The organism is Synechococcus sp. MIT S9508, assembly GCF_047303045.1.
Lineage (GTDB): Bacteria > Cyanobacteriota > Cyanobacteriia > PCC-6307 > Cyanobiaceae > Synechococcus_C.
The window spans coordinates 2284345-2395962 of the sequence record NZ_CP138941.1; the positions used below are offsets into that span (position 1 = coordinate 2284345).

Annotated in this window: 129 protein-coding genes, 4 tRNA genes and 1 pseudogene (2 of these 134 cut by a window edge); 52 read left to right on the forward strand and 82 right to left on the reverse strand. The window is 53.8% G+C overall.

Features of this window, described 5'->3' with window-relative positions; genetic code table 11:
* Positions 1-27, forward strand: the final stretch of a protein-coding gene (locus SIB42_RS12680; protein ID WP_197459949.1) for a DUF302 domain-containing protein. The gene continues 204 nt to the left of window position 1, outside the view; the window shows 27 of its 231 coding nt (coding positions 205-231); its start codon lies off the left edge, out of view; the stop codon is at positions 25-27.
* Positions 28-249: 222 nt separating this feature from the next.
* On the opposite strand, the gene SIB42_RS12685 is transcribed toward SIB42_RS12680, so the two are convergent.
* A complete protein-coding gene (locus tag SIB42_RS12685; RefSeq protein WP_156485318.1) occupies positions 250-420 on the reverse strand; it encodes a hypothetical protein in 171 nt (56 codons plus the stop codon).
* Between the two features lie 1129 nt (positions 421-1549).
* On the opposite strand from SIB42_RS12685, the gene SIB42_RS12690 reads away from it, so the two are divergent.
* Positions 1550-2266: a Coq4 family protein gene (locus SIB42_RS12690; RefSeq protein WP_067098980.1), complete on the forward strand. Its 717-nt coding sequence runs from the start codon at positions 1550-1552 to the stop codon at positions 2264-2266.
* Positions 2267-2870: 604 nt separating this feature from the next.
* On the opposite strand, the gene SIB42_RS12695 is transcribed toward SIB42_RS12690, so the two are convergent.
* Positions 2871-3125, reverse strand: a complete 255-nt coding sequence (locus SIB42_RS12695) for a hypothetical protein (RefSeq protein ID WP_197459950.1) — start codon at positions 3123-3125, stop codon at positions 2871-2873.
* A 346-nt stretch (positions 3126-3471) separates the two neighbouring features.
* The gene (locus SIB42_RS12700; protein ID WP_067098990.1) at positions 3472-4284 is read right to left on the reverse strand and encodes a hypothetical protein; all 813 of its coding nucleotides are present in this window, start codon (positions 4282-4284) and stop codon (positions 3472-3474) included.
* A 417-nt stretch (positions 4285-4701) separates the two neighbouring features.
* On the opposite strand from SIB42_RS12700, the gene SIB42_RS12705 reads away from it, so the two are divergent.
* The gene (locus SIB42_RS12705) at positions 4702-5082 is read left to right on the forward strand and encodes a carboxymuconolactone decarboxylase family protein (RefSeq protein WP_067098993.1); all 381 of its coding nucleotides are present in this window, start codon (positions 4702-4704) and stop codon (positions 5080-5082) included.
* A gap of 22 nt (positions 5083-5104) precedes the next feature.
* Here SIB42_RS12705 and SIB42_RS12710 read toward each other — a convergent pair whose 3' ends face one another.
* Positions 5105-6079 carry a hypothetical protein gene (locus tag SIB42_RS12710; RefSeq protein ID WP_197459951.1) on the reverse strand — a complete coding sequence of 325 codons (975 nt, stop codon included), beginning with the start codon at positions 6077-6079 and terminating at the stop codon, positions 5105-5107.
* Positions 6080-6459: 380 nt separating this feature from the next.
* Positions 6460-6759, reverse strand: a complete 300-nt coding sequence (locus SIB42_RS12715) for a DUF3303 domain-containing protein (RefSeq protein WP_067098996.1) — start codon at positions 6757-6759, stop codon at positions 6460-6462.
* Positions 6760-7694: 935 nt separating this feature from the next.
* Between SIB42_RS12715 and SIB42_RS12720 the strand changes: the two genes are divergently transcribed.
* Positions 7695-8012, forward strand: coding sequence for a DUF3303 domain-containing protein (locus SIB42_RS12720; protein ID WP_067099001.1), 318 nt, complete (start codon positions 7695-7697; stop codon positions 8010-8012).
* A gap of 273 nt (positions 8013-8285) precedes the next feature.
* Here SIB42_RS12720 and SIB42_RS12725 read toward each other — a convergent pair whose 3' ends face one another.
* Positions 8286-8420 carry a hypothetical protein gene (locus SIB42_RS12725; RefSeq protein WP_255359926.1) on the reverse strand — a complete coding sequence of 45 codons (135 nt, stop codon included), beginning with the start codon at positions 8418-8420 and terminating at the stop codon, positions 8286-8288.
* 735 nt (positions 8421-9155) lie between these two features.
* Here SIB42_RS12725 and SIB42_RS12730 point away from each other — a divergent pair.
* Entirely contained in the window at positions 9156-9626 is a 471-nt protein-coding gene (locus SIB42_RS12730) for a DUF2808 domain-containing protein (RefSeq protein ID WP_413328096.1), read from the forward strand.
* 57 nt (positions 9627-9683) lie between these two features.
* Positions 9684-9749 (forward strand): annotated as a pseudogene (locus SIB42_RS12735) (hypothetical protein); the annotation flags it as partial.
* 51 nt (positions 9750-9800) lie between these two features.
* Here SIB42_RS12735 and SIB42_RS12740 read toward each other — a convergent pair.
* Complete coding sequence (locus SIB42_RS12740; RefSeq protein ID WP_231856520.1) at positions 9801-10007, reverse strand: hypothetical protein; 207 nt, start codon at positions 10005-10007, stop codon at positions 9801-9803.
* 358 nt (positions 10008-10365) lie between these two features.
* Between SIB42_RS12740 and SIB42_RS12745 the strand changes: the two genes are divergently transcribed.
* Together SIB42_RS12745 and SIB42_RS12750 are read left to right on the forward strand one after the other, a co-directional pair.
* Positions 10366-10716 (forward strand): hypothetical protein, encoded by a 351-nt coding sequence (locus SIB42_RS12745; protein ID WP_067099013.1) that lies wholly within the window; start codon positions 10366-10368, stop codon positions 10714-10716.
* A 391-nt stretch (positions 10717-11107) separates the two neighbouring features.
* Positions 11108-11491 (forward strand): hypothetical protein, encoded by a 384-nt coding sequence (locus SIB42_RS12750; RefSeq protein ID WP_067099016.1) that lies wholly within the window; start codon positions 11108-11110, stop codon positions 11489-11491.
* 99 nt (positions 11492-11590) lie between these two features.
* On the opposite strand, the gene SIB42_RS12755 is transcribed toward SIB42_RS12750, so the two are convergent.
* On the reverse strand, positions 11591-12448 hold the full coding sequence (locus SIB42_RS12755; RefSeq protein ID WP_067099020.1) for a hypothetical protein: 858 nt from the start codon (positions 12446-12448) through the stop codon (positions 11591-11593).
* 632 nt (positions 12449-13080) lie between these two features.
* Here SIB42_RS12755 and SIB42_RS12760 point away from each other — a divergent pair.
* Together SIB42_RS12760 and SIB42_RS12765 are read left to right on the forward strand one after the other, a co-directional pair.
* Complete coding sequence (locus tag SIB42_RS12760; RefSeq protein ID WP_067099022.1) at positions 13081-13872, forward strand: VanW family protein; 792 nt, start codon at positions 13081-13083, stop codon at positions 13870-13872.
* Positions 13873-14053: 181 nt separating this feature from the next.
* Positions 14054-14281, forward strand: coding sequence for a hypothetical protein (locus tag SIB42_RS12765; RefSeq protein ID WP_156485322.1), 228 nt, complete (start codon positions 14054-14056; stop codon positions 14279-14281).
* Positions 14282-14428: 147 nt separating this feature from the next.
* Here SIB42_RS12765 and SIB42_RS12770 read toward each other — a convergent pair whose 3' ends face one another.
* From SIB42_RS12770 to SIB42_RS12795, 6 genes are all read right to left on the reverse strand, one after another.
* Entirely contained in the window at positions 14429-14863 is a 435-nt protein-coding gene (locus SIB42_RS12770; protein ID WP_067099028.1) for a hypothetical protein, read from the reverse strand.
* A 186-nt stretch (positions 14864-15049) separates the two neighbouring features.
* Complete coding sequence (locus SIB42_RS12775) at positions 15050-15238, reverse strand: hypothetical protein (protein ID WP_067099031.1); 189 nt, start codon at positions 15236-15238, stop codon at positions 15050-15052.
* 148 nt (positions 15239-15386) lie between these two features.
* Positions 15387-15542 carry a hypothetical protein gene (locus SIB42_RS12780; RefSeq protein WP_156485323.1) on the reverse strand — a complete coding sequence of 52 codons (156 nt, stop codon included), beginning with the start codon at positions 15540-15542 and terminating at the stop codon, positions 15387-15389.
* 78 nt (positions 15543-15620) lie between these two features.
* Positions 15621-15926: a hypothetical protein gene (locus tag SIB42_RS12785; protein ID WP_067099033.1), complete on the reverse strand. Its 306-nt coding sequence runs from the start codon at positions 15924-15926 to the stop codon at positions 15621-15623.
* Positions 15907-16140 carry a hypothetical protein gene (locus tag SIB42_RS12790; RefSeq protein ID WP_231856518.1) on the reverse strand — a complete coding sequence of 78 codons (234 nt, stop codon included), beginning with the start codon at positions 16138-16140 and terminating at the stop codon, positions 15907-15909. Before SIB42_RS12790 ends, SIB42_RS12785 begins: the two co-directional genes overlap by 20 nt.
* A 99-nt stretch (positions 16141-16239) precedes the next feature.
* Positions 16240-18111 (reverse strand): hypothetical protein, encoded by a 1872-nt coding sequence (locus tag SIB42_RS12795; protein WP_156485324.1) that lies wholly within the window; start codon positions 18109-18111, stop codon positions 16240-16242.
* A gap of 598 nt (positions 18112-18709) precedes the next feature.
* Here SIB42_RS12795 and SIB42_RS12800 point away from each other — a divergent pair.
* The 3 genes from SIB42_RS12800 (at position 18710) to SIB42_RS12810 (ending at position 20567) form a co-directional block, all read left to right on the forward strand.
* Positions 18710-19033, forward strand: coding sequence for a hypothetical protein (locus tag SIB42_RS12800; RefSeq protein ID WP_067099060.1), 324 nt, complete (start codon positions 18710-18712; stop codon positions 19031-19033).
* 455 nt (positions 19034-19488) lie between these two features.
* On the forward strand, positions 19489-19890 hold the full coding sequence (locus SIB42_RS12805; protein ID WP_156485326.1) for a hypothetical protein: 402 nt from the start codon (positions 19489-19491) through the stop codon (positions 19888-19890).
* A 158-nt stretch (positions 19891-20048) separates the two neighbouring features.
* On the forward strand, positions 20049-20567 hold the full coding sequence (locus SIB42_RS12810) for a hypothetical protein (protein WP_156485327.1): 519 nt from the start codon (positions 20049-20051) through the stop codon (positions 20565-20567).
* 627 nt (positions 20568-21194) lie between these two features.
* Here SIB42_RS12810 and SIB42_RS12815 read toward each other — a convergent pair.
* The 4 genes from SIB42_RS12815 to SIB42_RS12830 form a co-directional block, all read right to left on the reverse strand.
* Positions 21195-21401: a hypothetical protein gene (locus SIB42_RS12815; RefSeq protein ID WP_156485328.1), complete on the reverse strand. Its 207-nt coding sequence runs from the start codon at positions 21399-21401 to the stop codon at positions 21195-21197.
* 346 nt (positions 21402-21747) lie between these two features.
* Entirely contained in the window at positions 21748-22059 is a 312-nt protein-coding gene (locus SIB42_RS12820; protein ID WP_413328102.1) for a VanZ family protein, read from the reverse strand.
* 539 nt (positions 22060-22598) lie between these two features.
* Positions 22599-23489 carry an EamA family transporter gene (locus SIB42_RS12825; protein ID WP_067099054.1) on the reverse strand — a complete coding sequence of 297 codons (891 nt, stop codon included), beginning with the start codon at positions 23487-23489 and terminating at the stop codon, positions 22599-22601.
* 260 nt (positions 23490-23749) lie between these two features.
* Entirely contained in the window at positions 23750-23896 is a 147-nt protein-coding gene (locus tag SIB42_RS12830; RefSeq protein WP_156485329.1) for a hypothetical protein, read from the reverse strand.
* A gap of 555 nt (positions 23897-24451) precedes the next feature.
* Between SIB42_RS12830 and SIB42_RS12835 the strand changes: the two genes are divergently transcribed.
* Positions 24452-24685 (forward strand): hypothetical protein, encoded by a 234-nt coding sequence (locus SIB42_RS12835; protein ID WP_197459956.1) that lies wholly within the window; start codon positions 24452-24454, stop codon positions 24683-24685.
* A gap of 709 nt (positions 24686-25394) precedes the next feature.
* Entirely contained in the window at positions 25395-26012 is a 618-nt protein-coding gene (locus tag SIB42_RS12840; protein ID WP_067094432.1) for a MarC family protein, read from the forward strand.
* On the opposite strand, the gene SIB42_RS12845 is transcribed toward SIB42_RS12840, so the two are convergent.
* The gene (locus tag SIB42_RS12845) at positions 26002-26229 is read right to left on the reverse strand and encodes a hypothetical protein (RefSeq protein WP_231856391.1); all 228 of its coding nucleotides are present in this window, start codon (positions 26227-26229) and stop codon (positions 26002-26004) included. The genes SIB42_RS12840 and SIB42_RS12845 overlap by 11 nt on opposite strands.
* A 450-nt stretch (positions 26230-26679) precedes the next feature.
* On the opposite strand from SIB42_RS12845, the gene SIB42_RS12850 reads away from it, so the two are divergent.
* Positions 26680-27753, forward strand: a complete 1074-nt coding sequence (locus SIB42_RS12850) for a sterol desaturase family protein (protein WP_197459876.1) — start codon at positions 26680-26682, stop codon at positions 27751-27753.
* Here the strand turns inward: SIB42_RS12850 and SIB42_RS12855 are convergent.
* The 10 genes from SIB42_RS12855 to SIB42_RS12900 all read right to left on the reverse strand — a co-directional run bounded on the left by SIB42_RS12855 (position 27750) and on the right by SIB42_RS12900 (position 32765).
* A complete protein-coding gene (locus SIB42_RS12855) occupies positions 27750-27950 on the reverse strand; it encodes a Nif11-like leader peptide family natural product precursor (protein ID WP_082825024.1) in 201 nt (66 codons plus the stop codon). The genes SIB42_RS12850 and SIB42_RS12855 overlap by 4 nt on opposite strands.
* A gap of 217 nt (positions 27951-28167) precedes the next feature.
* Positions 28168-28422 (reverse strand): Nif11-like leader peptide family natural product precursor, encoded by a 255-nt coding sequence (locus SIB42_RS12860; protein ID WP_067094422.1) that lies wholly within the window; start codon positions 28420-28422, stop codon positions 28168-28170.
* 200 nt (positions 28423-28622) lie between these two features.
* Positions 28623-28784, reverse strand: coding sequence for a hypothetical protein (locus SIB42_RS12865; RefSeq protein WP_197459881.1), 162 nt, complete (start codon positions 28782-28784; stop codon positions 28623-28625).
* A 212-nt stretch (positions 28785-28996) separates the two neighbouring features.
* Positions 28997-29965 (reverse strand): carbamoyl-phosphate synthase, encoded by a 969-nt coding sequence (locus tag SIB42_RS12870; RefSeq protein ID WP_067094417.1) that lies wholly within the window; start codon positions 29963-29965, stop codon positions 28997-28999.
* A gap of 321 nt (positions 29966-30286) precedes the next feature.
* A tRNA-Ala gene (locus SIB42_RS12875) sits at positions 30287-30359 on the reverse strand.
* Positions 30360-30448: 89 nt separating this feature from the next.
* Positions 30449-31072: a transcriptional repressor LexA gene (gene lexA / locus SIB42_RS12880; RefSeq protein WP_067094414.1), complete on the reverse strand. Its 624-nt coding sequence runs from the start codon at positions 31070-31072 to the stop codon at positions 30449-30451.
* Between the two features lie 53 nt (positions 31073-31125).
* Positions 31126-31542, reverse strand: coding sequence for a hypothetical protein (locus SIB42_RS12885; protein WP_231856390.1), 417 nt, complete (start codon positions 31540-31542; stop codon positions 31126-31128).
* Positions 31543-31556: 14 nt separating this feature from the next.
* Positions 31557-31814: a hypothetical protein gene (locus SIB42_RS12890; protein ID WP_067094408.1), complete on the reverse strand. Its 258-nt coding sequence runs from the start codon at positions 31812-31814 to the stop codon at positions 31557-31559.
* The gene (locus SIB42_RS12895) at positions 31811-31957 is read right to left on the reverse strand and encodes a hypothetical protein (protein ID WP_186990843.1); all 147 of its coding nucleotides are present in this window, start codon (positions 31955-31957) and stop codon (positions 31811-31813) included. Before SIB42_RS12895 ends, SIB42_RS12890 begins: the two co-directional genes overlap by 4 nt.
* 25 nt (positions 31958-31982) lie before the next feature.
* A complete protein-coding gene (locus SIB42_RS12900; protein ID WP_082825023.1) occupies positions 31983-32765 on the reverse strand; it encodes an alpha/beta hydrolase in 783 nt (260 codons plus the stop codon).
* A gap of 103 nt (positions 32766-32868) precedes the next feature.
* Here SIB42_RS12900 and SIB42_RS12905 point away from each other — a divergent pair, with 103 nt between their 5' ends.
* Complete coding sequence (locus tag SIB42_RS12905) at positions 32869-33300, forward strand: septal ring lytic transglycosylase RlpA family protein (protein ID WP_082825022.1); 432 nt, start codon at positions 32869-32871, stop codon at positions 33298-33300.
* 86 nt (positions 33301-33386) lie between these two features.
* On the forward strand, positions 33387-33650 hold the full coding sequence (locus tag SIB42_RS12910) for a hypothetical protein (protein WP_067094405.1): 264 nt from the start codon (positions 33387-33389) through the stop codon (positions 33648-33650).
* 64 nt (positions 33651-33714) lie between these two features.
* Here the strand turns inward: SIB42_RS12910 and SIB42_RS12915 are convergent, their stop codons facing one another.
* On the reverse strand, positions 33715-33945 hold the full coding sequence (locus SIB42_RS12915; RefSeq protein WP_067094402.1) for a DUF1651 domain-containing protein: 231 nt from the start codon (positions 33943-33945) through the stop codon (positions 33715-33717).
* Positions 33946-34423: 478 nt separating this feature from the next.
* Between SIB42_RS12915 and SIB42_RS12920 the strand changes: the two genes are divergently transcribed.
* Together SIB42_RS12920 and SIB42_RS12925 are read left to right on the forward strand one after the other, a co-directional pair.
* Positions 34424-34636, forward strand: a complete 213-nt coding sequence (locus SIB42_RS12920) for a hypothetical protein (protein WP_067094399.1) — start codon at positions 34424-34426, stop codon at positions 34634-34636.
* A 490-nt stretch (positions 34637-35126) separates the two neighbouring features.
* Positions 35127-35327 carry a hypothetical protein gene (locus SIB42_RS12925; protein WP_067094393.1) on the forward strand — a complete coding sequence of 67 codons (201 nt, stop codon included), beginning with the start codon at positions 35127-35129 and terminating at the stop codon, positions 35325-35327.
* A gap of 309 nt (positions 35328-35636) precedes the next feature.
* On the opposite strand, the gene argF is transcribed toward SIB42_RS12925, so the two are convergent.
* Together argF and ftsH are read right to left on the reverse strand one after the other, a co-directional pair.
* A complete protein-coding gene (argF, locus tag SIB42_RS12930) occupies positions 35637-36593 on the reverse strand; it encodes an ornithine carbamoyltransferase (RefSeq protein ID WP_067094390.1) in 957 nt (318 codons plus the stop codon).
* A gap of 52 nt (positions 36594-36645) precedes the next feature.
* A complete protein-coding gene (gene ftsH / locus SIB42_RS12935) occupies positions 36646-38523 on the reverse strand; it encodes an ATP-dependent zinc metalloprotease FtsH (protein ID WP_067094387.1) in 1878 nt (625 codons plus the stop codon).
* A gap of 94 nt (positions 38524-38617) precedes the next feature.
* On the opposite strand from ftsH, the gene SIB42_RS12940 reads away from it, so the two are divergent.
* The gene (locus SIB42_RS12940; protein ID WP_197459874.1) at positions 38618-39382 is read left to right on the forward strand and encodes a potassium channel family protein; all 765 of its coding nucleotides are present in this window, start codon (positions 38618-38620) and stop codon (positions 39380-39382) included.
* On the opposite strand, the gene ribD is transcribed toward SIB42_RS12940, so the two are convergent.
* Both ribD and SIB42_RS12950 read right to left on the reverse strand, forming a co-directional pair.
* On the reverse strand, positions 39357-40487 hold the full coding sequence (gene ribD, locus SIB42_RS12945; protein WP_067094384.1) for a bifunctional diaminohydroxyphosphoribosylaminopyrimidine deaminase/5-amino-6-(5-phosphoribosylamino)uracil reductase RibD: 1131 nt from the start codon (positions 40485-40487) through the stop codon (positions 39357-39359). The genes SIB42_RS12940 and ribD overlap by 26 nt on opposite strands.
* On the reverse strand, positions 40487-40984 hold the full coding sequence (locus SIB42_RS12950; RefSeq protein WP_170951756.1) for a DUF3122 domain-containing protein: 498 nt from the start codon (positions 40982-40984) through the stop codon (positions 40487-40489). The genes ribD and SIB42_RS12950 overlap by 1 nt, the downstream gene beginning before the upstream one ends.
* Positions 40985-41008: 24 nt before the next feature.
* On the opposite strand from SIB42_RS12950, the gene SIB42_RS12955 reads away from it, so the two are divergent.
* Positions 41009-41566 carry a hypothetical protein gene (locus tag SIB42_RS12955; protein ID WP_413328110.1) on the forward strand — a complete coding sequence of 186 codons (558 nt, stop codon included), beginning with the start codon at positions 41009-41011 and terminating at the stop codon, positions 41564-41566.
* Positions 41567-41664: 98 nt separating this feature from the next.
* On the opposite strand, the gene SIB42_RS12960 is transcribed toward SIB42_RS12955, so the two are convergent.
* From SIB42_RS12960 to SIB42_RS12985, 6 genes are all read right to left on the reverse strand, one after another.
* Positions 41665-41970, reverse strand: coding sequence for a hypothetical protein (locus SIB42_RS12960; RefSeq protein WP_156485170.1), 306 nt, complete (start codon positions 41968-41970; stop codon positions 41665-41667).
* 162 nt (positions 41971-42132) lie between these two features.
* A complete protein-coding gene (locus SIB42_RS12965) occupies positions 42133-44631 on the reverse strand; it encodes a GH116 family glycosyl hydrolase (RefSeq protein ID WP_067094378.1) in 2499 nt (832 codons plus the stop codon).
* Positions 44632-44761: 130 nt separating this feature from the next.
* Positions 44762-45034 carry a hypothetical protein gene (locus SIB42_RS12970; protein ID WP_413328113.1) on the reverse strand — a complete coding sequence of 91 codons (273 nt, stop codon included), beginning with the start codon at positions 45032-45034 and terminating at the stop codon, positions 44762-44764.
* Entirely contained in the window at positions 45021-45293 is a 273-nt protein-coding gene (locus SIB42_RS12975; RefSeq protein WP_231856388.1) for a hypothetical protein, read from the reverse strand. Before SIB42_RS12975 ends, SIB42_RS12970 begins: the two co-directional genes overlap by 14 nt.
* A gap of 244 nt (positions 45294-45537) precedes the next feature.
* Positions 45538-46602, reverse strand: coding sequence for a DUF1254 domain-containing protein (locus SIB42_RS12980; protein WP_067094536.1), 1065 nt, complete (start codon positions 46600-46602; stop codon positions 45538-45540).
* A 183-nt stretch (positions 46603-46785) separates the two neighbouring features.
* Entirely contained in the window at positions 46786-46962 is a 177-nt protein-coding gene (locus SIB42_RS12985; RefSeq protein WP_413328115.1) for a hypothetical protein, read from the reverse strand.
* A 708-nt stretch (positions 46963-47670) separates the two neighbouring features.
* Here SIB42_RS12985 and SIB42_RS12990 point away from each other — a divergent pair.
* The 6 genes from SIB42_RS12990 (at position 47671) to SIB42_RS13015 (ending at position 52681) form a co-directional block, all read left to right on the forward strand.
* The gene (locus SIB42_RS12990) at positions 47671-48921 is read left to right on the forward strand and encodes a bifunctional cobalt-precorrin-7 (C(5))-methyltransferase/cobalt-precorrin-6B (C(15))-methyltransferase (protein WP_067094363.1); all 1251 of its coding nucleotides are present in this window, start codon (positions 47671-47673) and stop codon (positions 48919-48921) included.
* A gap of 33 nt (positions 48922-48954) precedes the next feature.
* A complete protein-coding gene (locus SIB42_RS12995; RefSeq protein WP_255359903.1) occupies positions 48955-49077 on the forward strand; it encodes a hypothetical protein in 123 nt (40 codons plus the stop codon).
* A 76-nt stretch (positions 49078-49153) separates the two neighbouring features.
* Complete coding sequence (locus tag SIB42_RS13000) at positions 49154-50326, forward strand: hypothetical protein (protein ID WP_067094360.1); 1173 nt, start codon at positions 49154-49156, stop codon at positions 50324-50326.
* An 87-nt stretch (positions 50327-50413) separates the two neighbouring features.
* Positions 50414-50845, forward strand: coding sequence for a hypothetical protein (locus tag SIB42_RS13005; protein WP_067094357.1), 432 nt, complete (start codon positions 50414-50416; stop codon positions 50843-50845).
* Between the two features lie 139 nt (positions 50846-50984).
* Positions 50985-51365, forward strand: coding sequence for a hypothetical protein (locus SIB42_RS13010; protein WP_156485169.1), 381 nt, complete (start codon positions 50985-50987; stop codon positions 51363-51365).
* Between the two features lie 152 nt (positions 51366-51517).
* Positions 51518-52681: a hypothetical protein gene (locus tag SIB42_RS13015; RefSeq protein WP_067094351.1), complete on the forward strand. Its 1164-nt coding sequence runs from the start codon at positions 51518-51520 to the stop codon at positions 52679-52681.
* Between the two features lie 467 nt (positions 52682-53148).
* Here the strand turns inward: SIB42_RS13015 and SIB42_RS13020 are convergent, their stop codons facing one another.
* From SIB42_RS13020 to SIB42_RS13035, 4 genes are all read right to left on the reverse strand, one after another.
* The gene (locus SIB42_RS13020) at positions 53149-54318 is read right to left on the reverse strand and encodes a hypothetical protein (protein WP_156485168.1); all 1170 of its coding nucleotides are present in this window, start codon (positions 54316-54318) and stop codon (positions 53149-53151) included.
* A gap of 508 nt (positions 54319-54826) precedes the next feature.
* Positions 54827-57142 (reverse strand): tetratricopeptide repeat protein, encoded by a 2316-nt coding sequence (locus tag SIB42_RS13025; protein WP_067094345.1) that lies wholly within the window; start codon positions 57140-57142, stop codon positions 54827-54829.
* On the reverse strand, positions 57139-58332 hold the full coding sequence (locus SIB42_RS13030; protein ID WP_231856387.1) for a tetratricopeptide repeat protein: 1194 nt from the start codon (positions 58330-58332) through the stop codon (positions 57139-57141). Before SIB42_RS13030 ends, SIB42_RS13025 begins: the two co-directional genes overlap by 4 nt.
* 143 nt (positions 58333-58475) lie before the next feature.
* Positions 58476-59528 (reverse strand): hypothetical protein, encoded by a 1053-nt coding sequence (locus tag SIB42_RS13035; protein WP_067094340.1) that lies wholly within the window; start codon positions 59526-59528, stop codon positions 58476-58478.
* A gap of 240 nt (positions 59529-59768) precedes the next feature.
* Between SIB42_RS13035 and SIB42_RS13040 the strand changes: the two genes are divergently transcribed.
* Positions 59769-60041, forward strand: a complete 273-nt coding sequence (locus SIB42_RS13040) for a DUF3104 domain-containing protein (RefSeq protein WP_067094337.1) — start codon at positions 59769-59771, stop codon at positions 60039-60041.
* Between the two features lie 466 nt (positions 60042-60507).
* On the opposite strand, the gene SIB42_RS13045 is transcribed toward SIB42_RS13040, so the two are convergent.
* Positions 60508-60900 (reverse strand): hypothetical protein, encoded by a 393-nt coding sequence (locus SIB42_RS13045; protein WP_413328120.1) that lies wholly within the window; start codon positions 60898-60900, stop codon positions 60508-60510.
* 226 nt (positions 60901-61126) lie between these two features.
* Positions 61127-61705, reverse strand: coding sequence for a hypothetical protein (locus SIB42_RS13050; protein WP_067094328.1), 579 nt, complete (start codon positions 61703-61705; stop codon positions 61127-61129).
* Between the two features lie 118 nt (positions 61706-61823).
* Between SIB42_RS13050 and SIB42_RS13055 the strand changes: the two genes are divergently transcribed.
* Both SIB42_RS13055 and SIB42_RS13060 read left to right on the forward strand, forming a co-directional pair.
* Positions 61824-62441, forward strand: a complete 618-nt coding sequence (locus SIB42_RS13055) for a hypothetical protein (protein WP_067094325.1) — start codon at positions 61824-61826, stop codon at positions 62439-62441.
* Between the two features lie 700 nt (positions 62442-63141).
* Complete coding sequence (locus tag SIB42_RS13060) at positions 63142-63519, forward strand: hypothetical protein (RefSeq protein WP_413328123.1); 378 nt, start codon at positions 63142-63144, stop codon at positions 63517-63519.
* A 213-nt stretch (positions 63520-63732) separates the two neighbouring features.
* Here the strand turns inward: SIB42_RS13060 and SIB42_RS13065 are convergent, their stop codons facing one another.
* Positions 63733-64131 carry a hypothetical protein gene (locus tag SIB42_RS13065; RefSeq protein ID WP_067094317.1) on the reverse strand — a complete coding sequence of 133 codons (399 nt, stop codon included), beginning with the start codon at positions 64129-64131 and terminating at the stop codon, positions 63733-63735.
* Between the two features lie 643 nt (positions 64132-64774).
* On the opposite strand from SIB42_RS13065, the gene SIB42_RS13070 reads away from it, so the two are divergent.
* Positions 64775-65002, forward strand: a complete 228-nt coding sequence (locus tag SIB42_RS13070; RefSeq protein ID WP_067094314.1) for a DUF1651 domain-containing protein — start codon at positions 64775-64777, stop codon at positions 65000-65002.
* Between the two features lie 317 nt (positions 65003-65319).
* Here the strand turns inward: SIB42_RS13070 and SIB42_RS13075 are convergent, their stop codons facing one another.
* From SIB42_RS13075 to pheS, 6 genes are all read right to left on the reverse strand, one after another.
* On the reverse strand, positions 65320-65565 hold the full coding sequence (locus tag SIB42_RS13075; protein WP_156485162.1) for a hypothetical protein: 246 nt from the start codon (positions 65563-65565) through the stop codon (positions 65320-65322).
* 87 nt (positions 65566-65652) lie between these two features.
* Positions 65653-66000 (reverse strand): hypothetical protein, encoded by a 348-nt coding sequence (locus SIB42_RS13080; protein ID WP_067094305.1) that lies wholly within the window; start codon positions 65998-66000, stop codon positions 65653-65655.
* Positions 66001-66216: 216 nt separating this feature from the next.
* On the reverse strand, positions 66217-66657 hold the full coding sequence (locus SIB42_RS13085; RefSeq protein WP_067094303.1) for a DUF192 domain-containing protein: 441 nt from the start codon (positions 66655-66657) through the stop codon (positions 66217-66219).
* Positions 66657-67376, reverse strand: a complete 720-nt coding sequence (locus tag SIB42_RS13090) for a response regulator transcription factor (protein ID WP_082825021.1) — start codon at positions 67374-67376, stop codon at positions 66657-66659. The genes SIB42_RS13085 and SIB42_RS13090 overlap by 1 nt, the downstream gene beginning before the upstream one ends.
* The gene (locus SIB42_RS13095) at positions 67373-68281 is read right to left on the reverse strand and encodes an NAD(+) kinase (RefSeq protein ID WP_067094297.1); all 909 of its coding nucleotides are present in this window, start codon (positions 68279-68281) and stop codon (positions 67373-67375) included. Before SIB42_RS13095 ends, SIB42_RS13090 begins: the two co-directional genes overlap by 4 nt.
* A 168-nt stretch (positions 68282-68449) precedes the next feature.
* Positions 68450-69457, reverse strand: coding sequence for a phenylalanine--tRNA ligase subunit alpha (gene pheS / locus SIB42_RS13100; RefSeq protein ID WP_067094292.1), 1008 nt, complete (start codon positions 69455-69457; stop codon positions 68450-68452).
* Between the two features lie 71 nt (positions 69458-69528).
* Between pheS and surE the strand changes: the two genes are divergently transcribed.
* A complete protein-coding gene (surE, locus tag SIB42_RS13105) occupies positions 69529-70338 on the forward strand; it encodes a 5'/3'-nucleotidase SurE (RefSeq protein ID WP_067094289.1) in 810 nt (269 codons plus the stop codon).
* Here the strand turns inward: surE and SIB42_RS13110 are convergent.
* The gene (locus SIB42_RS13110; RefSeq protein ID WP_067094286.1) at positions 70323-70883 is read right to left on the reverse strand and encodes a DUF3611 family protein; all 561 of its coding nucleotides are present in this window, start codon (positions 70881-70883) and stop codon (positions 70323-70325) included. The two genes, surE and SIB42_RS13110, sit on opposite strands and share 16 nt — an antisense overlap.
* A 59-nt stretch (positions 70884-70942) precedes the next feature.
* Between SIB42_RS13110 and SIB42_RS13115 the strand changes: the two genes are divergently transcribed.
* The gene (locus SIB42_RS13115) at positions 70943-71869 is read left to right on the forward strand and encodes a bifunctional riboflavin kinase/FAD synthetase (RefSeq protein ID WP_067094281.1); all 927 of its coding nucleotides are present in this window, start codon (positions 70943-70945) and stop codon (positions 71867-71869) included.
* Here SIB42_RS13115 and SIB42_RS13120 read toward each other — a convergent pair.
* Positions 71851-71985 carry a hypothetical protein gene (locus SIB42_RS13120; protein ID WP_255355638.1) on the reverse strand — a complete coding sequence of 45 codons (135 nt, stop codon included), beginning with the start codon at positions 71983-71985 and terminating at the stop codon, positions 71851-71853. The genes SIB42_RS13115 and SIB42_RS13120 overlap by 19 nt on opposite strands.
* 20 nt (positions 71986-72005) lie before the next feature.
* Between SIB42_RS13120 and SIB42_RS13125 the strand changes: the two genes are divergently transcribed.
* From SIB42_RS13125 to SIB42_RS13140, 4 genes are all read left to right on the forward strand, one after another.
* Positions 72006-73067, forward strand: a complete 1062-nt coding sequence (locus tag SIB42_RS13125; RefSeq protein WP_067094277.1) for a thiamine phosphate synthase — start codon at positions 72006-72008, stop codon at positions 73065-73067.
* Positions 73068-73111: 44 nt separating this feature from the next.
* Positions 73112-73318, forward strand: a complete 207-nt coding sequence (thiS, locus tag SIB42_RS13130) for a sulfur carrier protein ThiS (protein WP_067094274.1) — start codon at positions 73112-73114, stop codon at positions 73316-73318.
* A 25-nt stretch (positions 73319-73343) separates the two neighbouring features.
* Complete coding sequence (locus SIB42_RS13135; RefSeq protein ID WP_369818435.1) at positions 73344-74318, forward strand: DUF1517 domain-containing protein; 975 nt, start codon at positions 73344-73346, stop codon at positions 74316-74318.
* A 105-nt stretch (positions 74319-74423) separates the two neighbouring features.
* Positions 74424-74594, forward strand: a complete 171-nt coding sequence (locus SIB42_RS13140) for a hypothetical protein (protein WP_170951755.1) — start codon at positions 74424-74426, stop codon at positions 74592-74594.
* Here SIB42_RS13140 and larB read toward each other — a convergent pair.
* Genes larB through era form a run of 6 tightly spaced genes read right to left on the reverse strand, consistent with a single transcriptional unit; the run spans position 74575 to position 78365 of the window.
* Positions 74575-75234 (reverse strand): nickel pincer cofactor biosynthesis protein LarB, encoded by a 660-nt coding sequence (larB, locus tag SIB42_RS13145; protein WP_067094271.1) that lies wholly within the window; start codon positions 75232-75234, stop codon positions 74575-74577. The two genes, SIB42_RS13140 and larB, sit on opposite strands and share 20 nt — an antisense overlap.
* On the reverse strand, positions 75231-75677 hold the full coding sequence (locus tag SIB42_RS13150; RefSeq protein WP_067094268.1) for a TIGR03792 family protein: 447 nt from the start codon (positions 75675-75677) through the stop codon (positions 75231-75233). Before SIB42_RS13150 ends, larB begins: the two co-directional genes overlap by 4 nt.
* Positions 75674-76159, reverse strand: coding sequence for a 2-C-methyl-D-erythritol 2,4-cyclodiphosphate synthase (gene ispF, locus SIB42_RS13155; protein ID WP_067094265.1), 486 nt, complete (start codon positions 76157-76159; stop codon positions 75674-75676). The genes SIB42_RS13150 and ispF overlap by 4 nt, the downstream gene beginning before the upstream one ends.
* Before the next feature lie 12 nt (positions 76160-76171).
* Positions 76172-76900, reverse strand: coding sequence for a tRNA (guanosine(37)-N1)-methyltransferase TrmD (trmD, locus tag SIB42_RS13160; RefSeq protein ID WP_067094263.1), 729 nt, complete (start codon positions 76898-76900; stop codon positions 76172-76174).
* A gap of 3 nt (positions 76901-76903) precedes the next feature.
* Entirely contained in the window at positions 76904-77440 is a 537-nt protein-coding gene (locus tag SIB42_RS13165) for a phycobiliprotein lyase (RefSeq protein WP_369818430.1), read from the reverse strand.
* Positions 77421-78365 (reverse strand): GTPase Era, encoded by a 945-nt coding sequence (era, locus tag SIB42_RS13170; protein ID WP_067094528.1) that lies wholly within the window; start codon positions 78363-78365, stop codon positions 77421-77423. Before era ends, SIB42_RS13165 begins: the two co-directional genes overlap by 20 nt.
* 65 nt (positions 78366-78430) lie before the next feature.
* Here era and SIB42_RS13175 point away from each other — a divergent pair, with 65 nt between their 5' ends.
* Positions 78431-78949 (forward strand): hypothetical protein, encoded by a 519-nt coding sequence (locus tag SIB42_RS13175; protein ID WP_067094525.1) that lies wholly within the window; start codon positions 78431-78433, stop codon positions 78947-78949.
* A 247-nt stretch (positions 78950-79196) separates the two neighbouring features.
* Here SIB42_RS13175 and SIB42_RS13180 read toward each other — a convergent pair whose 3' ends face one another.
* The 6 genes from SIB42_RS13180 to SIB42_RS13205 form a co-directional block, all read right to left on the reverse strand.
* Positions 79197-80603 (reverse strand): sugar porter family MFS transporter, encoded by a 1407-nt coding sequence (locus SIB42_RS13180; RefSeq protein ID WP_067094260.1) that lies wholly within the window; start codon positions 80601-80603, stop codon positions 79197-79199.
* A gap of 160 nt (positions 80604-80763) precedes the next feature.
* Positions 80764-81519 carry a Bax inhibitor-1 family protein gene (locus SIB42_RS13185; RefSeq protein ID WP_067094522.1) on the reverse strand — a complete coding sequence of 252 codons (756 nt, stop codon included), beginning with the start codon at positions 81517-81519 and terminating at the stop codon, positions 80764-80766.
* A 52-nt stretch (positions 81520-81571) separates the two neighbouring features.
* Entirely contained in the window at positions 81572-82603 is a 1032-nt protein-coding gene (locus SIB42_RS13190) for a PhoH family protein (protein WP_067094257.1), read from the reverse strand.
* A gap of 8 nt (positions 82604-82611) precedes the next feature.
* Positions 82612-83019 (reverse strand): 30S ribosomal protein S16, encoded by a 408-nt coding sequence (rpsP, locus tag SIB42_RS13195; RefSeq protein ID WP_067094519.1) that lies wholly within the window; start codon positions 83017-83019, stop codon positions 82612-82614.
* Between the two features lie 77 nt (positions 83020-83096).
* The gene (ffh, locus tag SIB42_RS13200) at positions 83097-84584 is read right to left on the reverse strand and encodes a signal recognition particle protein (protein ID WP_067094254.1); all 1488 of its coding nucleotides are present in this window, start codon (positions 84582-84584) and stop codon (positions 83097-83099) included.
* An 87-nt stretch (positions 84585-84671) separates the two neighbouring features.
* Positions 84672-86774, reverse strand: a complete 2103-nt coding sequence (locus tag SIB42_RS13205; protein WP_413328132.1) for an IMS domain-containing protein — start codon at positions 86772-86774, stop codon at positions 84672-84674.
* 100 nt (positions 86775-86874) lie between these two features.
* Here SIB42_RS13205 and pdhA point away from each other — a divergent pair, with 100 nt between their 5' ends.
* Positions 86875-87978: a pyruvate dehydrogenase (acetyl-transferring) E1 component subunit alpha gene (gene pdhA, locus SIB42_RS13210; RefSeq protein WP_067094249.1), complete on the forward strand. Its 1104-nt coding sequence runs from the start codon at positions 86875-86877 to the stop codon at positions 87976-87978.
* An 11-nt stretch (positions 87979-87989) separates the two neighbouring features.
* Here the strand turns inward: pdhA and SIB42_RS13215 are convergent, their stop codons facing one another.
* From SIB42_RS13215 to SIB42_RS13225, 3 genes are all read right to left on the reverse strand, one after another.
* Positions 87990-88904 (reverse strand): histone deacetylase, encoded by a 915-nt coding sequence (locus SIB42_RS13215; RefSeq protein WP_067094246.1) that lies wholly within the window; start codon positions 88902-88904, stop codon positions 87990-87992.
* A gap of 30 nt (positions 88905-88934) precedes the next feature.
* Positions 88935-89876: an RpoD/SigA family RNA polymerase sigma factor gene (locus SIB42_RS13220; RefSeq protein ID WP_067094243.1), complete on the reverse strand. Its 942-nt coding sequence runs from the start codon at positions 89874-89876 to the stop codon at positions 88935-88937.
* Positions 89877-90028: 152 nt separating this feature from the next.
* Positions 90029-91663 carry an NAD(P)H-hydrate dehydratase gene (locus tag SIB42_RS13225; protein ID WP_369818429.1) on the reverse strand — a complete coding sequence of 545 codons (1635 nt, stop codon included), beginning with the start codon at positions 91661-91663 and terminating at the stop codon, positions 90029-90031.
* Here SIB42_RS13225 and mnmA point away from each other — a divergent pair.
* Positions 91641-92810, forward strand: coding sequence for a tRNA 2-thiouridine(34) synthase MnmA (gene mnmA, locus SIB42_RS13230; protein WP_067094240.1), 1170 nt, complete (start codon positions 91641-91643; stop codon positions 92808-92810). The genes SIB42_RS13225 and mnmA overlap by 23 nt on opposite strands.
* Here mnmA and SIB42_RS13235 read toward each other — a convergent pair.
* The gene (locus SIB42_RS13235) at positions 92734-94248 is read right to left on the reverse strand and encodes an apolipoprotein N-acyltransferase (RefSeq protein ID WP_067094516.1); all 1515 of its coding nucleotides are present in this window, start codon (positions 94246-94248) and stop codon (positions 92734-92736) included. The genes mnmA and SIB42_RS13235 overlap by 77 nt on opposite strands.
* A 53-nt stretch (positions 94249-94301) precedes the next feature.
* On the opposite strand from SIB42_RS13235, the gene SIB42_RS13240 reads away from it, so the two are divergent.
* From SIB42_RS13240 to sodX, 4 genes are read left to right on the forward strand one after another with little or no spacing between them, the layout of a single operon-like run.
* Complete coding sequence (locus tag SIB42_RS13240) at positions 94302-94631, forward strand: phasin family protein (RefSeq protein WP_066906872.1); 330 nt, start codon at positions 94302-94304, stop codon at positions 94629-94631.
* A 35-nt stretch (positions 94632-94666) separates the two neighbouring features.
* Positions 94667-95269 carry an FKBP-type peptidyl-prolyl cis-trans isomerase gene (locus SIB42_RS13245; RefSeq protein ID WP_067094510.1) on the forward strand — a complete coding sequence of 201 codons (603 nt, stop codon included), beginning with the start codon at positions 94667-94669 and terminating at the stop codon, positions 95267-95269.
* Between the two features lie 43 nt (positions 95270-95312).
* Positions 95313-95786, forward strand: a complete 474-nt coding sequence (gene sodN / locus SIB42_RS13250) for a superoxide dismutase, Ni (protein ID WP_067094237.1) — start codon at positions 95313-95315, stop codon at positions 95784-95786.
* A 26-nt stretch (positions 95787-95812) separates the two neighbouring features.
* On the forward strand, positions 95813-96190 hold the full coding sequence (gene sodX, locus SIB42_RS13255) for a nickel-type superoxide dismutase maturation protease (RefSeq protein ID WP_231856386.1): 378 nt from the start codon (positions 95813-95815) through the stop codon (positions 96188-96190).
* A 1-nt stretch (position 96191) separates the two neighbouring features.
* Here the strand turns inward: sodX and trpC are convergent, their stop codons facing one another.
* The 5 genes from trpC to SIB42_RS13280 form a co-directional block, all read right to left on the reverse strand.
* Positions 96192-97076, reverse strand: coding sequence for an indole-3-glycerol phosphate synthase TrpC (gene trpC / locus SIB42_RS13260; protein ID WP_067094234.1), 885 nt, complete (start codon positions 97074-97076; stop codon positions 96192-96194).
* 21 nt (positions 97077-97097) lie between these two features.
* Positions 97098-98546, reverse strand: a complete 1449-nt coding sequence (gene lpdA, locus SIB42_RS13265) for a dihydrolipoyl dehydrogenase (RefSeq protein WP_067094230.1) — start codon at positions 98544-98546, stop codon at positions 97098-97100.
* On the reverse strand, positions 98543-99418 hold the full coding sequence (locus tag SIB42_RS13270; RefSeq protein WP_231856385.1) for a TrmH family RNA methyltransferase: 876 nt from the start codon (positions 99416-99418) through the stop codon (positions 98543-98545). The genes lpdA and SIB42_RS13270 overlap by 4 nt, the downstream gene beginning before the upstream one ends.
* Position 99419: 1 nt before the next feature.
* A complete protein-coding gene (locus SIB42_RS13275) occupies positions 99420-99668 on the reverse strand; it encodes a hypothetical protein (protein WP_067094226.1) in 249 nt (82 codons plus the stop codon).
* 406 nt (positions 99669-100074) lie between these two features.
* Positions 100075-100158, reverse strand: a tRNA-Leu gene (locus SIB42_RS13280).
* 144 nt (positions 100159-100302) lie between these two features.
* On the opposite strand from SIB42_RS13280, the gene murA reads away from it, so the two are divergent.
* From murA to SIB42_RS13305, 5 genes are all read left to right on the forward strand, one after another.
* A complete protein-coding gene (gene murA, locus SIB42_RS13285; protein ID WP_067094223.1) occupies positions 100303-101601 on the forward strand; it encodes a UDP-N-acetylglucosamine 1-carboxyvinyltransferase in 1299 nt (432 codons plus the stop codon).
* A gap of 38 nt (positions 101602-101639) precedes the next feature.
* Positions 101640-101721 (forward strand) — tRNA-Leu (locus tag SIB42_RS13290).
* A gap of 112 nt (positions 101722-101833) precedes the next feature.
* Positions 101834-103054: an aspartate aminotransferase family protein gene (locus SIB42_RS13295; protein ID WP_067094220.1), complete on the forward strand. Its 1221-nt coding sequence runs from the start codon at positions 101834-101836 to the stop codon at positions 103052-103054.
* A gap of 66 nt (positions 103055-103120) precedes the next feature.
* A complete protein-coding gene (locus tag SIB42_RS13300) occupies positions 103121-104290 on the forward strand; it encodes a bifunctional folylpolyglutamate synthase/dihydrofolate synthase (RefSeq protein ID WP_082825027.1) in 1170 nt (389 codons plus the stop codon).
* A gap of 23 nt (positions 104291-104313) precedes the next feature.
* Positions 104314-104841 carry a pentapeptide repeat-containing protein gene (locus tag SIB42_RS13305; RefSeq protein WP_067094502.1) on the forward strand — a complete coding sequence of 176 codons (528 nt, stop codon included), beginning with the start codon at positions 104314-104316 and terminating at the stop codon, positions 104839-104841.
* Here the strand turns inward: SIB42_RS13305 and SIB42_RS13310 are convergent.
* From SIB42_RS13310 to SIB42_RS13320, 3 genes are read right to left on the reverse strand one after another with little or no spacing between them, the layout of a single operon-like run.
* Complete coding sequence (locus SIB42_RS13310; protein ID WP_067094215.1) at positions 104831-106162, reverse strand: FAD-binding oxidoreductase; 1332 nt, start codon at positions 106160-106162, stop codon at positions 104831-104833. The genes SIB42_RS13305 and SIB42_RS13310 overlap by 11 nt on opposite strands.
* Before the next feature lie 18 nt (positions 106163-106180).
* The gene (locus SIB42_RS13315) at positions 106181-107428 is read right to left on the reverse strand and encodes an amidohydrolase family protein (protein WP_067094211.1); all 1248 of its coding nucleotides are present in this window, start codon (positions 107426-107428) and stop codon (positions 106181-106183) included.
* Positions 107425-107853, reverse strand: coding sequence for a DUF4359 domain-containing protein (locus tag SIB42_RS13320; RefSeq protein WP_067094208.1), 429 nt, complete (start codon positions 107851-107853; stop codon positions 107425-107427). The genes SIB42_RS13315 and SIB42_RS13320 overlap by 4 nt, the downstream gene beginning before the upstream one ends.
* A gap of 44 nt (positions 107854-107897) precedes the next feature.
* On the opposite strand from SIB42_RS13320, the gene SIB42_RS13325 reads away from it, so the two are divergent.
* Positions 107898-107970: transfer RNA gene (locus SIB42_RS13325), tRNA-His, on the forward strand.
* Between the two features lie 27 nt (positions 107971-107997).
* Here SIB42_RS13325 and SIB42_RS13330 read toward each other — a convergent pair.
* The 3 genes from SIB42_RS13330 to SIB42_RS13340 all read right to left on the reverse strand — a co-directional run bounded on the left by SIB42_RS13330 (position 107998) and on the right by SIB42_RS13340 (position 111156).
* On the reverse strand, positions 107998-109044 hold the full coding sequence (locus SIB42_RS13330) for a DUF1611 domain-containing protein (protein ID WP_067094499.1): 1047 nt from the start codon (positions 109042-109044) through the stop codon (positions 107998-108000).
* 41 nt (positions 109045-109085) lie between these two features.
* Complete coding sequence (locus tag SIB42_RS13335; RefSeq protein WP_156485161.1) at positions 109086-109229, reverse strand: hypothetical protein; 144 nt, start codon at positions 109227-109229, stop codon at positions 109086-109088.
* Positions 109230-110067: 838 nt separating this feature from the next.
* Positions 110068-111156, reverse strand: coding sequence for a dipeptide epimerase (locus SIB42_RS13340; protein WP_067094202.1), 1089 nt, complete (start codon positions 111154-111156; stop codon positions 110068-110070).
* Positions 111157-111235: 79 nt separating this feature from the next.
* On the opposite strand from SIB42_RS13340, the gene miaB reads away from it, so the two are divergent.
* On the forward strand, positions 111236-111618 hold the 5' portion of the coding sequence (gene miaB, locus SIB42_RS13345) for a tRNA (N6-isopentenyl adenosine(37)-C2)-methylthiotransferase MiaB (RefSeq protein WP_369818434.1). 1030 nt of this gene lie beyond the right edge of the window; the window shows 383 of its 1413 coding nt (coding positions 1-383); it begins with the start codon at positions 111236-111238; the stop codon falls past the right edge of the window.

Genomic DNA, 111618 nt, shown 5'->3' on the forward strand with positions numbered 1-111618 from the left:
AATCCGTATACGGACTTTAAAAAATAATGCTGGATCTTTAAGCAAAGAAGGCAATAAAGTCATACAGTTTATGGCCGTAGATTTAATTAAGATCATTCAAAGTGCTCTTTAAGGTCGTCAAAACGAGTTCATACCAAACGGTTTCGGTCCGGTGATTGACATCGCGTCGGCATACCAAACAAGGTCCATCCGCTAGTTGATCGCAATGCACCGAAGAATGGTGACGGCTGACTCCGACTTATTAGTTGACTACAAGCGATCAAAATTAATTAATTCTTGATCTATGTCAGGCGCTTGATCCATGGTGCCCAGCTCTATCCAGCCAGCTTCTCGATCAGCAGCGCGATTCGACAACGCAATACCGTCATTCGAGCAAGCAGTCAAAAGCAAGACAACACCTAAACAAATGACCAATGCCATGGCTGATAGCGAACGCAAAAACAAAAGAAAGCAGGTCCGTACATGATGTCGCCTTTGTCCATCGCGGGATCGGTCCAGCCCATCTGTTCCTCAGGCCTACAGGAGCATGCTCAGGCACAACGAGATTGAAGCATGGCAGGCAATGCAGAATTCATGCGGCTGGAGGCGGTATCAACCCAAGGGTGATGTGGCTTTATTTGGGGATAAAGCGCGAGGCATCATCTACGGTCTGACAAGGGTCTGTAGCCCGCCCACCAGGAAGCATGGTGTCGTCGATCGTTCCTGACATGTACAGCTCGCAAAGCTCTTCTGGAGGACGACTATCAACCCAGCTCTGGAAGCCTCCATCGTCGTAAGCAAGCAATTGAGCAATCAGCACAACTTCATGCATAGAGCGACGGGGAGTTAATGGCTATTGGACGCTAGATGCGCTGAAGCTGTCCGCAAGAAACCACTCACTACTGAATGCGACCCACAGCCTGATTGGCGATTGCGAATCGCCAGATGAAGTTCAGTAATTAATTCACCACAACGCCATCGAGGTATGGAAAACCATGCAGAAGTCAGGCGGCTGAAATCGTTGTCAGCCCTCGAGGTGACGGTCGGCAAGCCAGTTACACAAGAGCAACTATCACGACGGTGGCGTGATGGGTTCCAGCGTCTAGGGATACAGGCAGAATCAGATGTCAGTCTGATTCGAGTTGACCTCACCAAGGACTCACCAAACCCTTAGTGGGATTCACCAGAAAGTCTGTGGTCTGGAGGGCAATATCTCTGCAAAAGCAATTTCCATACGTGGTCGCTACAGCTGCAATTTTGTTTTGGATCGTCGCCCCAACTGTTTTGGGAGCGATGGCAACCTATGTCGAGAAAACGTCGCTCGATCGCAGTGAAAGTGGCTTGCCTGAACCCTGTGATGACAACGTCTGAACCACAACGTTCCAACTCACCAGAAGTGGCGCTGTGGAAGCTCGCGCCAACAGATCCAAGATGAGCACATTCAATTTGGGCACCCCTACTTGCGGAGACAAACCCCCTGAACGGGGGACAGCGCAGTGACTAATTCCCCCGCAAGAGGGAGGTTGATAGGGCTTCTTACATCTACTGTTATCGAAGACGGTTTAATGCAATGAAGTCAAATAAACAGCACTACGTACGTTCATCATTCTCTGAGGGTGCTACAAAGCTAGCGGTATCCATTTTGCAGACAGCAAAGGAACCCGACAAAGTACTAAAACATGGTCGATATTTTGGGATTCCAGCAGGCACTACTCTGCAGAAAGAATGTTTTGAAAGGGTCCTGAATTCTCCCAAGGTTCAGGATCTGCTTAATAATCGACCTTCCCAAGCATGGCCAGATCTTGAAGAGATGGCAGCAATGCCCAAAGGAAGCCTTGGATGGTGTTTACAACAACGCATGGAGAAGCTTGGACTTTCTTTTTTACCTTTACCAGAACTTCCTGAACCAGAATCTAATGAGGCTTACTTTATAAGCAGGACATTGCGTTGTCATGAAATACACCATACAGTTCTTGGCCTACCAATCACAGTTGCCGGAGAAGCTGCTGCATCGGCATTTTATGCGAGTACTGGGTCGAACCCTATTGATATTGGAATTCTATCTTCATGGATGCTGCGTGGTTCCTACGAACCGAGTGAGCGTCAATTGATCTGGGATGGAATCGGTTTCGGGATTGCAGTTGGTCAAAAGGTGCCTGAACTTTTCTCGCCTCGTTGGGAAGACGGCTGGGAAAAGTCGATCATCCATTGGCAGAGCGAACTGGGTGTCACAGAGTTAATGAAATCGTCTCCATTCCAGGAGTACTTGGCAAATTTCTACAACTAAAACCTCTGATCCTCACTGATAGCAATGGTGCGGATTCTGCAGATAGGGATGATTGCAATACTTGCCCTTGTGATGGTCGTTGTTGTGGGAGTCCAAGAAGGCAAACAACCAAGCAGCGATCGACAATCCGAGAGCAAAGGGCAACTGGCACGCCTGAGACATGAGCATCTAGAAGATGCAGTGCCACTCAGGAAAGGACCCAAGCCCCCTTCAGAGACAGCTATATAGATGTAGACCACGCGCTGAGATCACAATGAACAGGCTTTTTGTTTTCAGTTTTTTAGCTCTGCCAATGTGCACTCTCCTTCCTGCTGAAGCGAGGAATATGAGACATTGGGTGGATGTGAGTTGCTACGCCAATCGTTGTGAATCCGTGAGGGTCATCTCACCAGTCTTTTTTGAGCACCGATCGTCTGATGGAAGTGTCTGGAAAGTCGAAGCCGACTGTGATGCAGGTCGAACTAGGGCGCACTTCAGTGATGGAACAACAGCTGACTGGTTTTCACCGCCTTTCGGATCAGTCGGCCTAGCCATGCTTGAGCAGGTTTGTCGTTGACCAAGTGACTAGAGAGAATAGTTCAATCCATCGCTCTGCATGGGTTGCTCACCAGCCGCAATACTCAACAAGCCAGTCATAAGCATCGGCACGTGATAAGCCGCGGTACTCCATAGGCCAGCTTTCAGTTGCGTTGCAGGGGCCTACAACTTCAGCTCCGTCATTCCAGTAAATCCCTAAAAACACTTCTCCCCTCCCGTAAACACCCCTGCAGACATTGGCAACCCTGTCGGCTCCATCGATAACCGATTCGCATTGGTTATCCCGCCAGTCATCGCCAGGTTCCCAAGCAATGGCCGGCATTGCAGTGGTGAGAATGCAAATCAAGCCCAAAGCTACGTGTTTCATGGTTTCAAGCCTTGTTGGTTTATGCGCATGAACTCTGGTTTTAACATCTCTCGCTACAACATTTCATCTGTCGGCAAAGCTCCAACCAATACTCGTCGACCTGCACGCACCAGAAAAGGGTGTCAGCAAGCTCCTCATCGCCAAGAAGGGGCAGCTCCGCAGCTTCAGAGCTGGTCGGCTCCCCATCATTCACGCCCCAGTTTTGCAACGGTATTGGCACTGGGAATCCAGATCTATGAAAACCCTGAGAATGACGGAAATGACTGTCCGACGACCAAAACACACTGGAAGTTTTGACAAATCAAAAATTGGCCTTCAGACCAACTAATTTCCAACCCAGACCTTCGAATACATAATTATAAGTGAAGACGAACTCCGGCTCTATATTATAATTACCAGAGATCGTAAGGACACTATTTCCACTAATTGATGGCTTGGGTGTGAATATCGGCTGCATGTTCATCAAAGATTCAAAATATTGATGAGAAGCGGGCTGGGTCTCATAAACACGGCGAAATTGCTCGAGCGCCTTAGAAAGCTCTTCCGGGCTTGTCTCCATTCTCCACATATGTGAGATCGCACCATAGAAGGATGAAAAATCATTGGTTTTGATCACGTTCACGAACCGTTTTGTAGTATTTTTAGATATGCGGATCAGGTTCTCCTCACTTGGCAATTCCTTTTCGTCAACACCATCAACGATTCCAGCCGCTTCTTTCTTGATCGAATAAATCCTCCAATCCTCTCCATCCTTTATAAAGGAAATCGTTAGAGGAACATTCTGTCCGTTCTTGAGATTAACCGTTCCTGTCAATTCACCACTATCTGGAATAGAGATAGAACGATTCGACCAGCTGAGGTTTTTCAGATCGGCAAGCGAGTTGTCGGCGCGAAAATCATCAAGATTTTCTCTCAAAGATTGATTCAATGCTTGCTCTGAAAAATACTTCAATGCTTGATCCGTATCCCCTTTCTTCAGTGCCTCAAAAAAACTGTCGGCTACTTTTGTCAACCCAGAAGTGGCTTGAAAGATGATAGCTGCAACAATCGCTACCAATGCTGCAAATGAACCCACTCCAATCAGCAGATTGCGGACTATAGGCGGCACTTTCATTCCCTTTCCATCATGTTATTCATCTGAATTATGCAAATCAACAGCATGATGCGCCACAACGCCATGAAAACGGTCGGGTCTCAACGACGAGTTATGGAGCATGCGCAATGAGCGAGTCATTCGTGAAGCTGCAAAGCTTCCCTCGCTGAGCGTTCACACAACACCGTTCTTCGGTGGGGAAGACGATCCGCACTGGGGTCCGCGTCCGGAGGTCATTTGATGGAAACGTGTATCGCGCCAAGCATCATGTGACCACGGGTTACGCAACGCATACCGTTGCTATGACTTTAGAAGTCAATTTGAACCGATGGCCCAAAAACAATTCAAGGTCTTACTGGTCTAAGACACCAAAGAGCCAATCAAGGGGATATTGGGCTTTGACCACCATTAACTAACCACACACAACAGCGAATACAAATGGCATCAGCAGAATACATCCAGGGCATGCAAGAAATGCAAAAGCATTTTGGCGATGCTGCTGAAAAATGGATTAAGGCAATCCACAATATTTACCCTGAGTTCGCGAAGGTAAATGTAGAATTCCCATTTGGTGAATTATACCGAAGGGATGTTATTGACGACAAAACACGTGAGCTTTGCACGGTGGCAGCGTTGACAGTCCAAGGCTTTTCGCTGCCAGAACTAAAGGTCCATATAAAGGGCGCATTGAACACAGGAAGCAACAAATCAGAAATCCTTGAAATCATCACCCAAATGATTGCCTATTGCGGCTTTCCTGCTGCGACTAATGCGCTTTTAGCAGCTCAAGAGGTCTTCGAGGAAATCGAAGGCCTATGACAAGCGAATCTTTGGCTCCTTATCACGACCAAAGAAAATGGTGACCATCGTCAGAATTTTTGGGCGGCAAAACATTGAACTGCTTACGCACTCTTGACAGAGGAAGATGCGCAAGCTGGAAGTGATCAACCAAAGAAAAGTCACCATTGCAGCAACTCCCTCTGGCCATCTCACTCGAAAGCAAATGTGCGGCGGAAGAGTTATCGAGGCTTGCATCGTCAGGACGAAGGGTTGGATTAACACTTACAAAACCCGCCTCATGAGTAATTAATGATGCCAAAAGAGCGCTTTCATTAATTTGATTAGGGCCCATGGCAAGCTGAAAGGCACTTAATGCTATTTCTCCAGCAGGAGTAATTGAGATGCCAGAAATTACATGCGTCATATCATGAGCGACATACAGACTATTTAGCTCACATAATTGAGACCCTGGAACAGGAAAACCAAAGCGCTTATAGTAGTAAACTAATGCCCAGCCAAGACTCATTTCGGGTAAATCAGAGAACGATTCAATTCTCTTTGCTAATTCATGGCCGTTATCAATAGATGATAAATCTAGCCCTGCAAGTTCAGGCTCACTTCTCAATGGTAGAAATTTATAGAATATGCGATTTGCATCCTCAGCAGCTTTTCTAACACCAGAATGCAAATAATCTCGGGTCACTTGCAATGCGTCACTCGTCACACCAAGAGATTCGGAATAAACTTCGCCAAGACGAAGTTGTTCTTCTGTCTGAGGGTGCCTAGACAATTCAAGCATCATTTGCAAATTATGAAAAACTCTCCGAGTGGATTGGTCGGTAATAGTAAGTGCAAGCTCGAAAGAGCTAATTGGACTTAATGTATGAATATTAAGGTCGGGGCGGTCCCACAAATAATCCAGCAACGACTGAAGTAGCCGCAATTGCTCCTGAGATGGCCCCTGAGACGTCGAAACAGTCCCCAGAAGCCCCCGAGCCACAACAGCAACTGATCCAGGCTCAATAAAGAAGCTCAAAGAGACAAGAAAAAAGCATTCTAAATTTAGCCATGAGGCTATGATCTCTCAACCAATAATCGCAGAAGCAAAAGATTTGAGACACATCAATACCCCAAAATACTGCTACAATAATACTAATCAAAAAGATGAGATTACATAATTAGCAATATCAGATGAATGCTTCGTCTCGACGCCATCACAGCATGGGAAACCATGCAGAAGTCAGGTGGCTGGAAGCGGTGCCTGCCCAAGTGGTGAGTTTCCGTAACTGAGGTTACGAAAGAAAAGCCCACCCGTCCCTGCCTCTTGCTTCAAAAGTTGAAGAGAAGAGAGTTGGGAATAGGGGGAGTTTGTTTTTTGGAGCCGGACGCCAAGGCCACCGGCTTAGTGGCCTTGGCTCAGCTATTCATGCTCTCTTCCAGATCGACGTACTCCTCATCGCTGAGGCCGGGGGTGATCGTGGCCGTTACACCGAGTCCTTTGGTCCACGGATAGGTGTGCTTTTGCACTGCTGCCAGGTTGTCGGCCTCCACTAGAAGCACGCCTCCTCCGAGGTGAGGATGGATCTGACGCGCTAGCACCTTGAAGCCGTCGTATTCATCCATGGGCTTCCCGCCTTTGATGTAATCCACGATCGCCTGGGTGTATTTCACGTTGGTGGGATCGGGGGCGCACCAATGGATCATGAAGCGTGCCATCTAGAAATTTGCAGACGTACCATCATCGGCCGGGTTCGTTCTTCCGGATGTCGTCAGCGATTCGGATTGGAGTATTCAGCACTGCAGATTGGAAAGGGCGGCTTCGGTTAAATGCAATGTGTCCGAACACGGCACGAGCAAACCGCCCCTTTGAGAAAGGGGCGGTTTTAGTACGAGGCCACTCTCAGCTCTGCCTAGTCACTAGAGCGAGTGACCACTCCACCCATGGCGTTTTGCCAATAAAAAACCCGTCGCAAGGACAGGCCTGGTGATGGGGTCCCGAAACATAGCTCGACACGCCGCTACATCCAGTGTTCAGGCACCTGCTGAGCGCGCTTTTAAGGAAATTCTCTGGATCCTTGAGAAAGTGCAGACGTACACCACCGGTAGTACATGGCATGTACTATCTGTCCATCACCACTAGTTGTGGTGGGCCTGGTGATGGGGATTATCTGGCTCGAAACGCTCCTTGAGGGGCGTTTTTTATGGCCAGCTACGACCATTTGTACCCTCTCAGAAACACAAGGCAAGACCTATCGAGGGCTGATCTGGTGAAGCACATCCCGCCGAAATCCTGAGAGAGGCCGTAGGTGAGGCTGCTTGGTGAGAACGATTAGTCTGCAGCAGTTACTCAAGAACTCAGTAATGGCGTACAAGCTCATCGGTACTGAGTTTCCTGATCAGAACCAGACCTTCATCGACAGTCTTGAGTCAGCTCTCCGGGCAGTTCAGAAAATCAAAGGATCTTCCGGAACAATCGAAGATCTGATCAAAGAAATTGAGAAAGCCAAAGAAGCGGTAAACAGCTAGCCGGTTCTTGTTCGGCATCGGTGGAGTCTGGACAGCACCCGAATCGGACTTTCAGCCGAAGGTGACGTGAAGATGCTCAGCACACTGAGATAGCTACGAAGTGGTTTCAATCGCTTTGACCAATCGTGCAGATGTATCTCGCGGACTGCCAGTTTCCTGATATTGACAGCCAGCTCGCTGCCTACAAGAGCTTTTGCGAGTTGTGGGATTCAGGTGAGATGGCGAAAGCTGACAAGTTTCCAGGCTTTGAGATGTTGTTTCGCGTTCATGCGCCTGGTGTTGGCCGTGTAACCGCACTCTTTAAGGCTGAGAGCGATGCACAAATTTTTGAGCACTTCTCTCCTTGGCGTGCTCAGTACGGAATCGAGATCGATTTCACCCCAGTGGTCGGATGCCAAGACATTGTTGACCGTCATAAAAAGCTATTCGCAAAAATGGGCTGAATCCACCATCCACGCAGCAGCACTGGCCCAGGGTGTCCAAACCCCGGGCCAGTGTGCGCCACAAAACAAGAACAAGTCAGTCTTCATACGAACGCCAAGAGCGCCTGCTTCGGTCACTCACAAAGACGATGACCCTGTTCAGAACCCAGGCATGTGCCACGCCAAGCAGGATTGAAAGCAGTGTCTACACAGCAGAACGATTGAGGAAACCAGACAAAACTGGATGAACCCGATAGGCATTTGTGATCAAGGATTTAAAGCGACAGTTAACGATCAGTCGCGTGCAGAATTGCCCTTGTCTTTGATGGTGTTGGTCTTGGCCGCAACCTTTGAAGCTAGAGCCGCTTCGAGACGCTGAAGCTGTGCATCACGCAAGGCAGCGGAAATGCTGAGTGTGAGGTCAGTCATCGATTGGCGTTTCCGACTGCTGCAAGCGCAGGGCTTAATGCTGTCGAAAGGGGACCTATGAATCTAAGAACTCGCGAAAGATAAACAACCCGCGGCGCCTGGCCAGGTAGCAAAAATGCTCAGGTCAGCGGTTTGCAACATAAGCATCAATAAACTGGAGCAACGCCAAGCCAACGGCGTATGCCCAGCGGATCAATTTTGGAGACCAGACCATTACGCGGCTGCCTCCAGCTCTTGGTCAGACGGATACTCAAGAACAACGCCATCGAGGCATGGAAAACCATACAGAAAACAGGCGCATAGAAACGGTTCCAGTCCAGGTGGTAAAGGTCAGAAGTAGCAGATGACATCTTCGGCACTATCGACCTCGTAGCCTTATGAAACCGTGTTCCAGTCTTTGGTTTCAGATCCCATTAGATAAACAGTGACATTGTCACCGTCTACAAGCTGGGAATTGGCAGGAGAGGGGTTCAACCCATCGACTGCGAAGAACGCCGCCACAGCTGAGTGGCATCCATCACCCTTGCTGCAATTTCCTGTAGCTGGTAAATCAGAAGCGATAACTTCTGTGAGTTGTCGGTGCCGACCTCGTCCAGATCTGCATAAACCACCTTCAAGCCCTTGGCAGTGATCCAGGGTTCTGCACACCTCAACAACGATCCACTTATCAACCCACTTCCGATGCGTCTTCTGGGTACAACCCTTATTGCAGCTGCGCTGATCAGTGCATCATCCGTGGAAGCTGTGGAGATCAATGGTCAAACTAGTTTTGTGGCTGTGCCTACAAAGGCAAAACTCACTAACTACAGCTGGTATGCCTTTCAAGGTGCTGCCGTTTATTACTTAACCCTGGAATTCCCAAAGGGTGCAGGTGCAGATCTCGGAGGTATCAATCTTGAACAAATCCAGGGTCAGAAGGCTTTCTCATATGGAGCAGTCCCTGTTCAAGCATTTATAGGGACTCCGCGTCATCAAGGCAGATCACTTGACGTCGAGGCGGAATTCAGCAATGACGCCCGCTCAGTCGAGGTCAAATTTTCATCAGTGGTGAACCCTGGAGACACCGTAACCATCGCTTTTCAAGCAGGAGTGAATCCACCTCAAGGCTTCTATACATTTTCAGTGACGGCGATTCCAGCTGGGCCAAATCCTGTCCATCAGATGGTGGGCGTAGTTGACATGAAGATCTTCCAGAATCAGAGGTGACCTAAGGATTGGTGGATGGGCGAGGTCATCCACTGCGGGTGAGATGCCCGTGATCCGAAGATCCACAACCTGTTCCAGATCGCTGATGTGGATTCAGGTGAGATCCGCTGGGTCAACGATGATATGGTGACATCCTTCCCTCGATCTGAGAGGGAAGGCCACAGCTTCGCGAAGTCACACAGTCCGACGGACCCACTGCTCGGCCACATAGCTGAACTTGGTTCTCATTCGATGGCGTCTCCTCGGAAGACCAGTGCGATAAACCCATTCCTGATCTTCGATGGTCTGCTGAGGTACTTGCTCGATCAAAAGTTTTTTTGCATGAGTGACAGCAGCTATGCCAAGCGTGAGAGCGAGGGCATAAACGAAAGCGGATTTCATCAACATGGCTTGTGGATGGAATTGTTTGGGGTGCTGCCCCCTGGACTCCTTCAACATCTCAACCCTTCTGGTGAAACTCGCTGCACAGCTCTGGTGTATCTGGTGAGCATCTGGTGAATGGCTCAGAAAACAGTGGCTGACTCGGCATAGCCTGTGGTTCATCGGATGCTCAGACACAACGCCATCGAGGCATGGGAAACGATGCAGAAGACAGGCGGGTGGAAACGCTGTCAGCTCAAGTGGTGACACCGCTGTGACCAACCTCACAACACTGGTTGAGGCAGGTCATCAAGTCAGATGTTGATTGCGAAGATGATGTGTCTATTGGAGGCGAGAGCTTCCACTCACCCATTAATCAATGAATAACATCAAATTCAGCACTCTTGCTATTGCGCTGTCTTCTGTCTGTGTGATCACAAACTCGACAGTCGCCAATGCTCAGAATGCAAGAAGGATCGAGATCCCAAAAACTTGCTCCAATGAGTTTTTAAATCGTGGAGCAAGATCTAATGATCCTGGCAAGGCAGTCGAAAAGGCGCTTTTGATCTGGAACCGACTTGCTCAACAGCGAGGTTACTTTACCTTTAAGGGTGCTAAAAATCCTAGGGTCCAGGTTGTTGTTTATCCCAATGGCAACCAAAGGGAAATTATTTGGAAGGCCAACGTCATTGCCTATCCCTGCAAATTTATGCAGCTACCCAGGAATTGAGTTTGATCAATGGATTCTGTATATTTAACTTCAGCATGCGCACTTGACCTTCATTGCTATTGGGTACCGAAAAACATGCGTAAATTGTGCGATTGGAAGTGATACCTGACTAAGTGGGGATGCTCCATATACGGTGCTTCTTCAATAGCCTTCCCTGAACTATCTTTTGCGACTTAGTCGCCTAGGAGAAGGGTCAGGGAGTCATCGTTCGAATTTGAGTTGATCTTGTATTTAGCAGCATAGTGTTGCAACCTATTGTTGTCTTTGGAGATCGAAAACTGTGGCATTGAGACATTGGTCAGCTAGAAAGCTATTGGGATGGACTTCTCTGGTTTGGTTAGGGGGCTCGTGTACCTCTGCGGTCCAGGCCCAGTGGGCTGATGTACCGCATATGGATGTCAATGGTGACTTTCAGACCACACTGGTCCAAGGACATAGGGGCTATTACCAACAGATGTTCTGGTTAGTCGTAGACCGAGATCCCGAGGGACTCAATTGCCGACCTATCAATGGAGGTGAACCGTTAGTAAAACTCGACTACGGCGGCATCTTGATGACCCAAGTCAAGTCCGCAGAAACGAATGCCATCTCATTACGGGAGGGTCTGCCCTGGCTAAAGGTGACCTTGAACCGTTTGTCGTCACCGCAGTTGGATCTAAGGCAGGGCGCTGAGCGAAGAGGTCCATATCACTGTCAGGTGAGGGCCAGTGCTGATTTGATTGCACCCATTAATCTCTCAGCTATAGACGAACTGCGTCGCATTGGCCTCGACTAAATTGAAGTGACTCAGTCTCCCCCACTGGCTAGCTGCGGCACAGTACTTCTCATCTAGTTGACCTGGTTACCCATGTGAAGCAGGTGTAACCGTGCTTAGTTACGACTGACGCTCGACCCTCACCTGTTTTCCAACATCAAGCATTGTCTTGACCTCCTTGAAGCAGTAATCCAGGAAATCCTCGAGGTCAGTTTTATTTGCTGTGTCATACCAGGCTATCCCGATATTATGCATCATTGCAGGCACCCAATCAGGGGTGAAACCATGTATCACTTCAGCCGTAGCTAAGCAGTAGGAGGCTTCTAGATAGTCTCGTTTGAAGGCGTCAGACAGACGATTTTCTTGACTATATACATAGTCTCTGGCAAGAGTTCTGAGAACGAATGCCAAGGTGTCGTGAGGATAATGACGATTCTCCCGGTATTCAGATGCAACCTTAAGTTGTTCCATATTGCATCCTATATTTAAGTTCTCTTGGACCTCAATGAAGATATCCGTTGTATAGCACCAGCGGATTGCATCGTTATAGATTTCGACCTTCTCTTCCTGTGTCTTGCCTTGGCCTGTAGCGCCCTCCATAAAGTATCCAAAGCTATAAGAAAGAGGGGCTAGAATATCAACAGTAAGCAATGACCGATTAGCTATGACTGGCAACAGTCCGATAGCTAAATTTAACGATGCCTGCTTAACTACAGCAAGGTCTTGATCCTGTTGGGCTTGAAATTCAGGTGCTACTTGCATTCCTTCCTCAATATTTTTGCCCCAATAAAGCCATCTCGGGATAAGTAAGCCAAGGCTGAGGAGGCCCTGGTATATCTCCTCCGGTGTACGCAGTCTCTCTAGCTCCGAAGGCTCTATGCCTAGGTCCGCTGCCTCTCTGAGTAACTCGTCGTTCAAGTGAATGGATGTATTTTCCCCATTCTGACCGTCTGAAGATGGCGCCGCATCACCACACATCCATGCCAATCATCGTAACCGAGAGGTGATCCTGATTACTGAGTTTTAAGCCATCCAGCCTGTGACCAACCTCACAGCGCTGGTTGAGATGGGTCATCGAGTCAGACGCTGAAGCCGGAGAAGGTGTGTCCATCGAGAGGGAACAACCCTCCACCGCTTTGAGATCAATGCAAATGACGAAGCTGAAGCATTGAATGCCAACGGCGTTGTTGACATTAGGGCTTAACCTTATTACTCCAAATAACGTTTATGCGTTTATGTCCGAATCTGATATTAGCACCTCAGCACTAGTTTCATGTCCAAGGACTAAATCTCCTGTTTTTCACCGAGTCAAACCAGTGACAATAAGTCCACAGATATCTATTTCGAAAAACATAAGGGAAAGGTCTGTCTGTATAGGCTGGGGTAATGCATTCTGCAGACTATATAACTCATGGACTAGTTCAGCCCTGCACTGTAAATTTGACCACCTGGATTGAATTGGCACCTCCAGAGTTGTATCTCTGGAAGGCCAGGATGGGTAGGAGAAGTATCGACCTCTCTTAGGAGGGTGGCATTCTTTACGATCGCAGGTGCCACAAACAATTGAACTGAGCTGACTCTGCTTGTCTGGACTGAACTGGTGAAGGGCCATGCTTCGCAGACTTCCTGCACCTCTGAAACGTCAATTGAGGCTGGCGGGCTGCGGAGCAATTGCCCGCTGGCGGCGCTATCCCTTTCGCCACAGCCTCAGCAGCCGACAACTCGACGAAACCGCTGCCAATTCCTTCGCAGCGCAGTGCACAACCTGGCAATCCATCAGCACCCCGATCCCGAAGCGCGGTGATGCCAGCACCTGCGCTAACCGATGCCACAACCTGGAGCTGGCGATCCGCTCGCTGCACAACCGCCTCATTCTTTCAGGGGAGGCTTTTAGTCTTTCTCAGCAATTGGGAGAGCCGAACGAGGCTGCCGGCTACCGAGAAGGACCGGTCTTCGTGAAAGGTCACGTGCTCAAAGACACCGGCGGTGGCCTCTGCCTGCTCGCGACCAATCTCTACCAGTTGTTTCTCTATGCCGGATGTCGGATCCTCGAGCGCCACAACCACAGCATCGATGCCTACGGCGAAGACCGCTTCTATGCCCTTGGAGAGGATGCAGCCATTGCTTACAGCACCAAGGATCTAGCGATCCGTAATCCTTTCAAAGAAAAGATGCTGCTCCGCTTCCGTCTGGACGAGCATGCGCTCCACAGCGAGATCCTTGGGCCTGGCCCTCGACCTTTGCAGACACTGATCCAATCAACGGTTCTGGAACACGTCCCGCCTAGCTCCAACCAGCAGCATCCCGGCTGGCAGGTAAGTACCAGTCGCTTCGTCAAACAACCGTCGTGGCCAACATGGCGGCACGACTACATTTCCTTCAGTGATTACCATCCGTGCTGACGTACTCCAGTTAAACGATTAGCAAGTGCCCTTCTTTTGCTAGGACTAGCAGGTTATAAGTCTTCATCTGGGATTCAATTATCAGCAGCTTGTCGCAAATGGGAATTGGAAGATAGTAACATCAGTAGTTGCCGTTCCGAGGAAGGCGCAATGCGAATACTTGGCCTTACATCGGAACCAAATGAAGATGATGGATATGCCAGTTATGACATGGAGAAGGTTCAAAATTTTCGTTGTTAAATCCATGAAGTCTTCCGTCATCCTTTTCACTGCGATGCTTTTGACTGGTTGCTCGACAACAGCAGTTGTCTGCCGGCAGTGGAGAAATAAAGAACTAAGTGCTGAAAAAGAAGCAAAAACTCTCGGGATATCACCTGCAAAGACTGCGGTTCCACATGATCAATCCTGAGAGATTGTTCTTTTCGATGGAACCATAGAAAAAGGCGAAATGATAGTGACCTATCAAGACGATTTCATTGCCGAGGTTGGCTGCACAGCGATTGAGGAGGGAATGTTTGATTCAATACCCATGTAAACCTGGGGAGGGCTGTAAATATCAATACTTAAATATCTTATCCTTCTCGTAAGTGCCTTCATTCCTCCTTTCAATCCACTCACCATTTTCCATTGCAAGATTTCTCTTCCCTACGATAGTATTATTTGCTTTGTCATTAACGCAGAGGCGAGATAGAACGAGCTCCTTCCCGTTCATGGGATATCTCCTTGTAAGCGAGGGTTCTACATAGTCACAACTTCCTTGCCCCACTTCATATCCGTATGTTTGACGAGCATTTTTCCGTGATAGTGATTCATGAACATCGCCTGACTGTCGCCACCAAGTACATGCAGCCTCAGCTTTCTCCAGAGAGGGATAAGTATCCTGGCTGAACACTTTAATAATTAGTGGAACTAAAGCTCCAAGCAATAACAGAAAAATGAATAATTTGCCCCGGCTAGATTTCAGATTCATTTTATCAGTGAAGCCACCCATCACTTAATGCGCTCAGCTATAGACAGCGTAGGCAAGATTCAGGCTAGTGTCGAATTTTTTCGGTATTTATAAGCCCAACTTTTGCGACACCTTCACGACTTCCATCTTCAAGCGGTCAGGTGTTCATACTTGGAACCAGATCCAGAAAGACCCCCTCCTGATTCCGGTGAGCTTTAGATCGCGTAGTCAACCGTGAGCTTCCAAACGGCGACGGGCATCTGCCTGCGTTCGGCGGATGGCAACTCTCACAGACAGGAGACCGGCGAACACATTCATCACGAGCAACACCCAGAACAAAGCCAGAGGAATCCAGTTCACTGTTCCGCCGTCCGACAAACGCTGGAGAAGTAACAACACGCCGCTAGAGATCAGCATCACGACAAAACGTGCGACGACATCCCATAGCAATGGTGAGATTGTGCGCCGAGTAATCGCGTAATAGATGCCAGCAAAAGGCAGAACTGCATGCGCGAACGACCAGGGCCAGACACGATCGCGAAGGCGATCGATGAGGGTTCTTTCATCAGTCGCAGCTCATCTCCCAACTTTCGCCCCAGGCTTGAGTCACCTCGATGGACGTTGGGAAGGCATTCGAGACCAGCGGCATGGTGATGATCGAAGCCGCCAGCAAGCAGATCGATGCGGGCATGGCGAGCTTGAGCCAGTCGTCTTTACGCATGGTGGTCAGTTGCAGGTGTGCTCATCTGTCATGGCACCGGCGGAGGCTGATACGCATCCCCCAATCGAGTGAATGCACCTAGGGACTGAACCTTCCAACGCCGTAACCCGCCAACAGGCCCACAGCGCCACCAATAGAACCAGCCATCAGTTGCTTTCGTTGGTCTTTGGTTAGCTGGCCTGCGAACACCAGTGCTGCTGCGACAACGAACAGCAAAACAGCTGTAACCAAGACTGCATCAAGAGATCTGTTGCCAGGCGCGGGCCCTGGCTTTCCTGGATCACCAACACCACGCTTCACAGGGGGTTTTCCTGATGGTGGGTTAGTCGCATCAAGCTCCCTCTCGATGCGGTTGATCTCCCTTTCAGCTGAGCTTGGTTCCATTCACAAAGAATGGCAGCGGCATCAACGGCTCCAGCTTTCGCCATAGCGGTGACGCTGCATTGAGTCGAGTGTGGTTTTGCACGTGGGTTTGCAATGACGGCAGACCATCAGGGTCTGTCTCTAGATAAATGCCCCTTTTGTCAACTCCAACCCGTAAGTAGTCATCTAATTGACCAACACGGTGGCAGTCTCCTGCGACTTGCCGGCGGAACATGACACTAAAAAGGCGTATCGAGATGAATTCGATACGCCTTTAAAAGAGATGAACCAACCCATTGAAAACATGGGCCAATGAGTACAATTACAATTATTGCTAATCAGAACCTCCGTTTTGAGCAAAAATACCCTTACAAACCTGCCCGTTGTTGGTGACATTTTTGTTGGCATTCGACTTGCAGTCGTTGAGAATCCTTGTATTGAGTATTTTTGCGGTATCCGGATTAAGGCTTAGATACATATTGGTTAAATAGTTCGGGTCAACGTAGTGCAGAGTGTCATTATTGTCATTGCTCTTGTCGTAGAAGTCCCATAAAATCGTTGAAATATTTGATTCGCTTCCATTCACCCCCGATCCTGCAACGCCAGCGCAGTTGGAGCCATTCAAATCCATATTGATGCTATCAATCAATTGGTTGGCGATATCAGGTCGATAAGAATTCCGGAATCTAGAAGAACTTCTTGTTCCAAGAGATCTGGCCATCTCAAAGTTTGCCCATCCTTCTGTAACAACCATTCCAGCCCGAGCAGCGGGTGAATAACAGCCATCAAAGCTATGGCTGCCCCCAGATCCCGCTGGTCGAGGTTGATGATATTTATTGTCAACTTGGTGTGCTAGTTCATGGCTCATGACTCCATGCCGCAAGGCATGATCGGCCATCATCATGACTCTTCCATTGGAATACGCACAGCTCCAGGGGCCAGGGAGGGGGGGACAGTCACCACCTGCTGATGGAAATTTGACCCTAATACGATTATTGCCAGTACGGACGGGATCAATGCCTGCGTTGGTCATGCTTGTTTGAAAAGCCATGGCCTCGTACCAAATGTCAAACACGCCATCATGTCTCACTGGTTGACGAACGACCCGTGAATTGGGAATACTATTACGAGCTGAATCACCCCATACATAAAGATCACTATTTACCTTTCTACCAATTTTGATGAAAGGATTTTTTGTGTAATAACAAATTTTATAGGACCCACCCGTATTGATGTTGAGTTGAAAATCTCCATTCCCGTCTGCTGTTGTTCTTGCAAGTGCTGGGGTGTGGTGGCAGGATTGATTTCCTTTGACAGCTTTCACTCCAACACCAACCGCAGGCAAGTAAATATCACTTGATTCTGTTGTCCTAAAGACAAAACGACCTTTGTAAACTCCGTTTGCAGCTACTGCGTTGGGGGTAAGAATTGAAAAATACTTGTCAAAGGCGTAGGAAATCAACTTACTTGGATCCCACACATTTGGTAGCCAGTTGATCAAGCGAAATTGATTCTTTGGCTTGAGCGAATCTAGTTTAAATTGATTGTCTTGGTTGGTTCGTTTTGTCTGAGGTGTTTGCCTCTTACCCTTCATGGCTTTACTAGCCTTACCGAAGCTGCGAGTTCCTTTCAGAAATCGCTTGTAGCCTCGGATTCCCGGGCCAATTCGTGCGCTGCTTGGAACTGCAATTGCTGCTGAACCCTTCGAGCCAAGCCCGAATGCTCCTGTTTTAATCGGCCTAAATCTACCATTCTTAATTTCTATATTAACGACACCAATCGATTGGCCTCCCATTGAGCTTGAGTAGACAACGCCGACTGATGCAAAACCCTCACGGGCTTGAATCGAACCACTCAATGGAATCGTCTTCGTAGCACCAGGAGCGAGGCTTAACCGTTGTGGCAAGCGGCTATTAGAAAGCCTGATTGTTCTTACCAGGCTGAGTTTTATCTGATACTTTGTATTATTGACGAATTGCAGTTTACCTGAGAATCGTTTGCTGCTGCCGGATTTTGGAAGTGAGAGTCTGATCAGCGGAGCGGCACTATCCAGGTGACTGAGGTGTAGCTGGTCTTGTACAGGTTTATGTGTATGGTTGACATGGGCCTTTGAGGCCTCTGCTTGAAGAAGCAAGCCCGTGCTGCTGACGAGAAATCCTGTTGCAAGTGCCGTTGATGCACTCAAAAATTTTTTGTAGGAAGTCATTGTTGTTCTGATAGTTGTTGATACCAGAGAGACATGTATCTCTGATACTCTTATCCTTTCTCCTCTGTGCCATCTGTTTGTTGATGCAGGTCATTGATCTGTGTGATGTTGGTCACAGTTACTGTCAGGCCGATCAAGTTGGTATTTGCACCAACAAAGTAGAAACTTTATTTAGATATCGATGTTGCTGGACTCTTGATTTGGGCTGTCGCAGCGTTTGCCATCACTAGATTTGCCAGCTGGTTGGTCTTATCCGGTAGATGGAACCTGATGATGGTGACTCTTGAATAAAAGATTCGGTCGATGCTTAGGCCGGGCGAAAGTGATTTCTTCACTACAACTCCATCGAAGCATGGGAGAACTTGCAGAAGTCAGGCGGCTGGAAACTGCGCCCGCCTAAGTGGTAACGCCCCTGTGAGCAAGATCACAGCCCTGTATGAGGCAGGTCATCCAGTCAGACGCTGAATCCGGAGATGGTGTGGGAGTCAATAGGTCTCAAGCAATGCACACTTTCTTCAGAGGGTTAGGCAGTGTTTGTCTAGGAACTCTTGCTGGTGCTGGTCTAGGTGCGGTGGCGTTTTTCACAGCTGAAGCGGTCTTGACGAAACAAGCCGAAGCGGCGCCTGCGCACACGGTTGCCAAAACCCTCAAGAATGAGCCGAAGCTCAGTGCCAGGCAGACCATCCTTGAGGCGAACCGCTACCTGATCGCCAATGGCTGGCGTCCCGCGCCGGAAAAAAAGCCAACGCCGGAGGAGCGGCGCTTGGCCTCTGTAGCGCTAGAAAGCCTTTCGGTCTGTTCCGGCACGGGCGTTGGCTTCTGCCGTTTTGATTACCGCCGAGGTCTGCAGAGGCTGTCGGTGGTGACGGTGCCCAGTGAGCCAGGCCGTCGGTCCGTTGGTCGCGTTGACCGTTGGTGGTGATGAAGGATTCAAGGCTGCTCCCGTCAGCAATGGAGGGTTTTTTGATTACCTACAGTGGGCGGGTGGAAGCGTTGCCCGCCCCGGCTGTGACTATTTCAAGCGCAGCCTGCCAACGCTCGACATCATGCGGGAACTAAGTCCAGCCCAATGCTTCTCCGCTTATCGATTGGCTTGCTGGCCTCTACTGTTGCCATTGCCCCAATGCCTTTGAAGGGACAGGAAGGCAGTGGTGAATACCAGACCAGAACTCCTTCAGATGGTGTTGGGCTGGAGCCGGGACAAGGCACAGGGGTGAACAACGAACCGGCGCCACCTGACGAAAGACTCAATAAGTAGATGTAGATGAAGCGATCGGTCATCAAATTTCAAGATAGTCTTTTCGGCTGACTGCGTGATCGCCTACTTGTGGTGTGCTGCTCTGCTGCAGAGGGGATGCTGACTCTTTGGACTTTTGCATGCACAATGGTGATAGACATAATTTCACAATGAGATTTTTATTCATTTTGTTCATCCTTTTGCCTGCTTGGACTGGCCCGGCTAACGCAAATGAAAGCAATCGCCCGTACTCAAGATGGCAAGATTATAATTATACTTTTAAGGGGAAAGACGTCAATAGATGTGTCAACAAAGCATTTAAATATTTGGTTGTCAGTGGATTTGATATGGATGCGGACACTAGTGTCAACGAAAAGGGGACTTACGGTTATGCATATGGTTGGACTTCTGACTTAGATGCTCAGGCTACAATTATCTGTGATTTAAATGATAGTGAATCCGTGCTAAAGCTTGTTTACTCGGCCAAGGCTTTTAAAGAGAAAGATTCAGTATGGAAAGCGCTCAAGTCTGGAAATTGGTAGATATTATTAGCTGATGTCGATTAGTACCGCTTAATTGCATAACCGCGTGACCGCCTGCTTGTGGTCTGCTGCTGCCAGAGGAGGTGATGATCCTTTGAACTTTTACGTGCACGTTCATAGGCAGGGAGCCATGCTAATTTCTGAAGTGCTTTTTGACTATGAAGCAAGGTCTGGCATTAGTGGCGCTGTGTTGCAGCACCGCATTCATCAGTGCAAGTCAGTCAGCTGGGCAAGGCCGCCGTGTGAGTGATCTCACGTGTTCGCCTACACAACTCGAAAACATGACGGGATACTTCGTGAGTCAAGATGGTTTTTACGGTTATCCACATCGTATTGAGTATCTCAATATAAAACTGGAGGCCGGATTTCTTGTCGCAACAAAACTAGTGGGAGATCGCAATGTACCGAGAGGAAAAGTCAGCTGGAAAACATTGTCATCCTATAAATGTGTTGATAATCAGTCAAAGTTGCCTATCAAGATTCAGGCAAGGATGAATATCAATGATCCGAAAGCTTTCTTTTGGATTGAGGAGGGAAATTATGTTCGCATCGAAGATCGAAACACACTTATTGTGGGCTTCAGTTGTGGATTTGACTGCATCGCTGAGGGACAACTTCTAAGAATTCAGAAACAACAGGCGGTTGATGCAGAAAACAAAATGAGTGACCACTATTAATTAGTCGTGACTAATTTATGCAAGGCCGCACAACTTAATCGAAGGACATTTTACCCGTAAAAGGCAAGAGATTATGGAGCGATGCAAAGCCTTTAGCTAAGAAAAATAGGCGGCAACTGTTGATCTCAGTGCAGAGCAAGGTATAATAAACAATTGCTATACGAAGTCGAGACGGCAGTCCCTAAAAATGCAGTGACTCTTAGTTTTGTTTTTTGGAAGATTCCAATAAGCCCAAGGATAAAGGCGGCGACCTCAAGAATTATGCCGCACACAAAAATCATGATGCCCAGCATCCAACCACCCTGTCCTGATATAAAGATTATCGAAAGAAAGCAAAGTAAAATTGGAACAAACGAAAGTACTAAGGAATAAATCCCTGCAGTAGATTAGCCTGATCTTTCCACTTGCATTTTATTTTCTTGAACTTACTATGGCACATCTTTGAGTATTTGGGTACATCTGTTGATTGATTCATCCCTTTCGTAAAATGATGTTGGTGATTGTCTATGGGTTTTAGCTGACAAGCTATTGATGACTACAACTCAATATCAGGGACAGTTAACCTTTATGGCGCTGTCTAAATGTATACAGGCTTCGTTTGCTTCCATGCAAGACGCGATCGCATAACTACGAGACCGCCTGCTTGTGGTGTGTGCTGGTCCGGGGTTTGGTCGCCCCGGGCTTTTTATGCATGACGAACCAGTACGGTTCATCATGCGCGGACTGACGCCAGCCCAATGCTCCGCCGCAGTGGATCACGATCACCTGCTCCATCCACCAAACCTTGTCCTGCTTCTCACCGGTCAGGTAATCGTTTTTGACGATCACTGTCATGCCTGGCGCTACATCCAAAAAGATGGGTCGTTCTGACTCTGGTGAGTCGTAGACCCCACGATCAACAGACACAATCAACTGGTACTGTTGTATTAAGCCAGCCTGTGATCATCGCAGTAGCCTTTTCAGGATTCACTTGGTCTGAGCCACCATCACCCTGTTGGAGGTGCAGTTGCTTGCCGGCCAACATGCATCGCTACGAAGAACACGTCCGCGAGCACATTAACTATCTGGACGGGAAGCTAAGCACCCTGAAACTTGAGCTTGAACAGCTTGCTGATGGGCGTATTTATTTGCCTGTTCTGATGCATCGTTTACCAGGCCAGGCATACACTCCGACTGATATTTAAGGCTTGTCTGAGACGCCTAAGGATGCAATCAATGCAATAATTGATCCAATCAGCAAGCCCGCTAAGTTAGCGATAAAATCAGTCCACTCACCATAGCGGTTTACATAAGGCTGAATAACTTCTATTGCGCCGCTATATATTGCAAAGAATAGAATTATGTATCTCCAGCCATTCGGCCTGCGCAAGGCTGTCGGGAATGCAAGTAATGCGTAAGCAATCAAATGGTGCGTTTTATCAGACCCGGGCACTTCAGGTAATTCTTCAAGTGGTGACAGTGATAAAAAGCTAACCGCAAGTAAGAGCAACACACTAAGAGCAAACCAGTATTTGCCAACTAGATTTATAGCTTTTGACAAATCGATTACTCCTTGCTTACTTGTTTAAGTATCGCCCAACATGCAAGTTCCATCATTAACTTGCTCGCTTTCCTCAACAGAAGAGGTTCTGCATCGTTTCCCATGTCTCAATGGCGTTGCGCCTGAGCCTGCACCTGAGGACAGGCTGACCACCACCCCGTAGCGGTGTGGACCGCGCCAAGAGTTGCTGCGCATACATCTGAGTCATCCAAATTGGCATTTGATCTTGTCACTTGTACTGTGATAAAACAATTGAACAATGCTTAAAAAGACATCGCTTATCTCGGTCGCATTTCTGTCAATAACATTCACCAGCGCTACTCAGGCTTTTACTGAAAACTGGTTTACAACCGACAGAATAAGCAACAAAAGATAAGTAAAAATAGAAAGCGCTTGGTTATGAAAAATCAGATTGTCACTGTAATTTATTTCCAGACTGGTTTGTCATTGATAAATCAATTTATGGCTGATTGTAAAAATATTGATATTATTTAAATGGCACAAAGCCTCTCCTCTCCCGAGCAAATCCCAATAATAGCCGAGGCCGCAATCAGAAAGACTCCTAACCATTGAGCGGGGTGGAGATAATCGTTGAAAAACCAAATATCAAAGAACGCGACAATTGGCATATTTAATAATATAATATTCTCAAAAGGCAGGGGCGGCAATGTAAATGCTGTCTTAGAGACCGTAAAGCTTGTCAGCACGCTTAAGCCTCCAATGATAATAAGAAGGATCCATAAAATGGCTATTGAAGAGGGCGTGGAAGCTGGTGTCTTTGACCACATTAATATTCCAATAAACCCAAATAATATTTTGCTTAATTGCTTGGCGAAGACTGCTTCGCTTGCGTTGATTTTCTCTCGCATCCTTCCCGTTAGAATCGATTCATTTGTGGCAAAAACTAAAGCACCAATGCCACAGACAATGCCTATGAGCGAATATTGTTGAAATCTGACTCCAAGAATTAAGCAAGCTCCTGTTACTGCGCTCAATCCAGAAGCTGCCTCTAGCGCTATTGGCTTTCTTTTTTCGATCTGGCAGGTTCTAAGTATTAGTAAGAGAGGTTGCAAGCCAAGAAGCATCGCCACGATTGATGCTGGTAAAAAATTCAAGCCAAGAAAAAAGCAAATGTTGTATGCGCCGCTAAGCATCGCTAGCGCGAAAACTAATTTCCACTCCTTCTTGCTCCACCCCTTGCATGTGTTCCAATTCTTTTTTGTCTTTTTCAGTAATAAAATTATTCCGAGTCCTGATGCAAGTATTAACCATCCAGCGGAAAAGTACTGAAGAAGGTATTTCGATAAAATCGTAAGTGAGGCAATTGCAAATGCAGAACTAATTCCCCATTTTAAACCATTTTTCATGAGATCGACGACCACTTATTTAAGACTACATGGAAAATCAATATCTGCCTGTTTTCGGCTTGCATATCCATTGATTGAGCAAGATATGAAGTGTTTTGTCAGTTGTTTCTAAGGGGTGAAATCTTTGATAAGTCGATGAGGAAAATTCTGGGAGCTTTAACTAATGATTGATTAATTCTCTGTCCTTTCTCCCAGTCAGTCCTTGTTTGGCATGCGCGGGATTCTGGTAATGACCCGGATCAAACGAGTTCAACGCGGGGCTGTTTGCACCAGCTTCAGCTTGGATCCGTCAGTGAGCCTGGGCAGCTGTATTCCTTCCAGAAAGCGCCGTAGTGCTCAATGTTGGCTTCGAGAGCTTCCTTGATTTCAGACACGGTTTCGTAGACCTTGACGCCAAACATCACTTCCCCCTTCGCGGCCATTTCTTGGAAGTCATTGAACTGGTTCTTGATAGGATCGCAACGAACTAGCTCCCTGATCTGCTAAAACATTCAACCGCAGCATAGGACGGTAATTGCACCGCAGCTAAGAGCCTCTGACAGTGTTTTTCGGTGCATGGCGATCAACAAGTGGTCGGTCTTTGTTCGGTATACCAAGCTGAGATCCCATCCACACAATTGCAATCAGGTCAATGACGAAGAACCCCCTCAAGGAACTAGTTGGTGCAGATCATGCTGCCTACTTCTGGATCAAAAAAAAGTTCGGCCTAAGTGAGTCCCAAATTGGGGCCCTTGTCTGATTTTCAGGTCTAATCATCGGGATCCTGCTTGGAGTTTGGATCGGCTGAACCAGCATTGCGATGCCGGGCATTGCCTAGCTGCGCTTGCAGTAGTCACCACTTAGCTTGGCAACGCTTCCACTCGCCTCTTTTCTGCATCGTTTCCCAGGCTTCGATGGCGCTGTGGCAAAGCATTCGCCTGAAGCACTGAGGAACCGATGAATGTGGTCGAGAATGTGAGCCGTTTTTCAGATGAGGCATGCGAAGGACATTGCTTGCGCTGTTGGTTCTGACTGGCCTCCCTGGACAGGCTGCGGGACCCATTCGCCTGCAGGTGATTCCCTATCAAGTGAGAAGCAAGGACATACGGGTCCAGCCATTCTTGGTTTCTCCACCTCCGGTGATCCTTGAAGAGGCCAAGACCGAAAAGCGCAAGCCAACTAGTGCTAGGGCTCGGACCTGGGAGGACGATGCTTGGTGGCTGGAGCAATAGTCATCACCCGGCTCACGCGTTCCCCCAAATAGGGCTTGCCTTGTGTTTCTGAGAGGGTACAAATGGTCGTAGCTGGCCATAAAAAACGCCCCTCAAGGAGCGTTTCGAGCCAGATAATCCCCATCACCAGGCCCACCACAACTAGTGGTGATGGACAGATAGTACATGCCATGTACTACCGGTGGTGTACGTCTGCACTTTCTCAAGGATCCAGAGAATTTCCTTAAAAGCGCGCTCAGCAGGTGCCTGAACACTGGATGTAGCGGCGTGTCGAGCTATGTTTCGGGACCCCATCACCAGGCCTGTCCTTGCGACGGGTTTTTTATTGGCAAAACGCCATGGGTGGAGTGGTCACTCGCTCTAGTGACTAGGCAGAGTCACCATGCAGGCGTCTACCGGCCTGAGCACTGCACCGATCGGGTCGGCTCACGATGTCGAGTCGGACGAGGACGACCCCATTGAACATGCGCAGTGGGCGAGTCATGCGTGAAGCTGCAGACCTTCCCTTGCTGGGCCTTCACAAGCCAGCCAACACCGTTCTTCGGTCCATGGCGATCAACTAGCGGAGGACCTTATTGGGCATCAGTAAAGTCTGGAGAAATCGTCTGCCCGCCAAGCCAGGATTAAGTCTCACCACATACTTGAAATCTCGTGGAGCTGGGGAGATCCTTTAGGAGAACATCGCAACGGTTCGTTCCGAAGCTTGACTATGTCTCTGTTGCACACGGCGGTCGGAATTTTCACCATTTCCAATCCCATCGGCAATTTACCGATCTATTTGTCATTCACAAATGGCAATAAGCGTCAGGACCGGGCGATCGCTCGAAGCAGCGCATTCACCATGCTGATCGCTCTGCTCCTTGCCACCTGGATCGGCAACGACCTGCTGGGCTTCTTTGGAATCGGACGACCAGCCTTTCAAGTAGCCGGTGGATTGATTGTGGTACTGATCGGCCTTTCGATGCTGCGCTCCGAGCCTTCAAAGGTTCACCACGACCCAAAGTCCGTAGAACGCGACAGGAACGCATCGGTGAAGGGAATCGTGCCTCTAGGCATTCCCCTGCTGGCTGGCCCAGGCACTCTCACGGTGGTGATCGCGGATCCAAACGCCGTCAGCATGGGGGGGAAACTGAGCATCAGCCTCGTGGTGCTCGCCATGAGCGTGATTGTCTATCTGATTTTCAATGCTGGTGAGCTGCTCTCATCCAGGATCAGTGAATCTGCTTTGCAGGTGCTTACGAAAATCATGGGCTTGATCCTCACTGCGATTGCAGTCCAGATGCTGATCTCAGGATTAAGCGCAGGCTTCCCGGTTCTTAGGGGATAGGGGTTACCGGGTGACTGGGGAATCCTCTTTGGTCAGCGCCTAGGGCACACATTCGATTAAGGGCCGCAATGGCACCCACTGCGGCCGCGTACTGACCACAGTTTTCTGCCTTGCGGGCGATGCGCTCTAAGCGTCCAACCTGCTGAAAGAGGAGATCACGCTGATTGATTTCCTGATGGTTAAACGCCTCCATCCAGTCTTTGTGCGCCTTAGCCACGACATCAGAAGCGTTTCGGCGGGAGCACCCCCATGTTTCGGCAGTAAGCGCAGTTAATTCGCTGAGACCCATTCCAGCGTCTATCTGCCGCACCGCCCATTCATGACGTTGTTTCTTCTCGCTGGAAGTAACGCGCTTACGGGTCACAACAGGCCGGCTCCGATGAATGCCTCCTCAACTTCAGCCAAGGCGGCAGGGTCCAGATCCATCTCGGCAATGGTCTGCTGAACCAGCTCCCTAGTGATCTCAAACCATTGCTTGCGTGTCGCTGACTTAGGCCAGTGGTCAACGCCATTCGAGAGCCCCTGGAAGGGGCCTCAAACATTTCCAGCGCTGAAATCACTGCCGTTACGAGTGATGGCAGATTTCAGGCGGGCGAAAGTCACTCCTAGAAAGTTAAAGGCATAGAATATGCTTAATCTAAAGCTATTAGGAGTTTGTAAGCATTTTATGCTTGTATCCCTTGCCGCAATCTTTCTTTTTGCCATTGGGATGCAATTTCATTTGCATTACCAATTCCAGCCTCTATTGCAGGGTGTTAACTTCGCTCCATTTTTGTCTTTTTCCGAGTTAGTTGTTGCAGCAAGGGAATTAGTTTTTGTGCGAGTTATATCACTAGTTATGCCTGTTATTATAATCAGCGGTCTTGAATTACATGCAACCTTTAGTCAGAGCGTAAAACACAGGAATGGAAGGCAAAAAAGGCTGAGCATCCAAAAATTATTTTCGTCTAAAGGATACAAGTACCAAGACCTTTTTTATTATTTTTACGGCCTATTGGCATTACCAGCATCATTGCTCGCATTTATAAGCATAGGCACCATTCCTATTTCTGAGGCGGCATCTGAAAATTTCACTAATCTTGCAAATACTCTTATTGACTATATCCCATCCGTTAAAGTACCGAATTTCTTGCTTTTAGCTCTTGCTGTTGCTGCCGGAGAATTTACTGGCTATTGGGGACATAGAATCAACCATAAAATTGAATTCTTTTGGAAAATTCATGAGCTGCATCATTCTGCAACTGAAATGTGTATATTCAATGTCTCGAGGCTATCGGTTTTAGATGGTTTTTCGAAAATAATCCTTCTGCCATTTCAAGTCATTTCTGCATTGCTAATGGGGGCTTTCGTGGTTAATTGTGGGATTTTTGGTTTAATTATTTTTTCTCTTCATATGAGTCTGCTCAAGCTCAACGAGTACGCAGGGCATTCATCTATGGACATCAGATACCCCTGGCCACTTACATTGGTTTACTTAGAACCAAGGGATCACTGGCTTCACCACTCAATCGATGAAAATCACTATGGGAAAAACTATGGCGTAGGGCTGTCCATTTGGGATAAATTATTTGGGACTTATATGCAGATACCTTCATCAGAATATAGTAAGTTGCGGTACGGTGTTTCCGGAACAGATTATAACAAAGCATTTCCCCTTGTGGAGCTTTTCTTGAAACCTCCTCTTTTAGCGATTAAAAGCCTTAAAAAATCCAGTCTACGTATGCTAAATATTTCTGCTTAAGAAAAATTTTTTTGAAAAGAGAGCCAGTACCCATCACAACTGTCCAACACAACAGCGAAGGAACTGGTGAATTCATGACCGTGATCCTTGGCAATAGAAACAACATCGTCTTGTGACTTAGCTGCTTTCAGCTTCTCCTGAAGGCTGGAATCACCTTTAACCTTGGCGAGGAATGCCTTGAGTTGCTCTAGGGACATGGCTAAAGGGAGTCTTTAACGGTTATAGCAACAATAACTTGAAGTGTCTTTGGCTAACAATTACTGCACTCAATCGTGCCAGGTATTGGAGGTTTATTCATTAGCTTTTAGGGGTGATTGAAGAAATAAAAAACCCTGCTAATGCAAGGGCCTTGAGTGTGTAGGTTTTGATAAATAATCTATGAGTAAGCATAGTTCAAAGTTTGGATTCATCAGTTCAGCAAATATAAGCACATGTCTGCAAGGTACACTCCTGCAAGGTCCCTCCTCCAGCCACGCCTTCCAGCTCTTCTTCTGATAATTTTCTACCTCTTGATTGAGACTGCTTCAAGTCGTCAGCAGAGATACTAAATCCCTCCTCTTTGGCAATAGAAACCACAGCATCACTATCAGCAGCTGCTTTAAGCTTCTCCTGAAGGCTGGTGTCTGCTTTGACCTTTTCTAGAAAGGCTTTGAGTTGCTCTTCTGACATAGGTAGCAGGTCTGTTCAATAATCATAGCAACGGTCTGAATCACCACCTAGGCGGGCAACTCTTCCACAGCGGTGACGCTGCATTGAATCGAGTGTGGTTCTGCACGTGCCTTTGCAATGACGGCAGACCATCAGGGTCTGTCTCTAAGTAAATGCCCCTTTTGTCCACTCCATCCCGTAAGTAGTCATCTAATTGGCCATCACGGTGCATTCGTCGCAATGTCACGCAGGCTGGTTCTACGGCTGCACCCCCACGTCTGCGACAGCTGCGTCGCTGCATCAGTTGGTGGAACACCATCAGCAATGAGCTGAAGAGCTTCTGAGCGGCGTTGCTGACGTTGCTGCTTAGTGGTGATTGCCATGGTCTAAATATTGCTATTGATTTGATTCTGACAAGCGTCAATGCAATGGTGTCAAGAGATGACTTCGTTGATTTTATCGCGAATTTAGAGAAGTTTTATCGGCTTGTTGGTGTGACTGAAGAAATAAAAAGCCCCTGTGGTCGCAGGGGCGTTGAGTGATAAGTTTCATCCAGGGTTAGCCACACAGCCTTAAGGGTTTCATACACATCACCTCACTTGTAGCACCATAAAGGGTTCAAAGGGTGCCTTCGAAGGGTTTCCCACAAGGGACACCCGTCGTGCACCCGCACATCCCGGTTGCTTGGTGTTGATGTTAAGGAATTAATCACAGGTAGTTGTTGAACCTCTTTACGTTTCGCTGCTGTAGCTGCACCACCAAAGCGAACTTTAAGGTCTGCAGAAACTCTGGTGTCAAATGCTTCGTCATAGGAGATGTTTAATCCTGCTGTAACTCCACTTGTCATTTCATAAGCCAAGCGTCCACGCACACCGGAGCCATCAACTTCTTCTTGATCGCGGTGTTGGTAGTAATAACCAACGGATGCTTTCAATACTGGAGTGATGAAATACCCAGCATCCAATCCATAGGTGTTCATTGCCCCACCTTGATAGACGCTATTAAGCCTCTTCTCCACATCACCAACAGGGATCAGTCCATAGCCGTTCAAGGTCCAGCTGTTGGAAACAGCTTCTGCATTCAGTGCGATCTGTTGAAACCCGACGGTTTTCTTGTTTTTAACGTTGACGCCGGTATCGGCATCACCTGATTTCAACGACCGGCTGTCATAACCAGCATTCAGCCCATACATCAAAGAGCGGTCTCCATTCAGCCAGCGGTAGCCAACACGCGTTGAGGTGCTGACAGTTCCGCCAGCAACATCAGTGTTGATGATGCTGCTGTCACCCTCACGGTCAGCGAAGTTGGCGTTGACCAGGGCATCAAGGAACCAAACGCTGTTGTCGCCAACAGACAGCGGAAGGAAGCCGCCAATGCCTGCTTGGTTTGGTGTTCCTGCTCCTTGCAGTGCGCCTTGGAATCCAAGGGTTGGCTTGACCACATCCTTGAGGCTGATGCTCATCACATCACCGAGATCATCTGCACTGCCGTCCTGTGCCTTCAAAGGCATCGGGGCGATGGCAACAGCAGAAGCCAGCAGTCCAATGGAGAGGCGGCGGAGCATGGATCACGCGTCAGTCCGCGCATGATGCCCCGTACTGGTTCGTCATGCATAAAAAGCCCGAGGCGTCCAAACCCCGGGCTATTACGCACCACAAGCAGGCGGTCATGCGGTTATGCGATCGGGTCCTGCATGGAAGCAAACGACTGAGCGTGGCGACCGCAATATCAACGGTTAAGAGCTGTCAGGGCTTACAAAGGGCACCCACTTAGTCCCATTTGGCGCACGCTTTGGCGCACAAAAAATGATATTTAGCTGTTTTGCACCTAAAAGCGGCTCGCGCAAGCCGCTGAAATCCCTGTCAGTGACCGGGTATTCATTCAATGGAGCCAAGGAGACTCGAACTCCTGACCCCCTGCATGCCATGCAGGTGCTCTACCAGCTGAGCTATGGCCCCAAAAACGCAGACGAGGCATGAAACCTGTCTTTGTCGAGCCGAAGCTTACAACGGCAACGGCCGCTACGAACCCTCCACAACACCTGTTCCTACATTTGTCGCCATACGGCTGCGAGTTTTCCTTGAACCTGCACCTGATCAGCAGGCAACTCAATCGGCTCGTAGGCAGGGTTCGCGGCTTCCAGCCGAACCGTGAGCCCGTCGCAATGAAAATGTTTCAGCGTGGTTCCACTTCCCGGAACCAAAGCGCTCACGATCGTTCCTTGGCGTAGACGAGCAGCATCAACGACTGGTTCCATCAGCACCACATCACCGTCAGCGATATGGGCATCCACCATGGAGTCACCATTCACCGTGAGCGCGAACAAACCACGGGTTTCAAGAACAGGAGCAAGATCCAATCGATCTTGAACGTCATCAAAGGTCTCAACCAGACCACCTGCCGCAACAGCCCCAAGCACAGGTATGCCTGAAGCAATTCCTCCAAGCAACTGAAGGGTGCGAGCCTGACCCTCCTGCCAGGTGATCCAACCTTTCTGCTGAAGATGGCGCAATCGACTCTGAACAGGGGCCGGTGAACGCAGGCCCATGGCCTGCATCATCTGACGAATCGACGGGCTGTGATGGTTGCAACCGATGTAGTCGGCAAGCCAGTCGTAGAGTTCTTGCTGAGCAGTAGTTAACGGCTCGGGGGATCCAGCAGACACCGGCAATTCATTTGTTCGTCAATACATGTGTACCGGTCATCACCCAAGATGGCAAGGGCTCAGTCAGGTGCTGGCAACGCGCAAATCCAATGAACCTTTGCCGAAGTGTCCTGCCGCCCGACGTAATCAAGCCATTGACCCTGGGCGCTACTGCGCTGCAACCTTTGCTGATTGCAGAGTGCTCGCATTCGCAATTCGCGCACCTTCCAGGCATCCTGACCCTGTCGCTGCATTAGCACCGCAGCATCGAATTCCACACCGAGTGACGTCCGCGCAGGATTACTGAGGTATTCGCCAGCTTTCAGGCTGGGTGAATCCATCGCTTCCATAAACAACCAGGTCCGCTGAGTTAATTGACCCGAACCCATTAGCGTCTGGCGGGTTTGCGACCAGAACGGCGGTTCTGGAGACGGTGACCAGTCTTCGGCGTTCGCAGCTGGACTCCCAAGCGCAAGGCCCAAGGCGAGGGTGCTCAATCGAACCAGATTGTTCACTGTTCTGTCTGCTCCTGAGGGCGCTCGGATCGTTCCTTGATCAGTTTCGCCAAGATTTCCAACTTGGCGTTTTCCGACTCAGAAGCTCTCGATGCCATCCAGGAACTTGCGACCTTCATTTGCGTGACTTGCTGCAACAAAGACAGCGCTGTTTGCCTGAGAGTTTCGATGTCGTCGCAATCACGAATGAGCCGCCCCCATCGTTCTGTTTCAAACGACTGCTCAAGGCCTTGCTGAAGAGGATCGATGCTCAAGATCCAGCCTCCCAAGTGAGCATCGGATCGGGATCACCACTACAGATGGCACGAGCACGAACGTAGAAGGCACTTTCGGTGTCGCCGGCGGCTTCTAGGGAGTCGAGAACCTTTTGCCAATTGTCTCGTTCCTGCTGGTCCATTGGTGAAATTTGGAGTGCGTTGACCCTAAAGGTCTTTCAAAAAAATCAGGGTTTGATCAGCCACCGTTTTCCACTCAGCATCTGCGGTGATCACGTGGCCACTGCCCTCCAACCAGTGCACCTCCACACGTTCAGAGCAGGCTCGCTGCTGGATTAACTCCACACCTCGGCGCGTGATCACGTTGTCGAGCGTGCTGGCCATCACCAGCAAGGGTTGATGCAGATTCCCCAACTGCCTCCTGGTGACGGCAATGAGATCCAACACGCGCACGCTGCAGCGACTGGGCCAACGCGAGTACTTCCAAACACGCTCAGCTGTTGCCGGATCGACGAAATCGTCGGCAGGACGCGGCACCGAAGGCAACAGTAGAGACAACAGCGGGGCAATCAGGGCTCGAGGATCACCACTCACGATCGGTGGGGAATAAGCAATCACAGCTTCAACACGCGGACGCCGCATTCCGGCCTGAATCGCGAGGATTGAACCCAAGGACAAGCCAGCAACGACAACGCGTTGGCCTTGATCTAGAAGTCGGTCAACGACGCCATCGACCTGCTCCAACCATTGGCGGGGCTGAACAGGCATCAGATCCTCAAGGCAGGTTCCATGGCCGACAAGCAAAGGCGCTTCCACACCAAAGCCCTGGGCATGCAACACCTCAGCCAATAGAAAGAGCTCAGCGGGGGCCCCGGTGTAGCCATGCAAGAGAACAACGGTGATTGGCCCACCAGGCATTGAGAAAGGTTCAGGAGAAGCTGCGATCAACTCAGCGGCACCGGTGCATTGCCAGGATTCTGGCGAACCCATCAGGCTCCATCAGCAGGAAGAACGACATCACTCCCAGGGCCAAAAGCAGCGATGACAGAGGCGATCAGCCTTGCCATCTCCAACGAAGGGTTATCAGCTGCAGATGTCTTTCATGGAACGACTGATCAAGGTCGCCTCAATCCTGCTGATCTTCAGCGCCATTGGCTGCGGCAAAGACGCTGTGAAAGACAAAGCCGGCAACGACCAAGCCCTCCTTCAGAAAGTGCACCAACAGCCAACATCACAGGCCGTGCAGGGGCAGGCCTCCTGGTTCGGGCCAGGGCACTACGGCAACAAGACCGCAAGCGGTGAGATTCTCAAAAAAGGAACGATGACAGCAGCCCACAGCAGCCTGCCGATGGGAACCAAAGTCAAAGTCACGCGCCTCGACAACAACAAAAGCGTGACGGTTGTCATCAATGACCGCAAACCGTTCAAGCAAGGCACAGTGATTGATCTTGCCCACAGCTCAGCCACAGCACTCGACGTTCGCGACGACGGCAAGACAGCCGTGGAGATCGAAGTGCTTTATTAAGGACTGACCTCGTGAATCATCAAATCAGCGAGCTCTGCGCGGCAAGAGAACATCGAGATTAGGCTTCAAGCAATTGACAACTTGAGATGGCAAATTCCGGATTGGACTACTTACTGCAGTTCAGCAAAATACAAAAAAATGAAAGAGTAGGGGATATCGAAGCAATTGATTTTAAAGTCATAAACAACGGCACTCAGATGGGCCACTTAATCATCCAATGCAAATGCCATAAATACAACAAAGGGTTTAATATTGCAGCAAGCGTCCTCAACTGGAAGATTGGCAAATACTTCAAAAGAGCATCAAAATCACTTGACTACACATCGGTCAAGAAACTTAGGATGGAGTGAGATCAGCACAGGAATCGCTAAAGACGAAACGAAAGTTCTGGCGACACTCACTCAACAAGAACGATTACCAAACCGCTTCACAATGAGTCCAGCCAATGTGCTGCAGCTCCTGGTACAACGAAATCGCATCCTCATAGCGCATGTTGCGACGAGACTTCAATAGTGCAGGCTGATCCCGAGACAACTTCCTGCCGTGATCGACGAGAACACGAACATCTTTATGACCACTTTGCGGCTCCCTGTGAAACCTCACAGCCCAGAACTTTTGTGGATCCTTGAGCCAACCGTCCGTCATCAGTTGATTGTTCAGCGGACTTGATGTCTAACGAGTGCTCGGTGCTGGTGCTTGAGTTTGTAACTTCAAGAACGGTTCTCAATAGCCAGCGCAAAGTTACAACAAGCCACCATATCTGGAGAAAACACAGAAATAAGCCTCAAACACACCAGAGCTAGTGCTGTGGTTTCAGCAGCCAACAGCCAACCAACCAGCAGATCAGATTCAAAACCTGCCCGATCAGGACCATTCCACGACGTCATGACGTTCCTCTCCTGGGAGCACAAGGAAAAAATGTCAGCTTCAGCCAGGAGAGCTGAAGGTTCAAGCCTTCACGAGCCCCCCCAAAGAAGTCCTGACAGAGCGCTGAAGCCCAGCACTGCAATGAATTTCATCACTGGCAGAGCAAACAAGCCAATTCAAGAAAGCTGCACCATCCGGATCAGCACTCCACACCACCTTCACAAGCAGCTATGGAATAACGACTCAAGACCATCACTTGACGCAACTCGATGCCAGAAATGACGATGGAACGAATGAGAGTTTCTCAATGGAATGGATTGTCCGTCCTATTCGTGCCGTCTTCTTCGCAGATGAGCAGGCGTTTAACTGGATTCAGAAAAAGCTAGGCCTGAGCAACTATCAGATGGCAGCCTTAGTTTGGCTCAAGGGCCTGATCATCGGTCTGCTACTGGGATGGTGGCTGCTCTGAGCAGGTGCGCATCGTGAATTGACTTGATCAACAGTCGTAGATCAACTCCGACTGCTGTTCACGCCTGATGTCATCGCTTTCTTTCATTTGCGACTCGTCGTAGTCGAGGGCTCGCAAAGAACAAGCCGGTGCTCGATAGGGCAGACGCTTTCCGTCTGCAATTTCTGTGCCAATTGACTGGGCCGAAGCCGTACAGATCACAGTCAAAGTTGTTTCGCAACACTGGCGTGATAACCACGATCAGCGGGCATGTCAGCTCCTGTTTGTGCTTTCCATCACGCGACGACATCAACTGACTTAATTCCACCCCAGGGAGCAATCGTCTTGAAATGGTTCAGCGATGGACGCTGGGAGAAGCGCATGCTCTAAGGCTCCGGGACTGATCTCCTCCGCCAGCAGCACAAGGTATTAAATGCTACGCATTAAGCGGAAGGGCGCGTTCGTCAACACTTCGTTACTTTCGTTAACATCTGCTAAACGGATAACCATCATGACCTCTTCATCCTCCAACACCCCTGATCCACAGAAGGTTTTCAGTGAAAAGCTCAACGGTCGCGCTGCAATGCTGGGCCTGATAATCGGTCTTGCCGTTGAAGCCGTCACCGGAAAAGGAATCATCCAGCAGGTCTGGGGTTTCAACGAATCCACTAAAGGAATCGATTTCTCTGGTCTTCTCAGCTTCTTCAGCTGAATATTGAGGCCTATAGCCTGATCTTAGTGATCGTTGGTTGCCAGGAGCCAAACTCAAACAAGATCGATTAGGGGCTGGACTAACCAGCCTCTTTTTTATTGATCTTTAAACGTTGTCGTCAATGTTGCTCCAACACAACACACCCGAACATTGACTTCAAAAGCGAACAATATTCAGCATTAACAACAGAACAATTCTGATTCTTTCGTCATATCCGCCAAAACACACATGAGCTGAATTTCAAGCTGGTCAACAAATCAGCCACAGAACAGTGCCTGCAACTGATCGAGGCCACTCGTTGAGCTCTGATCAAAGACCGCCCAGCAAGGCAGCCAGCAAAGCCTGTTGGGCATGCAAGCGATTTTCTGCCTGATCAAAGATCCGGCTGGCGGAGCCCTCCATTACCTCCGCACTGATCTCTTCACCGCGATGGGCAGGCAGGCAGTGCAACACGATGGCGGACGAGTCGGCTTTGGCCAAGAGCTCTTCATTCACGCAGAACCCCTGGAAGGCCTGTTGGCGTTCGAGTTGTTCCTGTTCCTGGCCCATGGAAGCCCAGACATCGGTGTAAATCGCCTGCGCACCGGCAACAGCAGCAGCAGGATCACTGCTAACACTGATCTCAGCACCGCCAACAGCAAGGGAAAGGGCTTGGTCAAGCACGCCTGGCAGTGGCTCAAATCCATCAGGGCAGGCAATGCGCACATTGACGCCCAACAGAGCGCCACACAGCATCAAGGAGTGGGCCACGTTGTTGCCATCGCCCACATAGGTCAACGTCTGACCTTGAAGCTCACCAAACGCTTCCTGCATGGTGAGAAAGTCGGCCAGGGCCTGGCAAGGGTGCTCCAGATCGGTGAGAGCGTTGATCACCGGAATCGAGGCCCAGTAGGCGTAATCGGCAAGCTCTTGCTGGGCATAGGTGCGCACCGCGAGCACATCGCAGAAGCGACTGAGCACTCTGGCGGTGTCTTCCAAGGGCTCACCGCGGCCCAGCTGGGTGACCTGAGGATTGAGGTCGACGGTCTGGCCGCCAAGCCTGGCCATCGCCACCTGGAAACTCACGCGCGTCCGTGTGGAGGCTTTGGTGAAGATCAAGCCCAGCACGCGGTTGCCGAGATCAATCCGGCGGTCACCACTCTTGAGCTGGCAAGCCAGCTCAAGCAATGCCGCTGTCTGCTCAGCTGTGGTGTCCGCCGACGAGAGGAAGTCTTTGCCGCTCAGTGCTGAAAGGACGGCAGCAACGCTGGTGGTGGCGGACGTCATGGACTGACTTCAAAGGAACGTTATCGGGGAGAAACAGTGAATCCGTCAAGCCTCAGGCAGCAATTGCCTCAGGCATGACGCTGGCATCAAGCATCTCTTTGAGCTCATCGCCTTCAATCACTTCCTTCTCGAGAATCTTCTGAGAAATGGTTTCAAGCAGAGCCATATTCTGACGCAGAATCGAGAGGGCCTGGTCATGGGCTGTGTCGACAAGAGCTCGCACTTCCTTGTCGATGGCCTGAGCCGTGGCATCACTGACGGTGCGGCGAGGGTTATTGCCGCCGCCAAGGAAACGACCACCTCCCTGCTTGTCGTAGGCCAGTGGTCCAAGGGTTTCACTCATGCCGTAAGTGCCCACCATCTGCTCGGCAATATCCGTGGCTCGCTGCAGATCGTTGGATGCTCCGGTGGTGACCTTGCCGAACACCACCTCCTCGGCTGAGCGACCACCCAGCAGTGTGGCGATCTGGCCTTGGAGTTCTTCTCTGGAGTTGAGGAAGCGTTCTTCGGTGGGGAGCTGCAATGTGTAACCGAGTGCGCTCATGCCGCGGGGCACGATCGAGATCTTGGCCACCTTGCTGCCACCAGGCATCAGGTGACCCACGATGGCGTGACCCACCTCGTGATAGGCCACCACCTTCTTTTCATCGTCCTGGAGGACACGGCTCTTCTTCTCCAGACCAGCGACGACGCGTTCGATCGCCTCACCGAGATCTTGCTGCTCCACCTGGGTGCGCATGGCACGGGCAGCCAAGAGTGCGGCCTCGTTCACAAGATTGGCGAGGTCTGCACCAGCAAAGCCACTGGTGGCCTGAGCAATGCGGTCGAGGTCGACCTCGTCGGCCAGCTTCACTTTCTTGGCATAGATCTCCAGGATCGTCTTACGGCCAGAGAGATCGGGACGATCCACCAGCACCTGGCGATCGAAGCGGCCGGGACGCAGCAGAGCTGCATCCAGCACTTCAGGTTGGTTGGTGGCTGCCAACACAATCACCGGCTTGTCCTTGGAAGCAAAGCCATCCATCTCCGTGAGCAGCTGGTTGAGGGTCTGCTCTCGCTCATCGTTACCGCCGACAACGCCCATCGAGCCGGAACGGCTCTTACCGATGGCATCCAATTCGTCGATGAAAATGATGCAAGGAGCGTTCTTCTTGGCCTGCTCAAACAGATCGCGGACGCGAGCAGCACCAGCACCAACGAACAGCTCGACAAATTCCGAACCGCTGATGATGAAGAAGGGCACACCCGCCTCTCCAGCGACTGCCTTGGAGAGCAGCGTTTTACCAGTTCCGGGAGGGCCAACTAAGAGCACACCTTTGGGAATACGCGCACCGATTTCCGTGTAGCGATCCGACGACTTGAGGAAATCAACGATCTCGGCCAATTCGTCCTTGGCCTCATCAACACCGGCCACATCAGCAAAGGTGACGCGCGACTGCTCGTCGGGCACGTAAACCTTGGCCTTGCTCTTGGTGAAATTCAGGGCTCCCTGGGCTCCACCACCTCCCATAGAGCGGCGTGCAAAGAACTGGAGCACGAGGATGAAAATTAGCGGGGGAACCACCCAGCTGAGAATCGTGGTGAAAATATTGGGCTTCTTCGGCGGTGCCGCGGCAAACTCAACGCCCTTGGTCTCAAGGCGCTGAGGCAGATCCATATCAAAGATCGGCGTAGTGGCCAGCACCGATGGCGCTCCCTCTTCAGCTTCGGAGAGCTCGTAACGAATCTGATCCTGCGTGATGTAAGCGCGCTTCACAGCGCCGTCATTCACCTGGTCAATAAACAAGGAATAAGGCACGCGCGGAACCTGCTGCATGCCCTGATTGGGAATAAAGCTGCTGATCAGCAGCAACACACCAAATCCGATCAGCACCAGGTTGAGGATTCCAAAGCGGCGATTGGGGCGGTTGTCGTCCTCGCGGATCGGCATAAATCACGTCCTGTGCTGCCATCAGGCTAAAGCCGAGATTCCAAGCCTGGTCGCAGCGCGATGGCGGAGAACCGAACGACGCATCATTGCGCTGATGCTCGCCTGTGCCTGCAAACCTGGGCATCCTCGTCGTAAGCGATTAATCACAGTGCAATCGGAACGCGGGCGCGCTCAGAGAAAAGAAGCGATCTATCAGTTGTTGCTGCTGCTCTGCCTACTGGTGATGGCGAGCTTCGCCTTCCCGCGCATCACCTGGCTAGGCAACCTGGGTTATGCCCTCATCGCGCTGCTGCTCACCCAGCTGGTGATGCTGCGCAAACACGTGCTGAGACTGCACGACCGGATGTATCAGGCGCTGGGGGTCATTGCGCTGCTCACTCAGCTTTGGTGGTTATTGACGCCTGTTCACTGGCGCCTCAGTGCCATCCCACTGGTAGTGAGCTGGAGCCTTCTGGTGGGCTGGAGCGTGGTGCGCCTAGTGAAACGACTGGCCAGCGAACAACGCGTAAACACACATGTGCTCATGGGAGCAGCCGCTGGTTACCTATTGCTCGGGCTGACCTCTGGTTTGGTGATGAGTGGTGTCGAAACGATTCAGCCCGGCAGCTTCGAGCCAGTCGCCCTGCCAGGGGCCGATGTGGTGGGCAATACCAGCGTGCTGCATTTCACTCCAGCGTTTGCGCAGATCAACTATTTCGCGTTCATCTGCCTGACGACACTGGGATTCGGCGACATCACTCCGGTTCACCCCTTAGCCCGGATGCTGGCAGTCAGCACAGGAGTGGTGGGCCAGCTGTATCTGGCGGTGGTGATGGGGATCCTGATCCGCGGTTTTAGTTCGGAGCTGCGCAAGAACTGAGTTGCCCCTTCACCAGCAGGTCTTGGCCCAGGCTGAGGCCCGGCTCAGAGTTCAAACTCAGCACTTGATCCATCGCCGTGAAGCCCAGATCTCCCAGAGGGGTTCGAGCCAACTCTCCGCCCAGCAGCTTGGGGGCAATCACGGCGGCAATCTCTTGCACACACCCTTGTCGCAACGCCGCTGAAGCAAGAGCTGGACCGCATTCCCACAGCACCCGATTGCAACCACGGCGTACAAGTTCACTCAGCAGCAATTCAGGCTCACAGCGATCGAGCCTCTGCAGCTCCACCCCCTGCGCTTGCAAAGCAGCCAATCTGCTGGCCTGGGGCTCCACCGTTTCGGAGAATGCGTGGACCACCAAGGTGGAGGCGACATCTTGCTGCCACAGCTGTGCGGCAACAGGCAGATCAAGGCTGCGGCTGAGCACAACCCGTAACGGTTCGGGCGTGCGGCGACCTCGGCTGGTGAGTAGCGGATCGTCAGCCCGAACGGTGCCACCCCCCACGATCACGGCATCGCATTGCGCTCTGAGTTGATGCACCCAGGCCCGCGCCGGCGGACCACTGATCCACTGACTGGCTCCATTCGGCAGAGCAATACGTCCATCCAGACTCATCGCCCACTTGAGCACTCCCCAGGGACGACCAGTGCGCACGCGATGCACAAAGGCCCGGTTCTGATGGGCGACTTCTGACTCCAGGATTCCGCTGATCACCTCCAAGCCTGCATCGCGCAAGCGTTGCAACCCACCACCGGCTACGCGCGGATCAGGGTCTGTGAGTGCCACCACAACCCTCTGGATGCCAGCGGCAAGGATCGCCTCGGTGCAAGGAGGTGTTCTGCCCTGATGACAGCAGGGCTCGAGCGTGACCACGATCGTGCCGCCACGGGCGGCTTCGCCGGCCTGGTTGAGGGCGCCAGGTTCGGCATGGGGCTGACCGGCGCGCGCATGGAAACCTTCACCAACCAAGCGGCCGTCTGAATCCAGCACAACCGCTCCCACCAGCGGATTGGGGCTGGTGCGTCCTTCCGCAAGAGCCGCCAGCTGTAGAGCCCGACGCATCCAGGGAATCCAGCGCTGCTCCGGTTGGGCCAAACCCGCCATCAGCTCAGCGGCTCGGTCTGGACATCACGCCACTCAGCCACCACATAGGGAGGCACGGGCATTTCATTGAACACACCCGGCAAGAAGAGGCGTAACGGGCGCTTGTTGGTGAGGTCATTCAGCAATGGATCAAGGGCAAATTCCACAGCTGCCTCGCGGCCGTCGCTGGCCAGAACAGGGTTATCCAGCGTGATGTCGTCGAGCTGCCATTCCTTCACGCCGGCTTGCACCAACAGCGAAGTGGGGTGCTCAAGACGCATCTTGCCGGGGTAGCCAACGATTCGCAGAACCACCGGATTACCCGGCTTACCTACCCGATAGGCCACAGCCTGCCAACTCTGATAATCGAGATCTCGCAAGCTTTCCAGGCTGCGCAGCATCGGAGCACCGTTTTCATCCTGATGCTCATGCACCTGGGCGCTGGCCGCTGCAGGGGTGAGCAGCAGCAGCATCACGGCAACCAGCAAAGTGCAGAACAAACGGCGCAGCGCGAGCATGAACAGAGCTTGGGTTGTATGTCCATGATTAGTCATGAACCACTCAAGGCGGCGTGCTTGCTGGATCCGCGGCTTGAAGCCTGCGGCACAGGCCTGCGTGAAGTCGACGACATGACCCCACCTGGTGACCAGGATGCCGAGCTGAGATTCGGCCCAGGCCAGCTGCGTTACTACGTGATGCGCATCCCCCTGCGCCCGCAACCGATCACAGCCATGACTCGCCATCTACAGGCGACCCAATGCTTGAGCTCTGCCGAGGGGCGGCCCTTCTGGATGCTGTTGGCAGCACCCCAAACCAAAGTTCCAGTACTCGATGCTTCAGCAGCGTGGCTGTTGAAGCTGAACCATGGAGAAGGCATCAAGTTGCATCTGGGCACCTGGCACGCAGGGCCTCTATTTGAAGCAGCGTCGGCATCGTTTTTCAAGCTTGAGCTGGCAGACACCAACCAGAGCGGCCATGAAACGTTGCCGCTCAGCAGATCACTGCACATTGATCTAATGTTAATCCACAAATTTTTGCACGATTGCTCCAACCAGCCGCCGAATTCCTCTGCTGAGCAAAAGTCTCCAATCTGGTTTTGAGCTGCAACATCTAGTCAATAGCTAATACCGAATCCAAAACGGCTATTCAATCACTCGCCCAAGGAGAAACTGTTGTGCTTTCAGCCGCTCAGCTTGAGTCAGAAGCGGAAAGTCACTCCTCCACTGGCGCGCCAATCCGGTGATTTATTGAACCAAATCTTGGCTCCTCCTTTGACATACAGCATCCAGGAGGATGATTCACTGCTGAAAATGGAATAATGAACTCCTCCCTCAAACAACATTCCTTTCTCCATCTCCTGATTCGATGGAATTTTTGTGATAACTGGGGTCTTTGCATTGGCACGCTTGTATGAAACATCGCCATTACCGGTATCCCAATCTGCCAGCCAAGCAATGCGCACCGAAGGGGTAAATAGGTTGCCATTGTTGTAGGAAATTGGCAAGGCAAATTTAGAGCCAAGAGCTGTCCGCAGAAAATTATCTGAGTACGGATCAAGCTTCAGTTCGCACTTTTGGCATCACCACGTGGCGATACCTAATCGAACAATAAGATATTGAGAAACGAAGCACTAGATCAGTCCTTTCACCAATATCACTTCCACCATCTAGGTTCTTTCTGAACCGGGAATCAATTCCCAATTAGTTTGGGTCGCCCAGAGCCCCCAGATCGCCATCGCCCTGAGGTAATGGCAAGCGCGGAAGGTGTTCACAGCAGTGATCGCTTCGGGCGTGCGGAACTGCAACCCACCCGAATACACCTGGTTCACCACCGCTGAGCAAATTGCTTCCGCTGTATGCGCTTCGCCCATCAGCTGGAAATAGCTGGCGATGCCGAAGTTGATGCCAGTCCACACCTCCAGCGGATGGGTGCCATTGGGGTCCAGTGGTGTGCCATCACGGCGCAGACCATTAGCCATACCCAACGTTCCGCCTTCGAATTTTTCAAAGCAGGCGTCTTTCACCGCTTTGAGGGTGCTGCGGCTTTTTGCTTCGCTCACCACAGGCTCCAGCCCGAGCAAGCGGGCATAGAAATCACCGCAGAGCTGATCCGCCATCACAACCGGCGTGCCACTCTCGGCATCGATGTCGTAAAACTCGCCGTTCCAAAGCAGCTTGTCGAAATTGCTGCGTGATTGCTCCAACCAGCAGCCGAACTCGTGCTGCTCGGAGAAGGTCTCCAATCCGGTTTTGAGCTGCAGCGTCTGGGCGATCGCCAACGCCGCCTCCAAGGCAGCGATCCAGAGTGCACCGCAATAGGCACTCACACCTTTCAAAGGCCAATCGTCGAAGGTCTGATCCGGCGCTCCGCCGTTATCCGGCAGACCATCATTATTCACATCAAAGGTTTTCAGGTGGCGCAGCGCTTCAACGGCAGCTGGCCAGCACTCCGCCAGAAAACTCAGATCTTCGCCGCTGGGGGCCAGCTTGTAGGTGCGCCACACCTGCAACACGAAATCGCTGCCGAGATCCTTCCAGAGGTTGCAGTCTTGGTAGGCGGTGTAGTTGGTGGCATCCCAGGGCTGCTCATTGGGAGCGCCGAGATCATGCGGGGTTGCGCCCTTCACCTTGCGATCAGCTTCCACCCGGCCCTTGCCCTGGGTGAAATACCAACCAATCGGTCGCTGAGTTGCATCGGCCGCAGGGATGGCACGCGCGAAGCTGCGCAACACCGATTTGTCCAGCTCCGGCCACAGCTGCAGCAAGGCAAAGGAGCCATAGAGGCGTACATCGAGGCTTTCATACCAGGCGTAGTCGAGGCACTCGAGTACGCCGAAACGACCGTAGGGATCCTCCGGTGATGCCGCACTCCAGAGGCTTCCACCACTGCAGAGATCGTAGAGCTCATTGAACAGCGCCATCCTCAACGGTTCCGGCAACTCACCGCGCTGTAGCACCGGCTGCTGCCAGGCGAGTATCTGATCCCTCCACTGCTTCCAGTCGCGCAGCGCTTCGGCAGCAATCGCCGCGGCCTGGTTGCCACCAGTGCCAAAGAAATCGGTGTACCGGCGCAGAGCTTGACTGCCGGTCGCAAAGGCCGTGACCGGTAGATCCCAGCTGATCACCATGGGGATCTCGATGTTCTCCCCGGGAGCTAACTGACACCGTACCGCCAGGGCCGCACTGAGTGGATCATGGCTGCCACTGTGCCGATCATTATTGCTGTTGGGGATCGAGCCATCATCGCTGAAGCTTCTCCACAGCTCACTGCCATCACCTGCAGGGTTCCAGCGGCTGCAGCGTTGAATGCTCACGCCAGGTTGCTCGACTGTTGCAATGCACCACTGCCCATCGCCTTCAGCAATCGGAGCAGAGACATTGCCCTCAAGCAGCAGCCCCCGCAGCGTGCCGTCATCGACATAGCGGTTGCGCTGCCCCTCTGTACGACCGATCGCCGGGGCGTAGTTGTGCTCAGGGCTGCCGTCATCGCGGAAATGCACTTCAGCCGAGGCATCGGTGTTGGTGAACCAACCGCAGCTGTTGCGCCAGCTCAGCATCAGCGAAAGATCGAGCGGCTGCTTGGTGGGGTTGCGCAAGGTCCAAACGAACACCGCCACGGGGTAGCTGGTGCGCTGGTAATCGCCAGGAAGAATCGGGCTGAAGGCTTCACAATGCACATCGGCGTCATAAACGCCGTCGTACTGCGTCCAACTGAGCGGATAGCGGGCGGCGTAGGTTCCCGTGCTGCGCTCCTGCGTGCTTGCGGGGTACCAGTCCCAGGCCTGAAGTGGATCAGCCGCCTCAGGTCTGGAGGCATCAGCCTGCGGCTTCACCGCAAGGGCATGTGCGCGCCGGCTGCTGCCGTTGTCTTCAAACAAAGCGAACTGACAGTCGGGAAGCACGCCGAACCAGTGCTCACCGCCATCGAGATGCCAGAGGTTGATATTGCCATCGGGAGCCCGGCCGATGCAGCCAGCCCCGAAGCCACCCAGCGGCATGCCGTGATTGGGACCGTCGTCGAGATTGCTGGCATAACGGACCGTGTAGGGCTGATCCCAGTTCAGCCCAAAGGGCCTGCTCCAGCTGGCCTGCGGAGCACACCAGGCTTCAGAACGGGGACTACGGCGCAGCAGTGAACGCAGAGCAGTCAGTCCAAACCGAGCCATGCAGAGGCAGAGAGTCGACCCAGCCTGCCAGACCTGAACGGTCTGTGCTCATCACCAGAGGGAACATGCCGGAATAGCGACAGCAGTGATCACGCTGAACCGGTCTGTTTCAACATCCCTGAACAGAGATCTAAATCTCCCTGGAGGGCAGAACCTGCTCGGCGTCCAACAGGGCATCCAACGTCACTGCCGTGCGCACCAGTGATTGATAGTGCTGCAGCACACGCCGGTTACGGTCCAACCAGCGTGCTGCTTCCGCTGGGCCCTCACCCGCGCCAGAGCTGGTGAAGCCGGAGGGTCCGTCGGCATCCATCAGCTCAAGGTCCTCCTGGCGAGCGATCAGAGCAAGCAGCAGCTCATGCAGTCGCTGACGGCGCTCTGCCTGTGCATCATTCCCAGTCACGTCCACACCGGTTGCGTTCATAGTCCTCCCTTAAATCCCTGTAATTGCTGGTCTGACGTGACAGCAATTCACTCGCTTGCTCGGCCTGGGCTTTGTTGTCACCCGTCTGTTGCGAGGAAGCAATCAAGATCCGATTGCGGGCCATTGAGGCACCGAGTGTATTCATCAGCCTCTTGATCAGGCTGCAGTCCTCCAGGGCATGAACAGAACCGGCAGACGAGAGCAAAAGCACCAACGCAACAACGACGGGGCGGAGCACAACAGAAGGACGATTCAATAGCGCCAAGGTACCTCTGAACAGCCGAGCTGATCCCGATCAGGCAGATCTCCGCCGCTTTTCAACCGCTTGCAAACTGCGATTACTCACAGCCACATAAACGCGTGCGGACATCACCCACATGCGTTCAATCCACTGATTTCAACCGAGAACAATCCGGAGCCAACTCAGACGAAACAGCGTGAGGTTTGAGAGAGAGACCTAACCCAAACTCCTGCGACGCCAATCACTTTGCCGGTTGAAATTGAGGAGAAGTCCACGAGCCATCAAAGTAAGCCTTGGTGGGTGAATAGATGCGAATTGCGGCATTCCAGCCCGGATAAATATCGAGATAATTATCCTGATCTTTATCGCCACCGAGATGGATCACATAGTCTCCTTGCTCATTTTTCTTAGCAAAAGCACTATTAATATTGTAACTTTCACCTATTGCAAAACCATCCTTATCGTAAACAGTCACTGACCAAAAAGCTCTTGGATCAATCGGAACATCTGTCAGGGTCAATGTCTGTGGATCAGTTGAGTCAACAACCTTGGGGAATGGATAAACAGCGCCTTCCTTGGGGAGGCCGCCCCAGCCAATGGCAACTCCGAAGTTGCGCATCTCAGAGCTGATTTGGCCTTTCTTGCCAAAAGCCATTTCCGAGGTGATCCCCTCAGGCTGCCGTCGCGCGTTGTAGTCAGCACGCAACGCCAGAATTTGTTTCATGTCGTACTTGTGCCGCACAACAAAAGAGCCCTTCTCGCTCTGCTCAAGCTTGATCTGATCCTGAACAGCAGCTGCTTGCTTGAGATCCTCAGGATCCTGCATGTTCACCTGAGTCCTCACGAAAGCAAACACATAACGACTGCCCATGGAGTCTTTGGTGAGGGTATAGCTCCCAGGCTTGTCACTCACGAGTGGGATCCAGTGCTCATCGTCAACGACCTCGAGAATCTGATAGCGATCGGTGTCGGGTAACACCACAGTGGCCGGACTGTTGAGATCCAGCACCGCAAAGGAATACAGCGTGTCGAAATTCGGGCGCAAGATGGACCGCTCTTTAGGGTCCATGGCAGTCTTTTGGTGAAGGAAAACACCCACGCCATCACTACAGGTGCCTTTGGCAATCTTGCGCACGTAGTCAGCAAGGATCACTTCAGTTTCCGCCAAGGAATAGTTGGTCTTGGTAACTGGTGTGACCGCCGTGGCGGTATGTTCAATCGCCTCTTGCGGGCAGCTCTGGCCACTCGATGCCAGCCTGAAAGTGTCGGCTCTGCCGTTGAGACCCGTCAAGGCAGCGCATCCCATCGCTGAAGCAAAAAGAAGAGAGGCACCCTGGCGCAATGACTTATTCACAGACCGTCGATGTATGAACTAAGGACTGACTAGCAATGCCGTGCAGACCCGGCCATACAAGGCCTCACTTGAGAAGTCATCAAACGTTTTGTTCCTTCTGATTGAACGACAAACCTGAATCACAACAAATCCCTTTTAATCCAGAGAGAACTCTTTCACCAGGCTGAGAAGATCACGCATATCTCTTTCCGACAGTCGGCAGACATTATCAACCCACTGTTCCATCATGTCTTGAATTTCTTCACCCTGAAAATCATCACTAAACGTGGAGTGAGCTTGTCTCAACATCACTCCAATATCCTTGTGAGGCAACCACCAGTGAACGCTGGAAATCCGATCGACCCGACTCGTGGTCATTCGAGATCCATCGCAAATGATGATCTTAAGGATTCAGGGCATTACCCCCAAGTTGGATGTATCGATCGCGAGTAGTGATTGATGCAAAGAATAGAGCCACAATTAACCTCTAGAGGCGTGGCTCAGCAAACAACTATCAAGTCATCAACTTTCATTCATCACATAATCAAAGATCAAGCACGACGGGCAGCAGATTCCGTCGTCCCCAGAAACTCCGCCAGCCGTGTCGTCCCCCTTGCAACACTGATCACTGCTGCCATTGTCGTTGAAACGGGCTGAAAAGCATGCGACAACCAACGATCAATCGCTTCATGCTCTTCATCGCGACATTCAGACAGGAATTGAATTAATCTCAGATCCATTGCGCCACAAAATCTGGGAAGATGATGCAGGCAACTTTGTGTCAACCCTGATCAATTGTTGCTGCCTAGAAGCCCAAAATGTATCTGGGAGAAGTGATTGAGTATTTGCTCCCCTAAACCATAAAAATCATCCGCAATACGCTGTTTTGACGATCGGATTCGTGGTTCTGGAGACCAAGAGATAACAGAACAACATCTAGAGATCACACGGACCAGACAGATCGCAGCGAAATGATCTCAAAGACTGGGGCCTGTGACGCTCCCCTAGGCCAGAGCTTGGTGCTGGAGTGAGAATGACACCATGATTGATGTGATCGGCACCGACGCCGGTGCCCCTGCCTCGCTCCCTGAAGCCCTCCAGGGCTTGGTGCGACAAGCCGATCTAGTCGCTGCACCGCAAAGGATGCAACCGGCACTGCAGCAGTGGCTTGAGGGTCGCTGCTCAACAAGGTGCATCAACAGCGACGATCCGATCAGCCTCTGCAAGAGCCTGACCGATCTAAACTCCAACCAACGGGGCGTGGTGCTTGCCAGTGGCGATCCGCTCTGGTTCGGCATCGGCAGGGTCCTGATCGAACGCCTGGGGCGAGAGAGTCTGCGCTTTCATCCCGGCCCTTCTTCACTGCAAATGGCTTTTGCACGGCTGGGTAGGCCCTGGCAGAACGCAGAATGGATCAGCCTGCATGGGCGCGATTCAGCTCCACTGATCCAACGGCTGCAGCAACGCCCATCAGCCCTGGCTGTAATCACGGATCCCAGCCGCGGCGGCGTCGACGACGTACGAGGCATCCTCAGAAGCAGCGGGCTGGAGGCCAGTTATGCGCTCTGGCTCTTTGAAGCACTGGGCCATGGTGATGAGCGCGTCCAATGCCTGAGTTCAGCCGAGCCGGTGCCCACAGATCTCAATCCGTTGCACCTGGTTGTGCTGTTGGCGGAGCCTCCCAGCGATCCGATTCAAGACCTTTTGCCCCTGTTCGGACTGGACGACGGCCTGTTTCTGCAACATCAGGACCGTCCTGGGCTGATGACCAAGCGAGAAGTGAGAATCCAGCTGTTGGCTGATCTCCGGCTGCCGCAACAAGGAGTTCTTTGGGATCTAGGAGCCGGCACCGGCAGCGTGGGCCTGGAAGCCTTGCGGCTGAGACCGCAACTGCAATTGTTTGCGGTGGAACAACGCAGCGGCGGCGGCACGCTGATTCAAGCCAATGCCAAGCGCTTGGGTGTGAAGCCCGCAGATGTGATCGAAGCCAAAGCCCTGTCTGCTCTTGATCAGATGCCGACACCTGATCGCGTGCTGCTTGGCGGCGGCGGTCGGCAACGAGCTGAGCTGCTCCAGGCTGTGATCGATCGCATGAACCCGGGCGGGGTGGTGGTGATTCCCATGGCCAACGTGGAAGCACTGGCGGAGTTGCGACCACTTCTGGACAACGCCAGCTGGTCGATCCAGATCAGTCAGCAACAGGCCTATCGAGGCCAACCTCTTGCTGATGGCACCCGGTTAGCGCCGATGAACCCAGTCTTCATTCTCAGTGGCACCAAAGCCCAAGGCTGACCTGCAGAATCAAGGCTCTTCCGATCTCGATCAATGCCGGTGCAGAAGGAGAAGCAGGTGTCACCCCTGCGGATGAAAATCACGCTGCTGATCGCTGGGTTCGGTCCTCTGCTGGCCGTCGGGCTGTTTTTGCAATCCAAGGGATTCTTCAGCTGAAAACCACCGACTTGCCTTGGTAACACTGATCTGACATGATTCATGTGTCCCTAAAGGTGTCCCTAACTGAGTCCTTATGGGTAGGCAGCGGATAGGCCCAAGGAAGATTCACGGACCACACGGACTCTGGTTTGCCGTCTACAGAACAGACGACGGGAAGACCTACAGAGAGTCACTAGGAACAAGAGACCACAGCAAAGCGCTAAAGACTTGGCCTGCGGCGTTCCAACGGCTTAAAGACAAAGCCAATGGAGTTCAGCCCTCGTGGACACCAGAACAGGCACAACAGACGAGAACTGAGTACAAGGAAAACGATGATGTGCTCGATCCTCAGGAGTTGGCAGCAGAACTCACAGGCAAAAAGGAATACAGCAGCCAAACCGGCGAACTTAAGGATCAACAGTCAGAAGAGTTGGCAATGTTCATTGCTGGCAAGGGGTCTTTGCCACTGACCTGGGAACAGGCTTTCGAGATCCACAACAAAAGAATCGGAGCCAAGAGAGGCAGACCAATTACTGAAAAGACAAAGGATGCACAAGAGATAGCTCGTCGTGGTGTCCGCGTTCTTCCCTTGAGCTTCACCGTCAGAGACGTACAGGAGTACGTACAACGACTGGAGGATCAGGAGCTATCAGCCAACACCATCTCCCAAAGACACGGAATGATGCGAGCCGTAATTAGCTCACTCATCAAGAAAGGGCACCTAGCCGTAAATGTCTGGGATCAGGTGGAGTGCATCGCAGCTCCAGGAGAGAGCCATAAGACCGCAACACCAGAGGAATGCAGGTCGTTGTGGGAGCAGGGCAACTGGTTTATTCGTATGTACCTCTACACAGGCCTGAGAGAGAACGAGCTCACCTCCAGGTATCAGCAGCACGTTGATGGGAGATGGCTTCTGATCAACGAGTACGACGAGCCAAAAAAATTCAGGCTCAAAAACAGGAACAGCGTCAGGGATCTATTGCTACCTGATTGGTGCCTTCCTGTGATGCCAAGTCAAAAAGAGATGCCGGGAGCAACGACGACTTGGAGAAAGATCAAATCTATAACTCCTGAATGCAACATCCATAGCCTTCGACATGCGTACAGAGAGGCACTAAGAGTTGCTCAGGTACCTACTGAATTAGCTGAACGAATCCTGGGGCATGCCCATAAAGGCCAGGTCGGCACTTATGGCGTATTCAGCAGAGAAGCTGTTGAACCAGCAATGAGAGCAGCATGGGAAGTGATGGACGGCTGGGTTGCTTAATTTGGGAGCTGGAGACTGTAAGCTCTAAGCTGAAAACAGAGCTTCAGAAGGCTTGATTAAATTGAAGTCATTTTCGAATCTTTATCAATGACAAATCCTCAAAACTCAAAGCTTTTCGCAAAAGCAATAGATGAATGCGGAGGCAAAGAATGGTTTGATCAGCTATTGAATTGGCACAAACAAAATACTTCTGAAGATGTAATTAAATCCTTTCATGAAGCAATTTTGACTCTAATATCAAAAGAAAATTATGAGCAGTTGAAAGAACTAATCATTTTAATGGATGAACTCCGTTCAAGACCTGCTGACTCTACAAACTCTACAGGTGATACCGAACTGGACAAGATAATTGAAGAATTCGGCGGCATTGAAAAGCTTCAAGAGCATTTAGACTGGACAGCAAAGCATAATAAACTGTTTCATGACACATACCTAGAAGAGCTAAAAAAAGCACAGATGGCATGGGACTATGATTCAATACGAGAATTAATGAAAGCGCTCATCAATACCGCCAAATAGTCGCGTGCGTTTGTTGGAATAAGATTAAGTCGCGTAATTCAATCAAAACACTGTAGAGTATATTTAATTAACTCTTATCAGTACTGTGTGGATAGAAAAAGGTGATTTCACGATTCCTAGACTGCCAGACTTGAAAGGCTTGAACCTTTCAGTCGTTGACTGGCTGGAAGAAGTTATTCAAGAGTATCCACGAGGTGATTATCTGAATTCGGAGCGCTGCTTTGAAGAGGAAGATGACCATTGGACAGCTATTGCTAGAAGCCTTAGCAAGCAACAACTTGATGAATTAGAGGCAAGGGAGGACTTGCTGCGCGCAATGGCTTCTGGATTGCGTGACATCAGAAGAAAGGCTGAGTCCACCTACTACACAAAAAACGAGCGCCATAACTACGTAGAGAGGAGAGCAAAGGAAGGCGTCAACAGATGGCAAGCCAAAGAGGAAGCGCGTAAGGGAGAGCTGGTTCCTCCAAAGTCTGATTTGTATGTCACTCCATTCCATCGCCAACCGTTCGAGCGTTAGTGGCGAAAGCTTGTCTCGACTTGCCAAACCTCTCAGCCCATCCAGAATCGCCTCCAGTGCCGCTTAGGCGCTGCCAGGCATCAAACTCCTTCGCCACACTCATAAAGCCGTTATAGCGGCATATAAACACCTTAGAAAAGCATCACAAACTCATGCCAAATAACAAATTCAATACCAACACAAAAACCAAGGATTGGTTCCCATTCGCCAAGTACCTATTTAAAATCGAGGACCATCCAGTTAGACGATCAAAAGTTAAGTGCAGCAGTGCAGTCGAGACTTTATTAAGTGCACAAGAAGTTCAAATGCTTGAGGGTTTAACCAACTCTTTTCAATGCAGCGAGAGGGAGTCCATTCGTATAGCGCTGTACGAGGCGTCCAGAAGCGCCTCCAAAGCCCATGAAGCGGCTTTTCGCAAAGCCAGTCGGGAAAGCAAGGAAAGAGGCCATACAGCGCGCTCTGTGAAGCAAAGATGGAATCTCCCAAAGGCAGAAAAAGACGAAGCATGCCTAGCCGCTAAAGAACTAAAGATTTCCGATAAGGAATTTCTTCGCCTAGCAATCATTTGGCTGGCCAAAGGAATTAAAGACGAATCAATAATCCGGCTAACAAACTCTCCACGCATACCAAAAGATGAGGTAGCGATGACCTGGAGTAGAGAGAATCAAGGCAAGTCACAAAGCGAAGCGGTGTCCCAGCTAAAAGAGGCCCGCGACAAGGCATACGACGAAGCTCAAAAGCGTGGTATTGAAAATGACGAGAGATTATATGCAGAAAGAGGAAGGATGATGGAATTAATACGTGATGAAGGGCTAGGAAATGTCTATGCACAATTTGCGTCGACAGGACAAACAGTAAATGGACAGCCAAAGCAAAAGATGGATTTACAAACCGTAGATGCTCTCCTGCAAATCGAGCAATTAGAAATTATTGAAAAGGCAGAAGAAGAAGCAAATGAACATCACATCGACGAGCTAGAGCGTGAGATATTCCGTACGATGCTCTCAATGCCAGAAGGAGTAAGCGATGACATCATTGAGGAAATTGCTAAAGAAATAATCAAAGAAAGGAAAGAGCAAAAAGAATTCCAGGATTTCCTTGAAAACAGCAGCGACGAAATGCTGATTGATTATGACAACTGTCTTTTCTGGAGTTTACGCACTCCATTCTCACCCTATGAAATTGAGTTAAAAGCAACAACTGAATCGGACGTCCTTAGACAAGAGGGTGAGTCGGCACAAGATTATGTATTACGCCTGCTTCCTGAAAAGCATATCGACCAATGGAATGCTTACTGCTCCAAACCATTGCAATGAATGAGTTTGACTACACAGCCACCTACTCTAAGAGGAAATATCAGACATAACACTAATGCCACATTTAGACAGAGCAAGAGAACTAGTTTGCCGTTCACTCATAAACCGCATTTCAGTCTTTGATTCTCTCTTGCGTGAATCAGTTGACACTGCTGAACGAATTAAACTTTATAAGATGCAGACACAGTTTCTATCACGCTTAGAAATGATGTGCCGTTAAAGCGAGCACGCGAAGCATGGGAGCTTTCCCCACTGACATCAATACTTTTACTTATCTATGTCTAGGTGAACGAATGAACGAACGAGCGTAGCGAGTGAGTGAATGAGTGAACAGACATCTTGAAGTAACTGATCATTTATCTATATCTTGTTGAACGACTGAACGTATGAGCGAAGCGAGTACGTGAAGGAGTGAATAAACATTTTTAATAACTATATTCGGCAAGACAGGTATATAACTCTGGATCTCAGGAGAAAGGTTTGCCAAGAAAATGTCTGGCATAGTCGCGTTTTCTAGGCTTCCAAGGTTTCCAGGTACGTGGTGAGTATTCATCATAAAGCTCAATACTAATTCCCACATCTTTTAGTCGATCAAGTGGATCATCACCCCAAACCCAATACAACGGCATCGATGTTTTTAATTTGATTCCACCATCAGAGACCCGTGTATCAAGTAATTGAGCTTCTTCTTTAGTAAGTAAAACAATCAGTAGATGGCAACGCAGAAACTCCGCAATAGCTTCAACTGAAGCATATCCACAAGCCATTTCATAGGCCTTTTCCTTGATTCTCACTGCAGGAACAACATGTTCTCTATGTAACTGACTCTCATTGGCTTTAACTGCATTATGCGAACGACCAATTGTTATAAAAGGATCAACATCATCAAAACCAAATGCATTTCTAAATGAAGATCCAAATGGCCATTGAATATCGTTAATTGCCGCATAGGAAATTAGTTTCGCAACATCAGTTAAGTAAGAATCTTTGGCCTCGCCTCCAAGTTCTATTCCCCAGTATCGATCTGCCTTGAGACTATTTTCTAAATCCTCAGACTCAAGTAAATCACATAGCCTCCTCATCACGAGATTCATCCTTGGGAGACTATCATCTATTGAAAGTGTTGTGCTTCGTTTGGTGCGTTGTATCTCAGGCTTGCTATCTTGAATGTCGTCAGTTACTTTTTTGAAAATATCTTCTACTGTTTCGGAATGATCAGACTTCCCTTTTTCAACTCGGTAAGAAAGTGAATATCTCTTTGACTCTGCGTCATATCCAGCGTAGAGCTTATCTTTGCTTGAGCTGAGCAAGCACGTAATTGTTGAGCGGTTTAACTTTGCAAATGCTCCAGGCGTTCTTCTTATAGCAACTAATAATTCTTCTAGCTTTTCTTGGGTAGTAAGACAGTCTTGCTCTTCTAGTCGTAATTCATCATTGTTCGGAATAAAAATAGAACCACCTCTACCTTTCCCTATTTCTATAAACCCTAAACCAATAAGTTGCTCTCTTACTTCTTCATACTCTTCATTGCTTAAGTCCTTTTCAATCCGCTTCGATAAAAGGGATTTGGCCTTTGGATTACTTAGTCTTCCACCTTCGGCTTTTAATATTGCAAGCAAATGATCTCGTGCTTTCACTGATTTTGATCACATTATTCATAGTACTACTTAAAAATGCAAAAAGCGTCAAGCGAACTCAACACAATCAAATCTTCAGTTTCAAAATTTAATCTTGCCAAGGCATTAATTGAGCCAAGTCATAACAGGATTGAGCAATGAAAACAGCAATACAAATCAATATGAACAACCGAGTACAGACAGTCATTCAGTTCACGCTGTGTGGCACTACAACAACAGTTAAGGCTGGTATCGACACAAAGACAGCCAAGGCTGCAATCGGACGTCCTTGCGGCACTTGTACCCACATTCACAATCATCTATGTGGACAAGGCTGGTGGCTTGAGTTTGGGCTTAGTTCTAATCCTTATGTATATGGTCCTATGCCACGACTGCGAACCTCTAGGAATTACAGGATGGAAGAAGCTAGACGCAATGGATGGATGGCTTGGGTTTGGGGTGACGAATATCAAGAAGAACGGAAAGGATATTCGGATCTATCGCTATTGGATCCCACGCCGTTGGCAGCCTAGCAGTCATTCTTCATGCGTAATAAATTTAAAATTTCAATTTTGATTCTCGAGTAATTTCCACTATCAATGATTCTGTCGAAATTATTTATTTCATCTTTTGATAAATGTATTGAAGCCCATTTAATCAGTGCATTGTAGTCATGCTCGCCTCCGGCTAAATCCATCAACTGGCTAGTCTCTCTCGAGGTTAATTGTCTTTCTTCGCCTGATTCAGGGCTACGCCAGTCCGCTTCATCGCACATGACTTGCAATTGGCGTAGCAGGTTACGAGTTCGTTCCAAGTCACGACCATCAACGGCCTCTGAAAATTGTTGGACGAAGTCGTCGTGAGTGTCTTTCTGATTTTTCTCAGCCCAATCGATCATGGTCTGGAGATTGTCGTTACCACCGATATCATCAATCATGCTATTTAGATCTTCGTCAGACATGGTTCCTACATACCTGTTTAACAGATGATCACATCGCTGATCGCCCATTGCCAAGCCTTTTTCCCAGTAAGAACGACCTACTTCAGCATTCCCTTCATTCCATTCAACAAGACCAGCAATTCTTACAACTGTAATGTCAAGCGGGTCTAATTCTAATGCCTGTAATAAGTAAGAGCGAGCAGACTCAAACTCATGTTGCAATGATTTAATCAAAGAAATCATAGCAACATACCTTGGATCGTCCGGACATATTTTGAGTGCACGCCTGATGTCGCATTCTCCACCTTTAAAATCCTCTGTATACGATTTAGCCAGAGCGCGAAAAGAATACGCCTCGCCTAAAAACGGATTTGGTTCAATAGCTATAGCCATATTTGAATACTTGATTACATCAACATACTCGTCAGCCTGAAGCTTCCATTTGGCCATATTATGGTAAGAATAATAAGTTACAGGGCAGATTTCTATTGACTTACTAAAGTCTGCGTAGGCTGCATCTAGGTCCCCAGCCCGTGCGAATGTATTCCCTCTGTTGTTATAAGCACGCCAAAATAATGGATCGATATCAATTGATTTAGTGTACTCCACTATCGCACCCTGTAAATCGCCAGAATCAGCTTTCTGGTCACCGCAAATTTTTAGATCGTTAGCAATTTCCCTCTGTTCGGATGACTCTAGGCTTAAAATGTCGGCAAGACAATACTTATTTAGTGAATCAATTGCAGGTTGAATATCTTCTTTAATTTTTTCGTCGCTTTCATGTTTTGAAGGCTCGACTTTCAACACATTTCTCCAGTCCTGACAAGCCGCATTAAGTTCACCAATGGACTGCTTGGCATTACCTCTCTTGGTCAAGAGTCTTTTTGAAACACAAATTTGGATGGCATTATCGTAATCATCGATAGCTTCAATTATGCGATTATCCTTTAAGAAAAGATCAGCACGTCGTTCATAAGCACTCAATAGCCCGAGGCTAGATCCTTTTTCTGGCTCTAGCTCTATAGCTTTAAGAAAGTCATTTATGGCATTTGAACAATCCAATACTGAGCAATCGTCTATTCCCCTGGAAGGCATATGAGCTACAGCTCTCCGGTTGTAAAGTTCATAGTCATTAGGATCAATATAAATTGCTTTATTGTAATCCTCTAAGGCACCTTCTTTATCATCGTTCATTGTCAGCTTGTTAAAAGCTCGAAACCGTAAAGCATGTGTATTGGTTGGGTCATAAGAAATGGCTAATGTGTAGTCTTTATTGGCAGAGCCATAGTCCTCCAAAAGCTCATGAGAAATACCTCTGTATACGTAAATAGTTGAGTCCGCTGGATTAAGTTCAATGGCTTTGCTGTAATCCTCGATAGCACCTTTATAGTCCTCTGAAGCACGCCGAGCATTACCGCGCTTTATAAATTGATCCAGATTTTGTGGATCAGAGTCAAGATAAATTTCGTGATCGACTAAGTCTTCAGCAGTTGTGGAATACCATGAGGCCATAAGCTCCTGATCCAAATCAGAATCTTGATAACCATTTAAGGCACCAACAATATATATCAAATAGTCATATAGTCGAACATGAAGGTTGGGCACAAAAGAAAGTGCCTTGTCTTTTTCAACTCCAAGCTTAATCAATATATCGCGAGTATTTAATACTAAATTTGCATACAGAGGAAGGCAGAAACGCGGAGAAACTTTATCGAAATTCCCGTCTTTGCTTATACGCATTATGTAGACATGAGTGGCAATGAACAAAAATCTGGTGTCCCAGTTATCCTCAACAAGCTTCACTCTATCTAAGTCAACATCAGCAGTTTTCAGTATCGAGGTATATTTTTCACACCACTCAATCAAGGCTTGCTTTGGATCAGCTTGATTCTGGATAGTGCTCATGCCTTTGTCTCCAGTGTGGCTACGCCTTCCCCTTGTTTATCCCAAAAATTGTATAGTCGCGTGTTGTAAAACTCGGACCACTTATCATTTAACTTTGAGCCAACTAGGCGAAATAGTAGTCTGTCGTATATATCTATATCTAATGTTTGCACAAATCTTTTAAGGCTGGCCATTGATTCTATGAACGGGAAGTCCAGCACGTAAATATAAAAATCGGAATATACTTTTGCTACCTGGGTTTTTGCCAACTCTTCGCGTGTCTCATGACGCGAACTAATGAAACATTCTGCGGCTACATCGAGAAACTTATGAATCCATTCTTCGTTATTTTCATCATCAGAATCTTGGTATGCCCAGTATTTATACTGCTCACTTGATTCATCCATATTGAACCCTTCTTTAGCTCTAATAAGACTGTTGGTCCAGCGTTTAATCGATCCCTTTAGATTTGTAATTACCCAATCTATCGCTGCTTTGTCGCCGAGATCTGCTGCTTGCCTGATATCGTTGGCCGCTTCATCCCCAATACACCCATCAAGACCTTGCCTTGCTAGTGCTCGCTGGTAGTAGGGTTTGGCATCTTCTGGACTAAGCTCTATAGCTTTTGTGAAATCATCGATTGCACTTTGGTAGTCCTCTAAGAAAATCTTGCAACTACCTTGCGCGACATAGAGTGCAGAAACTCCGGGGGTTATCACAATCGCCTTTGTGAAATTACTAATTGCTTTTTGGTAGTCATCATTTCTCAGATACTCAAGACCAATTTCATAATATTCTTTTGTATCCTCTTTGTTATTTGATTTTTGCGGCGAACTTCCTATCACCTCTTTTTTCTTAAAAGTATCTATGATTAATTGACTGCTTAAGAACGCATAGTACAAGAAAATGACTATCAAGAACCAGCTTCTTGAGTTGTTGGCAGCTATTCCCAAAAATACTGTGAGAGCGATTAATCCTACCTTCTTCCATTTTGGCCAAAGCAATATTGGAGTTTCACTTGTCTTTAAATTCTTTTGGCCTTTGTGCAGCACGTATCTTTCAAATCTATCCCAATGCTTATCAGGCACATCCTTCACAGACTTAAGATTCCCTATTTCTACTGCCAAGTCCCTGTCATTTTCAGGAAGGTCTTTCAATAAGGCCTGAAAGTCCTTGTCCGAGAGATCCCTTAAATTAGTATAATTAGGCACGATATAAGTAGAATCAAGATCCATATTACTTAAGAGCAAGCTGTACAGAGAAATCTTATTTATTTTTCATGTTTCTGACAGAGAAATGCCATTTGAAATGCTATTGAATGCAGAATCTGCATAGAGATATGTAGGCCAATGCATCAGCTAATTTGTTTTCCTTCGGGACTCCATGACTTGAATTGATTTAAATATGATTCATCATTTGTCCACTCATAGGTTTCCTTCCTTCCTTCTTTTCTGAAAGTACCAGCATCTTCATTAAGCTTCTTGGCGATTGCTCTTGCTTTAGGCAGTGTTTGGATTGGAAATCGTGATACCACTTTCACATCCGAAGCAAATGAACGTTGAGCAGTCCTGACCTTGGTAGGGATATTCTCGGTTTTGCACCAACTTACTTTGTGCATACCTTTAGATACAGACTTCATAAGGTACACGGTGTAAATATCAGCTTCTATTGGTCTCTCTGTTTCAGCCTGAAGATCTTGTTCATATTTTGATTCAACAGCACTGGGTTTCGTGAAGTATGGCTTCCCTGTTGGACGTTTAGTAATCCATTCAGTAGACCCACTCCACCTTCCGTTGATTCCCGAGTATTTATAACTTTTGTATTTTTCTAATATTTTTTGTTCAGCATCAAACGCATTTTGACTACTCGTAAATACTGCTGTCCCATCCAATATGATGTCGGGTACCTCTTGCCTAACTTGTTGGATTCTGCCAGCTATGCCAGTCGGTTTGCAGTAACCAACCTTATAAGCATGGTGCTGTCTTGAGTAAAGCAAATATACAGCGCTTGCATTTGGACCCTGGCTAGTGAGCCGATGAAACATGCCAGGGCCGTCGAGTTCTTTGATTCCAGTATTTAGTGAAAGTGGGGTTGAAGACCTTCTCTCACGAGCCTCTACAAATTGCTGCTCTTTCTCCTCTGGTTCTGCTCTTTGCTCTGTGGCAGGTCTTGAAACAATTTGCTGTCTTTGCTGTCTTTGCTGTCTCTCGATGTATTCAGTTCTGACATCCAAATTTACTGATTGACCATCATCAATAACAGTTCTGCGCTGTTGTGATTCTTTTGTGTCTATCTTTTGTTTGGCTTTCTGTTTTGCTGCTCGTTCCTGATCCAGTCGGATCCCCTCACCTGCAAACCAGCAACAGCAGACAATTAATATAACCAGCAGAAAAACAACGATCCCCATTAATTGGCTTCTTCTTTCTCTTTCATAAGACAACGAGACACCTCTTCGCAATGTTTTTTGAGCTGACTGCTATTTCTGCATAACGTCACCTCAAAACAAGTCTTTAACCACCAAGCCTCTATGTGACGTGGCGAGCATTCACGCTCTATGAGCGCAGGATGCCCAGCTTTGCTTGCTACGCCGGTTCTGGCAGACGCTTTTTACGTTCATAGCTAGTACTGGCGTTCTAGCATTGAGAGAGTGTCAGTCGATCACGGGCTCTACGACCAAAAGGACCCCTCAGAACATCCGGTCTTCCTGAGCGTGGCACCAGGGATGACGGTGATTGTGAAACACGACTATCTGACCGGCGAGAGCCAGGACCAAGATTGGTGGATGGGCCAGGTGATCCACTGCGGAGGTGCTGCTCGTGATCCAAGGGTCCACAACCTCTTTCAGATCGCTGATGTGGATTCAGGTGTGATCCGCTGGGTCAACGCTGATCTGGTGTCACGCATCCTGCCTAGTTGCTGACTGCCATCAACAAAGACCAATGCAACTCGAGCCCTAGATTTGAGAATCAATGGGTTGGCTGGAGTTCACAGATGTATTCAATAGCTCAAACATGGAGATCCGGTACTAAGAGTGGGCAGGCTCCGATTGATGAATATCAATGGAAAGACGGGATCCTTGGAAGGGTTGGAACTAAAAGAGTGGAAACAAAGATGTTCATCCGTTTTGAAAATCTGAGGATTAGCCAGAAAGTAGATCACTACTGGTATTCAAGAAGATCTCATTGGTTCATAAAATTTCCATATTGCAAAAACGATAAGCAAATGTTGCTAGCTAATATTGTGTTTTTCTTGATCTTTCTCCAGCTTTTTGGCCGAGTTTTTAAAGCCTTGATGATCGCTAGTTTCCCAGGGCAATAAAAAGAGAGGCCGGATTGCTCCGACCTCAGATCTCGAAAACAGTGCCAGATCACTCCTCTGATGGAGTCTCAGAGCTCTTCGTCGTCCACCCAAAGTCGTGGGTCGTCGGCCTCGTCTTCAGCCGCCTGCCTTTGAGCCTCTTCCATCTGAGCGGCTTCCCACTCACGACGGTTCCAGGGTTTTGCCGTCTGAGTCTCTGAGTCCTCATCAGAATCAGATTGCTCAAGCAGACGGTCGAGCTTTTCAGCCAGAGGGTGTGGTTCTGGCCTATCACCTGACTTCAGTCTTCGAGCAATAGGAAGACTGTCCAGATCGACTTGTCCCTCCTTGTCAACGGAAGCAACCAACTTGCCTAAAAGCGTGCTCGTTGCCTTACTGCCCTGGTACTGCAGTGGGAGGACCATGCAGACCACTTGATCCCCCGAGGTCTGAAGCAGAACATCGATTGGTGACCCAATCATCTTGGGAAGACAACCGCAGGGGAAATCGTTCCGCAACACCAGGCCTTCGACATGCCCCCTGTCTGGAATCGTCAGGTTGAGAAGGACACCACGCCCTTCATGAGTTTTCACCCTGCCTTCGAGCGAATCGATGATTGCCTGTTCAATTGTTATTGGCATTTGAAAAGCCCCGTGCTTGGCGGGGAATGGTTTGAATTACTTGGCTCTCGCGAGGCTTGATCAGTCTTCAGGCGCTCCAAGGAAGTTGGCCTTGGGAGATGGTCGGACCTGGCCTGGAGATGTTTGTTGATCTCCGATAGGACATCGGCCTCGTGTAAATCCCAAGTGGCCACTGGAAGTTGCGTGCACACTGAAGAAACGCATCGTTCAGTGGGTAAACCTCGGTGAACCCCCGCCCTCCGACGCTGTCGATGCCTTGACTTCTGAGCACCGCCTTAAAGCGGTCCTCTGATTTCTTGGTGTCCGGTTGAAAGGCGACGATCTCCCAGCCGTTCCGCTCGTGCTCCTTGCGTCGCCGCTCCCAGTCGTGGGTATGACCGATCTTCGCCAGCAACTGCTTCTTCTTGATGGCGAAATAGATGACGCTGTTGCTCTGTTCTGCCAGGAAGCGATCCATCCGAGCAAGCGTTGACCTCAGCTCTCTGCCCTGAGCAAGCAGAGCAGTGTTTCCGCCGTTGATGGCATCCGCCAACTGCTGAATTGCGGCGATCAGGTCTGGGTTCACGTCCTGGCCGGAGCGTTCCACGGCTTCCACCCTTTGTGCAGGCAGCAGTCGATTGACTTTGAAGATTCGAGATGAAGTCATGGTCTTTTGAAAGTAGTGGCGACGGTTGCCCCTGTTCGACATGCGAACGCTAGCACTAACTTGTGGTGACTAGTCACAACATACTGCGATGTGGTCATGGCAAGCCGAAGGCCGTAAGATGACCCTGGATGAGCAGACCGCTGTGCCTCAGAAGAAGAAGCCAAACCTCCGCATCGAACCCTTGAAGGCTGACGAGAAGGGGGTGATCGGAATCCATGAGGTCGAGGAGAAGAAGAACATCCAGATCTCGATGAAGCTCGACGAGCAGCACTCCGCGATGCTTGCTGAGGTCAAGGAGTGGTGTCAGAAGCAAAGACTCTGGGGTATCTACGGAGAGAGGTTTCTGCCGTCTGATGCTGAGACCGATACAACCCTTTCCAGAACACTTCTCTACGCCGCATTGGAATCGATGCAGCGTGAAATGGAGCTCGACAAACTGGTTCTTCTTGCCGTTGAGCTTTGGGATCTTGAGTCAAAGTTTGATAATGAGCCAGATATTGAAAGCGTGAAAGCCCTTTGGGCACAGAATGATTATCGAGAGCTTGCGGATGACATGCTGACGTATGTGGTTAAAGAGGCGGAAGAGAAATTCGCTGAAGTGCTATACGAAAGGGAGAAGGATAAGCAGCGTGAGAAGTACAACATCACCGACGATGAAATCAGGGAGCATCTTCTTTGGCGGGAGAGACGGCTTCCTATTTCACCCGTTGACCTCAGGCGTCTCACCGGAAAGTAGTTCGGCCAGCAGTGCTTGAGTTTCATCTCCTGCCGTTAATCGGTGGCAGATGGAGCCATCCGTATTCAGCACAGAGATCAGCGATCTGCTTCCCACCGCCATGGACCACTTGCAGGGTCTTGGCGTCGCTGTGGCCTTGACCGCCTAACTCCAGCAGAAATTTCCGAGCCCATATTACGTACCTCTACGGACGCTGAAATACCCCCACGCCCCTTTCCGTGCCTGCTGATCCAAGTTTGTGCCGTTCGCGATCTGTTCTGCTTCTTTCTGCGGGCGGTTGATGGTTGGTCGTGGACATCGATGCCTGGTGGTCAACCTGCTCTGTTCATGGCCAGAAGGGACATGACATGCATTGGCACTTTCTTCAGGTCATGAATGTGGATGGACCATGGCTGAGGTCGCCTGGCGAGCCCTAATGTGTGTCCTTTCATGTGTCCCTATTTTTAGGAATTCATTGCCCTTACAACGTTTGTCAAGAGTGTGCAATACAAGGGATTCTTTGGATGAAAACAGCGCACCTAGAGTGGCAGCATCTATCTGCAAAGGAAGGCAGAGCCTTTCTGGTACGGATTAGAGATATTGCTAGCGTTTGCAGATAAAGCATCTATCCGTGAAATCTCTCCTAGCACTTTGCGCTCTGTTCCTTTCAGCGTCTCCAGTACTCGCCGATAAGTTTATTTATTTAAAATGCGACAATGAAATGACGCTTAATTCCACCGAGATCAGCACGGGAAAAACTCTCAATGATAACGAGACTAAATCAGAGACTGTTTACTTAAAAATCGATCAAAATGGCAATCGATTTATGTCATACAAAGCTTCTTCAAGTAAACGAGATCACAAGTGGGATAAAGCAACCATCTCTGGCGGTGTCCTAAGTGCAAAGATGCTCGACAAAAACGAGGCCTTGGAAGCCAATGGAGAGATTAATCTTGAGTTTCAACCAGCAGGTAAATTGAGATCCAAGGTCTCAGCCATTGCATTTGGAATGATTTTAACTGAGATTGATATAAAAGGAAATTGCGTGGATGTGGATGGGTCAGTTTTTGAGAAGGCTTTGAATGAGTCTGAGAGCTGATGCATAAAGCCAGGATTTTTGCGGCATGTTCTAGCCGCTCTTCTGTAGATTGAATTGTGCCAGCGACTACACCAGACGCCATGACAAATTAATGCCCTACAATGTTGGTTCACACAAAACAATTCAGCTTATATTGTCGCCTACTAGACATACGCAGGCGAAACCCGAAAGCAAAATTTCATGAGCAAAAGCGCTCTCAGATCCTTGATGCCTTTATCGATCCAATTCTCCTTTCAAGGCAGACGGCCTAGACTTCAAGCAGAGCTCATTAATACTTAGCGAGACGCATAATGCTACCAATCCTCCATTATACCAAAGCGTTGAAGCGCTAACATTCGTCATCAACCCATCAATAAAACCAACGACAAAGGTGAAACAAAGGACAGGCATCACTAACTTGTCTCCCAACTCCCATGCTTTTTTATCGATCCCTCTTTTGATAAAGATGAATGCCATAAGAACTAGAAAAGGTATGAAGCTCCAATCAACACCATTTGGGACAAACGCTACGACCGCGAATGCTATGAACAATATTGCTATGACATAGTTCAGAACATTTGGATAATTCTCCCAGACCAACCACTTCGGAGCTGGTTTTTGCTGTTTAGCCATTCGCAAAAATCTGTGCAGCCTCCCTTTCACAGCGCGTCTTGTGTCCAATGCCGAGCGGGAGGCGCAGCCTCCTGCCAGGACAGCGTGCGTTGCTGCAGTGGATACTGAAAGACGACGGAGCATGCAAGGCAGTCTTTGGATGAAATCCGCTGAATTGCGCTGCTAGCCAAGGACTAACAAGACAACTCAGCTTTTCAGTGAATCGCTTGCTCAGCCAACTAGGACTAGAACCTCCATGGATCAAAGAGCGGCGATGAGTTGATGAAGTTCTTTGACTTCTGAACCCTGTTTAACCTCTACAAGGATCTTTTTGTGGCCTTGGAAGATTGCTATGAGTCCGCACAGGCCCCCTTAAAGCACAACAAGAACAACATTGAGATCTAGCCCTTGAATATGCAACAGAACCTCGTGTAAGAATAATGTGAGATGAAGCAACGGAGATGACAAAGAGAGAAGCAAACACCCATTTCATCAAAGAGGTCATCTCGATGGCTGACAAAGGACGCTGGACTGATTCTTTTCGAGTCAAATTGGCGTCCAGGATCCTCCTAGGGCGCATCTACACCCCTGAATAGCAGGCAACGACTTGGCATAGTGCGCCTGCACTACTGGCCTTGGTTCTCAGTGCTGGCGATGTCGAGCGATGGATGGATGGCTGAAGGACCCAAAGGGATACTGGCATGCAAGATTTCGCCGAGGCCCAAAGGCCTGGACACTCAACGCAGGAGTGGTTGTTGACAACGGCAGACCCATGCCAGGCGACGAGGCGGCACTTCTGAAGAGCCGACGAAGCATGCGATACGAAGACGCTGTTGTCCTGTGGTTCCAGCTCAAGGAGTACGGCTGGACCGCCACTGAGCCAGCCTGGTGAACCAGTGAAGGACGCCTGTGGAACGCAAGGAAATTGGGATCGTGACAGGGACCATGCCCCAACTGCCCGTCTTCAAGACCTTGGCTGCTTTGGGTGGCGCCGTGTTCCTGCTTCAGATGGGCTCAATCACTCAACAAGCCAGGGTGTGGAATAACTGCGTGGACAATCGCTTCCATCAGCTCAAAGATTGGCACAAAGGCAAAAGCCCTACAGAGCTGATGAACCGATCAGTCAACTTCTGCAATGGCGGAGCAGAAGAGATCCCCTGACCCGCAAACGATCTCAATCGGAATCATCAATCATTCAACATGGAATAGTTACCTGACTTCATCACTCTCAGGCTTCACAATGGTCAATTTCCGCTCAAGCTCAAAATCCTCAAAGAGAGCTGCAGCGTCATAAGCCTGACCGTTGCTGATCAAATATCGAATCCTTTCTTGCCACCATTGCTCAACTTCACGACAATAACGATCATCTGCTTCGTAGAAAAAGGATGACACAGGAGATGTCATAACTTTGTCGCTTTGGCAGATACTTGCTCGGATGGCAAGCCTCGCTGGCATGATTTATCACAACAGACCAGATCACATGAAGCAGTCCTGCCTTTAATTGCGATCAATCAAGGTGTCGATCGACAAATCACACCATCGCTAGCGCGCGTAACGATTAATCAGCCAGGCCATATTTGAGCTGTAAAGCCTTGGCAACTTGTTGTCACGAATCAGGCCAACATCGATTGCCTTTTTATAAGCAGCAGCCTGTCTTCGATAGCGGTCTTCAAGGGCTTGAACTTTTTTGAGGCAATACTTAGTTTTCTTCCCTTTGGATGCAAATTCAAAATTACTTTCAAGATCTGAGGCGAGAGATGCGACTTCCTTGAGCCAAGCTTCTAATCCAGCATCACCACCAAACTCAATCACATCCTTGAGTCGAAGCCACTCTTCATTGGGTTTTGACCTGATTTGGCCAGCAAGTTTCTGCAGATAACAGGAGATCATTTTATACGACTCTTGATCAATTCAACATAGCCTTACATGGCCAAGGCCGCACAATCTAGGACCGAAAGCACAGGTAATTGATCGAATCCTGCTTGAGCGAAGAACAATCAGCAAGATCATCAACCCCTCACCAAGCAATCATCAATCAACCATTCAGAGCAATACATAGTTCATCACTTTGCACAGCTTTAAAAAGTCGACTTCATAACCACGATGTTATTTTGCACCGTTTGATTCAATCGTGGCTGGATCACCGGGTTGAATCTCTAAGCGCAGAGCTTCTCCCGCACCAAGCTCAATCACGCCATCAACAAAGTCAGCGCGGCCATTGGCATCAGCGTCAGCCCAGTAAGAGGGACAGGGCAATGCCGCGCATACCGGCACATTGGCTGCGATATCGAGCACCCTGCCGTCACGGATAAACAGCATGTCCAAAGGCGCGAGCGTATGCAGCATCCAGAAACGCATCGGCCGAGAGGGTCGGGCCGGAAACCACATGCCTCGCAGCGGCGGCAGGGCTGGGCGTTGCATCAAGCCCCGCTGCTGCTCATCAGGCTGGTCAGCAACCTCAAGAGCAATACAACGCTGAGGATGCTGGTCAAGGCACCAACGCGCTTCGATCGGCAAGGTCTGGGGAGGCAGTGGTGGCTGGTCCATCAACTCGACCGCAGGCTCGGTACCCCGTCGTTGAGGCAATAGCCACGACCGCGGATCGTATGAATTAAACGAGGCTCGCCATCTTCCTCGAGTTTCTGGCGCAGATAACGCACATACACCTCGATCACGTTGCTGGAGGAACCCTGGTCATCCTTCCAGACATCTCGAAGGATGCGTTCTCTGCTGACAACCCTGCCCCGCTCCTCGATCAGCAGCACCAACAGCGCATATTCTCTGGCAGTGAGGAGCAGCGAGCGCGCACCTCGAGTCACCTGCCTGCAACTGAGATCCACGCTGAGATCAGCGAGCTGCAGAAGCGGAGGTCTTAATGAACTTCGGGATTGAATCGAGAGATGCAAGCGCAACCGCTGCAGCAAATCGCTTGGTGCACTGCGGGTGAACCAGAAATCATCTGCACCAGAAGCCAACACCAACTCTCGGGCGGCAATGCTGTCTTCGCTCACTCCGATCAGAATCGGCAGAGAACCAAAACAAGAGCGCAGCTCGAGAACCGTTGATCCCTGGTCGCTGGCCAGGATCGCTGCAACCGGAGCTCGATTGGAGCCAGCAGCCAGACCGCTGTCCTCACCACCAGTCCAGTCGATCGGGGCGTATCCCGAAGCCCTCAGACGTTCCGCCAGAGCTGCTGCCTCGCCGCCAACCAACAACACAACAGCATCGTCAACGCTGCCTGCCATGGAGCCATACGTAGCGGTCATGGCCGGTCGGGTTTAGCCACATGGGGCAGCCCCCAGCCCAGCTTGTTGCGCAGAACCTGGAAAAACTCATGGTCCCTGAGACGCACAAAGCGAACGGGATGATCACTGCGGCGAATCAACACGCGATCCTCCGGCCACACATAACAACCTGCACAGCCATCCACCACCATCATCAGACGTTCCGGTGTGGCAGGAAAGACAGTGACTGGCTCAGCGTCACTGAACACCAGTGCTCTGGACGCCAGGGAATGGGGAGCGATCGGCGTGAGCTGCAGCACCGGACAGTCCGGTGTGATCACCGGTCCACCGGCACTCAGGGCATAGGCCGTGGAACCCGTCGGGGTCGACAGAATCACCCCATCGGCGGAGATATCCACCGGAGCATGGCGTCCGATGGCGATCTCGAAGTGACACATGCTTGTGAGCGGTTCTCGGTGCAACGCCATCTCATTGAGTGACAATGCTTCCCAGCGACGCTGATCGCCGCGCATCACACTCACCACCAGATTGGCCCGCTCTTCGATCGTCCACTGCTGGGTGAGCACCTGCTCCAGGGCATGATCCAGATCATCGAGATAGGCCTCGGCTAGGAAGCCGAGATGGCCTGTATTGATGGTGAGAATCGGCACTCCCACAGGAGCGGTTTGACGCGCTGCGGACAACACAGTGCCATCGCCACCCAGCACGATGGCCAGCACCATCGATTGATCAAACCCCTCCGGCACGCAGGCGTTGTACCCAAGCATGCGCAGGTGCTGATCAGGATTGGCGAAACCCACCATCCCGCCTGAGCTGCTGGCGCGAATGACCTCGTGACCGCTCCGCTCCAGACGCGACTGAATCGTGCTCGCGGTGTCAACCGCCAGCGGCTTGCCGTCATTGACGATCAGTCCGACACGGGGCACCGATCGCAGCAGGCAACATCGTGATCACTTTATGAGAAGGATCCTGCTCTGACACACACGCAGAGACTTTTTGATCAGAGAGGGAACAGGATCGCGATGTTGAGAGTGGTTCACTCACATTGCGCAGAAGCTGCTGTTTGGCAAGGGAGACCACCTAAAGCAAACGGCTCAGAACTGCTCCAAAAATCGCAGATCACTGGTGTAAAGACGGCGGATGTCGTCGATGCCATGGCGCACCATGCAGAACCGCTCCACTCCCAAGCCGGCGGCAAAACCGCTGTAACGCTCAGGATCCAAACCCAGACCCTCCAGCACTGCTGGGTCGACCATGCCGCAGCCCATCACTTCCAGCCAGCGGCCGCGCCACTGCACATCCACTTCCGCTGACGGCTCGGTGAACGGGAAGTAACTGGCGCGGAAGCGCACGGGCAGATCCCCGAAAAACGCCTTGAGGAATGCCATCACCGTGCCGCGCAGATGGCTGAAATCGAGCCCTTCATCGATCGCCAGCACCTCCACCTGATGAAACACCGGCGAATGGGTGGCATCCACTGCATCCCGGCGATAAACACGGCCTGGGGCCACGATCCTCACCGGTGGTGCATGGGTCTCAAGATGGCGTATTTGCACCGGTGAAGTGTGTGTACGCAGCAGCAGATTGTCTTTGAGATAGAACGTGTCCTGCATGTCCCGAGCCGGATGGTCCGGCGGGATGTTCAAGGCGGTGAAATTGTGGTGGTCGGTCTCCACCTCAGGGCCCTCCTCAACCTGGTAACCAAGACCGCAGAAGAGATCAACGATCTCCTCGGTGGTGGTGATCAGGGGGTGGCGATGGCCCATGAGAATCCCCTGGGCAGGCGCTGTCACATCCAGGGTCTCAGAGGCGATTCGGGCTTCCATCGCCGCCTGCTTTACCGCCTGCAGACGATCACTCAGCAGAGTCTGAACCTGGGTTTTAAGCACATTGGCGCGCTGACCCACTAGCGGCCGTTCATCACCGGGCAACTTGCCCATCGCCCCCAGCACGCCGGAGAGTCGCCCTTTTTTGCCGAGCAATCCAATCCGAAGCTGCTCCAGCGCATCGGCATCAACCGCCGCAGAAATCGCTTCAGCAGCCTCAGCTTCAAGCGCTTCAAGCTGGTCGGTGAGCTGCTGCAGGGACACGGTGGCGCTCAAGGCTTTGACATCACGACAGCTGACTGTAAGCAGTGATCACGACTAGGTTCGCCCCACAGGTACACAACCCCATGGCCCCGCTGCGGATTCTGATCAGCAATGACGACGGCATCTTCGCCGATGGAATCAAGGCCCTGGCCCTAGCCGCCTCCGCCCGCGGCCATCAGGTGGCCGTGGTCTGCCCCGACAAGGAGCGCTCGGCAACCGGCCATGGCCTCACCCTTCAGCAACCGATCCGAGCTGAGCGGGCAGACCAGCTGTTCGGCCAGGGCATCACCGCCTGGGCCTGCAGTGGGACCCCTGCCGATTGCGTGAAACTGGCGATCTGTGAACTGCTGGAGACGCCACCAGACCTGGTGCTGTCGGGCATCAATCACGGTCCGAATCTCGGCACCGATGTGTTCTGCTCCGGCACCGTTGCAGCGGCGATGGAAGGCACCCTGGAATGCCGTCCGGCCATGGCCGTGAGCAGTGCTTGCTTCAAGTGGCGAGAATTCGAAGGGGCTGCTGTGATCGCCATGGATACGGCCGAATCCGCGCTCAGGCAGGGATGGCCCGACAATCTGCTGCTCAACCTGAACCTGCCACCCTGCAAACCTGAGGCCATGGGAGCCATGCGCTGGACCAGGCTGTCGGTGCGTCGTTACAGGGAACAGTTCAGTCCTCGAACCGATCCTCAGGGTCGTTCCTACTACTGGCTGGCAGGGAAAGTGGTCGAAGACCTGGAGTCGGGTGGAGATGGTCCCCGCGACTGGCCAACGGACGTGGCCCAGATCGGAACCAATTCCCCCTCGCTCACACCGATTCAACCCGAACTGTTCTGGCGTGGATCACTGAGTGGCCTGCCCCAGGTTGAACTTGATGGTCAACGGGTCCGGTAGATCCGCTGCAGCATCCAGAGCGAGAACAGCAAGCCGATCAGATGGGCGAACAGCACCTGGGTGTTGCTCAGCACCGAGAGCATTTCTAGCGACGTGATCGCAAGGTTTTCGGCAGCACCCGCACCGCCGATGGCGATGCCAGGGGTCTGCGAAGACGCCTGCACAAACAGGGCTCCGGCCAATGACTGATACCCGATCGACGCGAACACCAACCCCAGTAGGTCAGCAAGGATTCCGCGTTTGAGCAAACGGCTGGCCTCACCGCGACTGGGGCGAGCGCCACTATCGAGCGCACGGCCGAGACGCACGATCAACCATCCCTGCCAGAGGCTGAACAACAGCACGAAAAACGAGAGCGTGGTCAGCGACAGGCCCGGACTGAGCCCAACGGCCCGATCAGCATTGCGGGACAGGCTGCCGCCGATGTTGTTGAACATCAGCACCCCCACCACCACCACACCGAGAGCGGTCTGAATCCAGAAGCGGATCCAGGCAGTGCGCCGCAGGCCAAGGGCCAGCAGCTGGAAGTCGAGCCGATCAGCCATGCGGGCGAGGAGGTCTGTCGTCCAAACTTGCCATCAACCACTGCACCGTGCACGGCCCGTTGATTCCTCTCTGCTCCCCTGAGGAGGCCCGCATGCCCACCGCCCTGGCGCTGGGCAGCTTTGATGGGCTGCATGCCGGACACCGGCGGGTGATCGAAGCCGTGTGCCAACAGCCTGCAGGCGGCATCCCCACGGTGGTGAGCTTCTGGCCACACCCACGCGAGGTGTTGCATGGCGAGCCAAGACTTCGCCTGGACCTCCCCGACGAAAAGCTGCATTTGCTCGAACCACTTGGCATCCAGCAGTTAGTGCTGGTGCCCTTCGACCGCCAGCTGGCCCAGTTCAGTGCGGCTGAATTTGTTGATCAGATTCTGATTGGCACGTTGCAGGCACGTCACATCGCCATCGGCGCCAACTTCCGCTTCGGGCGTGGTCGCGAAGGTGGCGCCGACACGCTGCGCAGCCTGGCGGAGGCAGCTGGCGTGAAGGTGAGCGTGCTGCCGATTCTGGAAGACCCGGTGGGCCGCATGAGCAGTAGTCGCATCCGTGAAGCCCTCTCAGAGGGCGACCTCACGACAGCCAGTGACCTTCTGCAACGGCCTTACTGCTTCCAGGGCGAGGTGGTCAAAGGCCGCGGCCTTGGCAGGCAACTGGGATGGCCCACTGCCAACCTGCAAGTGGATGGCAGAAAATTCCTGCCTGGCCTGGGGGTGTATGCCGCGCGGGCCTGGGTCGACAACGAGACGCTTGCCCTTCCGGCCGTGATGAATCTCGGGCCCCAACCCACCGTTGATCCCGACTCGCCTTCAGCGGTGGAGGTGCATCTGCTCGACACACGCCGCGAACTGGTGGGCAGGATTCTGAGGGTGGAGCCGGTGGAACGACTGCGCGGCCAGCAGCGTTTCTCAGGCCTGGAGGAACTCAGTACCCAGATCAATCGTGATGCTCAGCAGGCCAGAGCGCGGCTTCAGGACACCGCCGGATAGGCGTTGGTCAGGCCCCACACGATGAAAACGCCGATGCCACCGAGAAGACCGATGCCCCACACCAAAACGTGCATCGTGCTTTCTGATCCACCGTTCTCCATCGCCACACCAGACATGAGATCCTGCCCACAGTGCCATGGAATGGATGCCCATCGCCCCTTGCACTGACACGCGTATTGCCAGGCTGATCGATGCCAACCTCGACCGCGCCCGTGAGGGGCTGCGGGTGATCGAGGACTGGTGTCGCTTCGGGCTGGACCGACAGGACCTGGTGGTCCCTCTCAAAGACTGGCGACAGCAGCTGGGACAGCTGCACGCGGACTGTTACAGGCAAGCCCGTTCCACGGCGACCGATACCGCTGTGGGGCTCACTCATCCCGCTCAGCAGACCCGCACCGACAGCACCCAGGTGTTGAAAGCCAATGCCAGCAGAGTGCAAGAAGCCTTGCGGGTGATTGAAGAATTCGCGCGCACCGGTGATTCCGAGCTGGCCCAGACAGCTGCAAACGTTCGTTATGCGCTTTACGACCATGAGGTGCGCATCCTGGAGGCCTGCGGGCTGAACCAACGGCATCAGCGCCTGGAACGCTCACGCCTCTGCCTGATCACCGATCCCGGGAACAGCGAGGCAAGCGGTGCGATGGTGCAACAGGTGGAACTGGCGCTGCAAGCAGGCGTCTCACTCGTGCAGTACCGTCGCAAGCAGGGAGCTGATGCAGTGCGACTGCAGGAAGCACGTCAGCTTGCGGAGCTGTGTGAGGCACACCAAGCACTGCTGATCATCAACGACCGCATTGATCTGGCCTTGCTCGTGAATGCTGACGGGGTGCATCTCGGCCAGGAAGACCTCCCCCATGCAGAGGCTCGGCAGCTGATGGGGCCCGACAAGCTGATCGGCCGCAGCACCCATCGGCTCGAACAACTCCTGGAAGCTCAGCAGGACGGTGCGGACTATCTTGGGGTGGGGCCGGTCTATGCCACCGCCACCAAGGCGGATCGGACTCCAGCCGGTCTGGATTGGGTGCGACAAGCCGAGCATTCAGCCAAGGTGCCCTGGTTCGCCATCGGCGGCATCAACAGCGCCAACGTTTCAGATGTTGTGGCTGCGGGCGCAGCGCGTGTGGCTGTGGTGAGCGCGATCATGGGGGCCGATGACCCAGCTGCTGCCAGTCGCCAACTGCTGCAACTGCTCAGCTGAGGTCCAATCATTGACGCTCTGATTTCATTCCTTCGGTTCAGACCATGCAGCTCACGGTGAACGGCGAACAGCATCAGCTCAAAGCAGGTCTCAACCGATTGGATCAGGTGGTTGAAGCGCTCGGCCATCACCCCAAATTGGTGGTGGTGGAATTCAACGGTCTGATCCTCACTCCAGATCGCTGGGCCGAGCAGCAGGTCAAGGACGGGGACAGCCTCGAGATCGTCACCATCGTTGGCGGGGGTTCCTAGGATCCACTCAGTTTTCAACGCCGTTTTGGGCCAATTGCCGAATCGTTCCGCCCTGGTTCAGCTGCGACGCTGGCTTTCCGGCCTGATGGTGCCGGTGCTGATGATGGGGCTGCTGGTCTTCCACCCGCTGCCGAGTGACGCAGCACGAGGTGGTCGAATCGGCGGCGGCAGTTTCCGAGCACCCTCCATGCCTCGCACCGGTGGTTACCGCGGAGGCGGGATGGGAGGTGGCATGCGAGGCGGCTACAACCGCGGCTACGGCGGTGGCATTGGATTTCCCTTCATCATTCCGTTCTTCGGATTCGGTGGCGGCGGCCTCCTGGGCTTCATGGTGCTGATGGCGTTTGTCGGAGTGCTTGTGAATGCCTTCCGTGGCGCTGGGGCAGGTGCTGGGAGTCCGGCGATGGGCGGCTACGAGCGTCCCCGTGAGATGGCGATGGGCCCGGTGTCTCTGCTGCAACTCCAGATCGGTTTGCTGGCCAGCGCCAAGGATCTGCAGAGCGACCTACGCCAACTCGCCAACAGCGCCGACACCAGCAACTCCAGTGGTCTGCAGCGGGTGCTGCAGGACACGACCTTGGCACTGCTGCGTCAACCCGATTTGTGGGTCTACGCCAACGTGGAATCAGGCAGCGTGCCCTTCAATGCGGCCGAATCCACCTTCAACCGACTGTCGATGACAGAGCGCAGCAAATTGCGCGAAGAACTGACCACCAATGTGGGTGGAGTTCAATCGGCTGGCAGCGACCTCACGGCGCGCGGTGATGCCGACGCCACCAGTGAATTCATTGTGGTCACCGTTTTGGTGGCCAGCCGCAGCGTGGTCAAGCTCAAACAGGCCGACAACGGCGAACAGTTGCGGGAATCGTTGCGCATCCTTGGTTCCACGGCCTCCAGCGACCTGATGGCACTTGAGGTGATCTGGCAGCCAGACGGCGTTGGCGATGTTCTCAGCGCCGATGAGCTGGTCACGGCTTATCCGAATCTCCAACACCTCTGATTGAAGCTGCTGCCGGCACTCAACCGATCACAATCCGGAACCTGAATTGTCCCCTCTTGCTCAGAGGGTGAGCTTCATCCAACCTCCGCGTGTCGCTCAGCAACGATGCGCGCTCGGTCACCTCATTGGGTCAACTCAACCGTGTTGGTTGAAGCGCTGCATCGCTACGAGCAAAACCGGCTGCCACGGTCGATGCGTCTCTGGGTGGAAACGATGCTGGACCTCGACCCCAGTGAACCGGTTCAACCGTTGCTGCCTAGACAGCCGCATCCTTGAGGATGCGCAGGGCCGCCATGGCAGCGCCATAGCCGTTGTCGATGTTCACGACGCTGAGTCCCGGAGCGCAGCTGGCGAGCATGCCATCGAGTGCAGCCCGGCCTCCGGAGCTGACCCCATAGCCCACAGACACCGGTACACCGATAACCGGCTGAGGGACCAGACCGGCCAGCACCGTTGGCAGAGCGCCCTCCATGCCGGCACAGGCAATCAGCACCGACATCGTTGTGAGCTCTGGCAGCACATCCAGCAGACGGTGAAGACCGGCAACCCCCACATCCAGGAAGCAGGCGGTGGAAACCCCATGAACGCTCAGAGCCAGAGATGCTTCCTCCGCCACACGACGATCACTGGTCCCGCCACTCAACACCGCCACCTGCGCGGCTTGCCGAATCTCTGGAAGTTCACCGAGGGTGAGACAGGCCGCCTGCCCGTGAACCTGAACATCAGGACAGCGTTGCTGAACCGCAGCCGCTTTGTCTGCATCCACCCTGGTCACCAGAGCGAGCTCACCGGCAGCCTGCATCGCCAGCAGGATCGCCACGATTTGATCAACACTCTTGTGTTCACCCCAAACGGCTTCGACCATCCCAAGACGACGACGACGCTCGAGGTCGAGGCGTGACTCCTGAGCGGTCACGGCGGCAACAACTCGCCTTCAAAGACCAGCGGGAATGGATTGCCCTCTTTCTGACCGGTGGCTTGGCGGGCGAGCTGCTCAAAACGCTCCTGAACTGCTTCCACTTCATGCTCGGGGATCGCTTTCCAGGCTTCACGACTGCTCCAGCGAATCAGCAATGTGCCTTCTTCGGTCTCCGGATCCCAGAGCAGATCACGACCAATGAACCCATCCTGACCAGCCAACCAGGGTTCCCAGCTGCCGCGTTCCGCATCCAACCAGGCCTTGCGTCCCTGACTGGGAACCTGAACACGCAGATGCTCGATCACAGCAACGTCGTAGCTGCCATCGGGATCTGAAAAGGCGGCCAGGCTGACATCGGGATGACCAGAAAGCAGGAGCAGTGCCGCCAGACAAGAGGCAACCACAGTAAGGAGATCTCTGCTGAGTTGCTGCAGGGTCATGGCCTGGTCAGCAGCGCGACGGCATGGCATGACATTCCCTCTTCGCGACCCTCGGGTCCAAGCCGCTCGTTCGTGGTCGCCTTCACACCCACCTGATCGGGATCCAGACCCATGCGCAGGGCGATCGCCCCGCGCATGGCCTCAATGTGTGGCTTGAGCTTGGGCCGTTCAGCGATCACAACGGAATCCACATTCACAATCTGCCAACCGCGATCGTTCACCAGGGCGACGACTTGCTCCAGCAACACCATGCTGTCCGCACCCTTCCAGCGGGGATCAGTGGGAGGGAAATATTTGCCGATATCGCCGAGCGACAGCGCTCCGAGCAGTGCATCCATCACTGCGTGGACAAGCACATCGGCATCGCTATGACCATCCAGCCCCAAGCCATCCGGATGCTTCAGGCGCTGACCACCCAGGATCAATGGACGCCCCTCCACCAACCGGTGCGTGTCGTAGCCATTGCCAATGCGGAGGTTCATGGGTGCTGGCGATCAGGTCGTGCCATCGCTGACATTCTCGGCGTTGGAGCGTCGGTTCCAGCGATCCAACAGATCAGGGCGTCGATCAGCGGTGCGCTGTTCACGTTGTTGCTGGCGCCATCGGGCAATGGCTCCATGGTCTCCACTGCGCAGCACATCAGGCACGGTCATCCCCCGAAAGTCGGCAGGCCGCGTGTAATGCGGATGTTCCAGCAAGAGGTCGCTATGGCTTTCCTCCACCAACGAGGCCGCTGTTCCCACAGTGCCTGGCAAGAGACGCACCACACCATTAATGATCGTCATAGCCGGCAGCTCCCCACCGGTCAGCACGAAATCGCCAAGCGACACCTCTTCATCAGCCAGTGAGCGAATGCGTTCGTCAAAACCTTCGTAGTGACCGCACAGCAGCACCAACTGGTCATGTTTCTCAGCCCAGCGCTGAAGATCAGCCTGGGCCAGAGGCCGGCCCTGTGGCGTCATCAACAGCACCCTGCGCCGAGGGCTGAGCGGAATCGATTCGAAAGCAGAGAACACCGGCTCCGGCTTGAGAACCATGCCCGCACCACCGCCATAGGGCTCATCGTCAACCTTGCGGTAGCGATCGGTGGCGTGATCGCGAGGATTGTGCAGATACAGCTCGGCCCGTCCAGCCGCGAAGGCTCTGCCGATCACGCCAAGCTCCTCGAGCGGCGCAAAGGCCTGGGGCGCGAGGCTGATCACATCCAGGCGATAGGGCGCCACAGCTCAGGCCTGAGGAGATGACACGCGCCGAATCTCGGAGCAAAAGCGCGCCTGAAGAGGCGTTCCATCCGTGGCGATGGCCGTGGTGCTGCGCAGGCGCAGATTGGGCTTGATGAACCAGATGCGCTCCAGAACGATGGCCGCAGAGTCGTCATCTTTGAGCTCCAGCTCGAGGCTGGCATCATCACGCAGCTGCCAGCGGCCGCTGCGCTCTGCCCCTTGAGCCATCACCACGAAATCACCATCGCTGGCAAACCGAAGTTCGCTGGCGGCTCCATCCGCAGACTGCACCGACAGGACCGACTCAGCGACCTGATCACAGAGGCTCACGGTCACCTCGCCACGTTCACTGGTATGCCAGTCATCCTCAGAGCCACCGAAATCAAAGCGGCTGCGCAGGCTCATCCAGGACCCCACACACAGCGCGAGGAACGCCTTCAGATCAGCTGGAGGGAAAGCGGTCTCATCCATCAGGTCATCTTCGCAGGGCAGGGCACGGATCCAAAGGATCGGCCATCCATCAAAAGCTCTCTTCGGCATAGCCGAGCTCTGCCAGTCGCTGAGGCTTGCTGCGCCAGTCCGGCACCACCTTCACAAACAGCTCCAGATACACAGGACCGTCGATCAAGTTCTGCATCTGCAGGCGAGCACCTTGACCGATGGTCTTGAGCATGACGCCGCCCTTACCGATCAGGATGCCCTTCTGGCTCTTGCGCTCCACCAGCACGGTGGCCAAAACCGCGGTGCGAGCCTTGCCTTTGCCCCTCGCCGGCATGTCTTCCACCCGATCGATGCTCACCGCCACGCTGTGGGGGACTTCTTCGCGGGTATGCATCAGCACCTGCTCGCGGATCAACTCAGCCATCAGAAGCTTTTCGGGCTGATCACTCACCATTTCGGGTGGATACAGCTGAGGGCCTTCGGGCATCAGAGCACTCACAGCACCCACAAGCTCCTGGCAGCCGGAACCGTTCAAGGCTGAGCAATGGTGAACAGGCCAATCGGTCTCCGCCAGCAGTTCGCGATAGGCCGCATCAGCCTCGGGCTTGCGATCGAGTGGGACCATGTCCCATTTATTGAGTACCACCTGCACCGGTAAACGCTGCTGACGCAGAAGGTTGACGATGAAAGCGTCACCACGGCCGGGCGGTTCGCAGCCCTCGAGCAGCAGCAACACCTGATCCACTTCCCCAATCGCAGAGCGCGCGCTCTGAACCAGACGCTCCCCCAGCAGGTGATGCGGCTTGTGAATGCCTGGGGTGTCCACCAGGATCAGCTGAGCCTCGGGCGTGGTGAGAATCGCCCGCAGTCGGTTGCGCGTTGTCTGCGCCACCGGAGAGGTGATCGCCACCTTGTCGCCCACCAGTTGATTCACCAGCGTTGACTTGCCCACATTGGGTCGTCCGATCAGGGCGACAAAACCCGAGCGGTAGCCGTCAGACAACGACGTTGAAGCTGCATCCATCCCTTCAGCATCGCCTGAACGCTGCACCCTGCCCATAGGCTTGGGATGCCAATCAGTTGCTGTTCATGACCCAGCGAGAACCGAGCTTCCAGGAAGCCATGGAGATCGCCGCCGGCTGGATGAAGCAATGGGACCAGGACGAAATCAGCGATGAAGTGATGGCCGACCGGGTCGGAGCACTGGTGGCCAGCCGTGATGGTGCCAGGGGCTTCTTCGTGGTGAGTCTTGCGGGCGACAGCGCCTTGATGGACAGGCTTCCGGATGCCCTGCTGATCAAACTGCGCGAAGCGGGCGACGGCGTCGTGGATCTCACGGCCCGCAATCTGGCCATGAGCGCAGCCATGGCTGTGCATCACCGCAACAACAACGACGATGAGCAAGCCGCCGGATCAGAGCGCGTGAATCAACGCTGCTCCGAACTGCTGCGTCAGCTTGATTCTCAGCGCGTCAAAGACCGACTGGAGATTCTGCTGGAAGCAGCGAACCACAGTCGAGGCGAGGATCTGGCCTTTCTGGAACGCTGGGGTTACGACGAACATCAGAAACAGGCCATCGGCGAGGCGGTGCAGGCTGTCGCAGAGTGACTGCCGGCGCGAAAGCCCATGCAACTAGACCCGAAACACTCAGCGCAGCCCGCACCAGATCTGGTGTGACGAACCATGAAGCATCTGCTTGCAACACTATTAGGGCAATCTGAAGTTGAGACAACTTTCGTCGCATCCTGATTATCTTTAACTCCATCGGTCGGGTGATGGGGATCAACCGATGTCGGTACCTCGGACTTGATCCGGGGTTTTTTATTGGAGATCGCGCAGGCTGGACGCCGTCAGCTCAGGCCATCTCCTCAAGTTCCTTGCCACGGGTTTCCTTCACCAGAAACAGCACGAAGAAGAACGAAATAGCACCAGCTGTGGCATAGAGCCCGTAGGCGAGCGCTGGACCCGAAGACTTCAACAGCATCGGAAACGTCGTGGAGATCAGGAAGTTGGTCAGCCAGTTCACCGTGGCTGACAACCCCAGCGCCATGGCTCTGATGCGGTTATTGAACATCTCACCCAGCAGGACCCACATCACAGGTCCCCAGGAGAAGCCAAAGGCCAACACGAATACATTGGCTGAAATCAGCGCGACCAGAGATGAAACTCCCGTCAGCTGAGGCATTCCATCCACCAGAGGGGCTCCGGAGAACGTCCAGCTCATAAGCCCCAGGCTGACCGTGATCACCACTGACCCCAGCAGCAGCAGCGGTCGTCGACCAAGGCGGTCGATCGTGGCGATGGCCAGAAACGTGGTCACCACATTGGTCACAGCGGTGATCACGGTGACGCTGAGACTTTCGGTGGTGCTGAAACCCACCGACTGCCAAAGCTCGCTGGAGTAGTAGAAGATCACATTGATGCCGACCAACTGCTGGAAGATCGCCAGCAGAACGCCGGTCCACACAATTGGCAGCAGTCCGGATCGACGGCTGAACAGATCCCTGATCGAGCCGCCGCCACCCTGAATTTGGCTGGCCTGAATGCGATCAACCACCGCTTGGATGGGTTCACCGATCGTGCGGCGAATCACTGCTCTGGCTTGATGCAGATCGCCGATCTGCACCAAATAGCGAGGGCTTTCAGGAATCCTCAACACCAAAAAGCCGTACAACAGAGCCGGAACCACCTCCGCCATCAACATCCAGCGCCAGGCCGCCATCGGGCCCACAAGCGATGTGGGCTCCTGGTCAGATGTGACCAACACGATCAGATAGTTGAACAGCAGCGAGATAAAGATGCCGAGCACAATTGCCAGCTGCTGGAGAGATCCAGTGCGTCCGCGCATCGCTGCTGGAGAGACCTCAGCGATGTAGGCAGGAGCGAGCACACTGGCGAAGCCCACGGCAACTCCACCAACCACTCGCCAGACCACCAGGTCCACCAGCCGTGGCGCCAGAGCCGAACCGACGGCACTGAGGATGAACAGCACGGCTGCGAGCACCATGCTGGGTCGACGTCCGAAACGGTCAGCCAGCCATCCGGCCCCCAAGGCTCCAGCTGCAGACCCCAGCAGGGCCGAAGACACCGTCAGTCCCAGCAAAGAGGGAGATGTCTGAAACGTGGCCTCAATGGCGGTCACCGCACCATTGATCACCGCGGTGTCATAGCCGAACAGAAAACCACCCAGTGCGGCCGTGATCGCAAGACTCAGGATTGTGAAGACCCGATGTTGATCGTCTGCAGTGCGATGTTGTTGCATGCCTGAAGGACAGCAGCAGTAATCTCAATTCAGCGAAAGATTCTGCAATTGTCCTATCAATGTCACACCCTGAGATCTGATCTCGCCCATCAAAAAACCCCGGCGACTGCCGGGGTTGGTCTGCAAAGAAACTCATCCTTGAGGAATTCAGTGATCAAAATTAGTCACGGCGACCACCGCCCTGAATAGCGATGATCAGGCGCAGGAGGAAGACGAACAGGTTGATGTAGGTGAGATACATCCCCAGGGCGCCGGCCAGATACTGATCATCCCGGTATGTGCGGGGCATCGTGTAGAAATCAACGAATGCCATGCCCACAAACAGGACTGTTCCAAAGCCGGCAATCATTAATTCGAACGTGCCTTGCTGGAACATCTCCGGTGCAAAGAATCCACCGATGAATTGCACAACCATGGCGATGATCAAGCCGACCAAGCCAAGACCAACCACGCCAGATAGAGCCTGCCCAACGCTGTCGCTCATTTTTTTGCCAACAACCGAAGCAATTACAAAGGTCAGGCCTGTTGCGATCACAGCAGTGGCAATGGCTCCCATGCCCGCCACTTGATAGGCAAGGCCAACAATTCCACTGAGTGTGAAGCCAGTGAGCAAACTGAAGGCCGAGAGCAATGGCAATGCTTTGGCGTTGTTGGCATTGTTCGCGGCACTACTTGCCATGAAGAAGAGAACAATCTCTCCGATAAAGGCAGCGATGAACAAAGGGAAAAACAGAGGGCTGCCGGCCTGACCCAGGGAAGGCATGGGCTGCATCGAGAGCCCTCCGAGGACCCCTAGAGCCGTCAAAACCATGCCACCTCCTACGTAGGGGAGGGCTTTGTTCACCACGTTGGGGCCTACCAGAGCGCTGGATTGCGCCTCGCGGATGGCGTTTTGAAAGTTGCTGCTGGCTGGCATGTTGCCCCAGATCACTTGCTACATCTTGCCAGCTCCAGCAAGGTTGTGGCTTTCAGCCCGGTGCGGATCTCCCCATCGAACGGCGCGTCGGTTTTGCATCGCGACGGGGATGGCTCTTGTCGCGCCGTGCATAGGCATCCACCACACGCTGCACCAGCGGATGACGGACCACATCAGCCGATGTCAAACGGCAGACAGCCACACCTTCGACCCCATCCAGCACCTCCGACGCTTCCACCAAACCGCTGAGCTGGCCTGGTGGCAGATCCACCTGGGTGATGTCTCCAGTGACCACCATCCGGGACCGCTCTCCCAAACGGGTCAACACCATGCGCATCTGTGCCGGCGTGGTGTTCTGAGCCTCATCAAGGATCACGAAGGATTCCGCCAGGGTTCGGCCACGCATATAAGCCAGTGGTGCCACCTCAATCACCCCCTTCTCCAGCAGTGCTGATGTTTTCTCCTGGCCCAGCAACATGTGCAGAGCGTCGTAGAGCGGTCGCAAATAGGGATCCACTTTCTGCTGGAGATCACCAGGTAGAAACCCCAGTCGCTCCCCTGCCTCAACGGCAGGCCTGGTCAGCACCAGCCTCTCCACCTTGCGCTCAGTCAGCATGCGGACGGCCAGAACGGTGGCCAGAAACGTTTTACCAGTGCCGGCAGGACCGAGCGCAAAAGTGAGATCGTTACGCTCCATCGACTCCACGTACGACTTCTGACGCAGGGTGCGCGGGCGCAGCAGACTGCCGCGCTGATTGCGCGCCAGGACCTGCTGGCCCATGGCTTCATGCTCATGGTTGCGGCCGGTGTCTAACGCCTGAAGCGCCGCCTGAAGATCAACAGGTGAAATAGTTTCACCCTCTTCCCAAAACTTGCGCAACAGCTCAACAACAGCTGCTGTGCGCTCAAGCTGACTGGGCCGGCCACTGATCTCGAGCTGCAGACCACGGAGAACCAAAGTGGTCCCCGTCAGAGCCTCGAGTTGACGCAGGGTTTGAGAGGAAGGTCCACCTGCGAGTGCAAGTGCGGCCTCCGTGTGCGGCAGATCAAAGACGAAGCGACCAGATGAGGTTGCTTCGGACATCCTGTCGATCAGCCTTCAGCACTAGCGGCGTCATCGCCAGCAGATTCCTCAGCGGCAGCCTTGGCTTCAGCTTCAGCTGCGGCCTTGGCTTCAGCAGCATCCTTGGACGCCTGCTTGGCATCAGCTTCACGCTTGAGAGCCTGCTTGGCCTTACCGACCACTTCTGCAGGACGAACTTTCTTCTCGATCAAACCACCCTTCTCAAGCAGGGTGCGGACAACATCGGTGGGCTGAGCGCCCTGGCTCAGACGCTCACGCAGTGCTTCAGCATCAAGACGGGTCTCTTTGGTGCGGGGGTTGTAATACCCCAGCTCCTGAAGAGGACGACCATCACGGCGCGAAGTGCTGTTGCAGGCCACGAGGCGGAAGCTTGCTTCCCGCTTCTTACCGAACCGCTTCAGGCGGAGCTTGATCATCGTGGCGCTGGCTGTGGGTTGGAACTGTTCGGCGCAGCTGACAGAAGCGCCAAACAACCAACTTAACCTGCCGCCGGTCAGAGTTCTCCGAAGCCCTTCTTCTTCTTGACCGGTCGCTGCCGCCTCGGGGGACCACCGCCACGGCGTGCCGGCATGCCACCTGGCATTCCAGGCATGCCACCCATCCCGGGCATGCCACCCATCCCGGGCATTCCGCCCATGCCAGGCATACCACCCATTCCAGGCATTCCGCCCATGCCAGGCATCTGCCCCTGGGACATCTGCTGCATGAAACCGCGCATCTTCTGAAAATCAGCCAGCACCTTGTCTACATCGGGGGGTTGGTGGCCACTGCCACGGGCAATGCGCCGACGACGTGAGGGCTCGCTGGCAAGTAGGTCGGGGTTCTCCCTCTCCTGCTGCGTCATTGAGCCGATCATCGCTTCGATCTTCTTGAGCTGCTGCTCTCCCTGCTTGAGCATGCCGTCGTCGATCTTGTTCATGCCCGGGATCATCTTCATCAATCCCCCCAGCGATCCCATGCGCTTGATCAGGCGCATTTGCTTCACGAAATCCGAGAAGTCGAAGGTGGCTTCTTGCAGCTTCTTCTGCATCTGCTCGACATCGGCGAGCTCCACCTCTTTCTGGGCCTTCTCCACAAGGGTGAGCACATCGCCCATCCCGAGGATGCGGCTCGCCATCCGCTCAGGGTGGAACGGCTGCAAGGCCTCCACCTTCTCCCCTGTTCCGATGAACTTGATCGGTTGACCGCTCACCTTGCGGATCGACAGAGCGGCACCACCACGGGAATCGCCATCAAGCTTGGTGAGCACGGCTCCGGTGATCCCCACCTGGTCGTGAAAAGCCCTGGTGAGATCGGCCGCTTCCTGACCGATCATCGAATCCACCACCAACAGCACCTCATCCGGCTGCACGGCGGTTCGGATCCGAACCATCTCCTCCATCATGTCGGTGTCGATCTGCAGGCGACCGGCGGTGTCGACCAGAAGCGTGTCGAAACCTTCTTCCCTGGCCTTGGCAAGACCTGCCGCCGCAATGTCTTCCGGTTTGGCGTCAGCACCAAGACTGAACACCTCGACATCAATCTGTGCACCGAGCGTCTTCAGCTGCTCAATCGCGGCAGGTCGGTAAACATCAGCACCCACCATCAGCGCCCGTCGACCCTGGTCCTTGAGGTGGAGTCCGAGCTTCGCTGTTGCCGTGGTCTTACCAGCCCCCTGCAGACCGGCCATCAGCACCACCGTGGGAGCCTGCTCAGCCTTGGCCAGGGGGGCGTTGTCGCCGCCCATCACCTCCACCAGCTGGTCGTGCACCACCTGAATGAACTTCTGGTCTGGAGAGACCCCGCGCACCACCTCGGCGCCCACAGCCTTTTCCCGCACCTCGGCGACGAAATCTTTAACAACCGGCAGACTCACATCCGCCTCAAGCAGAGCGCGGCGCACATCCTTGAGCGCGCCCTCCACATTGGTTTCGCTGATCTGATCCTGGCCTCTCAGCCCTTTGACGGCGTCTTCAAAGCGGGCTGACAGCTCATCGAACATCGGCCGGACATCGGTTTCAGTTCTCTGATCGTAAAAGTGACAGGGACTGGAGGGCCAATCTGCGTGTGCGCGTCACTGATCGCTCGATCAGACCGGTACATAGGCCTGCAGGCGCCAGCCATCCTCATCTCTGCCCAGGATGTAGGTGACTTTGAGCGATCTCGACGCAGTGCTGTTCACCACCGTTCCAGCTGCGTTCAGCGTTTGATCGCTGTAGTCGACATCCGCACGCAACTCGATGCGCTTGGGAGTACGGCTGATGACCCTCATAAAGTCGATGGTGGCCTCAACCTTCTGTGTCAGACCCTCTGACTGATCAGCAGATCTCTGCTGGCGCACCTGGTTGATCAGCCCTGTTCTGGCAATGGGTTGAAGACGTTCGTCCGCTGAGCCATCACCGCGCAAAACCATCGCTTTGCGATCCAGCCAGGCCTGCAGCAAGGCCTCCAGCTGGGCTTCGGAAGGACTCTCGGAACGAAGCACGGGATCAGTGTCAGACTCAGCAGCTGAAGCAGGCTCCTGCTCGGACGCTTCGGTGAGTGCTGGGACTGGATTCTCAGTGGAGTTACCGGTGGCGTTGTCAGCAGAGCCTGGCTGTTGCCCAGCTGGAGGCAGCTGATCCACGGGTGCGTCAATCGTTGGGTCACCCGCCAACTGGGGCTGCTCGGCATCGCGGCGAAGACCAACCACGCTGAAAACCCCGATCACCAGCACCACAGCCAGGAACACCCCTGATCCGATCCAGGTTGAACGACTGGGCTGTGGCAGCTCCGGCCATTGCAATTCAGGCCATTGCAACTGCGGCATAGACGGCAGCGTTGGGCGAGGCAATGACGGCCAGACGAAACCTCCTCCAGGCGCTTCATCGCTGTCCTCTGGGGCATCGATTGGAGACTCGGGATCCAGCAAAGGCAGCGGCAGTGTTCCATCGGGATCCACCGTCAGAGGAGACAAGTCGCCGAAAGACCAGTCCCTTGGCTGCGCCTGACGCTCCAACCGCTCGACGTAAGCCTGCACATCCCGATCAGCAAACCAAGCCTCCAAATCAATGGCTTCGGCATCCACATCCCGATAGCCCGGCAGCACATCTCGTCCGAGCCAAGTGCGGCAGTAGTCACAGAGCGGAGCCAACGCATCGCCAGGATGCGCTGTCAACCAGGTCTTGAGAGCAGGATCAGGACTGCTTGCAAAATGACGCTCGGCCCGATCCACGTCGCCAAGAAGCAGATCGAGACATCCCAGTAGCGGCTGGGTGTCGAGGCCATCAAGATTCAGTTCCTCCAAACGGGTGCGGGCGTCCTGAACCCGTTCAGGCTTGCGCTGGGAAAAGCCTGCAGCAGCAAGAGCCATCACCACCAGGAAGGACGCATCGGCCGAGCCGGCGTCCTGCAGGCGTCCGTACAGATCCACCTGCTCCTGCACAGTCAGGAAGCGACGAATCTGCTGAAAAAACAACTCAAAGGCTCCCTGATCCATGCCGGCGGGCAGATCAGCTTTCTCCAGCCCCTCGAGAGCACTACCTTCGAGTCCACCACGATCGCTGATGAAGCTCTCCAACATCGTCAAACCTTCATGACGCGCCGATTGCTCAGCCAGATCACGACTGAGCAGATCCAGGATTCGGAATGGACGAAGCCTGGAGAGATCGGTTTCCAGCACCTGCCTCTGCTCGGGAAGCTTGGCCATCCGCTGAAGCAGCTGCATCCCCTCTTGCAGAAGGTTGGCCGCTGACTCGTAGCGGCGCTGCTCTTGGTCCTGATCGGCAGCGTCGCGTACTGCTAGAGCCGCCAGCAAGGCCAGATCCGACTCCCTGCCACTGCCCAGCGCAGGAGCTTGAGGCGGCTGCAAGGCCTGGCGGGCTAACTGGAAAGCCTCATGGGGCGCATGCGCTTCCCACAGGAGCATCAGTCCGGCCACCTCCAAGTTGGATGACAATTCCAGGCCAGCCGTGTCGCCCGGATGATCCTGACCGAGTTCCAGCAACATGGCTTCGTACTGGCCACGGCGTTCAGGGTCCGTGAGCAGGTCTGCTGATAAGCGGAGCAGCTCAGCTCTTTGATTGAGCGACTCATGGGTGAATCCCTGATCGGGACAGCGATCCAGGCGCAACTGAAGTGTGCGTAACACGGCCTCAGGTTCCGCCGTCGGACTAACCCCCAGCAGACGGAAATGGTCGATGGGCAGGTCCACTAGCGTCGCAGCTATTGGCTGCAGACTGTAGGCAGTGTCTGGGGTTTTGCCCATCGATCCGCCATGGACCCTTAAAGTCTGTGGTCAAACAGGTGGTGCCATGGGTCAGGACATCGCAATCGGCACAGAGTCACGCAGCGCCTCCTCCTCCGACGGACAGTCTCTGCTTGGGGCCCATGCGGAGCGGCTCTCAACCCTGGTGACAGCCCAAAGGGCCACCGTTGACAAGGAAACCGGCCTAGCTCTGTTTCGCGACATGACCCTCGGCCGTCGCTTCGAGGACAAGTGCGCGGAGATGTACTACCGCGGCAAGATGTTTGGCTTCGTGCACCTCTACAACGGTCAGGAGGCTGTGAGCACTGGTGTGATCGGTGCCATGAAGCGACAACACGACTGGTTCTGCAGCACCTATCGCGATCACGTTCATGCCCTGAGTGCCGGCGTTCCCGCCCGAGAGGTGATGAGCGAACTGTTCGGCAAGGAAACCGGTTGCAGCAAAGGACGCGGTGGCTCGATGCACCTGTTCTCCAGAGAACACCACCTGCTGGGCGGTTTTGCCTTCATCGGCGAAGGCATTCCAGTGGCCCTCGGCGCGGCATTCACCAGCCGCTACAAGCGCGATGCCCTTGGTGACCCCAGCAGCAATTCAGTGACAGCTGCCTTCTTCGGAGATGGCACCTGCAACAACGGGCAGTTCTTTGAGTGCCTGAACATGGCGCAGCTCTGGAAGCTGCCGATCATTTTTGTGGTCGAAAACAACAAATGGGCCATCGGCATGGCTCACGACCGTGCCACCAGCGATCCAGAGATCTGGCGTAAGGCCGGTGCTTTCGGCATGGCCGGAGAAGAGGTCGACGGCATGGACGTTTTGGCCGTTCGAGCCGCCGCCCAGAGGGCCGTTGAACGGGCCAGGGCTGGTGAAGGACCAACAGTGTTGGAGTGCCTGACCTACCGATTCCGAGGCCATTCACTGGCTGACCCTGATGAACTGCGTGCCGAAGAAGAAAAACAGTTCTGGGCCAAACGCGATCCACTCAAAGCGCTTGAACGCGACCTCGTCAGCTCAGGCCTGACCAGCAGCCAGGACCTGCGGGCGATCGAGAAGGAAATCGATGGCATCGTGCAGGACTGTGTCGACTTCGCCCTCAGTGCACCCGAGCCTGATGGATCTGAGCTGACGAGGTACATCTGGGCTGAAGACTGACATCAAGCTGATCAAAGCCCATGCAAACGGGCCTGATCAGCTGCCGCCCTGAAAACCAGGGCGTGCCGCTTCACCAAGGGCGTCATGGCGTCGTATCCACCGCCAATCACAGTGGCCACAGGAATCTTGCGGCGCAGACAGGCATCCAACACCAGATGATCCCTTTGCAGCAGGCCAACATCCGTTAAGGCCAGTCTTCCCAGACGATCATCGCGATGGGGATCAACACCGGCGTTGTAAAGCACGATCTGCGGATTCAACCGATCCAGCAGATCAGGCAGATGGTCGCCAATCAAGGCGAGGTACTCCCGATCCTCCACCCCATCGCTGATCGGCAGGTCGAGATCGCTGCTCTGCTTACGCGCAGGAAAATTAGACGCAGCATGGGCTGAAAAGGTGAACACCCGTGGCTCGTGTTGAAAGATCAGCGCAGTGGCATCGCCCTGGTGCACATCGAGATCCACAACCATGATCTGCGTGAGGCCTTCCTGCTCCAGCAACGTGCGCGCACAGATCGCCAGATCATTGAAGATGCAGAACCCACTGCCGTAAGCAGGAAAGGCGTGGTGCGTCCCACCCGCGAGGTGGCAGGCCAGGCCATGCTTCAAAGCCAGTTGGGCTGTCAGCAACGAACCGCCAACGGCAAGAAACGTGCGCTGCACTAAAGGGGTGGTAACAGGGAGTCCGATACGCCGCTGTGCCTGACGATCCAGCCGGTCCCTGGCAAACGCTTCGTGATAGTCACGGTCATGAACCAGTTCCAGCAAACGACGAGGAACTGGAAGTGGTCGATGCATCTGAACATCACTGGCCAGCCCTGTCTCCCTGAGACAACTGTCGAGCTGTCGAAACTTCGCCATCGGGAACCGATGACTACTGGGTAGCGGGGCGCTGTAAACCTCGTGATAAACGAGTGGTGGTTTCAACGATTCAAAGGGCTACTCACCTCTGAACAATCAGAAGCTGGGTGCAACGCGGCGAGTCAAGTTACGCAGTTTGCGCAATGCCTTGAGCTCCACCTGACGAACACGCTCTCGTGAGACCTCAAGCAGACGACCGATTTCGGCAAGTGTGTGCCGCTCATGGCCGTTCAAACCGAAACGCAGCGTGAGAACGTGCTGCTCCTGATCACTGAGATGACTCATCCAGCGTCCGAGCTGTTCGTGATGAATCCGCTGCTCCACCTTGTCAAGCGGCTCTCCCAATGAAGCATCAGCAATGAGATCGCCCAGGAAGCTGCGACCTTCCTCCCCATTCACGGGTGCATCAAGGCTGCTGGTTGTGAGCGACTGCCTCAACAGAGAATCGAGCTCTGCAACCGGCATATCCATCGCCTCGGCAATCTCGAGTCGACTAGGCATCGCACCGAGCTTGTGGGCGAGATCAAGGCTCACCTTGCGAATCGTGGTGAGTCGCTCACTCAGATGCACTGGCAAGCGGATGGTGCGCGACTGACAAGCAATGGCGCGCGTCATGCTCTGGCGAATCCACCAGAAGGCATAAGTCGAAAATTTGTAACCACGGGTGGGGTCAAACTTCTCAACAGCACGCTCAAGGCCGAGGGAACCCTCCTGAATCAGATCGAGGAGTTCAAGACCTTTTCCCTGATATTTCTTGGCAACACTGACAACCAAACGCAGATTGGCTTTCATCATGCGCTGCTTAGCACGCAGGCCCACACGGATCATGCGCTTCTGCTTGTTTGAAAACGTCTCACTGTCAGATGAAATCGTTCCATCCTCTGTGAGTTGCATCAGTTGCTGCACCTGATTGCCCAGCTCAATCTCCTCAGCTGGAGTCAGCAATGGAATCCTGCCAATCGTGGCGAGGTACCAACTGATCGGATCGCTACTTCGTCGTTTTTGGGTTTCTGAAACCCCTGCTGCCGCGGAGACCATGGGGAAGAATATTTTCGTTGAGTGACTTTCCTATGAATTTCACGATCAGCGATGTGTTTTCAGCAACCCTTCAGATTCGTGCGTGGAAAACGACACAAAACCCGGCGAATCGTGTAAAAAATGCAAAAAAACAGCCTCAATTGCAGGTCAAGTCAAGATCGCAACATGAAACGCGTGAGACTCGCTAATTGATCTGAAATAGCCATTGCACCACTGCTTTGATCGCATCGCTGAGCTGCAACGGCGTGCATCAAGGCAGATGCGGCAAGGTCTTCGAAACTGAGGTTTCCCTTGGCTGCCAGACAGCGGGCACCCCAGCCAGTGGCGTGACCAGCCAGAAGATCACCCAGGCCGGTACGAGCCACCTGAGGATCAGTGTCTGTCAGCTGCCTCAAGTCGCCGCCAGGAGAAGCAATCACGCTGTGAGCACCCTTCAGCAGCACCACGGCCCCCGAGCAATCCGCGGCTGCCGCGGCCTTCTGCAGCGGAGAGTCCTGCAGGCATTCAGGGAACAAGCGCTCAAATTCACTGCCGTGGGGCGTGATCCAGGTCGGTCCGGAGCGTTTCAACAACCAGCGCCAACCACCCTCAGCGGCGGCTAGCTGATTGAGGCCATCAGCATCAATCACCAGCAGGCCGGCGAACTCCAACAGGGGCTCCGCCCATCGCTGCCAGCACCCCTGCACCATTCCAAGACCCGGCCCGAGCAAGACGGCATCCAGGCGAGCCAGATCACGCGGCGCTAAAGCCTCTCCCCACTCCAGCGATCCTTGGTGATCGGACGAGAGACCCGCCCTCAGAACCACCTCAGGCGCCTGCTGCCAGAGATGCTCTGCGACGCTTTCGGGAACACAGGCCTCAACACTGCCGGCACCAGAGGCCAGGGCGCCACGCAGCGCCAGGTGGGCTGCACCTCGATAGCGCTCACTGCCGGCAATGAGCAACAAACGCCCCCGCTGATATTTCATCGCCGCCGGCAATTCTGGTGGACGCGGAAGTCCAGCAAGATCATCAGCCCGCAGGCGCAGCTTCGCCGGTGATGACAGCGACTCAGTGAGACGCACAGGCACAGCCGGATCAATGCGGTGCAGGTGGCCCACATGCTCTAAAGCCGCGTCCTGAATGAGTCCACGCTTGATCAATCCCACGCAGAGAGTGTGCGCAGCAATCGCGGCGCCGCCTTGCATGGGGCAGCCGGAATCGGAGTCCAGGCCAGCGGGAAGATCCAGGCTCACCAAACGACCTGGCGCCTCACACTGTCTGCGTTGGAGCAGATCAGCCAGATCGCCAGGCAATGGCCGTTTCTGACCCAGACCAAAGAGTGCCTCGATCCAGAGCCCCTGTTCAGCAGGGTCAGGAGACGACTGCAAGGGAGCAGCGCCAAGCCAAAGCAAATGGCGCCAATGTTCCTGAGTGAGGGGCTGACGGAGAGGTAAGGGCGCCCAAGCCCTCACATCCACATTCGCCTCCAGCAACTTGCGAGCCACCACCAGCCCGTCTCCGCCGTTGTGGCCTGGTCCCACCAGCACCAGCACGCCGGAATCCAGCAATGGCCGACGCGCCAAAAACCAGTCAGCCATGCGCTGGCCCACCGTTTCCATCAGAGCCGCAACCGGCAGACCGCTGGCCAGCCAATCCCGTTCCAGAGTGAGCATCTGATCAGCGGAGACCAAGAGATGGTCGGCATCAGCGGGTGGCCAGATCACTACCGGGGCCCATGGCACCTCACTATGGAAAGAGAATCCCGTTGATGCCCGCCCATCCATGTCGGCAACGACGCCCAGCATTGCCGCCACGTCAGCCGGTGCCCAGGCCTTGGAGCGTCTGCAGACCTGGCCAGGTGAGCACCGCGTGGCGGTGGGGCTATCTGGTGGAGTGGACAGCTCTCTCACCGCTGCCTTGATGGTGGAGGCAGGCTGGGAGGTTGAAGGGCTCACGCTCTGGCTGATGAGCGGCAAAGGCGCCTGTTGCGCCGAAGGCCTTGTGGATGCGGCAGGAATCTGCGAGCAACTTGGCGTCCCCCATCACATCGTCGATTCGCGCGACAACTTCGCGCGCGAAATTGTGGAAGGATTGATCGAGGGCTATCAGGCTGGAATCACACCCCTGCCCTGTTCGCGCTGTAACCGGTCGGTGAAATTCGGCCCGATGCTCGACTGGGCACGGCAGGAACGGGGACTCGAACGGGTTGCCACCGGCCATTACGCGCGCATACGCCTGGATGAGTCCACCGGACGCTGGAAACTTTTAAGGGGTCTGGACACCCGCAAGGATCAGAGCTACTTCCTCTACGACCTCAACCAGGATGTGCTCTCCCGGGTGGTGTTTCCACTGGGCGAACTCACCAAACCCGATACCCGACTGGAAGCGGGACGCCATGGACTGCGCACTGCTGAGAAGCCAGAGAGTCAGGACCTCTGCCTTGCGGATCATCACGGCTCCATGCGTGCGTTCCTCGACGCCTATCTGCCACCGCGACAGGGAGAAATCGTGCTTCAGGACGGCACGATTGTGGGTCATCACGATGGCATCGAGCACTTCACCATTGGCCAGCGCAAGGGCCTGGGTGTGGCATGGAGCGAACCTCTGCATGTCTTGCGCCTGGATGCGGCGATGAATCGTGTGGTGGTCGCACCCCGAGCTGAGGCAGGTCGAGCCTGTTGTGAGGTGGGAGCCATTAACTGGGTCTCGATCGCACCGCCGGCTGCAGGCTTCAGCCGCAGAGTGGAAGTGCAGGTTCGTTACCGCAGCGGCCCGGTGATGGCCGATCTCACCTGCATCGAGGCCACAGATGCCGACATCGATGGACAACGTCCCCATCGTTGCCGACTGAGATTCGAGGAGCCTCAGTTCTCGATCACTCCTGGCCAGGCGGCGGTGTTCTACGAAGGCGAGTCCGTACTGGGAGGGGGCCTGATCCAGACCTCGTCTTAAGCAGAGCACCGAACGCGACCAGGACCATCAGCCAGAGCGGCCACTCCCGCCAGACCGCATACAGGGTCATGCTTTGCACTGATTCCACCCGAACCGGCAGCAGCCCCGGGAGCATGGCGGGCAGTTTTGCCTTAACCAGTCCGCGATCGGCAATCAGAGCCGTGGGGCCTGTATTGGCAACCGAAACAAGTGGCCGGGCGGTCTCCAGGCTGCGCAGTTGCGCCAGTGCCAGGAACTGCCGCTGCAGGAGGAGTGGATAAGGGTCGAGATTGGCCGCTGCCAGGATCCATTGCGCGCCATTCGCCACCGCCTCGGCCAGAGCGGTTCCATTGCTGATCTCGTAACAGATGGCCACCGCCGCGGGTGGGCCGCCCCAGCGCCAGAGCCTGGAGGGCTCACCGGACTGCAGGCCTCCAACTGCCGACAAGCCGGTAAGACCGGGCAAGGAGGGAGCCCATTCCCCCAGCGGCACCAGGCGATGCTTATCGATGCTGCTGGACGGCGCTGTTGTGTCTGATGTCATCAGCAGGAGCGAGCTGCGCTGCTGGCCCGCCACGAAACGGAAGCCACCACTGATCAGGGGAATCCCGCCACCCTGTTCCAGCCCAAACTTCACGGGGAGCGTGCCCTCAGGAGCGAGCAGCAGTTGGGCCCCGTCTCGGTCGGCGCTCTCCATGGCCTCACGCAATCGCCAGGGCAGCTCTGTCTGTCGACGACCGCTGAACTTCTCACGGGTGGGAATCGCCGTTTGCCACAGGGCCATCGGCAACACCTCGTCGTCCTCCGTGCCCTGAGCAACTCCCGTAATGGCCACGGCACCAAGACCATGGGCAACTACCAGGCCAAGAACACCCCAGAGCAGAAGCCGCCAGCGCTGCTCTGCTTCAACGCGAACCCCGCACAACAACTGCCAGAGCCACCAGCCCAGCAGCAGCTGAACAACGGCCAGCCCTCCGGCACCGAACCAACCGGCCAGACCTGCAAGCCAGCGATCAGCTGGGAGAACGCTGCCGCCAATACCAATCCAAAAGAGCGGCCCCCTGGCGAGAAGCGTCTCGCTCAGGCCCCAGACCAGCGACAGAACCAAGGCCTGCAGCAAGCCGCCGCGACCAGGCAGCCAGCGCGCCAACAGACTCCATCCCGCCACAAGCAGTGCTGCAGAAAGGACACAGGCCAACCAGACCAGCAGGGCAAGGGGGAGACTCAGGGGTGCCGGCACTCCCAGCCAAGTCAACGGATGCAAGGCAATCAACCAGCGATGGCTGATGGCAATCGCCACTGCAGCCCAGAGCGCCGCAGCCAGAGGTGATCGAACGACCGACCACAGCAACGCCAGGGCAGGAACCATCCACCATGGGCCTGAAAAACACAGGCCGAGTCCTGCCAGAACTCCTCCGCTCAGACCCCTGAGGAAGGATAGGGATCGGTCATTGCCCATGGTCAGCACCATTGGATGCCGTCATCCTGAATTCAGACTGACTGCGATTCTCGATGGAGACCGCCAACCCTCTTCAGCAACTGCTGCTCCGAGGTCTCGGAACCACCACCCTGGTGGCTGACCGTCTCCGTTACGTGACCCAGGAATGGGTGAGCAGTGGACGCCTCGATGCAACTCATGCCTCCGCACTTGTGGATGACGTGCTCAAGGCTCTGCGCGGTGAAACACCGGAACTGGAGCAGCAGATGGGGCGCAACCTCGAACGCAACCGTGACAACTTGCTCCAGGATCTCGGTCTCGCCAGCCAGAAGGAGCTCGATGAATTGCGAGGTCGTATCGACCGACTCGAGCAACAGCTGCGCCAACGCGATCGACAGGAGTGAGCCTGCCAGAATCAGCAGGAACGAACGGACCTCCAGTGCGCGACATTCTGATCAGTTCTGCTGTCTGCGTGGCCTGCCTGATCGTGGCTCTCGTGAGTCAGATCGTGGCTCCTTCCACAGTGATCGCCGCAGCTCCGGCAGCGCAACCTGCCATCGTTCAGACCGCTGGTCTGAACAGCGCATCCAGTCCGATGGAACTGGATCCCGATGAGACCAATCCAACTCTTTTCGCCATGGCCCCCGACTCCAACCACGCCGACGCCTCGGCACTCGGAGGCCCCATGAGCGCCGATAAAACCCAGATCCTGGCCAGCGGCCTGCGCATCACCGACATCGAAATCGGTAGCGGCCCTGAAGCCGTTGCCGGTCAGACCGTTGTGGTGCATTACCGAGGAACGCTGGAGAACGGCAAACAATTTGATGCCAGCTATGACCGCGGTAAGCCCTTCACGTTCCCCCTGGGACGCGGCCAGGTGATCAAAGGTTGGGATGAAGGTGTCCAGGGCATGAAAGTGGGCGGCAAGCGCAAGCTGGTGATCCCACCTGAGCTTGGTTACGGCACCCGCGGAGCCGGCGGCGTCATTCCTCCGAACGCAACGCTGATTTTTGATGTCGAGCTGCTCGACATCAAGTCTTGAGCGCCATTTAGGCTGAGCAGACGGCAGTTGACCATCAACCCACATGTTCCGCTCGGCACTCTCAGCCATCTTTCGCGCACTACCTGCTGAAGCAGCACAAGCCCACTGCGATGGTCCTTGTGGGGTCTACGACCCTGCTTCAGCACGGGTTGCAGCGGAAGCTGTTCTCTCAATGACCAAGAAGCTCAAGGCCATCGAAGCGCCTGCCGCAGGCGACGCGACAGCTCTCGCGCACTACAACAACACGTTTTCGCGCTACGTGGCGATTAAGGAAGAGGAAGCAACCAAGGCCAAAAAAGAGCTGATGATCCTCTGGACGGACTACTTCAAGCCCGATCACCTCGCCACGTTCCCCGACCTGCACGACACCTTCTGGAAAGCAGCAAAACTCTGCAGCGCCTGCAAGGTCAACATCGATCAAGGCAAGGCAGAGGAGCTGATGGCAGCCGTTGAAAAAATCCATGGCATGTTCTGGCAGTCCAAAGGCCGCAACGACGCCTGGGTCACCGCATCCTGAGTGCATCACCAACTGGGTGAACCACTGTGAACATTTCACTTCCAGCAGCGGGTCTAAAAGATCTGCTGCTGTTTTTTTTGGGGCGACGCAGGCTGTTCCAGGTGGAAGGAGACTCGATGCTCCCCGCTCTTCAACCCAAGCAACGGCTGCTGGTGAAGCTGCGGCCCCATGACGGCAGGTCGCCATCACCTGGAACGGTGGTGGTCTGCCATCACCCAAGCGACCTCAATCTGGTGATCACGAAGCGCGTCTGGCAGTCGAACGATGGCTGGCTGGAGCTCAGAGGCGATAACCCAACTGCCAGCACAGACAGCCGCCAATTTGGGCAGGTGTCCTTGGAGCAAGTGATCGGTGAAGTGACTGCTGTGATCCCACCGACAGATCGGTCCAGCGACGGGACCTGACTCAGCCGGACATCAACGTGCGCAGACCCTTCTCCACATCTTGCTGACGCATCAAGGCTTCACCCACCAACACCGCAGTAGCACCTGCGGCCTGAACGCGATCGAGATCAGCACGAGCGAAAAGACCCGACTCACTCACCAGCAGCGCGCCCTGGGCTTTCAGTTCGTCTGCAAACTGTTCAGCCAGTTGCTCTGTGGTGGAGAGGTCGGTCTCAAAACTGGTGAGATCCCTGTTGTTGACTCCAATCAATGGGAAACCGCCAAGAGCCAGAACCCGCTGCAGTTCTTGCGCGTCGTGCACTTCCACCAGAACCGTGAGTCCGATCGCCGCGGCCACTTTGCGAAGATAAGACAGATCCTGATCCGAAAGAATTCCGGCAATTAACAGTGCTGCATCAGCACCGGCCGCACGTGCCTGATAAAGCTGATGTGGACTGAGAATGAAGTCTTTGCAGAGCAAAGGCACATCAACGGCCTCACGCACGGCGACCAGCACATCGAAACCACCCTGGAAAAAGGTCTTGTCCGTCAACACGGACAGGCAGCTGGCACCACCGGCCACGTAAGAACGTGCGATCGCAACGGGATCGAAATCCTCACGAATCACCCCTTTACTGGGACTGGCCTTTTTAACCTCAGCGATCACAGCCGGCAGAACAGGTGCCGATCGCAACGTGGCCAGAAAATCTCTTGACTTGGGGAGTTCAGCAACACGTGCTTTCAGCTGCGCCAAGGGCAAGCGCTGACGCGCGACTTCAATTTCCTTGTCTTTCTCCCAGACGATCTTTTCGAGGATGTTGCGGGGCTCACTCTCCTCATGAGGGATGGCATATTCGAGATGAGCCACCTGAACCTTGGGATTGGGTGGACGGCGACGAAACTCCATAGCGGCAATCGTGGGAGGTGATCAGGCAGCGGCGGTGAGAGAAGCGGCAGCCTGCTTGTAGGCCGCTTCAACCACTTCGCTGAGGGTCGGATGAGTATGCACTTCGGTGGCCAGCTGACGCACACTCTGACGACGGGCCACTGCATTGGAGACCTCCTGAATCAGGTCAGCGGCATGCAGTCCATAGATGTGGGCACCAAGCACCTCACCAGTGACCTTGTTGAAGAGCAATTTCATCAGGCCATCACTCTCCAGTTCAGCCAGAGCCTTGGAATTGGCCTTGAAATAGCTGCGAACCACGCCGAGCTCGAAACCCTGATCAGCAGACTGCTGCTTGGCATCGGCTTCGCTCAGCCCCACTGAGCTGATTTCAGGATGCGTAAACGTGGCTGCCGGAATACTACGGTAGTCGATCTCACGGGTGTGACCGAGGATATTATCGACAGCCACCGTGCCCTGAGCAGCAGCGGTATGGGCCAGCATCAGCTTGCCGGTCACATCGCCGACAGCCCAGAGGTGGGATACGGGCTGATCGCCAGAGAGGACTCGCATGCCGTCGTCGATGGGCACAAATCCGCGGTTGGTTTCAACACCCAAGGCCTCAAGGTTGAGCCCTTTGCTGCTGGGCACCCTGCCCGTAGCCACCAGCACCGCATCAACCTCCAGAGTCTCAACGGGTTCACGGGTCTGCATATCAACCAGTTCGATTACTGCGGGGGAACCAGGCTTGATCGACTTGGCCAGAACGCCTGAACGGGCATCGATGTCACGACCGTCGATCAGCTTGCGCGCAGCAAGCTTGGCGATATCTGGATCGAAGGTGGGCATCACCCGATCCAGGGCCTCAATCATGGTCACCTCACATCCGAGCGCGGTGTAAACATCGGCGAATTCCAGACCGATGTATCCACTACCGATGATGGCGATCCAGCGTGGAAGCCATTCCAGGTTCACGGCCTCATCACTGGTAAACACAGTGCGTCCATCCGTCTCGATACCAGGCGGAACAAAGGGATCAGACCCGGTGGCAAGGATCACATCACGAGCCGAGAGAACCCTGTCGACACCGCTGATTTCACGGACTCCCACCCTCTGTGGAGCATCCAGGCGTCCCTGACCACGGATGATCGTGACACCAGCCCTCTCAAGCGTCTTGGTGAGGTTGCTGCGGACCGTTGCCACCAGTTCATTGGCGTGATCAGCGATCTTTTGGCGCTCAAAGCGAACGGGTGCCGCATGGATACCAAAGCTGGAGAGATGCTTGGCATCGGCAAGCTCTCGCACCCGGCCGGAGGCTGCCAACAGGGCTTTAGACGGAACACAGCCGCGATTCACGCAGGTCCCGCCCATATCGCGAGACTCGATGATCGCCACCTTCAGTCCGTGATCAGCGGCATGTTTGGCCGCATCGAAACCGCCATAACCGGCACCGATCACGATCACATCGAAGTCGAAACTGGCGTCGCTCACCCGGACAGCTGCATGGAGGCCGTCATTGTCGCCCGTCGGCGTTCCAAAAGGAGAGGAACGGCTGCTGAGGCGACATTTAGAGACTCAACCTGACTGCTGTGGGGAAGCGTGACCCCATGGCTGCAGCAGGCCTGCAGGGCTGGATGAAGACCTGCTGCCTCATTACCGAGAACCAATACGGTGGGACGGCACCAGTCCAGCTGCCAGTAAGGGATCACCGGTATCCCAGCTCCTGAGTCAGGCACCAGCGCCGCCACCACCTGAAGACCACGATCACGGGCTGCGCTGAGCTTGTCGGTCAACTGCTCGACACCAACCGCATCTGTGGGACCCAAGCGCCTGAGTGGTAGTCGCAGCACTGCTCCAACGGCTGAGCGCACCACTTTCGGAGCCAGGGGATCAGCACCTGCAGCAAGCCAGACCTCCTCAACATCGGCAGCCAGTGCGGTGCGCAGCAAGGTGCCGACGTTGCCGGGATCCTGCACACGATCAAGGGCCAACACAAACGATGGGGCGTCAGCAGACTCCGGCAGCTGGTCGATCGGCCAGAGACAGGCCACCCCATCGGGGTTGACCGTGGAGAGAGCTACTCTGAGGGCTCCATCAGCCATCGGCTGCAGATTGATGTCAGCCGCCGAGAGATCGATCAGATCCGCATGAGAGTCAAGCCAGGCTGGCGTCGCCATCACCTTGATCGGCATGGTCGGCCGACGCGGCAAAGAAAGTAGCTCTTGCAGTTGATGCGTGCCTTCGAGCAGAAGATGTCCGTCCTGCTGACGCCCTGAGGACGTCGCCAGAGAGCGAAGACGCCGAACAAGAGGATTGCGACGGCTGGTGATCAGATCGACGCCTGAACCCGGAAGCTGATTCACCTCAGAAGCTGGCGTGCTTCCGCACCTTCAACCCATCGTGAAGACTGAGTTCGCTTCCCTCGAGATCAACGCCGTTGACGGAGGCAATCTCACCCTTAATCCCCTCAGCTGAGAGGTTCTCCACCAGCTTCTTGATGACCTGATCTTCAACGGCGGCCTGATCGACCTTGTCAGGAGTCAGCGCTTCCAGAAACTTGCCAACTTTGGACGCCACAACCTCTGATGAGTTGGAGATCTTCAGAACAATCATGGGCGGTGGTTGAAGCCTTCTGAGAACAAGATAGTTCGGATGGGGAAGGTTGAACTCTTGCCGCAGTGCGGCTGTCAGCGCAGTGATCTGAGCTTTCAGGCAGCACCTGAGCTCAATCCGAGAAGAGGGGTCAATTGCGGGTGATCCCGTAAGTGCAGAGTCTCAGGTTCAGAGGCCTCCTTGAAGCAGTGCGATCAAACGCCTTCGAGGCTGAGTTTGGGTCCGAAAACGATGCGGGCTGAGATTCAACGCGTCCCATTCAGCCCTCATGCATGGAGTCAACCAGCGACACTGAAGTCACTCAAGGACATCCTTGATGATCAATCAGTGACAGAAAAGGTGCTGTCAAAATTAAGGCCGAACTCAAGAAATGACGGCGGTCTCATCGAGAGTTCGATTCAATCAATGCGGATGGGGAGACTTGAACTCCCACGACATTGCTGCCACTAGTACCTGAAACTAGCGCGTCTACCAATTCCGCCACATCCGCTGGCGTGTGTCGCTAGGCGACCCGTGAAACATACGACATCGGCACTCAGCCATTGCTTCGAACGTCAAGACAGTTTGGGGGCCGGCCGTCTAGACGGTCTCAGACATAGCCGTCAAGATAAGAATTCGGCAGGAAATAACAGGGATGACAGCCGCGGCGCCCGCGTCTCAAGACATTCTCAAGCCCCATCTTGAGATACAAGGCGGCAACAGACTGCAAGGCGAGCTCCGTGTGAGCGGCGCCAAGAATTCCGCCCTGGTGCTGATGACAGCTGCCCTGCTGACGGAAGACACGCTGACCCTCAGCAACGTGCCTCCTCTGACCGACATCGATGGCATGGAGAGCATCCTGGTTTCGATGGGAGTGAAGGTCCGGCGCAGCAGTGAAACCATCCATCTTCAGGCTTCCGACCTCACCAGCGCAGAACCTCCCTACGAACTCGTTAACGGGCTCAGAGCCAGCTTCTTCGCAATCGGTTCAATTCTCGCTCGCATGGGCCACGCCAAGGTTCCTCTACCTGGTGGCTGTCGCATTGGTGCACGCCCTGTGGTGGAGCACATCCGCGGACTGAAAGCACTTGGGGCCGTGGTGACTGTTGAACATGGCGTGGTTTCGGCCACGGTTCCTGGCGATCGCAAACGTCTGAAAGGGGCCTCGATAGTTCTCGACTGCCCGAGCGTCGGCGCCACGGAAACGATCCTGATGGCTGCAAGCCTGGCAAAAGGCACCAGCGTGATTGAGAACGCAGCGCAGGAGCCTGAGGTTCAGGACCTCGCCAACCTGCTAAATGCCATGGGAGCTCGCATCAGCGGAGCCGGCGGTCCATCCATCACCGTTGAAGGTGTGGAGCGGCTGCACGGTTGCGACTACACGGTGATTCCCGACAGGATCGAAGCAGGCACCTTCCTGCTGGCTGCCGCAATCACGCGCTCAACTATGCGCATTGCCCCAGTTGTTCCTGATCACCTCAACTCCGTGCTTCAGAAATTGCGCGACTGTGGTTGCGTTCTGGAGTTCGATGGCGATGGCATCGTCATTACCCCGGGCACCATCAAAGGCATTGACATCACCACCCAGCCTTTCCCAGGTTTCCCAACCGATCTGCAGGCACCATTCATGGCCTTGCTGGCGACAGCCCAAGGCACCAGCGTGATCACTGAAAAGATCTACGAAAACCGCATGCAGCATGTGGGGGAGCTGCAGCGAATGGGTGCAGCCATCCGTGTTCAAGGCAACGCCGCTGTCGTCGAAGGTGTTCCCTCCCTCAGTGGAGCTCCTGTGAATGGAACCGATCTGCGCGCCTCAGCCGCCATGGTGCTTGCAGGCCTTGTGGCCAAGGGCAGAACGCAAGTGAGTGGCCTGAACCACCTCGACCGGGGCTACGCCGGCATTGAAGCGAAACTCACGGCCAGCGGGGCGAAGTTGGAACGTCACTGTTCCTAAGACGCTGCTCTTAAATCCATAGCCTAAAGTTAAAGCGTGGGAGCGTGGCGGAATTGGTAGACGCAGCGCACTCAAAATGCGCCGCCTTCGGGTTTGTCGGTTCAAGTCCGACCGCTCCTATTGATCCTCAAGGTCTCCGGCAGGATTGATCTGATCACTGCTAACGCGGCAGGACTCTGCGAGAGAATGCGTGAGTCATTGATGTCCTCCGGGCAACAACCCTGAACGATCCATGGTGGAGCCAGCGCCAGTGCCCCCTTCCGATGCGGTGATGGGCACCTACAACCGCTTCGCCCTCTCCCTCCAGCGCGGCAAGGGTTGTTGGGTCTGGGATGACAAAAGCCGTCGCCACCTCGATGCCGTTGCCGGCATTGCCACCTGCACTCTGGGGCACAGCAACAGAGCGATGCGCAAGGCTCTCACCGGGCAGCTACGCAAGCTGCAGCACGTTTCCAATCTCTACCGAATTCCAGAGCAGGAAGCGCTGGCCAAGTGGCTGGTGAATAACAGCTGCGCAGACAGTGTGTTTTTCTGCAATTCAGGGGCTGAGGCCAACGAAGCGGCGATCAAACTGGCCCGGAAACACGGTCATCTGCGCCGGGGCATTGAACGGCCGGTGATCATCACTGCTGCGGCCAGTTTCCATGGACGCACGCTGGCCGCGGTCAGCGCCACGGGACAACCCAGATACCACCAAGGTTTTGAGCCCATGGTGGAAGGCTTCGAATTCTTCCGGTACAACGATCTCGCGGATTTCGAACAGCTGGTCGAGCGCCTGGAACAGAACGGTCCACGCGTGGCCGCGGTGCTGATCGAGCCTCTTCAGGGCGAAGGAGGCGTGAATCCCGGTGATCCCGAGGTGATGCAGGCGATCCGTGAGCACTGCGATCAACGCAACATCCTGCTGATCTTCGATGAAGTGCAGGTGGGGATGGGACGAACCGGCACGCTCTGGGGTTATGAGCAGCTCGGTGTTCGTCCCGATGCCCTCACCCTGGCCAAAGGCCTAGGAGGCGGACATGCCGTCGGCGCGCTGATGGTGCGCCACAACGCTGATCTTTTTGAACCGGGCGACCACGCCAGCACCTTCGGCGGTAACCCTTTCGCTTGCCAGGCCTGTCTGACGGTGGCCAGCGAAATCGAAAGGCGCAATCTGCTGCGCAATGTGCGCGAGCGGGGCGCCCAGCTGCGTGAGGGACTCAACAGGCTGGTGGACCATTTCCCCAATTATTTGGAGGGATCGCGTGGTTGGGGACTGCTTCAGGGCCTGGTCTTCAAGGAAGACTGCGGGATCACTGCGGTGGAGGTGGTGAAAGCAGCTCTGGAGGAACAGTTGCTGGTGGTGCCCGCCGGTGCTCAGGTGGTGCGCATGGTGCCCGCTCTGGTGATCAATGCCCGAGAGATCCAGGTCCTCCTCACACGCCTGGAACGCGCCCTGAACCGTGTGAGCTGAGTGACGCCACAGGGAAATCCCCCCCATGAACTGAGTGATCTGCTGCCGTGCTTTGACGTGCGTGGCATGGACCTGTCGCTGGACAGGATGACGATCGCTCTGGAGCATCTACACCAACCGGCTCGGTCGATTCCTGCCGTTCAGGTCGTCGGCACCAACGGCAAGGGGTCCATCGCCTGCCTCATCCACTACGGATTGATGGCGGCCGGTTTGTGCTCAGGCCTCACCACATCGCCCCATCTGGTGAGTTGGTGTGAACGCATCCGCGTCAACAACCAGTTGATCTCGATCACGGCCTTGCGACAGACGCTCGAGCAGTTGCAACCACTAACCGAACAATGCCGCCTCACTCCATTCGAGCAACTGATCTGCAGCGCGCTTATTCACTTCGAAGCCCAGAGGCCCGACTGGCTCGTTCTGGAAGCAGGAATGGGAGGCCGACTGGATGCCACCACAGCCCACAGTTGGCGGCCTCTGATCGCTGTGGCGTCGATCGGCATGGACCATCGCGAGCATCTGGGCCCCAGCCTTCAGGCCATTGCAGCAGAGAAAGCCGCGGCCATTGCTGAGGGTGCCCACGTGATCAGTGCAACCCAAGAACCCGAGGTCTCTGCGGTGCTCGAGCAACGAGTCCACGAGGTGCAAGGCACCCTGCAGTGGGTCGATGCACTGGATGAAAGCTGGAACCTGGGTCTTTCAGGGGCCTTGCAGAAACGCAATGGGGCCGTTGCTGCAGCTGCACTGCAGTGGATGAGCACTCGCAATGAGGTGATCTCAAGCCGAGCCATTCGTGAAGGCTTTGCAGCGGCACGCTGGCCCGGGCGCTTGCAGTGGATGCGCTGGAGGGGCTTGAGGCTGCGGGTGGACGGAGCCCACAATCCACCCGCAGCCATTGAGCTGGCACGAGAACGCTGCGGTTGGTCATCCGCTGGCAGCCGGCAGATCTGGATCCTGGCGATCCAGGCGCAGAAACAGGCACCGGAGATGCTTGAACAGCTGCTCGGCCCTCTTGATGAGGCCTGGATTGTGCCGGTGCCTGGGCATCGCAGCTGGAGCTTGGGGCAACTGACGCCAGCGCTGCCGCTGCAAGCCCATCAACTGAAGTCAGCTGAGACTGCTCTGGATGCACTCAATCAGCTGCTTGATCAGGGCTGGCCCGCATCCGCCCCGGTGATCGCCGGATCTCTCTATCTGATCGGCCAATTAATGGAAAATGGCACATTGGAGGCAGAGTGAAAGTCAAGCCACTCGCTGGAACCATGAAATCACTGCTGAAGGTGCTTGCTGCACTAACCCTGGTGATGACCTGGCTGACGCCGCTGACTGTTCTTGCCCTCGATACCTCTGCTGGGGTGGGACTTCAGGACAGGGCGCTGTTTCAAGACCGGGTGGACTACACACTCACCAATCAGAGCGATGCTGACTTTCACGACCAGCAATTAACCAACACCTCCTTCGCAGGCGCCGTGGGACGCGGCGCTGATTTCAGCGGCGCCAACCTGCATGGGGCGATCTTCACGCAGGGAGCTTTTTCAGAGGCTAATTTTAATGGAGCCGATCTCAGCGATTCGCTGATGGACCGGGCCGACTTCACCCGAACGGATCTGCGCGATGCTCTACTGATCGGTGTGATAGCTGCCGGCAGCAGTTTTGCAGGAGCCGATGTGGAGGGCGCTGACTTCAGCGACGCTCTGCTGGACCGGGATGATCAGCGCCGGCTCTGCCAGGTTGCTGAAGGCGTCAATTCCAGCACGGGTGTCTCCACCCGCGACAGCCTCAACTGCTGAACCCCCCAAGTTTTCCCGGATTGAGCAGTCCGGCGGGGTCGTAACGGTGCTTGGTGGCCACCTGATCCCCATCCACCACCCCGAGGCCACCACCTTCCACGGTGAGCACATGCGGATTGAAGATCAGTGCGCCGAGATCTCGACACTCCTGCATCAATTGCTCGAGTGCTTCAACGCCGCGCCAGCGCACCAGTGGAAGTGATGCGAGCCGCTGAACGCCCTGCTGCCTGACAGCCTCCAGATGCCAGAGCAGATCATCACCCCAGACCTGCTTGAGTGTGCTCAAACAGTCCATCTCCGGTTGGGGCAGCAGCATCTGCAGGTAGGTCCAGTCAGGATCGCGCTGGCGCAGATGCAGCGTCGTGTGATTCCAGCTCAGCTCCCGCAGACCATTGCCTTGGCGGTCGGACTCCGCCCCGAGATGGGTCAGAACAGCCCCCATATCTGCCGACAGCCGCTGAACCGTGCTCACCGCATCGGGAGCCACCAGCAGCAACAGGCGATCAGAACTGCGCTGAGGCAGATCCCACTTCGGCAGCAACTCAACCACCGCTGCCTCCAGAACGGTGCAGAGATGCAGGTCAATCGCTGCTGAACTGCAACGTCTTGCCAGCTCCACTGCCGTCGCCCAGTCCGGACAATCCACAACCACTTCCTGCCAATCAACACGCAGTGCTGTGGCCAGCCGCAGTGCCGTGATGATGCCATTGGTGCCATAGGCATGGTTCAACGCCTCGGCATCGCTGGCCTCGAGCTGAAGGACCCGCGGCTCCTGCTCCATGGTCACCACTTCCAGTCCGAGCAGGTGCCCCGGATCGCGAAGAAAGCCCCAGCGCACGGAGCCGATTCCACCGGAACCACCGGCAATGAATCCACCGATCGTTGCGCTGCGCCAGGTGCTTGGCATCAGACGCAACTGCCGGCCAAAACCGGCCAGCTCCCGATTGAGATCTTTCAGCAGGCATCCGCACTCAACCTCGGCAACGCCGCTGACCTGATCAATGGAGCGCACGGCCCTCAGCTGGGTCATCACCATCACCACCCCAGATTCCAGCGGCACGGACTGGCCGTAATTGCCCGTGCCTGATCCACGCAGGGTCAGAGGCACGGCATGACGCCGGCAGGCTGCCGCCACGCGAACAACCGCCTCCACGCTGTCCGGCCTCACCACAAGCTCTGCACGGCAGTGAGCCAACCGCTGCGACAGCACCGGCGAGTAGTCGTAGGCATCACGAGACAACCGTTCCAGTTCCTCCGGCTGCGATAACAACCTGAGGCCAGGGACTGCTGCCAGCTCAGTTCGCAGGGCATCAGGAAGCATTGGTCGGTCTGAAAGGCGTTACGACCAATCCTGCACCCAATGTCCACTGGCAAGAACCCGGCGTGGACAAGCCATCGCCAGCAACTCAGGCCAGCCAGCCTCGGGCAGATGAATCAGATCCGCCGGTGCTCCGGCCCGCAGGCACCCGTCCCAGGCAAGGCCCATCAGCCGAGCCGCATCGGTGCCGAACGGCTTCATCCCATGGTCATCCCAGGGGGCAAGTTGGGCCAGGGGGAGACACATGGCGATCAGGGCCAGAGGATCGAGCCGCCCTCCTGGGAACCAGGGATCTTGAACGTTGTCACCACCCACGGCGACGGAAACACCTGCGCGCTGCAGCTGCCGAATCGGTGCCAACGGCCGGCGCAAAGGCGTCTCGTTGTCTCGATGACCCAGCAACCAGCCATTGGTGAGCGGCAACGCCACCACCTGCAGGTTCTGACGAGCCATACGGGTAGCTAACCGCTGCAATGAACAGGCTGACAGCAGCGACAGGCTGCTGGCATGGCTGCAAGTGACAGGAACAGACAGGCTCATGCTCTCAAGCACACGCAGCAGCTGTCGCACCCCAGCCGCCGGATGGGAGGCCGCTTCATCGATATGCAGATCCACAGGGCAGCCATGTTGATCCGCAAGCTCCAGCAGTCGGCGCAGGGCACGGCGCGTCGCTCGACCTCGACATGGAGGAGCAAGAACACCGCCGATCACACCCTGGGCCTGGGCCACCTCAGCCGCCAAGTGTTGACCCTCGGGCGTCGACCAGTGCTCCACCGGCACCAGCGCAACAAGTTGCAGCTCGATGCGCTCACGCCACCGAGCTCGCAGAGCCGACAACACCTCCCAGCTGCAGTTCGCAGCAGGCCCGAGGCTGTCGATGTGACTGCGCACGGCCCTCAGGCCATGGTCCCAAGCCAGTTGCAAAGCACGTTCCGCACGCTGCTGAACCCGCTCGGCAGAGCGGGTCTCGTGTTCCCTGAAGTTGGCCGCCAAGGCTCCTGGATAAGTCCCAGCTGGATTGGGATACTCGTTCCAGGAGAACGCCTTATCTAGATGAGCATGGGGTTCCACCAGTCGGGGTAGCACCAGACCCGTGGCCTCCGATGTGGCTTTCACCGACTGGATCCTGCTGCCAGACCAGGACAGGATCACGGGAATCAGCCCATCCACATCAGCCGTTGGCGACGGATCAGAGCCCAGATCGAGCAAAGAGCGCGGACACCGTGCTCTCAGCTCACCGGATGCCAACGGAACCCCTGCTGTGCTCATTCGAGCTTGCCAGCATCCGAATGAGCGTTGAGCACCCAAAACTGACCTGCAAGTCCGAGGCTTGTAACTGAGTAGCGCGGCAATCGCAAGGCGGGCAAGAGGTTCTGACCACCCACAGTCGTGACATACACACTGGCCAGCCCGAGGTTCCAGCGACGGGTGAACTGGTCGGCCAGCAAGGCCAGCGCCGGCTCTTGATCGGCGATCAAGCGCGGACAATCACTGATCCAAAGCTGCAGCACCATCGGCAAGGTCTGACGCTCACAGACCTCCTTTGTGGCCAGATTCACCAATGTTTCCCCGGCAAAGTCCTGGTAATCGTCCCTGGTGGGATTGGTCATGAACAGAGCAGCACAGCTTCCTGCCACCACCAGCACAGCTGCAGCCACCGTTGCTGAAGGCCAGCGCCAACGAGGCGAAGACATGGGGGCGTGACTGCAGGGCGAATTGATAGATTCTTACTGACGCGGCGGGCGTCGCCAAGTGGTTAAGGCAGCGGCTTGTGGCGCCGCTATTCGGGGGTTCGAATCCCCTCGCTCGCCCTTTCAACCTTCGAGCAGGTGTTCTGTTTAAGGGCTCATCAATGCCTGAAGCAGATCATCGGCTCCATGCCGGATGGGATCCCTGCAAACAATCCCGAGACGTTCGCCCACCTGCTCGACAACCTTGAACGCCTGCTGATCATCCAGCCGAGCTGTGTTCAGTGCCAGTGCCCGAACCCTGGGAGCCGCAGGGCTGCCGATAGGGCGTGCGATGGCTGCCAGCGATTCACAGATCGCCACCAGCTCCTCCAGAGAAGGCAGCGGGATGTCCGGCAGCCGATCAATCGTGGACTGCTGAGCGCGATGCACCATCATCAGCGCCGTTGGCTGACTTCCCCTCAATAAGGGCAGGGTGGCCGTGGAACCGGGATGGCAGAGCGATCCCTGACCCTCCACGAGCAGCAGACCCTTGGGCGGCAGAGTTTTCGCCGCTGACAGCACCGCGGCCTCCACAGCACCGGCAGCGAAATCAACCCGCACCGCATCCAGAGGGACCCCCTGGCCACTGATCAGGATCCCTGCCTGACCGGTCCCCACGAAAGCGGAGGGAACTCCTGCCCGAGTGGCGGCCTCTTGCACAGCCAAACAGGCGCTCATCTTGCCGACAGCCATATCCGTTCCCACGGCCAAAATGCGCTGACAGGGGAGCGCCGCAGCGCGAGCTTTGCCAACGCCGAGTCCGGCCGGCTCACGGCGCAGGTCCCAGATCCAGCGTCCGGGTTGCAACGCTGCTTGCAACTCCTGGTCATCGTTCAGATAGCTGTGCAGACCACTGGCGATAGACAGACCAGCATCGAGTGCCGCCAACACATCGGTCCGCATGGCGTCGGGCAACCCCCCTCCTGATGGCGCCAGACCAACAACAGCAACCGTTGGTTCGTAGGGGAGCGCCTCCGCCAGATCGCGCACCACAGGCACTGGCCTGGCAATGCCTGTGACAAGGTCCAGCCGCTCTCCAGCATGCTCAGGATCAATCACAGCCACGATCGGACCAGGTCGATGGCGAAGCATCGCCAATCCGGTCTTGCCAGTGAGCGATGTCAACCCCCCGTGCTGCATCAGCACCAGAGGCATGGCAGCAAAGCCTGAAGGGCACTGAGTGATGGATTCAAAACTCAAGCGATCGCGGCCACAGCAGTGACCATGGATCTAGCAACGCCCACCAGCATGCGCGCCCAGCAAGCGAAGACCGACCCTGAAGCGTGAATCAACGGCAAGGAACTCCGATCACTGACCTGACGCACAACGCGACCACGCAACAAAAAATCATCAACTCAATGAAAAGTCACGATTTTTTGTGTCGCTAGCAGCCGCAAAAGAAGGTTTTGGAGACCAATGACACAGAACATTGTAGAAACTTGATTGTCATTGATAAGCAAAAAATATTTTTGTGTTTTGCTCAATGACGAACAGCAGTACTGATTAATATTCTCTTCAGAAGGCTGCGTTTTTCCGGGGGCACGACTCATGTCCAAAGGACTGAAAGAGGCAAGTTTTTTCGGCGCCACATTCCTGCTAGGCCTGGCCACATTGGAAACGCTGCTTCATTTCGCTGGCTTCTGAGCAGCTTTTTTGAAGCCTGAAGCACACTTCACGAGTGAATCAGCCAGTGCTTTCGGAAGTACACGATTTCATCGTGTCGATCCATTTGAGATTGCGGCAATTGAACCTCGACTGAAAAGCGAAGCGACGATGCTGCAGACGATCACAGGAACAGCATGCAGGGACCAACCTTCATTGCACTGCGCCTGCAGATCAAGGAGACAGAACAGCTGATTGTGGACCGAAGTTGAGCTGGAAAACGCTTCACAACTTCCAAGAAACCTCGAGCTAAATCGGCGGTCCATCAGGCTGCTCAGAAGAGTCTTCGATGCATGATTTTGAAAACCATGCAATAATGATTAAACGCCGAAGAGCCCAGAAGGGTCCACTGCGCGAGAACCAATAAGTCGAACTCAAATGAATCGAAGAGAAATCGCTCCCCATCGGGAGTGGAGAAGGTCTGGCAAACCTGCCAAGGCCTTTCAAATCACTGGCTACGAGTCGCCCCAGAGACGTCGTTATTTGCGTGAGCTGGCGGAACAAGAGGCCAGCCAATCAGCCTGAATCCATCGCTTTGCTGCTGATTCCCAACCCAGCAGAAATCGGAGGAGACAGTCTGTCTTGATCAAGCGGAAGCCCGAGATAAGGATCGTCCACAAGATTCAGATGACTGTCGAGGTCTGGCCAGCGGATCAATGGCAACAGCTGGCATGCCGCTCCATTGAGCAGTGTGCTGTCTGAGTAACAGCCCACCATCAGATCCAGGTTCAATCGCTCAGCGACTCTGGCCATCAGCAAGGCCTCCGTTAATCCACCGGTTTTGAGCAATTTGAGATTGACCCCATCCACATGAGGGGCCAAGCGCAGCAGATCCTTCAGATCCCAGCAGCTTTCATCGGCAACAAGCGGCATGCTGCAGTGCTCTCGCAACGCCGCAAAACCCTGCAGATCCTCCTGAGGATCAAGGCTTGCAGCGACAGGCTGCTCCAGCAGAACTACATCAGCAGCCACGAGGTCTGCTTGCATCTCCCTGGCTTGCTGCACGGTCCAACCACCATTGGCATCGACCTGAAGCTCATGGGCCTCGCCGGTCTGCTCTATGCGGGTTTGAAGGATCGACGCCACCGCCCGCAGCAGTGCCTTGTCATGGTCGAGGCCGTCAGGACTGCCCAGCTTGAGCTTGATACGGGTGGCGGGCAGTTGCGTCCACCAGCGATGGAGCCGCTGCTGCACACCCTCCACCGAAGCCAGGCCCAGGGTGACGCTGGTGGCCACAGCGCAGCATCCATCCAGGCCGAACAATCGCCAGATCGGTTGCCGCAAGTATTGACCCCACCAATCCCAGAGCACCAGATCCACAGCACAACGCGCCGGTGGGGAGAGGCTTCTCAGCAGCGGATCAACAACGCTTCGATCGGCAGGATCAAGTCTGTTGAGAGCGGGCAACGCACCCTGGAGTTCAGCCTCGATGTCGTCCAATGCATAGGAGCGGTGACCGGTGTCTAAACCACCGGTTTCACCCCGACCGTTGATCCCATCATGGCTAAGGCACAGTTCAAGCCGTTCCACAGCTGATGTGGTGCCTCGGCTGATCGCCAGAGGAACCGCCTTGGTGAGCGGAAACCGACGCAGAGACCAGCCCATGCAAGGTGCGCACCGAACTTCAAAGTGACACAGGACGTTTGTGAACCACACTGAAGGAAGGTTCCCTCGTCGGCGGTCCATCGGACGGCCCTCCGCCTTGACCGTTACCGCCTCTCCCTCAACCGCTCAAGTGCCAGGCCTGGAGCGGGGCAGTTACTGGATCACCACCTTCGGCTGCCAGATGAACAAGGCTGATTCCGAGAGAATGGCCGGCATCCTGGAGTCGATGGGGTATCGGGAGGCCACGGCCGAGCTCGACGCCGATCTGGTGCTCTACAACACCTGCACGATCCGCGACAACGCAGAGCAAAAGGTCTACAGCTACCTCGGGCGCCAGGCACGCCGGAAACGCATCAACCCCCATCTCAAACTTGTGGTCGCGGGCTGCGTTGCACAACAGGAAGGTGAATCACTGCTGCGGCGCGTGCCCGAACTGGATCTGGTGATGGGCCCTCAACACGC

Coding starts and splice junctions, on each gene's coding strand:
- SIB42_RS12955 (WP_413328110.1), top strand. CDS start 41,009: ATGATTAGTCATGAACCACTCAAGGCGGCGTGCTTGCTGGATCCGCGG.
- SIB42_RS12790 (WP_231856518.1), bottom strand. CDS start 16,140: ATGTTCCGCCGGCAAGTCGCAGGAGACTGCCACCGTGTTGGTCAATTA.
- SIB42_RS13110 (WP_067094286.1), bottom strand. CDS start 70,883: ATGGCTGATCGGCTCGACTTCCAGCTGCTGGCCCTTGGCCTGCGGCGC.
- SIB42_RS12765 (WP_156485322.1), top strand. CDS start 14,054: ATGAAGATGATGGATATGCCAGTTATGACATGGAGAAGGTTCAAAATT.
- SIB42_RS12690 (WP_067098980.1), top strand. CDS start 1,550: ATGAAGTCAAATAAACAGCACTACGTACGTTCATCATTCTCTGAGGGT.
- SIB42_RS12685 (WP_156485318.1), bottom strand. CDS start 420: ATGGCATTGGTCATTTGTTTAGGTGTTGTCTTGCTTTTGACTGCTTGC.
- SIB42_RS12755 (WP_067099020.1), bottom strand. CDS start 12,448: ATGTGTGGTGATGCGGCGCCATCTTCAGACGGTCAGAATGGGGAAAAT.
- SIB42_RS12860 (WP_067094422.1), bottom strand. CDS start 28,422: ATGTCAGAAGAGCAACTCAAAGCCTTTCTAGAAAAGGTCAAAGCAGAC.
- SIB42_RS12760 (WP_067099022.1), top strand. CDS start 13,081: ATGCTTCGCAGACTTCCTGCACCTCTGAAACGTCAATTGAGGCTGGCG.
- SIB42_RS13305 (WP_067094502.1), top strand. CDS start 104,314: ATGAAATCACTGCTGAAGGTGCTTGCTGCACTAACCCTGGTGATGACC.
- SIB42_RS12990 (WP_067094363.1), top strand. CDS start 47,671: ATGATTGATGTGATCGGCACCGACGCCGGTGCCCCTGCCTCGCTCCCT.
- rpsP (WP_067094519.1), bottom strand. CDS start 83,019: ATGATCAAGCTCCGCCTGAAGCGGTTCGGTAAGAAGCGGGAAGCAAGC.
- SIB42_RS13310 (WP_067094215.1), bottom strand. CDS start 106,162: ATGCTTCCTGATGCCCTGCGAACTGAGCTGGCAGCAGTCCCTGGCCTC.
- SIB42_RS12835 (WP_197459956.1), top strand. CDS start 24,452: ATGCGAAGGACATTGCTTGCGCTGTTGGTTCTGACTGGCCTCCCTGGA.
- SIB42_RS12780 (WP_156485323.1), bottom strand. CDS start 15,542: ATGCGTAAAGACGACTGGCTCAAGCTCGCCATGCCCGCATCGATCTGC.
- SIB42_RS13315 (WP_067094211.1), bottom strand. CDS start 107,428: ATGAGCACAGCAGGGGTTCCGTTGGCATCCGGTGAGCTGAGAGCACGG.
- SIB42_RS12850 (WP_197459876.1), top strand. CDS start 26,680: ATGCTTGTATCCCTTGCCGCAATCTTTCTTTTTGCCATTGGGATGCAA.
- SIB42_RS12700 (WP_067098990.1), bottom strand. CDS start 4,284: ATGAAAGTGCCGCCTATAGTCCGCAATCTGCTGATTGGAGTGGGTTCA.
- SIB42_RS13235 (WP_067094516.1), bottom strand. CDS start 94,248: ATGGGCAATGACCGATCCCTATCCTTCCTCAGGGGTCTGAGCGGAGGA.
- SIB42_RS12840 (WP_067094432.1), top strand. CDS start 25,395: ATGTCTCTGTTGCACACGGCGGTCGGAATTTTCACCATTTCCAATCCC.
- SIB42_RS13320 (WP_067094208.1), bottom strand. CDS start 107,853: ATGTCTTCGCCTCGTTGGCGCTGGCCTTCAGCAACGGTGGCTGCAGCT.
- SIB42_RS12995 (WP_255359903.1), top strand. CDS start 48,955: ATGCCGGTGCAGAAGGAGAAGCAGGTGTCACCCCTGCGGATGAAAATC.
- SIB42_RS13060 (WP_413328123.1), top strand. CDS start 63,142: ATGACGCTTAATTCCACCGAGATCAGCACGGGAAAAACTCTCAATGAT.
- SIB42_RS12810 (WP_156485327.1), top strand. CDS start 20,049: ATGAAGCAAGGTCTGGCATTAGTGGCGCTGTGTTGCAGCACCGCATTC.
- SIB42_RS12770 (WP_067099028.1), bottom strand. CDS start 14,863: ATGGGTGGCTTCACTGATAAAATGAATCTGAAATCTAGCCGGGGCAAA.
- SIB42_RS12910 (WP_067094405.1), top strand. CDS start 33,387: ATGGCAAATTCCGGATTGGACTACTTACTGCAGTTCAGCAAAATACAA.
- SIB42_RS13045 (WP_413328120.1), bottom strand. CDS start 60,900: ATGATTGGGTCACCAATCGATGTTCTGCTTCAGACCTCGGGGGATCAA.
- SIB42_RS13175 (WP_067094525.1), top strand. CDS start 78,431: ATGACCCAGCGAGAACCGAGCTTCCAGGAAGCCATGGAGATCGCCGCC.
- SIB42_RS12895 (WP_186990843.1), bottom strand. CDS start 31,957: ATGGACCAGCAGGAACGAGACAATTGGCAAAAGGTTCTCGACTCCCTA.
- SIB42_RS12775 (WP_067099031.1), bottom strand. CDS start 15,238: ATGCTGATCTCTAGCGGCGTGTTGTTACTTCTCCAGCGTTTGTCGGAC.
- SIB42_RS12750 (WP_067099016.1), top strand. CDS start 11,108: ATGGATGTCAATGGTGACTTTCAGACCACACTGGTCCAAGGACATAGG.
- SIB42_RS12940 (WP_197459874.1), top strand. CDS start 38,618: ATGCTCGCCTGTGCCTGCAAACCTGGGCATCCTCGTCGTAAGCGATTA.
- SIB42_RS12870 (WP_067094417.1), bottom strand. CDS start 29,965: ATGCTCCGCCGCCTCTCCATTGGACTGCTGGCTTCTGCTGTTGCCATC.
- SIB42_RS12785 (WP_067099033.1), bottom strand. CDS start 15,926: ATGGAACCAAGCTCAGCTGAAAGGGAGATCAACCGCATCGAGAGGGAG.
- SIB42_RS12695 (WP_197459950.1), bottom strand. CDS start 3,125: ATGCCGGCCATTGCTTGGGAACCTGGCGATGACTGGCGGGATAACCAA.
- trpC (WP_067094234.1), bottom strand. CDS start 97,076: ATGGAGTTTCGTCGCCGTCCACCCAATCCCAAGGTTCAGGTGGCTCAT.
- SIB42_RS12805 (WP_156485326.1), top strand. CDS start 19,489: ATGCACAATGGTGATAGACATAATTTCACAATGAGATTTTTATTCATT.
- SIB42_RS13050 (WP_067094328.1), bottom strand. CDS start 61,705: ATGACTTCATCTCGAATCTTCAAAGTCAATCGACTGCTGCCTGCACAA.
- SIB42_RS12745 (WP_067099013.1), top strand. CDS start 10,366: ATGAATAACATCAAATTCAGCACTCTTGCTATTGCGCTGTCTTCTGTC.
- sodN (WP_067094237.1), top strand. CDS start 95,313: ATGTTCCGCTCGGCACTCTCAGCCATCTTTCGCGCACTACCTGCTGAA.
- SIB42_RS12725 (WP_255359926.1), bottom strand. CDS start 8,420: ATGACTGACCTCACACTCAGCATTTCCGCTGCCTTGCGTGATGCACAG.
- SIB42_RS13180 (WP_067094260.1), bottom strand. CDS start 80,603: ATGCAACAACATCGCACTGCAGACGATCAACATCGGGTCTTCACAATC.
- SIB42_RS12815 (WP_156485328.1), bottom strand. CDS start 21,401: ATGACAGTGATCGTCAAAAACGATTACCTGACCGGTGAGAAGCAGGAC.
- SIB42_RS12705 (WP_067098993.1), top strand. CDS start 4,702: ATGGCATCAGCAGAATACATCCAGGGCATGCAAGAAATGCAAAAGCAT.
- SIB42_RS13025 (WP_067094345.1), bottom strand. CDS start 57,142: ATGAGCACTATCCAGAATCAAGCTGATCCAAAGCAAGCCTTGATTGAG.
- SIB42_RS13295 (WP_067094220.1), top strand. CDS start 101,834: ATGGTGGAGCCAGCGCCAGTGCCCCCTTCCGATGCGGTGATGGGCACC.
- SIB42_RS12905 (WP_082825022.1), top strand. CDS start 32,869: ATGTCTTTCATGGAACGACTGATCAAGGTCGCCTCAATCCTGCTGATC.
- ffh (WP_067094254.1), bottom strand. CDS start 84,584: ATGTTCGATGAGCTGTCAGCCCGCTTTGAAGACGCCGTCAAAGGGCTG.
- murA (WP_067094223.1), top strand. CDS start 100,303: ATGACAGCCGCGGCGCCCGCGTCTCAAGACATTCTCAAGCCCCATCTT.
- SIB42_RS13000 (WP_067094360.1), top strand. CDS start 49,154: ATGGGTAGGCAGCGGATAGGCCCAAGGAAGATTCACGGACCACACGGA.
- SIB42_RS12980 (WP_067094536.1), bottom strand. CDS start 46,602: ATGGGATGCGCTGCCTTGACGGGTCTCAACGGCAGAGCCGACACTTTC.
- SIB42_RS13340 (WP_067094202.1), bottom strand. CDS start 111,156: ATGGGCTGGTCTCTGCGTCGGTTTCCGCTCACCAAGGCGGTTCCTCTG.
- SIB42_RS13070 (WP_067094314.1), top strand. CDS start 64,775: ATGGATGGATGGCTGAAGGACCCAAAGGGATACTGGCATGCAAGATTT.
- SIB42_RS12865 (WP_197459881.1), bottom strand. CDS start 28,784: ATGGCAATCACCACTAAGCAGCAACGTCAGCAACGCCGCTCAGAAGCT.
- SIB42_RS13035 (WP_067094340.1), bottom strand. CDS start 59,528: ATGGGGATCGTTGTTTTTCTGCTGGTTATATTAATTGTCTGCTGTTGC.
- SIB42_RS12915 (WP_067094402.1), bottom strand. CDS start 33,945: ATGACGGACGGTTGGCTCAAGGATCCACAAAAGTTCTGGGCTGTGAGG.
- SIB42_RS13185 (WP_067094522.1), bottom strand. CDS start 81,519: ATGCCAGCCAGCAGCAACTTTCAAAACGCCATCCGCGAGGCGCAATCC.
- ftsH (WP_067094387.1), bottom strand. CDS start 38,523: ATGCCGATCCGCGAGGACGACAACCGCCCCAATCGCCGCTTTGGAATC.
- mnmA (WP_067094240.1), top strand. CDS start 91,641: ATGTCGGCAACGACGCCCAGCATTGCCGCCACGTCAGCCGGTGCCCAG.
- SIB42_RS13055 (WP_067094325.1), top strand. CDS start 61,824: ATGACCCTGGATGAGCAGACCGCTGTGCCTCAGAAGAAGAAGCCAAAC.
- SIB42_RS13300 (WP_082825027.1), top strand. CDS start 103,121: ATGGACCTGTCGCTGGACAGGATGACGATCGCTCTGGAGCATCTACAC.
- SIB42_RS13140 (WP_170951755.1), top strand. CDS start 74,424: ATGCGCGCTCGGTCACCTCATTGGGTCAACTCAACCGTGTTGGTTGAA.
- ribD (WP_067094384.1), bottom strand. CDS start 40,487: ATGGCGGGTTTGGCCCAACCGGAGCAGCGCTGGATTCCCTGGATGCGT.
- ispF (WP_067094265.1), bottom strand. CDS start 76,159: ATGAACCTCCGCATTGGCAATGGCTACGACACGCACCGGTTGGTGGAG.
- SIB42_RS13090 (WP_082825021.1), bottom strand. CDS start 67,376: ATGACCGCTACGTATGGCTCCATGGCAGGCAGCGTTGACGATGCTGTT.
- SIB42_RS12950 (WP_170951756.1), bottom strand. CDS start 40,984: ATGCTCGCGCTGCGCCGTTTGTTCTGCACTTTGCTGGTTGCCGTGATG.
- SIB42_RS13015 (WP_067094351.1), top strand. CDS start 51,518: ATGCCAAATAACAAATTCAATACCAACACAAAAACCAAGGATTGGTTC.
- SIB42_RS12965 (WP_067094378.1), bottom strand. CDS start 44,631: ATGGCTCGGTTTGGACTGACTGCTCTGCGTTCACTGCTGCGCCGTAGT.
- thiS (WP_067094274.1), top strand. CDS start 73,112: ATGCAGCTCACGGTGAACGGCGAACAGCATCAGCTCAAAGCAGGTCTC.
- SIB42_RS12795 (WP_156485324.1), bottom strand. CDS start 18,111: ATGACTTCCTACAAAAAATTTTTGAGTGCATCAACGGCACTTGCAACA.
- SIB42_RS13330 (WP_067094499.1), bottom strand. CDS start 109,044: ATGCCTCTGGTGCTGATGCAGCACGGGGGGTTGACATCGCTCACTGGC.
- SIB42_RS13165 (WP_369818430.1), bottom strand. CDS start 77,440: ATGCCGAAGAGAGCTTTTGATGGATGGCCGATCCTTTGGATCCGTGCC.
- SIB42_RS13075 (WP_156485162.1), bottom strand. CDS start 65,565: ATGCCAGCGAGGCTTGCCATCCGAGCAAGTATCTGCCAAAGCGACAAA.
- SIB42_RS13080 (WP_067094305.1), bottom strand. CDS start 66,000: ATGATCTCCTGTTATCTGCAGAAACTTGCTGGCCAAATCAGGTCAAAA.
- SIB42_RS13275 (WP_067094226.1), bottom strand. CDS start 99,668: ATGATTGTTCTGAAGATCTCCAACTCATCAGAGGTTGTGGCGTCCAAA.
- SIB42_RS13005 (WP_067094357.1), top strand. CDS start 50,414: ATGACAAATCCTCAAAACTCAAAGCTTTTCGCAAAAGCAATAGATGAA.
- SIB42_RS12715 (WP_067098996.1), bottom strand. CDS start 6,759: ATGGCACGCTTCATGATCCATTGGTGCGCCCCCGATCCCACCAACGTG.
- SIB42_RS13190 (WP_067094257.1), bottom strand. CDS start 82,603: ATGTCCGAAGCAACCTCATCTGGTCGCTTCGTCTTTGATCTGCCGCAC.
- SIB42_RS12830 (WP_156485329.1), bottom strand. CDS start 23,896: ATGGCCGCGAAGGGGGAAGTGATGTTTGGCGTCAAGGTCTACGAAACC.
- argF (WP_067094390.1), bottom strand. CDS start 36,593: ATGACGTCCGCCACCACCAGCGTTGCTGCCGTCCTTTCAGCACTGAGC.
- surE (WP_067094289.1), top strand. CDS start 69,529: ATGGCCCCGCTGCGGATTCTGATCAGCAATGACGACGGCATCTTCGCC.
- SIB42_RS13125 (WP_067094277.1), top strand. CDS start 72,006: ATGGAATGGATGCCCATCGCCCCTTGCACTGACACGCGTATTGCCAGG.
- SIB42_RS12740 (WP_231856520.1), bottom strand. CDS start 10,007: ATGAAATCCGCTTTCGTTTATGCCCTCGCTCTCACGCTTGGCATAGCT.
- SIB42_RS13225 (WP_369818429.1), bottom strand. CDS start 91,663: ATGCTGGGCGTCGTTGCCGACATGGATGGGCGGGCATCAACGGGATTC.
- SIB42_RS12900 (WP_082825023.1), bottom strand. CDS start 32,765: ATGGGTTCGCCAGAATCCTGGCAATGCACCGGTGCCGCTGAGTTGATC.
- pdhA (WP_067094249.1), top strand. CDS start 86,875: ATGGGTCAGGACATCGCAATCGGCACAGAGTCACGCAGCGCCTCCTCC.
- SIB42_RS12855 (WP_082825024.1), bottom strand. CDS start 27,950: ATGTCCCTAGAGCAACTCAAGGCATTCCTCGCCAAGGTTAAAGGTGAT.
- SIB42_RS13085 (WP_067094303.1), bottom strand. CDS start 66,657: ATGGACCAGCCACCACTGCCTCCCCAGACCTTGCCGATCGAAGCGCGT.
- SIB42_RS13240 (WP_066906872.1), top strand. CDS start 94,302: ATGGAGACCGCCAACCCTCTTCAGCAACTGCTGCTCCGAGGTCTCGGA.
- era (WP_067094528.1), bottom strand. CDS start 78,365: ATGGATGCAGCTTCAACGTCGTTGTCTGACGGCTACCGCTCGGGTTTT.
- SIB42_RS12925 (WP_067094393.1), top strand. CDS start 35,127: ATGACCTCTTCATCCTCCAACACCCCTGATCCACAGAAGGTTTTCAGT.
- SIB42_RS13065 (WP_067094317.1), bottom strand. CDS start 64,131: ATGGCTAAACAGCAAAAACCAGCTCCGAAGTGGTTGGTCTGGGAGAAT.
- SIB42_RS13120 (WP_255355638.1), bottom strand. CDS start 71,985: ATGTCTGGTGTGGCGATGGAGAACGGTGGATCAGAAAGCACGATGCAC.
- SIB42_RS13220 (WP_067094243.1), bottom strand. CDS start 89,876: ATGGTCTCCGCGGCAGCAGGGGTTTCAGAAACCCAAAAACGACGAAGT.
- SIB42_RS13150 (WP_067094268.1), bottom strand. CDS start 75,677: ATGACCCTGCAGCAACTCAGCAGAGATCTCCTTACTGTGGTTGCCTCT.